Here is a 114,191-nt window from a genome sequence, read left to right on the forward strand (position 1 = left end):
ACTCCCCCACCGTTTCCATCCCGGTGCTGGAACCCGAGCCGTGGGCAGCAGAGTCAACACCAGCCGCACGGGCGGATCAGGGAACGTTTTTCGATCTGCCCTCAACCAACCGCAGAGGGCAGGACACGCCCGCTGCACCTGATCTGGCTCGCGAACTGGTGGCCCAGCTGGACGCGGTGGCGGCATCTCGACACCGTCACCGGCTCAAGCTGCTGTTGGCCGCCGAGTCCCAGGGTGCCCTCATCGCGGCGGAGATCCTGCACGAGGGCCTGCCCTGGCGCCGGGACCTCCACGAGCGGATGCTCGCCGAGGTACTGGGCCCGCGTCCGGCGGAGGGACAGCGCCCCCGACTCCTGCAGGAGCTCGCTGAGGACATCGCCGTCACCCTCGGAGTGCCCGGACTCAATCCGGATTCACCCCAGGACCTGTTGCGCGGGCTCAATCTCGCCGGCATCCGCGTGTCCTCCACCCGGGCCTGGGACCTGAAGGGCTGGGCAGCCGAAGGCGGCGCCGACTCGCAGCGGCGGTCCGGGTTGATCTCCGGCGTGCTGGAGTACAAGCGTCTGTACCGGCTGTGGACGGCCAACGGGTGGCATTGGCTGGACGAGTGGGTGCGGGACGGCCGCTTTCATCCGGCCTACTCCGTGGGCGGGGTGGTGACGGGCCGGTGGGCAGCCCACGGCGGTGGCGCCATGCAGATCCCGGCAGTGGTCCGGGACGCTGTCCGAGCCGACCCGGGTCATCTGCTCACGGTGGCCGACGCGTCCCAGGTGGAGCCGCGCATCCTGGCAGCGATGTCCGAGGACCGAGCCCTGGCCGAGGCCGGCTCCGGTCATGACCTCTACCTGGCCGTCGCCGAGCAGGGCCGGCGCGCCGGCTCCGAACTCGGCGAGCGATCCCGGGCGAAGGTGGCACTCCTGGGTGCCATGTATGGCGCGACGACGGGTGATTCAGCGGCGCTGATGCCCCACCTGCGCCGGTTGTTCCCCGAAGCCATCGCCCTGCTGGAGCGCGCGGCGCGGCGCGGTGAGGAGGGCGGACAGGTCTCCACCTGGCTGGGGCGGACCTCCCCGCCGTCCGCGCCGGAATGGCTGGCGGCCACCGCAAACGTGTCCACGGCCGAGGCGGAGGCGCGGGCCAGGACGGCGCGCCGGTCGGCCGGCCGGTTCACCCGCAACTTCGTCATCCAGGGCACGGCGGCAGAATGGGCCCTGTGTTGGATGGGTGAGATCCGCCGGCGATTGCGGGTAGGCCGCGATGACGGGCTCCCGATGCGGACTCGCCTGGTGTTCTTCGTCCACGACGAGGTGGTCCTGCACGGCCCCGCCGAGGAGGCGCCGGCCGTGCATCAGATCGTCACGGAGGCGGCGCAGGCCGCCGGGAGGCTGCTGTTCGGGGCGGCCCCGGTGGAGTTCCCGCTCTCGATCTCCGCTGCCGAGTCCTACGCCGCGGCCCACTGACGCGGCCGATGTGCCCGGCGCGCCCGACGTGCCCGGCGCGCCCGATGTGGCCGACGTGCCCAACGTTCCCCCAGCACGAGAACCCCCACATCCGAATCTCAGAACTTGACCCTCGGTTCAGAGCCCGAGATCGCGCCCGATGAGCTCCTTCATGATCTCGTTGGAGCCGGCCCAGATCTTGTTGACGCGGGCATCCTTCCAGGCACGGGCCACCCGGTACTCGTTCATGTAGCCGTAGCCGCCGTACAACTGGACGCAGTGGTCGATGACCTCGTTCTGCACGTCCGAGGCCCAGTACTTGGCCTTGGCCGCATCCACGGCGGAGAGCTCGCCGGCGGTGTGGGCCATGATGGCGTCGTCGAGGAAGGCCTGGGTGACCTCGACCTTGGTCACGAGCTCGGCCAACAGGAACTTGTTGTGCTGGAAGGCACCGATCGACTGCCCGAAGGCCTTGCGCTCCTTGGCGTAGCCGATGGTCTCGTCCAAGATCTGACGGGCGTGGGCGAGCCCGTAGACAGCGGCGCCCAAGCGCTCCTGCGGCAGGTTCCTCATCATCTGGATGAAACCGGTGTCCACCTGGCCGATGATGTTCTCGGCCGGGACACGGACATCCGTGAAGAACAGTTCGGCGGTGTCCGATTCGGGCTGGCCGACCTTGTCCAGCTTGCGGCCCCGCTCGAAGCCCGCCATCCCGGTCTCCACACCGAACAGGGTGATGCCCTTGGCCTTCTTCTCCGGACTGGTGCGGGCGGCCACCACCACCAGGTCGGCGGAGTAGCCGTTGGTGATGAAGGTCTTGGACCCGTTGACGACCCACTCGTCGCCGTCGCGCACCGCGGTGGTCTTGAGGTTGGCCAGGTCGGAGCCGCCGGACGGCTCCGTCATGGCGATGGCGGTGACGATGGAGCCCTCCGCCACACCGGGCAGCCACCGGGCGTGCTGCTCGGGGGTGCCGAGATCCACGATGTAGGGCGGCACGATGTCCGCGTCGATGCCCACACAGGAGGAGATGGCGAAGCTGGCCTTGGCCAGTTCCTCGAAGACCACGGCGTTGAAGCGGTAGTCCTGCGGATATCCGCCGCCGAACTCCTCCGGGACCTCCAGTCCGAGCAGGCCCTGCTGGCCGGCCTGCAGCCAGAACTCCCGCGGCAGGCCCTTGGCCTCGGCCCAGGCCTCGATGTTCGGGGTGACCTGGCGGCTGACGAACTCGCCTACGGCATCGCGGAAGTCTTCATGTTCGGTCTCGAATATGCGGCGGCGCACGGTGATCCTCCCGGAGCGGTGGTGACTGGGTGTGACACCAAGATACTACTCATGAGTAGCTTAGGTTTCGACCCCTGGTCCACCGTTGGACTACGGCGCCGCGGGCGAACCGGAACCCGACGGCGTCGGGCTCGGCGATCCGGGCTCCGAGGGAACCTGACCCGGGGATCCGGACTCGGAGCGCGTCGGTTCGGAAGCCGTCCCGCTGGGTGCCGGCCCCGAGGGTGAGTCCGCATCGGGGTTGTCCGGAGTCCCATCAGCGGCATCGCCGGGCCGCTCAGGTTCGTTGCCCGGTTCGGTGCCGTCTCCGCCCATCTGGTAGCGGTCACGGGATCCCGGGTTCTGGATCGGTGAGTCCTGGGCCGCCCGGAACTCCTCCGCCGGGAACTGCTCCGCCGTCTGGCCCATGTAGTCGAACCACTGGGGTGCCGCGAGCGTGCTGCCCCAGAAGTCCTCGTGGCGCTGCCCGTTGACGGGAACGTCGGCCAGAGACTTCAGGTCCTGGTAGCGCCCCACCCAGCTGGCCGTGGACAGCCCGGAGGTGTACCCGATGTACCAGGTGGAGGACTGTGCGTTGTTGGTGCCGGTCTTGCCGCCCATCGGCGCCCGCTCGACGGTCTCGGTCTGGCCGGTCTCGTCCGCGGTGCGCTGGGCGATGTTGGTGAGCGTCTCGTTCAGCTGGGCGACCACCTCGGGTTCGAGCGCCTGGTCGCATTCCGGGGCGCCGACGTCGTACTCCTTGCCGTTGGTGTCCTTGACGGAGACCAGGGAGCGCGGGGCACAGTACTGACCGTCATTTGCGAAGGCCGCGTAGGCCGCAGCCTGGGTCATGGGGGCGAACTCCTCGGCACCGAGGATGAACGAGGGGTTGGCGGGATTCAGGGGCTGGCCGTCGTCCGCGCGGTGCACGCCGAGGCGCGTGGTCAGGTCCGTGATGTCACACAGGTCCAGTTCCTCGGCCATGTTGACCATGACGGTGTTGGTGGACCAGTAGAGACCGAAGTCGGCGGTCATCTCCCGCTTCATGTTGTCGATGACGTTGTTGACCTTCCAGCCGCCTTCGTCGGGGATGGAGATCGAGCCGCCCTCCTGGCAGGACGCCTTGAACTCGGACCCCTGCGGCCAGTGGTCCTGGGAGGCGTCCACGATGTCATACATGGACCGGCCGCTCTCGAGCCAGGCCGCCGCCACATAGGGTTTGAGCGAGGAGCCACCCTGGAAGCCGTTGCCACCACCCTGGGCCGCGTCCACGTTGAAGTTCAGGACGGTGTTGCCGGCGTCCTCGCTCTCCTCCGGCGAGTAGTTGGTGTTCTGTGCCATCGCCTTGATGTTGCCGGTCCCCGGCTCCACCGTCACGAGGGAGGCGCCCGCACCCGAGGCGTCCCCGGCGGGGGCGGTCTTCTCCACGGACTGCTGGGCCTGGTCCTGCAGGCCGGAGTCCAGCGTGGTGGTGATCTCCAGGCCGCCGCGGTTCAGCAGCTGCTCGCGGGACTCGACGTCCGGTCCGAAGGCCTCGCTTGCGAGGATCTCGCGGTGCACGTAGTCGCAGAAGTAGGGGGCCTGGGACGCAGAGATGCAGCCCGTGGCCTCCTGGTGGATGTCCAGGCCGAGCTCCGCGTTGGTGGCCTCCTCGTGTTCCTGCTCGGTGATCTTCCCCTGGGACAGCATGGAGTTCAGCACGATGTTGCGCCGCTCCACCGATGCCTCGGGGTTCGTCTCCGGGTTGTAGCCGTTCGGGGACTTCACCACTCCGGCGAGGGTGGCCGCCTGGGCGATGTCCAGCTCTGCGGCGGGAATGCCCCAGTAGTACTGCGCGGCCGCCTCCACGCCGTACGTGCGGCCGCCGAACAGCACGATGTTGAGATATCCCTCGAGGATGTCCTCCTTGGACATCTCCTGCTCCACCGAGACCGCCAGCTTCATCTCCTTGAGCTTGTCCGCATACGTCTTCGTGCCGGAGATCGTCAGCCGTTCCTCCCCCCGGAGCATGTCCGCATTGATGAGCATGTTGTTGACGTATTGCTGCGTGATGGTGGAGGCACCCTGCTGGGACCCCGAGGAGGCATTGGTGACCAGTGCGCGGCCGATGCCCTGCGGGTCCACGCCACCGTGCTCGTAGAAGCGCTCGTCCTCGATCGCGATGATCGCGTCCTGCATGTCCTGGCTGATCTGGTCCAGTTCGACCGGCTGGCGGTTCTCCGCATAGAACGTGGCCAGCTCCGTGCCGTCCTCCGCGAGGATGCGGGAGGGCACGCTGACGGGCTCCTCCCGCAGCTCCGCGGGGAACTGCTCGATCATGTCCGAACCCGTGGACGCCGTGGCCCCGCCGGTGACGGCCAGCGGCAGGAACAGCCCCGCCACGAGGAGTCCGGCGAGCGCGCTCACTCCGAAGAACGAGAGGATCTTGCCGAGCGTGGTGGACGTGGCTCTGCGGACAAAACTCATTTGAGTCACGTTGTCAGGGTTTTCTGAACGAAACCTTGGCGCCCGGCGAGCGGTCCGGGTATCAGAGCGCGCGCCGCGACAGTTCGGTGTCAGTCCGCGTGCCGGATGTACTTCTCAGCGGTGCCGGCGGCACCGTGCCTGGTACTGCTCCGCCCCGCCCACGTGCTCGGCAGCGGCCACCAGGGAGTTCCCGACGCCGGCGCCCGCACCTTCCCCAGTGACCGGCACCGCGGTCTCGGTGCCGTCGACGCGCCGGTGGAAGGCCGCATCGGCCCCGCACACGGCGCAGACGGCCAGCAGCTTGGTGACCGACTCGGCGGAGGCCATGAGCGCGGGCAGAGGCTCGAATGGCTGGTCATCGAAGGTCAGGCACAGCCCGGACACCACCACGGTGACGCCCCGGTCCGCCAGATCGATCGCCACTGGCACCAGGTCCGCTCCGAAGAACTGGGCCTCGTCGATGGCCAGGAGATCGAGGGTGCCGCCGCCCGTGCCGTCATTGCGGTCAGGGCCGTCGGCTCCGTCCACCAATCTCCACAGATCCGCCGAGCCGTTCACGGATCGGGCCGGGATCCGGCCGCCTGCGTGCGATGACACCGTGCTCGCACCGCGCCGGTCGTCCAGGGCGTGGTTGACGACCAGCACCCGGAGCCCGGCGATCGTGGCCCGCCGGACCCGGCGCATGAGCTCCTCGGTCTTGCCGGCAAACATCGGACCGGTGATGACCTCGATACGTCCGCGGTCGGGGTCGTGGTTCATGCTGTTCCTTCCGCCATCTCGCCAGCCACCGTCCACCGTCCACCGTCCACCGTCCAGCGTCCAGCGTCCAGCGTCCAGCGGACATCCTGTCGGTCACGTCGGTGTGCCGGACAATGGCCAGTGATCCAGGAATTCTTTCACGATGCCGATGCGCGGGCCGTTGCTGTCGTCCGGTAGCCGGATCTCCATGGACCCATGATGGCACCGGGACTGCAGGCCCGGCGAGGCCGCAGGGGGACAGGGCGGAGCAATAGAGCAGAGGAATAGAGCGGAGGAAGGGAGAGAGAAACGTGGAACCCGGGCACCGACGTCGTTCTATGGTTGACTTTTCTGAGGTTTCACTGCAATTCATCGGGTTCAACACGAGAGGGGACGGCCCATGGCTTCGGCCGAGCTCAACCCTTCCTCCGGCCTCCCTCTTTACCGGCAGATCAAGGACATCCTGAGACGGGAAATCGCTGACGGGACGGCCGGGCCCGAAACCCCCATGACCGAAGCCCTGTTGCTGAAGCGCTTTGAGGTGAGCCTGGCCCCCATTCGTCAGGCGCTCCGGGAGTTGGCCACTGAAGGATACGTCTACCGCAAGCAGGGCAAGGGCACGTTCCCGGTCCCCGGGTCCCGCGTCCACCGGCCCGCCGATGTGCGGCTGGGCGCCCTCCACGACTACCTGGCCGACCGGGGGCTGAATCCCACCTCGACCGTCATCGGCCTGGAATGGACCGAACCGACCGATCGGCTGCGGTCGGCCCTGAACCTGGATTCTGGGCCGGGGCCCCTGATCGACGGATCCATCACGGCGGACGATCGGTTGCTGCACATCACCCGCCTCATCTCGGTGGACGGCCGGCCCATCGCCCGCCCGGAGGTGCACCTGCGGGTTCCCCGGGGCTTCGATCCGACCGCCGCGGAGCTCGAGGAGCACGGCTCGGCCTTCACCCTGCTGGAGCGTGACCACGGCCTCGTCCTGGACCACGCCGAGCACGACGTGTGGGCCACGGAGGCCACCGCCGCCCAGGCCGAGACCCTCGCGGTGGCCGTGGGGAGCCCGCTGCTCGCCATCGAGACCCTTTTCTTCGCCGCTGGCGGCTGGCCGGTCGGCTTCCGCTCGGCCGTGCACCGCGCCGACGACTTCAAGTACCGGTTCGTCGAGCGCCGCTGAGCGCCTCCCCAGCCCTTCGCCCTGATCCGCGGGATGTGATCCGCCCGCTGTGACCTACTTGCTGTGACCTACTTGCTGTGACCTACTTGCTGTGACCTGCTCGCTGTGACCTGCTTGACTTTCACAAGACACGGTGTCAATCTAATGGACAGGTAATCGGGATCACATTACGCCACCAGCCGTGGCGCTCACGAAAGGTCGTGCCCATGACGGCAACCCCCGCGGCGGATCGCCACTCCGCACCCCATGCCCCCACTGTCAACACGGTGCTGGGACCGGTTCCGGCAGGGGACCTGGGGGTCGTGGCCGTCCATGAGGCCCTGCTCTCGGTGCTGCCGGGGGCGCAGTACTCGCCGTTCATCTCGATGGACCGCGCGGAGATCTATGAGGCGCTGGAGGCCAAGGTCCTCGCCTTCCGTGAGGCCGGCGGAGGTACCATCGTCGACTCCACCGGGATGTTCCACGGACGGGATCTGACGCTCTACGAAGCCCTCTCCAAGGCCACTGGCGTGCACATCGTCGCCTCGACCGGCCTGGGCCCGGAGGAGGAGCTGGGCGGGTACTTCCTGACCCCGCAGACGAATCCGCCCACCCCGTGGCCGGCGGAGAAGTTCGAGAAGCTCTTCGGCCAGGAGGTCACGGAAGGCATGGTGGTCCCCCGCATCGAGCGCCGCGCGGCTGCCGGAATTGTTGCCACCGTTGCCGACCGGGCAGGCATGACCGCCACCGAGGAGTCCCTGTTCCGCGGCTCCGCCCGCGCGGCCCGGAACACCGGCGTCCCGGTCTCCATCCGCTGTGGTGCCGATGCCGTGCCTGACCTGGATATCGTCCTGGACGAGCAGCTCGGTGCCGACCGGGTGCTCGTGGGAGATATGGACCGCCGGCCCACCCCGGGTGCGACGGCCGAGAAGGTCACCGAGGTCGCCACTGCGGTGGCCGAACGTGGGGCCTTCGTGGGGATCGACCATGTGGGCCTGAACGACAGCCCCGACTACCTCACCGACGCCGATCGCGCCACCCTGGTCCTGGACCTGGTCGCCGCCGGCCACACCGACAAGATCATCCTGTCCTCCAACGCGATCGGCGTCGCCAAGGGCCTTCCGGACTACGACCTGCCCTATGGCCATGTCCTGCAGACGTTCATCCCGTTCCTGAAGGGCCAGGGGTTCAGCGACGAGGACGCCCGGTGCATCCTCGTGGACAACCCCGCCCGGCTGCTCACCGTGCGGTGAGCACGGAACCACGCAGGCCGACGACGAGTACCCCCACCAGCTTTCAAACCCCTGAGGCAAGCAGAGGTAGAACCATGACCAAAGTGAACACCGTGCTGGGCACCATCCCGGCCGCAGAACTGGGCATCGTGGCCATCCACGAACACATCGGCTACGGCATGCCGGGCTCCGAACTCGACACCCAGTGGTGGAAGACCCCGGAACAGGCCTATGAGGAGACGGTGCCGAAGCTGCGAAAGTTCCATGAGTACGGCGGGCGGACCTTCGTGGACGTCACCGGTATCTGCAACGGTCGCGATCCGAACTACTACCAATCCCTCTCCGCCAAGACCGGCGTGAACATCATCGCCTGCACCGGTTTCGTGGGCGGGGACACCGCCCTGCCCCACTTCTCCCGGGCCACCGTGGACTATCTCGCGAGGGTGTTCATCCACGAGATCACCGTGGGTATCGGCAACACCGGCGCCAAGGCCGGCGTCATCAAGGTCGGCGTGTCACGTGGCGGGAGGATGACCGAGCTGGACCGGCGCATCTACCGCGCCGGGGCGCGCGCCGCCGTCGCGTCCGGCGTGCCGATCCTCACGCACCTGGCCATCGATCCCGAACCTGCCGTGGCCATCTTCAAGGAAGAGGGCCTGGACCTGGACCGCGTCCTGTTCGGCCACGCTGACGACGGTCTCAATGCCCCGATCACCCCTCACGACTACATCTACGAGCAGGGTGGGCGCATTGGCTTCGACACCTTCGGCTACGACCTCGAGCTACCGGACCCACCCTTCTGGGGCCGCAAGCGCGCCGAGCGCGTGGCGCACTTCAAGAAGCTCGTGGACAGGGGCTACACGGACAAGCTGATGGTCGGCGTGGACGCCAACTGCAGCCCGCTGGGCTGGCCCGGTGTCAAGGGCCACACCGTCAACTACCTCTTCGAGGACATGATCCCGGACCTCAAGGCCGCCGGCATCGACGACCAGACCCTCCACCACCTCCTCGTGGACAGCCCCGCCGAATTCCTCGGCATGAAGAACTGATCACCCCTGACCCCCGTCTCCCGGGCCTCCCCCACGGGCACAACCCGGAACCACGAAAGAGAAGAACATGAAGGCTGAAGACCTCCAGAAGTTGAATATCGCCATCATCGGCGGCGGGTATGCCGGTGCCACCGCCGCGCTGGCCCTGCACCAGATCGGCGCGAACGTCACCGTCTACGAACAGGCCAGGCAGATCCACGAGGTCGGTGCGGGCATCGGTCTGCGCCCGGCCGTCATCAAGCTGTTCCGCAAGCTGGGCATCTACGAGGACATCGCGGCCGTCACCACGGCCTCCCCCTCCCACGACATCTTCGACGCCCAGGGCAACCTGATCCACTCGGAGGAGTGGCCGCACCTCAACGACGACGGCGAGGACAACAGCACCCGCTTCATCCACCGCGGCGACTTCATCGACGTGCTGACCAGCCTGTTGCCCGAGGGCATGCTGAAGCTCAACCACAAGGCCGAGAGGATCGAGGACCACGGGGATTCCACCACCGTGACCTTCACCAATGGCTCCGAGGTCACCGCGAACCTTGTGATCGGCGCCGACGGCATCAAGTCCAAGGTGCGCACCCTGTTCTCGGACCACCAGCCGGTCTTCGCCCGTTGCCACGCCTACCGGATCGTCATCGACGCTGAGGATGCCGAGGGGCTGATGACGGATGACGCCTTCCGGATGTACATCGACAAGGAGACCAACGGCATGATCTACTTCCTGCCGCTGCGCCACCGCAACCAGGTCTCCTTCGACATCACCGTCCCCAGCGAGGACTCCTCCTGGAACCCGCAGGTCACCCGCGAGGAGGTCCTACACTCGATCCGGAACTTCGACGACCGGCTGAAGCGGATCGTGCAGAAGCTGGACATGGACCAGCTGAACGCCCGTTCGGCCCACGACATCGACCCGGTGGACGTGTGGAACTCCAGGTCCGTGGCCCTCATCGGCGACGCCGCGCACGCCATGCTGCACCACCAGGGCCAGGGCGCGAATTCCGCCGTGCTCGACGGCGGCATCCTCGCCGATCAGCTGGTCGCCTCCGCCACGGTGGCCGAGGCCCTCGCCGCCTACACCGCAGAGCGCAAGGAGCCCACCCAGGCCCTGCAGAGGATCTCCCGCGCCTCCTGGGATCCCAACGCCATCACCACCGCCTTCCCCGAGAAGGAAGCCATCGACTACTGACCACCTCAGTTCCCGTACCGCTCGGCGACGGCGCCCTGACCCGATCACCCCGATCGAGCCTCAGGGCGCCGTCGCCATGCCCGTCTCCCCGATGAAAGGATCACCGCCATGAACCAGCAGCCCCAGACCGACCCCCGGATCCATCCGCAGATCGCCGAGATCCTCGCCCACATCCCCGCGTCCGACGGTTCCGCTCCCAGCCTCGAGGGCTGGCGCGGGGCCGAGGAGTCCCGCGTGCCCGCACCGGCCGAGCGCACCCCGCAACTGCCCGGGGTGAGGGACGCGGTGGCCGCCGCCGCACACGGGGACGTCCCGGTGCGGATCTACACCCCGGACGAGCGGGAGCGGAGCGGCGTGATCGTGTACTTCCACGGCGGTGCGTTCTTCTCCGGATCCCTGGACACCCACGACGGCGCCGCCCGGGCACTGTCGGTTGAGTCCGGCCTGACCGTGGTGTCCGTGGGCTACCGGCGGGTCCCGGAGGACGCCTTCCCGGCCGGTCTGGAGGACTGCTACGGCGTGGTCCGCTGGGCCGCCGAGCATGGCAGCGAGCAGCTGGGCTGGGACGGCGGCACCCTCGCGGTGGCCGGAGACAGCTCCGGCGGCACCTACGCCGCCGCCGTCACCGGCATGGCCCGGGACGAGGGCTTCGTGGGCATCACCCATCAGGTGCTGCTCTACCCCTCCGTCGACCTGGACTTCACCGAGGCCGGCACCGCGCGGTACCCCTCCCGAACGGAGAACGCCACCGGCTACGGCCTGGAGACCGCTGGGCTGGTGGGCCACAACTCCTTCTACTTGGACTCCGGTGCCGACCCGACCGACCCCCTGGTCTCCCCCATCCGGCGGGACGACCTCTCCGGGCTGCCGAAGGCCCTCATCATCACCGCCCAGTTCGACCCGCTGCGGGACGAGGGCGAGGCCTATGCCGCACGCCTCCGCCAGGCCGGCGTGGAGGCCACCGTCAGCCGGTACGGCAGCGCCAACCACGGCTTCATGGTCAACTTCGCCTGGATCCCGGAGCTCTACGAGGCGTTCACCGAGGTCGGGCGCTTCCTGCAGCAGGCCTGATCGGCCCACTCGTCACCACCATCCCCACACCACGACGGCGGCGCCTCCCCTTGCGCAAGGGGAGGCGCCGCCGTCGTCCACCGGCCTTCAGGCCGGGCGGGGTGCAGGGCTAGCGGGCGCTGGCGCCCTCCGGCCGGGCCGTCACGGCTCCGGGCAGCGGCTCAGTCAACAACTCCTGCTCGGCGACAGGCTCCGGGGCGCTGCGCAGGCCGAACAGCACGAGCAGGGCCGAGGCCGCGGCGGCCAGGGCGCACACGAGGAACGCCGTGCCGAAGCCGCTGCCGAGCGCCTGCAGGGCCAGTTCCGCGGCCGCGCCGCCGGGGGCGTCCGCCGGGATGGAGTTCAGGGCGAACGGTCCGCCTGCCTCGAAGATGCCCTGGGCGGGCCCCAACTGGTCCGCCGGCAGGGTGGAGGTGGCCAGGGAGGCACCCAGCTGACCGGCCGCGCCGGACAGGGCCACGGCACCGACCAGGACCGGGCCCAGGGCGAAGCCGAGGTCCCGCAGCAGGTTGGTGGTGGCACTGGCCATGCCGGCCAGCTCCCGGGGCACCGTGTTGATGGCCAGCGCCGTCATGGGGCTCAGGGTGAAGGCGAAGCCGAGACCGGTGAACAGGGCCGGCAGCAGGAACTGCCCCATGGAGTGGTCGGTGGCGTCCAGGGTGGTGGCCCCGAGCAGGCCGCCCAGGGCCAGCAGGCCGAGTCCGGCCGTGAGGATCCAGCGGTCCGCCACGCGGGTCATCAGCCAGGAGATGAGCGGGATCAGCACGAACGCGGGACCCTGCAGCAGCAGGAACAGCAGGCCGATGTTGATCGGGTTCTGGTGCTGGACCGGGCCCAGCCACATGGAGAAGGAGAAGCAGATGCCCAGGAAGGCGAACATGCCCACCACGGCGATGATCGAGGTGATCGAGTAGTTCACGTTGCGGAACAGGGAGAGCTTGAGCAGCGGGTGCTCCACGCGGGTCTCGATGACCACGAACACGGCCAGCAGGATGACACCGGCCACCAGGCTGTACATCACCGAGGGGGTGCCCCAGCCGGACTCCGGCCCCTGGACCAGGCCGAACAGCACCAGGATCAGGCCCAGCGCGAAGGTGATCTGGCCCCACAGGTCCATGCGCCGCCCGGACTGAGAGGTCGACTCGGCGGAGAACGCCAGGCACGTCGCCACCACCGCGAGGCCCAGGACGACCACGACGCCGTAGGACCACTGCCAGGCGCCGGCCTGCGCGAACCCACCTCCCAGCAGCGGGGCGACGATGCCGCCGGCGGACAGGCAGCCCGCCCAGACGGCGATGGCCCGGGCCCGCTGCTGCGGGGTGACCGTCACGGCGGCGACCAGGGCCAGCGACGCCGGGTACATGGCCCCGGCGCCGAGGCCGTTGATGGCCGATCCGACCCACATCATCTGGACGGACGGGGCGAGCGCGCAGACGAGGGAGCCGATGGCGAGCACCACGGCGCCGATGATCGTCAGGCGGCGGTAGCCGAACCGGTCACCGAGCATGCCGAAGGTCAGCTCGAAGACCACCACGGGGATCATGAACCCGGCGGTGATCCAGGTCAGCTGGGATCCGACCGTGCCGAAGTACTGCTGGAACGTGCCGTTGAGGGCGCCGGGCAGGGCGTTGGCCAGCTGGGCGACCAGGACGGCGACGGCGGCCGCGAAGATCGTTCCGTTGATCTTCGTCAGGCGAGGTGCATCCGGTCCGGCAGGGGTTGGACCGGATGCGGCAGGACCGGACACGGTCCGATCCTCGGTGGGGGTGGTCATGGGGACTCCTGGGAGACGGTGGGAGCCGGAGGGTGGCGGGCGCCACGGGTGCTCGTGATCAGTATCACCACTCACGAGACAGACTGTCAAGTGATTTGTGTGAGTGACACAACACCGCCCCGACGGACGTGTTCCGGCGGGGCGGTGGTCAACCGATGCTCAGGCGGACGTCAGACGGCCTCACACAGCAGGCCGGTCCAGGAAGCGGTCATCTGCTCGAGGAGTTCCTCCCGGTCGATGGTCCAGCCCAGGCGGAACCAGCGCTGGGACATGAAGATCAGCTGGCCGAAGGCGATCGAACAGCGGATCCGGCGGCTGGCCGGGTCGAACCGGTCGGCGGCATCGAGCCCCGACTCCATGGCGCCGATGGCCCGGTCATGCCAGGCGTCCAGGGCCGACTGGATCTCCGGGTCGGCCGCGGCGGCCTGGAGCGAGATCATCATGTACGGCTTGATCTCCGGCCACTGGTCGAATTTGAGTCCGAGGAACGCCCGGATCGTCGCCGGATCGTTGGAGGCGACCATCTCCGGCAGCGGCGGCCGGTCGGCGCTCGTGAGCAGCTCGTCGGCACGCTCCACGATGAAGCGGACGAGCTCGGCCTTGGAGGTGAAATGCAGGTAGAACGTGGCACGCGTGGCGCCGGCCGCCAGGGCGATCTGGTCCACCGTGGTGGGCCCGTAGCCCTTCTCCGTCATGACCTCCACACCGGCGTCCAGTAGGAGTTGACGCGTCATACGCTTTTGCGCTTCTCGGAGGTTGGCCATGGTCACCCAGCCTAGCGTCCGGCGCCCCGCTCCCGCTGGTAGCCGCCGAGGGTGGTGAAGAAGGGCGAGGGTTCCAGGGCCGGGTCGCCGGTGTAGCCGAGGTCCTCGGCGACCGAGGCGAACGGCGAGTACGGCGAATCGGACTCGACCGGGCCGGCGTCGAGCGCCCTGACGGCCGCCTCGCGGACCCGCGCCTCGACCTCGAGGGACTCCTGCAGGGCCGCCCGAGCGGTGTCCGCGTCCATGCCGATCTCGAAGGGGACCCCCGCGGTGGAGCGGTAGGGGTGGCCGAGATACAGGCGCTGCGGACGCACCTCGTCCTTCAGGTATTCGAGGGAGGACCGGTAGGCGGCGGGGTCCTCATATCCCGGGAAGTGGTTGGCGGCCCCGTGGACCTGGACCGCGTCGCCCACGAAGACGGCGTTCTGGTCCTCCACCACGTACGCCACCGAACCCGGCGTATGGCCCGGGATGTGGCGCACGGAGACGGCGACGCCCCCGAGGTCGAGCACCTCGCCGCCACGCACCAGCACGTGCGGCTCCATCTCCCCGGAGATGGCGTGCGCCGTGGCCGCCAGCTGCTGCTGCTCGCCCGCGGGGTTCTTCAGGTACCGGTTCCGACCCGCCAGGTACTCGTCCACGTGCGCCCGCCGGGAGCGCAGCAGGGGGGCGTCCGCCTCGTGGATCACGACCTTCGCCTTCCGGCCGGTCAGCTCCCACAGCGCATGCGCCCCGCCCAGGTGGTCGATGTGCCCGTGGGTCAGCAGGATCCACCGCACCTCCTCGATGCTCCGGCCCAGCCTCTCCAGCTCCGGCGCCATGCCCTCGGCCGGCGAGGTGGTGATGCCGGTGTCCACGATGGCGGGCTCCGGGGCGTCGATGAAGAAGCTGTAGAGCCCGAACCGGCCCCAGGGGGAGACCAGCGGGTGGATGGCAACCGGTGCGGACATCTGAGGATCCTTGTCGTCGGGCGCCCCGTCAGGGACGCAACGAGATGGCACGGAGGTCCGGTCACCCTACCGGGCACCGTCCCGCCTGTGGTCTTGCCCACTCAACTTTAGTATAATAATATGTGCATGTCACGACCCGGGGAGATCACGATCACCCGCTGGAACGGTGACCCCACGCTGAGAAGGAGTCCACCCCATGACGGAGAACCTCACCTGGAACGCCGGCGGCACGCCGATCACCATCCGCAAGGACCTGCAGGTCCCCATGCGGGACGGGCTCGAGCTTGTGGCGGATGCCTACGAGGGAACCGAGCAGAAGCCGCGCCCGGCCCTGGTGGCCTTGAGCCCCTACGGCAAGGAGCTGCAGGCGCTGGCCCTGACCACCCCGCCCCAGCGGCGCCCCTCCCCGATGTGGGACGGCTGCATCGAGGCCGGTGACATCGCCCGGATCGTCAACGAGGACTACGTCCACGTGATCGGCGACCTGCGCGGATCCGGCGGCTCCGGCGGAGAGCACATCGGCAACTACAACGCCGGCGGGGTCTCCCTGGGCGAGGACGCCTACGACTTCATCGAGTGGGTGGCCGCGCAGCCCTGGTGTGACGGCAACGTGGGCATGGTCGGCATCTCCTACTTCGGCTCTATGCAGGTCCTGGCCGCGGCCGAGCGCCCGCCCTCGCTGAAGGCGATCTTCGTCTCCGGCGGTCACTACGACTTCTATGAGACCACGTACCACGGCGGCATCATGTGGTTCATGCCCCGGGCCGCCCGCGAGGGCCGGGGCGGCGACTCGGGCTGGGCCTTCACCGACGGCGTGAAGTCCCGCATGATCGAGGAGTTCAGCCCCGAGGAGCTGAAGGCCAAGGTGGATGAGCGGCTCGCGGACCCGGACGTGGCCGGCTGGCCGAACCTGGTCCACGTGCTGAACTACCCGAAGAACCACGAGGCCTGGTTCGACATCGTGATGAACCAGTTCGACGGCGAGTGGTACGAGGAGCGCAACCCCAACGAGCTTGCCGACCAGATCGACATCCCGGTCTGGCTGCAGCTGGATCAGGGCCGCGGGTGGACGCTGGACAGCACCATCGAGGTCTTCGACCGCGTGCAGGGCCCGAAGAAGCTGACCATCGGCTCCTACCCGCCCATGCAGTCGCGGCCTTTCGTGGAGGAGCACGACAAGATGTTCCGCTGGTACGACTACTGGCTCAAGGGCATCGACAACGGGATCATGGACGAGCCGGCCGTGGACGTGTTCGTGGAGGGCTCCCGCGAGGTCGTCACCGCCGACCAGTGGCCGCCCAAGCCGGTCGAGCACCGGCCGCTGTACCTGCGCCCGCGCCACAAGCTCTCCACCGAGCGGGAGCTGATGGGCACCGAGTACGCCCACCCGGACGGTTTCTACCAGGCCCCGCTGACCGTGACGGACGATGTCCAGATCCTCAGCTGGTCCACCCCGGTGTTCGAGGAGCCGGTCGAGATGATCGGCACAGGCGCCGCACACCTCTTCGCGGAGATCGACCAGCCGGACACCAACTTCATCCTGCGCCTGTGGGACTACGCTCCGACCGGCAAGCGCCAGCTGATCACCACCGGCTACCTCAAGGCCTCCCACCGCGAGCTGGACGAGGCACGGACCTCCGAGGGCGATCCGCGGCACCCGCACACGCGGTCCGTACCGGTGGAACCGGGAACGATCGAGGAGTACGTGATCCGTCTCTACCCGTTCGCGGCCACCTTCATGCCGGGCCACCGGCTCACGGCCGAACTGTCCAACGCGGAGCCCCTGGCGGATGAGCACAACTCATTGCTGCCCCCGGACGCCTTCCACCTGCCGGTGGGCCGGCCGGTGACGCACAAGATCTACCGGGATGCCGAGCACCCGTCCCGGCTGGTCCTGCCGTTCACCACCCAATAGTCGGCGGCGAGGGGTCAGGCCATCGCCCGGCCCATACCAGTCCGCGCATGCTCGAGTGTCCACGTCAGCGCGTAGTCGGCGACCTCTTCCCAGCCGGGCTCCGCACAGGTCCAGTGGCCCCTGCCATCGAACTCGTGGTACTCGGTGAGCGCCGGAGACTTCCCCCAGTGTTTGGCGTTGGACCTGTTGACCGAGGGAGGCATGATGTGATCCTTGCTCCCGCCGATGAACAGCAGCGGGGCCCGGTCAACGGAGTAGTCGACCCACGTTGCCTGGTGACCGGGCTGGAAGTTCGCCAGCAGACCGTAGGCCCAGACCCAATTGCCGGGTGCAGCGATCGCGTAGCGATCGTACGCGGCGTCTGAGTCCTCCCGGTTGAGGGTGTTGGTGAACGCATAGTGCCACTCCTCAGGGGTGAACCCGACCGCCTTGCGAAAGTTGGCCGGGTTCTTCAGCGCCGGGAACAGCGACCGTGCCTGGGAGAGCGGAGTGACGCGGACGCCCTCGGTGGGGGCAGAGTTGATGGCGGCCCCGGCCGCCCCCAACCCACGGGCCAGGAGCATCTGTGTGAGCAGCCCCCCGAAGGAGTGGCCCATGATGACAGGGGGCTTCGGCAGCGCCTCGATGACACTGCTGAGGTGCTCCAGGGTCTCGGGGACGGTGAGGTCGGCGATGATCTCGGGATGCTCGCGGAGTGCCTCGACCTCGATCTCGAACCCCGGGTATGCCGGGGTGATGACGCTATAGCCCGCAGACTCGTAGCGGGCCTTCCAGCCCTCCCAGCTGCGGGGGGTGACCCACAGGCCGTGCACGAGGACGATCGTGTCGGGTGATTCAAGGGTGCTCATGATGACGATGACCTTTCGGGTGGCCGTGCTCAGATGTGCAGGAGGAGTCGTGCGCCGGGCACGAGCTGTGGGGAGAGCTCCCTGCTGTCTCGAACGGGACGATCTGTTCATCGTCGCCGTACAGGACGAGGGTCGGAACGACGACGCTGGCGGGGCCTCGACGGACGTCGGTAGCCGAGACGGCCGCGATGCACTCGACGGCATGAGGGGTACCGGCCGCGAGCGTCTGCAATCCCCTCCGAGGACTGATGGAGGAGGTTCTGTCACTACATGCGAGGTTAAAGTAGCGCTTGTCATCACCTCGCACCAGGCCTCAGCACCGTGACGTCAGAGCGAACGGATCGCAGATCGCGGACATCCTCAGACCGGCGGACCGTCCGGTGGGATCTGGACATCCGGGCCCCCTCCGCACCATGGTTGGTGGTGACGATGAGAGGCCCTCCGCCATGTCCACCACCACGTCCGACTCCCCCGCGAACGACACGGAGTCCCTCTGGGAGACCCATCCGGTCACCCCCGATCGCTTCGAGGACTTCGCCGCGTCCCGGGGCGCACCCGCCGTCGAGGCCTATCCGGTGGTTCCCGCGGGACGCATGGACCTCACCATGGCGTTCGTGGGCACCCGCTCCATGTTTGAGAACCCGGTGATGCGCAGGGAACTGACCTGACGAGCCACCGTCCGCGAGACGGCTACAGCACCATCGCGGCGATGATCCCGCCGAAGAACAGTGGGATGTTGAAGTGCACGAAGGTGGGCACGCACGTGTCCCAGATGTGGTGGTGCTGGCCGTCCACGTTCAGTCCCGAGGTGGGGCCGAGCGTCGAGTCCGAGGCGGGCGAGCCGGCGTCGCCGATGGCTCCGGCCGCGCCCACCAAGGCCGCGGTGGCCAACGGGGTGAACCCGACGGCGGCGCACAGCGGCACGAAGATCGCGGCCAGGATCGGGATGGTGCCGAAGGACGAACCGATGCCGATCGTCACGAGCAGGCCCACCGTCATCATCACCACGGCAGCCAGCAGCTGGCTGTCCCCGATCCACGCCGTGGCCGAGGCGACGAGTGATTCCACGGAGCCGGTCTCCGTGAGCACGGAGGCGTAGCCGGAGGCCACCAGCATGATGAAGGCGATGGTGCCCATCATCGTCACGCCGCCGTGGGCCAGCTCATCCGAGGCCCGCCACCTCTCCCCGCGGAAGATGAAGATGATGAGCACCCCGCCCAGTGCGGCGATGACGAGAGAGCCGAACACCAGTTGGAGCACGAGGGTGACCGCGAGCGCGATCAGTACGACGATGTGCTGGCGCGTCCACCCCGTGTCCGATCCAGAGGCGCCGTTCGTGCCGAAGGCCGCGACCCCGAGGTCCGGCGCGGCGTCCCGGTACTCGCGCGGACGCCGGTAGGTCACCAGGATCGCGATGACGAGGCCGACCACCATGGTGGCCACGGGGATGGCCATGGCCAGCGGGATCTGGGCCAGCTCGATCGTCATGCCGTAGGCGGCCATCTCCCCCACGATGATGTTCTGGAAGATCAGCCCGAACCCGAGCGGGATCAGCATGTAGGGCGCCTTGAGTCCGAAGGTCAGGGCGGTGGCCACGGCCCGGCGGTCGATCTTCATCCGGTTGAACACCGTCAGCAGCGGCGGGATGAGGATGGGGATGAAGGCGATGTGGACCGGAACGAGGTTCTGGGAGAAGCAGGCCAGTCCGGCGATCCCGAACAGGGTCATGGCCCGCTTGCCCTGAATCCGCGGCAGGATCCAGCGGATGAGCTTCTCCGTGATGCCGGAGCGGGCCACCATGACCGAGAGGATGCCGAGCAGGATGTAGCTCAACGCCGTCTCCCCCTGGCCGCCCAGCCCGCCGACGAGCGTGGACATGGTGTCCTCCACGCTCAGTCCGGACATCAGCCCGGCCACCAGTGCCGCGATGAGCAGGGCGACGATCACGTTCACCCGGGCCAGGCTCAGGGCCGCTAGGACCACGACGGAGACGACGACGGGATTCAGGAGCACGGTGGTGGGACCTCGGTTTCGTGGGGGCGCGATGTGCGCCCCGAAGAGTGTACCGGTCGGGCCCGGCCACCACTCCACAGGGCGCCGTCTGGGTCATTGCGTCCACAGGGCACCGGCTGCCCGTCCCTGCACTGTGGCGGACCACGGCACAGTGGGTGACATGACCAACGTGGACCACCGAGCCATCTCCCCAATCCGCCATGGACAGCCGTGGACCGAGCAGGACTTCGCCGAGGTGATGCAGGCCGTGAGCGAAGGGTGCGCCCTCGAGGAGATCGCCGAACGGATCGGCCGCAGCGTCAACGGACTGCGCAACCAGCTGCGGCGCATGCTGCCTGCCGACGAACGCCACCTGACGGCGGACGTGGTGCTGCTGCGCCTCAGGCAGCTCAACAAGGACAATGACTACGACTGGCTGGCAGCCATGGCCGAACAACCGAAATCGGACTGGGAGCTTCGGTGCGAGGCTGAACGGCACTCCCGCGAGAGGATGCTGGAAAACGCCCGGGTCGTCGGCATCGGTGCACTTCCCGAGGATCATCTCCTCGCGGTGGCTGCCGCCCTCGTGGACACCGGTGAATCCGTGCCTTCAGACCTCAGGCTGATCCTGGCGAAGGAGATCAGTGAACGAGGCCTGCTGGGCCGACTGGCCGACCGGGCTCGGGACCGGCTGGACGGTTCACTGGCGACTCTCCTCGGGACGGAGCCGCCGGTCCGGTGGGACGGAGAGCACTACGGTGAGCGGTATGACGAGCGGTATGGCCAGTGGGACGACGATGCGCACCGAGGACGGTACGACGCGTGGGGGGACGAGCTCCCTTCGGCCTCGGCCCTGGACCGCTACTCCGGTGAGGTCGACCACCGGGGGTTCTGAGGCTATCGGACGATCTCACGGTGGCTGCCGTCCACCCGGCGGGTCCAGCCGCGGGAGTCGAGGTGCTCGAGCAGCGGGACCGCCACCCGCCGGGAGGTCCCCAGCGCCTGACGGGCCTGGCTGGTGGTGAAGGGCTGCTCGAGCCGGGCCAGTTCGCGCATCGCCAGGGCCGGGGCAGTGGGCAGCAGCACCACTGAACCGTCCAGCCGCAGGATCCGGCCGGCTCGTTCGGCGGCCGCCAGCACTTTGGCGCCAAGGTCCAGGGCAGTGAGGTCGTCACCCTCGGGGGCGTCGAAGGGCTGTGCCAGGAGGCGGTGTTCAAGGGTGGCGATGGCCTGTTCCGCCGGTCCCAGCACTGCGCCGTGACCGGGCAGGCGGATGTAGCCACCCTGCTGTTCCATACCTGCCTCAGCGACGACGGCGTTCAGGAGGGTGTCGTCCCAGTCCACCTCAAGCAGAGCGGCCGCCGCACCCCGGCTCAATCCGGCGGCCAGAGGGTCACTGCCAGCCAACGACTCCACGGCATCCCGCAGTCGTGCGGCCCACCGGTCCATCACGGGGGCGTGGACCCACCAGTCGCCGAACACCCGGACGTTCGCCGGATTCCCGTTCTCTTCACCCGACGCCCCCGCCTCCGGACCCACCAGTCCGAGTCGTTGGAGGAACCCCACCCGCACCGCACCCCGCCGCACGACCTCGAGCCGGGCGTCGCCGCCGTCGGGCACCGTCTCCAGGTAGGCCGCGTGCCGGGTACCGGCCCCGCGCCGGGTGAGTTCCGGCGGGTCCACGTCCAGCACCTGGGCACCACCGAACACCGCACGGCTGCCGGGGTCACGCAGCACCAGCCGGTCTCCCGGCACCAGCGGCAGATTCCGCTCGAACACAAGCCGGGCGTGCCCGGCGTTGAAGGGCCGCACGTGTGCGGGCACCGTCGCTGTGCCGATGTGCACCAGCAACTGCCCGGGCGCCTCCGTGAGATCGGCGCCGGTGGTGCGCCGGATGTCCACGACGCCGGCCACCGGCCAGGCTCCGGGCGTCACCAGGGCATCCCCCCGGTGGGACTCCTCGGCGGTGGTTCCGCGCAGGTTCACGGCCACGCGCTGGGTGGGCCCGATCGATGGGTGCGGTCGATTGCGGCTGTGCAGGGCACGCACCGAGACGGCACGCGGCGAGTCGGCACCGAGCACCTCGAGCCGGTCGTTCTCGGCCAGGGTCCCGGCCGTCAGGGTGCCGGTCACCACCGCGCCGGAGCCCTTGACGGTGAACGAGCGGTCCACCCAGAACCGGACACGTCCGGCCACCGCGGGCGCGGGAAGGGCCGCCAGCACGCGGCCCAGCTGGTGCCGCAGGTCCTCCAGGCCCGCACCGGTGACGGCGGACACGACGACGGCCGGTACCCCGGCCAACGCGGTTCCGGCGAGTTCGGCACGGGTCTGTGCCAGCACGGCGTCCACCCGCTCCGGGGCACGGTCCGCCTTGGTGATCACGATGAGTCCGTGCTCGATCCCGAGGGCGGCGATGGCGTCCCGGTGGTCAGCGGACTGTGCCTGCCAGCCCTCGTCCGCCGCGACGATGAAGCAGACGGCCGGGACCGGGCCGAGGCCGGCGAGCATGTTGCCGAGGAACCGCTCGTGGCCGGGGACGTCCACGAAGGCCACGTCCTCACCGGAGGGCAGGGGGGTCCAGGCGAATCCGAGGTCGATGGTCAGCCCCCGGCGCTTCTCCTCGGCCCAGCGGTCGGGTTCCATGCCGGTCAGGGCGCGGACGAGGGTGGACTTTCCGTGGTCCACGTGCCCGGCGGTGGCGACGACGTACATGTCAGCGCCCGGGTCCGAGCGGCTGGTCGGGATGATCGCCGGCGCTGCCACGACTACTGGTGCTGGTGCCGGTGCTGGCGAGGAGTGCCTGGGCGGCGCGGACCGCGCCGGCCAGCCGGCCGTCGTCGGGCTCGGGGATGCAGCGCAGGTCCACCAGGCACGCGCCGTCATGGACACGGGGCAGCACGGCGGGTTCCCCGGTGCGCAGCAGCGGTGCCAGGTCCTCGGGAAGACGGACCGCCCACCCGGCCAGGGGAACGCCCGGGGCGCCCCCTCCCCCGACGCGGCCCTCGTGCGCCACCACCGGTGCGTCGACAGCGGCAGCGAGCCGGTCCGCGCGCTCGCGCAGGCGCGCGGGGTCCGCGTGCAGGGATCGGGTGACCGGGCTGGGCCCGCCGGTGAGGGTGGCCTCCAACGCGGCCAGGGTCAGCTTGTCCGCCCGCACGGCGCGGGCGAGCGGGTGCGTGGCCAGCCGCTGGATGGTGCGGCTGCGGCCCAGCAGGATCCCGGCCTGCGGCCCGCCGAGCAGTTTGTCCCCGCTGGCGATCACGACGTCGGCGCCTGCGGTCAGGGCTCCGGCCAGGTCCGGTTCGTCCGGCAACAGGGGGTCCGGTGAGAAGAGGCCGCTGCCGATGTCCACGATGAGTGGCAACGACCGGCCGTCGGCGCCCTCGGCCGCCGCCTCGTCAATCAGCGAGCGCAGTTCCTCGATCGAGACGGAGGAGGTGAAGCCGTCGACGCGGAAGTTACTGGGGTGGACCTTGAGCAGCCCGGTGGTCTGCGGGCCGATGGCGTCGGCATAGTCGGCCCGGTGGGTGCGGTTGGTGGTGCCGACCTCGCGTAGCCGGGTCCCGGTAGAGGCGATGAGATCAGGCAGGCGGAATCCGGCACCGATCTCCACGAGTTCGCCGCGGCTGACGATGAGCTCCCCGGTCCCGGCGAGGGCCGTGGTGGCCAGGACGAGGGCCGCGGCCCCGTTGTTGACCACGAGGGCGTCCAGGCCTTCCGGGATGGCCTTGTGCACGGCAGCGGGGACTGCGGCGAGCAGGGCCTGCCGGGTGCCGGTGCCACGTTTCGCGCGCTGCCCGCTCATGAGATCCAGTTCGACGTCCACGTAGCCGCTGGAGGCGACGAGGGCCTCCACGGCGGCGGGCGGCAGCGGGGCCCGGCCCAGGTTCGTGTGGACCACCACACCGGTCGCGTTGAGGACCGGCCGGAGGGTGGTGGCGGTCCGGGAGGCGACGGCGGCGCGGACGGCCGGTGGCACGTCCTCTGGGGTGATCTCTCCGCTCCGGGCGCGGGACTGGGCCTGCGTGATCAGCGACCGGAGAACCGCCTCGCTGAGGCGGGACCGCGCGTCGACGACCTCCGGCAGGGCCAGCAGGGTGTCCGTTCGCGGGATCCGGCGCCGGGGATCCTCCGAGCGCCCCGGTGATACAGCGGTCACGGGTTCTCCTTCCGGTACCGCCCTGCGGTGATGGTGATCGACCAGGCCGTGCCGGCGGGCGTGGGGTGACGTTGGCGGAAGCGGACGGGAATCGAACCCGCCAGACCGAGATACTCGGTCTCACCGGTTTTGAAGACCGGGGTGACCACCAGGACACAGACGCTTCCGTCCCTGAAACTACCAGCAGATCCACAGCGGGCCGGGCAGCGGGCTGGGCAACGCACCAGGCAACAGACCGGGCAACGGGTCAGGCAACAGGTCAGGCAGCGGATCAGGGAGCGGGCTAGGGTGTGGCCATGGAGCCCAACGCGACCACTCGTGACGACATGTCCCAGATCCGGCTCACCCAGTACGGCCATGGCGGCGGCTGCGCGTGCAAGATCCCGCCGGGCGAGTTGGAGGAGGCCGTCCGCGGGCTCGGCGGCCAGACGAATCCCGGTGTCATCGTGGGCCTGGACGACGGTGACGATGCCGCCGCCGTGCTGGTCCGGGACGGGCTGGTTGTCCTGTCCACCGCGGACTTCTTCACCCCCATGGTGGATGACGCCTACGACTGGGGCCGGATCGCCGCCGCCAATGCGCTATCCGACATCTACGCGATGGGCGGCACCCCCGTGGTCGCGATCAACCTCGTGGGCTGGCCCCGGGGCGTGCTGCCGATGGAGGTCCTGACCGAGGTGCTCCGCGGAGGTCTCGACGTGGCCCAGCTCGCCGGCACCCCCGTCATCGGCGGCCACACCATCGACAACCCCGAACCGATCTACGGCATGGCCGTGACCGGCACCGCCCATCCGGACCGGCTGCTGCGCAACGACGCCGCTCAGCCCGGGCTGCCGCTCACCCTCACCAAGCCGATCGGCGTCGGGCTGTTGAACAACCGGGTGAAGCAGACCGGCGAGCCCTCCCCGGCTGCCATCGAGTCGATGACCTCCCTGAACAAGGACGCCGCCGAGGCCACCCTCGCCGCGGGCCGCACCGCCGCCACGGACGTCACCGGCTTCGGGCTGCTCGGACACCTGCACAAGATGGCCCGGGCCTCCGGCGTCGGCGCCGTGATCGACCGCGCCGCCGTGCCCCTGATCGAGGGGGCCGCCGAGGCGCTGCGGGACGGCTACGTCTCGGGCGGCACCCGCCGCAACCTGGACTGGGTGCGGCCGCACCTCACCACCGGACCCGGCATCACCGAGGACGACCTGCTGCTCCTGGCCGATGCACAGACCTCGGGCGGCCTGCTCGTGGTCGGTGAGGTGCCCGGCTATCCGGTCATCGGCGAGACGGTGCGCGGGTCCGGGATCGCCGTACGTTGACCGAGTCGGTCATCTCCTCCAGTTCCCGGCCCTTGGTCTCCGAGACGAAGCGCCAGACGAAGATGAAGGAGAGCGCGGCCATGGCCGCGTAGAGACCATAGGCCAGGCTCAGCCCCGCGTCGGCCAGCATCGGGAATGTGGTGGACACGGCGAAGTTGGCCGCCCACTGGGCTGCGGCCGCCACCGCCAGGGCACCGGCGCGGATCCGGTTGGGGAACATCTCCCCCAGCAGGACCCAGACCAGGGGCCCCCACGTGGCGCCGAAGAACACCACGAAACCGTTGGCCGCCAGCAGCGCCACCGTGGCCCAGGCCCCGCCGAGCTCGGCACTGGTGGTGCCGTCCGGAGCCGTGGTGGTGGTCGCGAAGGAGAACGCCACGGCCATCAGGGCCAGGGAGACGGCCATGCCGAGGGACCCCACGAGCAGCATGGGCCGGCGGCCGACCTTGTCCACCAGCAGGATCGCGATGATCGTCACCACGATGTTCGTCACCGAGGTGATCACGGAGACGGTCAGGGCATCCGATTCCTCGAATCCGACGGACCTCCAGAGAGTGGTGGAGTAGTAGAAGATCACGTTGATGCCCACGAACTGCTGGAACACCGAGAGCGCTATGCCGACCCATACGATCGGCTTCAGGCCCATCAACGGCCCTGCCAGATCCCGCAGGGACTCCCGCTTCTCGGAGTCCAAGGTGCCCTGGATCTCCTGGATCTTCAGGTTGACCTGCTCCACCCCGGTGAAGTCGTAGAGCACCTGGGCGGCCTGGTCCAGCTTTCCCCGCGCGACCAGAAACCGCGGCGACTCGGGCAGTCGGAAGGCGAAGATCCCGTAGAGGACCGCCGGAACGGCCTCCGCCATGAACATCCACCGCCAGGCCTCCAACCCCCACCAGAACGGTTCGGCGGCGCCTCCGGCCAGGTTGGCGAACATCGCGTCGGAGAGCAGTGCCGCGAAGATGCCGGTGACGATGGCCAGCTGCTGGAGGGAGCCCAGGCGGCCACGGACTCCGGCGGGGCTGACCTCGGCGATGTAGGCCGGGGCGATTACCGAGGCTGCTCCCACGCCGAAGCCCCCGATCACGCGCCAGACGATCAGGTCCCAGACGCCGAAGGCCAGGCCGGAGCCGATCGCGGACACCAGGAACAGCACGGAGGCCAGCAGCATCACCGGCACACGGCCGAGCCGGTTGGCCACGGGCCCGGCGAACCAGGCGCCCACGGCGCAGCCGATCAGGGCCGAGGACACGGCGAAACCGGTCAGTCCTGCCCCGAGCGAGAACTGTTCGGACAGGGCATCGACGGCGCCATTGATGACCGAGGTGTCGAAGCCGAACAGGAAACCGCCCAGCGCAGCGGCGATGCAGATGCCGATGACGCGGGCGTTGAGCCGGCTGGTGGGGTCTTTGGTGACCATGGGATTCCTTGCGGTGACGAGGACAGATGGTGTGATGTGCAACACCGTACGCCTTGCCACCCGGTGATTCGAAGGGTCGGCCGCTAGCGGACGGTCGTGATCGAGTCGTCCGTGATGCCGGCCCGACGGCGTGCGGCCAGGCGCCGCTTCTGCGGCTCGACCGTGTACCTCGGGTCCTGGGCGGAGTCCTTGCCGGCGTAGAACACCCCGAAGCGGGTGAACGCGGAGGCCGTCACCAGGGCGGCGCCGGACACCGCGGCGACCACGCGGTTGCGGCCGCCCAGCAGGGTACCGATGCCGCCGGCGATCGCCAGCCGTTCACTCCACTTCATCAGCATCCCGGGGCGGCCGGTCTCCAGCGGCTCCACCGCGACCGGGTCCATCCGGGCCTCCATGTAGCGGGTGGCGGCCACATCCGCCACCACGCCGAGCACCGCGAGAGCCCGGGCGGGCGCGGTCTGGCCCACCGGCGTCGTGATCATCGCCATCCCGGAGGCGGCGATGGAGGCGGAACTGACGAACACGAACGGCAGATCCTCCTTCGCATCGTTCCAGGTGGGCATGGCGGTGTCCGAGAGCAACACCGCGGTGTACCCGGCCAGCGGGGCCCCGAGCAGCGCGGCCAGTCCGCCGGCCGGCGCCTCGACGGCCCGCAGTATGCCGCGCAACGGCCCGAGGGGCAGCGTCTCCCCCAGCATCCGGTCCACGTCCGCCGCAGCGGCCACACCGGCACCGGTGCTGAATCCGGCCAGCACCCAAGAGCCCAGGCTCATCGGCGAGGACAGCTTCACGGTGCGCATCATGTTGTAGAACCGCTCCGGGCGTCCGAGATCCGCCACGAGAGCCACAGCGCCGACGCCGGCCGCGGCCAGCGCGGTAATGCGCGTGTTCCGGCGCAGCACCTCACGGCCGGTCAGCTGGGCACCGAAGGCCAGCAGAGAGGATCCTCCGGCGATGCCGCCGCACACGAGGTAAGCGGCAACGCGCTCGTCCCAGGGCGGGGCCTTGACGATGGGACGGCCGTAGTAGGAGTGGGATGCGGTGTTGCTGAACTGTGGTTCGGGCACCATGGCCATCTCGCGGCCGCCGTCCGAGGTGGACAGGGCCAGGCCACTGCGGTGCCGGCGGTTGCCCTGACCCGGGCTGTCCTGGTGGTTCCTGCGCCGGCGCCGGCGAGGTTCCTCGGGCGGACGGTAGCTGTCGAACTCGGAGGTCGTCACCGGCGACCTCCACCGAGGAACGCCAGTCCCGCGGCGGCGACCATGCCGGCCATGGCGATCCCGGCGCGGGCGTACATCCGGGGCAGATCCCGGGTGGGGACCCGGGGGTCCGGTGGCAGGCCGTAGACCTCGGGCTCATCCAGCAACAGGAACACGGAACCGGTGCCTCCGACCCCGTCCTTCGGGTTCGCGCCGTAGAGGCGGGCCTCGGTGCGGCCCTGCGCGTGGAGCTGGGCCACCCGCTCCTGAGCGGAGGCGACCATGTCCTCCCGCTCGCCATACCGGATGGAGGTGGTGGGGCAGGCCTGGGCACAGGCGGGGGTTTGCCCGTCCGTCATGCGGTCGTAGCAGAGCGTGCACTTCTGCGCGACGCCGGAATTCTTGTTCTTCTTCGGCTTCTCTGCCTTTGACGGCTTCTCAGCGTGCACGCCCGGCGCCGGTGACCGGTCCGTCTTGGGCTGGGCGATGCCGTCCTTGCGGCGCTCGATCACGCCGAACGGGCAACCGGCCACGCACGTGCCGCAGCCGTTGCAGACATCGTCCTGGACCACCACGGTGCCGTGCTCGGTGCGGAACAGCGCGCCGGTGGGGCACACGTCCAGGCAACCGGCGTTGGTGCAGTGCTTGCAGACGTCCGAGGACATCAGCCAACGGAACTCGGGAGTGTCCGGCGGGGTGGTGTCCACGGCCGAGGAATCAACCGCCGAGCCGAGGGAGGACAGCACGTCCAAACCGCCCATATCGGGTCCGGCCTGCAGACCGACGGCCAGGCTGGAGTCGATCGGGCCGTCCAACGGACCCGAGCGGGCACCGGTGCGGGCGCTGGGACGGATGGCGCCGGCGTCGTCCACTCCCCCGGTCCCGCTTCCGGGCGCCCGCCGAAGGGTAGGCATGCCCAGGCTGACCAGCGCGCGTCCGGATTCGCGGGCCTCTTCCACGCGCTGCCGATCCTGCTCGACAAACGCCACATGGCGCCAGGTGTCCGCCCCGAGGCCCTCGGAATTGTCGAAGGAGGAGTTGGAGAGCGTGTAGTCCGAGTCGACCGGATTGCGGTTCCACTCCTTGCAGGCCACCTCGCAGGCCTTGCAGCCGATGCAGATGGAGGTGTCCGTGAAGAAGCCCTTGCGCGGGTGCGGGTGCTCGTAGTGGGCGTCCGCCGTGGGGTTGCCCTCTACAGTCGCATCCGGGCCCTGGGTCATCTGCACCATCTAGTCCTCCCTTCCTGTGCGTGGTTCGGTGGCCGGGGGTTGGTGTCCGGGTTGGTGACTGGGTTGCTGTCCGAGCGGACCCGGTGGATCGTGCGGCACCACCGGCCCGTCCGCGGCCGGGTGCGGCCGTGCGCTCGTCATCTCGGGCGGTGCCATCGGGTCAGCCGCCGGCCCGGCGTCCTCACCGGATCCCGTGACGCCCTCGTTGCCGCTGTCGACCGTCAGGCCCGCCCGCCGCTGGTAGCCGGCGACGAAGTCCAACAGGTCGGTGCCGCGGGGACGGCGGCCCGGGATGATGTTACAGGCACCCACCTTGGAACCCTGGATGAGCACGTTCGGATCCAGCGTCACACCGATCAGGTCGTTGGCGGAATCCCCGCTGACCACGGCGTTGCCGCCCACGCCCCAGTGGTAGGGCAGACCGATCTGGTGGACGGTCTGCCCGTCCGCTCCTCCGATCCTCAACGGCCGCATGCGTTCGGTGACGAGCACCTTCGCCTCGATGGCCGCCCGCGCCGAGACGATGGTCGCCCAGCCATAGGGCTCCAGCCCCCGCTCGGCCGCCAGCTCCGGAGACACCTCGCAGAACATCTCGGGCTGCAGCTCGGAGAGGTAGGGCAGCCAGCGGCTCATACCGCCGGCCGTGTGGTGCTCGGTCAGCCGGTAGGTGGTGAAGAGGAACGGATACACGTCCGCGCCGGGCATCCCGGCACTGGGCTTGCTGTAGTTGTCTGAACGCGGCACGGTCACCCGGGTGGGGTTGTGCTGCTGCGCGTACATCACATTCGGGACCGGCGACTCCTGGGCCTCGTAATGCGTGGGCAACGGTCCGTCCACCATGCCCTTCGGAGCGAACAGCCAGCCCTTGCCATCGGCCTGCATGATGAACGCGTCATCCCCGGCCAGGGCGTCAGGGCCGCCGGCCTCCGGATCCGGCATGGTGCCGGGAGCCAGGGTGACCGGGAAGTCGGGCACATCGTTGCCGACCCAGCGGCCCTGCTCCTCGTCCCACCAGACGAGCTTCTTGCGCTCGCTCCACGGCTTGCCCTCGGGGTCCGCAGAGGCGCGGTTGTAGAGGATGCGGCGGTTGGCCGGCCAGGCCCAACCCCACTCCTTGCCGGCCGGGTTCTCCGCCACACCGGGCTCCCGGTCCGCGGCGTGGTTGATGCCGTCCGCGTAGACGCCCGTGTAGATCCAGCAACCGCCCTCGGTGGAGCCGTCCGCCTTCATCTCATTGAACGTGGACAGGTGCTTGCCGGCGTCGGGACCGGTCAGGTGCCGTCCGTTGATCTCCTGCAACACGGCATCCCCCTCCGGTTCGCCATGTTCGTCCACCGGGTAGTCCCAGGTCAGGTCCAGCAGGGCACGGTCTCGCGGATCAGTGGAGTCGGCCAGGCGGGCGCGGATGCGCTGGCCGACCTCGTAGAAGAACTGCAGCTCGCTCTGCGCGTCCCCGGGCGGCTGGACCGCCTGGTGACGCCACTGCACCAGCCGCTGGGTCTGGGTGAAGGTGCCGGCCTTCTCCACATGGTTCGCCGCGGGGAAGAAGAACACCTCGGTCTCGATGTCCTCGGTGCGCAGCTCGCCGGTCTCGATCTCCGGACCGTCCTTCCACCAGGTGGCCGACTCGATCAGCTGGAAGTCTCGGACCACGAGCCACTTCAGGTTCGCCATGCCCATCCGCTGCATGCGGCCGTTGGCGGAACCCACGGCAGGGTTCTGTCCGAGGATGAAATAGCCCTCGACCTCCCCGGCCAGCATGCCCTCGACCGTCTGATAGGTCCCATGTGGTCCGGTCAGCCGCGGCAGGTAGCCGTAACCCCAGTCGTTCTCCTCGGTGGCGGCGTCTCCCCACCAGGCCTTGAGCAGACTGATCGTGTAGGCGTCCGCATTGGCCCAGTAGCCCTTCTGCTTCTTCGAGGCGATCCCGTCCAGGTAGGTGGTCAGGTCCTCCTTCTCCACGGTCGGCATCGGGAGGTAGCCGGGCAGCAGGTTGAAGAGGGTGGGGATGTCCGTGGAACCCTGGATCGAGGCGTGACCGCGCAGCGCCATGATGCCGCCGCCCGGACGGCCCATGTTGCCCAGCAGCAACTGCAGGATCGTGGCGGTGCGGATGTACTGGGCGCCGACCGTGTGCTGCGTCCAGCCGACGGCATAGGCGAAGCACGTGGTCCTCTCCCGCCCGGAGTTCTCGGTGACGGTCCGGGCCAGCAATTCGAAGTCCTCGATGGAGATGCCGCAGACGTCCCGCACCATCTCCGGGGTGTACCGGGAGTAATGCCGCTTGAGGATCTGGAACACCGAACGCGGGTGCTGCAACGTCTCGTCCCGCCGCGGCTTGCTCACGTCCAGCTCAGGCCCGCCCATACCGTACTGGTCTCCGGCGGCCTCAGCGGTCTCCTCGGCGCCGTCCTCCTCAGCTGGGGCGTCGCCGTCGTTCCCTGTGGCTTCTGAGTCGCTCGGATCTCCGGGGTTTCCAGAGTGCGCGGAACGATCCGGCTCATAGGACCAGCTGGACATGTCATAGCCGCCGGTCTCCGGGTCGAAGCCGGAGAACAGGCCGTCCAGGTCCTCGGTGTCCCGGAAGTCCTCATTGATGACGGACGCGGCGTTCGTGTACGCGACCACGTAGTCCTTGAACCACTTCTCGTGCTCGATCACGTAGTTGATCAGCGCGCCCAGCAGGACGATGTCCGAGCCGGCCCGGATCGGGACATGCTTGTCCGCCACGGCCGAGGTCCGGGAGAACCGGGGATCGACGTGGATGACCTTGGCGCCACGGGCCTTGGCCTCGGTCACCCATTGGAAGCCCACGGGGTGGGCCTCGGCCATGTTCGAGCCCTGAATGATGATGCAGTCAGCGTTGGCCATGTCCTGCAGCGTTTGGGTGGCGCCGCCGCGCCCGAAGGAGGTCCCCAGACCGGGAACCGTGGCGGAGTGTCAAATACGGGCCTGGTTCTCGATCTGGATCGCTCCGGCCGCCGTGAAGAGCTTCTTGATCAGGTAGTTCTCTTCGTTGTCCAGAGTGGCTCCGCCGAGCGAGGCGATGCCCATGGTGCGCCCGAGGTGGCGTCCGTGTTCGTCCACGTCCTGCCACTTGTTGCGGCGTGACTCCAGGAACCGGTCGACCACCATCTCGGTGGCAGTTTCCAGGTCCATCTCCTGCCAGTCCTTGGCGCGCGGGGCGCGGTACAGGACTGTCGTCTGACGGGTGTCCGAGTTGACGAGCTGCTCACTGGCCGAGCCCTTGGGACACAGCCGGCCGCGGGAGATCGGCGACTCCGGGTCCCCCTCGATCTGGACGACCTTCTCGTCCGAGACGAAGACCTTCTGCCCGCAACCGACGGCGCAGTAGGGACACACGCTCTGGACGGCTCGATCCGCCGTGGTGGTGCGCGGGGTGATCTCCGTGGTCTTCCGGGACACCACGGAGGAACTGCGGCCCAAGGGGTCGCCGCCCAAGAATTGCCGGAGCACCGGCCATCCCATTGGAGTCTTCCGTGACATGCGCCCCACCCTAGTCGATGTCAGGCCCCACGTCAGGAGCCACCCCTCTTTCCTTCCAGTCGTTTCGACCCTAAGATATGACGGAGCTTAGAGTCGGATCGACCAGAAGGGGTGTCACGATGGAGCAGGAGCCGCCGGGAGCGCAGGGATCTCAGAGATCGGGGCCACAGGGAGCGCCCCCGGCGATCGCCGTGTCCACCGTCATCTTCGCCCTCCGGCCGGAAGGCGATACCGCTGGTTCCACACCGTCATTGTGGACTCCGTTCGTGCTGCGCACGCGTGAACCGCATCTGGACCGCTGGGCCCTGCCCGGGGGGTGGCTTCCGGGAGGCGAGGAACTGGAGTCGGCCGCCGCCCGCACCCTGGGCGAGACGACGGGACTGCATCCCAGCTACCTGGAGCAGCTCTACACCTTCGGCGGGGTGGACCGCTCGCCCACCGGCCGCGTGGTGACAGTCGTCTACTCCGCCCTGGTCCGCACAGACGAGGTGGAACAAGCCGCCCCCGGGGAGAACGTCCGGTGGTTCCGCGCCGACCGGCTGCCCCGGCTCGCGTTCGATCACAACGCGATCGTCGACTATGCCCTGGAGCGCCTGCGCACCAAGGTCGAGTATGCGCACATCGCCCACTCCTTCCTCGGCGAGACCTTCACCCTCTCCCAGCTCCGGTCCGTCCACGAGGCCGTGCTCGGGCAGGAGCTCGACGCCGCGAACTTCCGCCGTTCCATGGCTGCCTCCCCCGACATCGTGGCCACCGGTGAGCTGATGGCCGGAACCCCGCACCGGCCACCCAAGCTGTACCGCTACCGCAACCAGACGCACGCCACCCGGCACCGTGACGTACAACCCGAGAATCCCACCGCAGAAAGGGTCCGACCATGACGGCCCGTCCCACCACCATCCCCCAGCACTCCGCCGCGGAGGCGCCTCCCCCAGTCGGGGCTCCGATCGACGCCTCCGTGGACCGGACGCTGAAGCTCATCGCCGCCGGTTCCACCAGCGGGTCCTCCTGTGCACCCTCCTTGGACTCCGCCCCCTGGACGCTCGACGCCGGCCCCGCCGGAGCACTGCCCGGCTACGGTCCCGGGGCCTCCCAAGACGATCAGCTGCCGGGAGCGGCACCCCGCCAGGGTGTGCTGCCGGCCTCCTACCGCGATGCCACCGAGGAGGAACTCCACGAGCGCATCCGCACGGCCAAGGCTGAGCTCGGCGACCGCGTGGTGGTGCTGGGCCACTTCTACCAGCGCGACGAAGTGGTCGCCCATGCCGATTTCGTGGGCGACTCCTTCCAGCTGGCCAAGGCCGCCCGCACCCGCCCTCAGGCCGAGGCGATCGTCTTCTGCGGCGTGCACTTCATGGCCGAGACCGCCGATCTGCTCTCCACGCCCGAACAGTCCGTGATCCTGCCCAACCTCGCCGCGGGCTGCTCCATGGCGGACATGGCCGACCTCGATTCCGTCACGGACTGCTGGGAGCAGCTCGAGGAGATCTACGGGACCGCGCCGGACGCTGATGGCAGGGCGCCGGTCATCCCGGTGACCTACATGAACTCCTCCGCGGCCCTCAAGGGCTTCGTGGGCCGTCATGGCGGGATCGTCTGCACGTCCTCGAACGCGGCACAGGTGCTGGAGTGGGCCTTCGAGCGCGGCCAGCGGGTGCTTTTCTTCCCGGACCAGCACCTCGGCCGCAACACCGCGAAGGCGATGGGCATCCCCCTGGAGCGGATGCCCCTGTGGAATCCGAACAAGCCGCTGGGCGGCAGCACCGAGGACACTCTGATGGAGGCCAAGGTCTTGCTGTGGCACGGTTTCTGCTCGGTGCACAAGCGCTTCACCGTCGCCCAGATCGAGAAGGCCCGTGCCGACTTCCCGGGCGTCCACGTGATGGTGCACCCCGAGTGCCCCATGCCCGTGGTGGACGCCGCTGACTCCTCCGGGTCCACGGACTTCATCGTCAAGGCCATCGAGGCGGCTCCGGCCGGATCCACCTTCGCCGTCGGCACGGAGATCAACCTGGTCCAGCGACTCGCCGCCCAGTACCCGCAGCACACGATCTTCTGCCTGGACCCGGTGATCTGCCCGTGCTCCACCATGTACCGCATCCATCCCGGCTATCTGGCCTGGGCACTGGAATCACTCCTGGACGGCGAGGTCGTCAACCAGATCACCGTGTCCGAGGACGTGGCCGAGCCGGCACGCCTGGCCCTGGAACGGATGCTGTCCGTGGTTCCGGCCGGGGCTGCCCGATGACGGACCTCCGGCACATCGACGCCCTCGTGACCGCAGCCCTCCACGAGGATGCCCCCTGGGGCGACCTGACGTCCGAGGCCCTCATCCCGGCGGACGCCATGCTCGATGCCCGCCTGGTGGCCCGCGAGCCGGGGGTGTTCAGCGGATCCGAGGTGTTTTCCGCTGCCTTCCGGCTCATCGATCCGCGGATCCGCGTCCAGTTGCTGGTCGCCGACAGCGAGCGCTTCGAGTCCGGCGACGTGTTGGCCGAGGTCGCCGGTCCTGCACGCGGCATCCTCCGTGCCGAACGGATCGGACTGAATTTCGTCCAACGCATGTCCGGCATCGCCACCCAGACCGCCCGCTTCGTGGCCGCCGTGGCCGGCACCGGGGCGCGAATCGTGGACACCCGCAAGACCACGCCGGGCCTGCGTCTGCTGGAACGTCAGGCCGTGCACGACGGCGGCGGGCGCAACCACCGCACGACGCTCTCCGACGCGGTCATGGTGAAGGACAATCACCTGGCGGCGGTGATCGGGGCCGGGCTGACCGTCACCGAGGCGCTGGTGCAGATGCGTGCCCGTCTTCCGCACACCGCCCATGTGGAGGTCGAGGTGGATCGCCTGGACCAGATCCCGGCCGTCCTGGCGGCCGGGGTGGGCACCGTGATGCTGGACAACTTCACCCTCGACGGGTTGCGACAGGGCGTGGGTCTGATCGCTGGCGCTGCCCTCGTGGAGGCCAGCGGCGGGGTGGATCTGGATTCCGTGGCCGGGATCGCGGCCACCGGGGTGGACGTCATCTCGGTCGGCGCACTGACTCACTCGGTCCGATCCCTGGACCTGGGGCTGGACGTCGCCCCGGAGCAGGTCGCGGTGCCATGATCTATGCAGACCATGCCGCCACCACGCCGGTGCGCCGGGAGGCGTTGGAGGCCATGTGGCCGTATCTGACGGGCCAGTTCGGCAACCCCTCCAGCCATCACACGGTGGGCGAGGCGGCGGCCGCAGGGCTGGAGGCGGCCCGGGCCTCCATCGCCCAGGCCCTGGGGGCCCGGGCCGGTGACCTGGTCTTCACCGGCAGCGGGACGGAAGCGGACAACCTGGCCGTCAAGGGGATCGCCCTCGGACGTCCCCGCGGTCGTCACCTCATCACCAGTCCGCTCGAGCACGAAGCGGTCCTGGCCTCCGCCGACCACCTCGCCCGCCTCCACGGCTTCGAGGTCGAGTTCCTCACGCCCGATCGGGACGGCCTGGTGTCCGCCGACGAGCTGGCCGGCCTGATCCGACCGGACACCACTCTGGTGTCCGTGCAGTACGCCAACAACGAGATCGGCACCGTCCAGCCACTGGCTGACCTGGCGCAGGTGACACGGGCGGCCGGGGTGCCCTTCCACACCGACGCCGTCCAGGCCGCCGGGTGGCTGTCCCTGAACGTGGCCGCGCTCGGCGTCGACGCCCTCAGCCTGTCCGGGCACAAGCTCGGCGCTCCCAAGGGCATCGGCCTGCTCTGGGTCCGGGGACGGTTCACCCTGGAGCCGGTGCTGCACGGCGGTGGCCAGGAACGGGGCCGGCGCAGCGGCACGGAGAACGTGCCCGGAGCCGTGGCCCTGGCCACGGCCCTCACCGCAGCCGAGGCCGAACGGGAGGCGGTCTCCGCACGGTTGACCGGGCTCCGCACCCGGTTCACCTCCGCCGTGCTGGACCAGGTGCCGGGCGCCCAGCTGACCGGGCCCGCGGAACGGCGCCTGCCGGCGTCGGCGTCCTTCGTCTTCGACGGGACCGGCGGCGAAGCCGTCTTGCTGGAACTGGAACGCCGGGGCATCCTCTGCTCTTCGGGTTCGGCCTGCGCGGCCGGTTCGGACGAACCCTCCCACGTCCTGACGGCCCTGGGCCTGGCGGACGATCTCGCCCGGACCGCCGTGCGGTTCACCTTCGGGCCTGAGACCACGGAAGCCGAAGCCGAGGGGACCGCCCGGGCAGTGGTGGAGTCCGTGGCGGCCATTCGTCAGGCCTATCCGGCCGGGATGAGCCTCCCGTAGCGTGACCCGCACCACGGGCCACCCAGGCTCTGGAGCGATGAACGGAGAACACCATGGCCAACAACGTGTACAACGTGACCGAGCTCGTCGGCACCTCACCTGACGGCATTGACGCCGCCGTCACCAATGCCGTCACGGAGGCTGGCAAGACCCTCCGGAACCTCGATTGGTTCGAGGTCCAGTCAGTGCGCGGTCACCTGACGGACGGCAAAGTCGCTGACTGGCAGGTCACCGTCAAGATCGGTTTCCGTCACGAGGGCTGACGCCCAGCTCCGCGGCATGATCGCTGATGATGCGCGCGAGGTCGATGTCCCGGCTGGTGATGCCGCCGACGTCGTGGCTGGACAGCGTCACGGCCACCTCGGGATAGGTGAGGGTCAGGTCCGGATGGTGGTCGGCGTCCTCAGCGGAGGCACCGATGCGGTTCACGAATTCCAGGCCGGTGGTGAATCTCTTGGTGGCGAACCGCGCCGTGAGGGTCTCCTCCACCTGGTGCCAGCCGGTGAGGCCGGCGTCGGAGATCTCGGACGGGGTCAGTTTCTGCTTCGGATCACTCATGGACCCATCCTGCCGCCGGCCCGGGTTGAGATCCACCTCTAGTCGGTCATCGGCCGGGAGAGTGCTCTACCGTGGTGGAATGCTCCAACGCCTCACCGCCCGTGCTTTCTGGACGTTCAGCCGCTGGAAGCTGGTCTCCGAGCCCGCGCCAGACCGCCCCACCGTACTCATCGGCGCGCCGCACACCTCCAACTGGGACTTCGCGTTCATGCTCGCCATCGCCTGGCAGCTGGGCATCGAGGTGCGCTGGCTTGGGAAGAAGAGCCTGTTCCACGGCTGGCGCGGACCGGTCATGCGCCGCCTCGGGGGCATCCCCGTGGACCGTGCTGATCCCGGCCGCGTCGTCTCCGAGATGGTCGAACGGGTGCGGTCCGGCGAGGTCTTCGGTCTGGTGGTCACCCCCGACGGGACCCGCGGGGCGCACTCGTACTGGAAGTCAGGTTTCTACCGCATTGCCCTCGAGACAGGCATGCCGGTGACCCTCGGCTTCGTCGATCGTTCCACCAAGACCACCGGCCTGGGGCCGAGCTTCGAGCTGAGCGGGGACATCAGTACCGATATGAACCGCATCCACGCCTTCTACGCGGACAAGGCCGGCTTCCGCCCCGGGCTGCGCGTTGAACCGCGGTTGCGCGAGGAGGACGAGACCGCCTGAGCATCAGGACGCCGCCCTGCCGTCCCTCTCTCCGCGATTCTTCTCGACGTGGCAGCGCCAACGGCCCCAGTCAGGCACACTCGTGGTGTGGACGACCTGCTCATACCTCCGGGGCCCGGCGCTCCCCGCGGCCTCACCGTGCCGGCGGGAGAGCTGCTCGAGCAGTTCTCCCATGCCTCCGGACCCGGCGGCCAGGGCGTCAACACCACCGACTCCCGGGTGCAACTCAGCCTGGACCTGACCACGACGACGGCCCTGAGCGACGTCCAGCGCGAACGTGCCCTCGACCGGCTCGCCGGGAAGCTCACGGGCACCGTCCTCACCATCAGCGCGGCGGAACACCGGTCGCAGCGGCGCAACCGCACGGCAGCACGGCAACGCCTCGCGGCCCTGCTGCGCGAGGCGCTGGTGCCGGCGATCGCACGGAAACCCACCCGGCCCACTCGAGGCTCGCAACGGCGCCGGATAGAGGCCAAACGTCAGCGCGCCGAGACCAAGCGCCATCGCAGGCGCCCCGAGCGAGACTGATCATCCACCCCCAACAATGATTCCGGCACTGGAGATGAGGTGAGATGTCCATGCGACTTGATCTGGACTACCCCTTCACCGGGAGATGGCTGGTGCAGAACAGCCCGGCGAACCGGGTGCCCAGTCACGGCACCCCGCTGTTCGGCCTCTCCCACGCCATCGATTTCGTTCCGGTGGACGACGCCGGCCGGTCAGCCCCATACACGCTCACCTCGTTCCTGCGACCAGAACCGGCCGAGATCATCCCGGGGTTCGGCCGTCCCCTGACGGCCCCGGTTGACGGCGTCGTGGTCGGCGTACACAGCACCGAGCCGGACCACCGGTCCTACCGGGGCCTTCCCTCGGTCGGGTACGCAGTGACCCAGCGGCGGCGGCTGGCGGCCGGGTGGTGGGGGTTGAGTGGCAACCATGTGCTCATCGAGACCCGTGGAGCCGATGGCGGCACGGCCGTCGTCGTTCTCTGCCATCTCCACCAGGGCAGTCCTGTGGTCAGGCCGGGGCAGCCCGCCCAGCGGGGAGAGGCTGTTGGACGGTGCGGGAATTCCGGGAACAGCACCGAGCCGCACGTGCACGTCCACGCCGTGGACGGGCGGGACATTAGCCGGGCCAGTGCCGTGCCGATCTCGTTCCGGGGCGGCCTCCCACGCAACGGTGAGACCGTGGACGGGGGCCAGTGAGCCTCAGGTAGGGGTTATAGCGTGGCGGTCAGAGTTCGGTGACCCGGCCTGCGTCCACGTTCCACCGTCGGTCGGTCCGGACGGTGGAGAGCATCCTGCGGTCGTGCGTGACCAGCAGCAGCGCACCGTCGTAGGACTCGAGGGCCTGTTCGAGCTGCTCGATGGCTTCCAGGTCCAGATGGTTTGTCGGCTCGTCAAGGACCAGCAGGTTCACCCCGCGCGCCTGGAGCAGGGCCAACCCAGCACGCGTGCGCTCCCCCGGTGAGAGTTCATCCACCGGGCGGTTCACGTGGTCGGCCCGCAGCCCGAATTTGGCCAGGAGCGTTCGCACCTCCGCGGCAGTCTGATCCGGGACAAGTGCCTCGAAGGTGGCCGCGAGCGGCCGGGATCCCGCCAGCAGGGAACGGGCCTGGTCGACCTCTCCGATCCGCACACTCGCCCCCAGGCTCGCGGAGCCCTCCTCCGGTAACTGGTGGCCGAGCAGTCCGCGCAACAGCGTCGACTTCCCGGCGCCGTTCGGGCCGGTGATGCCGATGCGCTCCTCGGCATTCACCTGACGCGAGACCGGCCCGAGCGTGAAGGTCCCCTGCCGGAACACCGCCGCACTGAGCGTGGCCACCACGGAACTCGATCGGGGCGCCGCACCGATGGTGAACTCGAGCTTCCACTCCTTGCGCGGTTCCGCGACCTCCTCGAGCCGCGCGATCCGGCTCTCCATCTGCCGCACCTTCTGCGCCTGCTTCTCGCTGGATTCCGTGGAGGCCTTGCGCCGGATCTTGTCATTGTCCGGCGCCTTCCGCATGGCATTGCGCACACCCTGGCTCGACCACTCCCGTTGGGTCCTGGCCCGCGAGACGAGGTCGGCCTTCTGGCCGGCAAACTCCTCGTACTGCTCCCGCAGGTGCCGGCGGACGGTCGCGCGCTCCTCCAGGTAGGAGTCGTAGCCGCCGCCATACACGCGGTTTGAGTTCTGCGCCAGATCGAGTTCGAGCACCCTGGTCACGCTGCGGGCCAGGAACTCGCGGTCATGACTGACCAGAACCACGCCGCCGCGGAGACCGCGTACGAAGGCCTCGAGCCGTTCCAGTCCATCCAGATCCAGGTCGTTGGTGGGCTCGTCCAGCAGCACGAGGTCGAAACGAGAGAGCAACAGGGCAGCCAGGCCGACACGGGCCGCCTGACCGCCGGAGAGAGAGGTCATCAGTGCCCGCTCGGCCGGGGCATCACCGAGGTCGAGTCCGAGGTCTGCCAGCACCACGGGAAGCCGCTCGTCCAGGTCGGCTGCGCCGCTGGCCAGCCAGCGATCCAGCGCCGATGAGTACGTGTCCGCAGCCACCTCGGCATCCGCCGGGTCCGCGAGGGCCTCGGCCGCCGCGTCCATCTGACGGGTCGCCTCGGCGCAACCGGTGCGGCGGGCGATGTAGTCGGCCACAGTCTCTCCGACCACCCGCTCATGCTCCTGGGGCAGCCACCCGACGAAAGCGTCTGTGGGTGCCAGTGACACCGTGCCCGCCTGCGGCTGGTGGACGCCGGCGAGCAGCTTCAGCAACGTCGACTTTCCGGCCCCGTTCGCGCCCACCACCCCGACCACATCGCCGGGGGCGACGGTCAGGTCCAGCGAGTCGAAGAGCGTGCGGTGGCCATAGCCGCCGGCCAGGCCCGTGGCCACCAGCGTTGCGGTCATTCATGACTCCTTTGTGGGGGCGGCTGCCGAGCGGCCGGGAAGGCAACGCCACCTCCAGTCTCCACCACCTGCGGTGGTAGAAGGTCAGTCCTGAACGCGAATGACGATCTTGCCCTGGGCCTCGCCCTCGCGGCTGAGGCGGTAGGCCCCGGGCAGCTGCTCCAAGGGGAGGGTCCGGTCGATGTCCACCGTGAGATCCCCTGCCTCCACCAAGCTCAGCAGCTCGGCCAGGCCGGCCCCGTCGGGCCGGACCCACAGCCACCGCCCGCCGTGCTCCAGGACGGCCGGATCGGCGATCGAGACATGCCGGCCGCCGTCGTTCAAGACCGCCAGAGTGCTCTCCAGGACCTCGCCGGCGAAGTCAGCGACGGCGTCCACGCCGTTCGGGGCGGCGTTCCGCACGCGATCGACCAGCCCGTCGCCGTAATCGAGCGGAGTGACCCCGATGCGGCGGAGCTTCTCGAAGTTCTCGGGTGAGCAGGTGCCCAGCACCGTCGCGCCGGTGCGGACGGCCAGCTGGGAGGCCAGGTAGCCGACGCCACCGGAAGCCGCATGCAGCAGGACGGTGTCCTGATCCGTGACCTCCAGGGCGTTGACGGCACGCCGGGCCGTCAGTCCCGTCAGCGGCAGGGCACCGGCCGCATCGTCGGAGACGCCCTCCGGGATCTTGGCGGCGAACTCCACGGGGATCGTCACGAACTCCGCGCTGGTCCCGCCCTCGTTGACCATCTTGCGGGCATACGCTGCCACGCGGTCCCCGACGGAGAACTCCGGGGTGTCCGGGCCGACTTGTTCCACGGTCCCGGCCACGTCCCACCCGGGGATGGCCGGAAACCTCGTCTCCAACATCGCGTCCAAGCCGCCGGACATGACCTTCCAGTCCACCGGGTTCACCGACGAGCGGGTCACGCGCACCAGGAGCTGGCTCGGACCGACCTTGGGCTCCGGGCGCTCGGTCAGTTCCAGGACGTTCTCGTTGCCGTACTTCGCATAGGTCATAGCTCGCATATCCGGTGCAACAGTCCCGGGCCGCGGGCGTATTCCGGAACCCACCACGAACCATGGCTATGTTGTACCCCGCTCGCCAGGTCGACCTATATGCGTCGACAGATCCCGCCGAGGACGAACGCGGTTCGGCGGTCGTAGTCCGCCCGCGATGGTCGAACGCCATGCTCCAGCGCGAGTGCATTGTCCGTGGTCAGTGCATGAAAATCACGCGCTGTGAACCCGTCGGCGAGGACGCCGGCGGCATGCCCCTGAGCGACGAGTTCGCTGTGGAAGGCTTCTCCCGCGCGGCACAGATCCATGAGGGCCTCGGAGTCGGGGAACTGCTGCAGCAGGACTCCATTGACTGCCGACAGACGAAACTGGAGATCCCGCAACGCACCGATGTAGGCGCAGATCCGTTCGCCGACGTCAGGGACGGCTCGCACCCGTTCGATGACGTCCATCATCTCCTGCGCGACGAGATCGTCGATGACCGCGTCGATCAGGCCGATACGCCCCCCGAATCTGTTGAAGATGGTCGCCTTGCTGACGCGGGCGGCCGCAGCGACATCCTCGAGCGGCACAGCAAGGCCGCGCTCCCCGAATACCTCGACCGCCGCCGCACGGATCCGGTCGACATTCCGGCGCGCATCGGCCCGCAGCGTAGACGAGGTATCTGCATCGGTCATCATCAGCCTCCGGGACGTCACAACTTGACCACTTCGGTCAAGTTCATGCACCATGATACGCGACAGCAACTTGACCAACCGGGACAATTTAGCATTCGAGGCGCCGCGCAGATCGTGGTGTGCGCCTCAACGGAAGGACACCCACATGATCATCGTAACCGGAGCGACCGGAGCCCTCAACGGGGCCACCGTCGAGCATCTCCTGCAGCGGATTCCTGCAGAGCAGATAGGCGTCAGCGTCCGCGATCCGTCTCGCGCGGACCACCTCGCGCGCCGCGGCGTCCGCGTGCGACGGGGAAGCTACGATGACCCCGCGGCCCTGCGCCACTCCTTCGCCGGTGCAGAACAGGTGCTCTTGACCTCCTCCAGCGACATCGCGGCCGACGTCGTCGGGCAGCACCGGAGGGCGGTCGATGCCGCCGTCGCCGCAGGGGCGGATCGGATTCTCTACACCAGCACCTTCGGCGCTGGTTTCGACACCCCCTACCCACCGCTGGCGATCCACGCAGCCACGGAGGAATATCTCGCCGACTCCGGCGTCCCGTGGACCGCCCTTCGCAACGGCTTCTACGGGGACCTGGAGCAACTGATCGGCCCGTGGCAGAGCACGGGGACGATCGCCAAGCCTGCCGATGGTCCATTCCCCTGGGTAGACCGTCGCGACGCAGCCGAAGCTGCGGCAGCGATCCTCACCGGCGAGGTAGCGTACGACGGACCGGTCGACTTGATCCCGTCTCCGCCGGTCACCCTCGCGGACTTCGCGACAGCAGCATCCGAAGTCACCGGCCGCCACATCGAGCGCGCCATAGTCGATGACGAGATGTGGGTCACCGAGGAGGTAGCGGCCGGTATGACTGAACCGGCTGCGCGCTTCTCCCTGTCGATGTTCCAAGCCACACGGAGCGGCCACTTCGCGCACTCCGACTCCACGCTCACCCGGCTACTCGGCCGGGCACCACGCAGCGCCGGCGAACTGCTGGCGGAACAGATCGGCATCTGACTGGACCGCTTCGTCCGCGTCGGCGACCTGAGTGACGAGATCAGTCGGCGTCGACTGCGAAGTGGAGCGTGTCGGTCTCTGCCTCGGTGAACCCGTCCTCAGCCGGCAGGGCGCGCTTCAGCGCCAGCCTTTCGGTCACCACGTTGAGGAAACGTGCGCGCCGGGGTATGTCCTCGAGCGGAATGTCGACCTCCTCAGCGAGGATGCGCAACCAGCCCTCGACGCGGTGCTGTCCGTCGTGTTCCATCGCGAGGTGCGCCCGCCGAACCCGCTCCGCGTGTTCGGCGGTGATGAACTCCCGCCTCAGCGTGGGTATATTCTCGCGCGCCAGCTCCCCGGCAGGGGCAGGTTCCAGCACACGACACACCACTAACACATCGTGTTACCCTACTGCCGAACCGTACTAACACAGTGTGTTACGACGGAGCGTGAGGAGATCGATGTGTTTCAGCCTCGGCAGCGTCGTCGCGCCGTGAGGCGCGTCGAGCCGGGCGACGGCCGGGAGCTGCAGCGGTTCCGCTGGTGGTAACTCCTCGGCCGCGCGCTCTTCCATCTGGAGCACAGAGGCACTCGGGGTGAACCTCGCAGGGTCCAGCCCCTCCTCGAGCTACCCCTCTGGCTCAACATCACCCTCGCCGTCGCCGCCGCGATCGCCAGCACCGAACGAGCCCTCCGACTGCGCTGCCACTGGTTCCTCGACGCCGCTGGCCACAATTACCGATAGGAGACCACGATGACGAAGGACCCGCAGATCAACCGACCGTACGGCGCACACCTGCGCATGGCGCGATGGAAATCGGCACTGCTCGTGGTGAGCACCCTGATTCTGTTCTTTGCCCTGCAGTTCGCCTTCTACGCCGCGTCCTCCCTGATCGACGGACGGGAGGACATGTTCACCCCGGCGATGACCCCGACGACCCAGCTGGCGAACAACCTCAGCGTTGCCGCAACAGCGCTGATCGCGCTCCTACTGACCGCACGGACCGCTCGGGTGCCCTGGCGCAGCCTACTCACCCATCCACGAGGCTTCGACATGCGCCGCCTCGGCCGCTACGGAGTGCTCTCTCTCGCACTCGTCGCGGCCGGCGCGGGCGTCACGGCACTGCTTGCCCCCGAGGCGACGGGATGGGTGGGGTTCGGCATCACCGGGACGACAGTCGCACTGCTGGCGGTGTCGGTCCTCACAGCGCCGCTGCAATCCGCGGGTGAGGAGCTGATCTTCCGCGGCTCGGTGATGCCTGCGATCGCGTCATGGGTTCGACCGGCTCGGCCAGCCCTCATCGCTGGTATCGCCGGCTCCACCATCCTGTTCGCCCTCGTGCACGTCTCGCTCGACCCGTGGCTGTTCGCCTACTACCTCGTCGTCGGCCTCGGAACCGCGGTCATGGCCGTGGTCAGCCGCGGCCTCGAAGCATCGATCGCGTTCCATGTCGCCAACAACCTCGTCACCTCGACGCTGAACACCGTGCTCGCCGACGGCGAGACGCCCGCCTTCGAACGCGACGCCGGCGCGGGCGGCCCTTCCTACCTCATTCTCATGGCCGTGAACGTCGCGGTCGTCGCGGTGGTGTGGTGGCGGGAACGCGCGTCCCGAACACGTCGATGAGCGCTGATGGCGGACCAGATCTCATCGAGCGAAAGGTCGCGCACCGCTGAGGAAGTCGCGACGCGGCGGCACACCGATGGACACCGCCAGCTGGTCCTGAGTGATCCCGAAACCCTCGATGAAGTCCTCCATCAGGATCTCCCCCGGATGGATCGGCTCGAGCTTCCGCATCGTCGCCCGTTGCACACGGCCGTCAATACCCTCGACGTACTGCTCATGCCAGATCCGCTCAGTGCTCTTGCTACCGAAGGATCTGACCACGAGACCTACCTATGACGGGATCCGTCAATAACGCTAGACGTTAAACCGGAACTCCACCACGTCCCCGTCCTGCATCACGTAGTCCTTGCCCTCCATGCGCACCTTGCCGGCAGCCTTGGCGTCGGACATGGACCCGGCGGCCACCAGGTCGTCGAAGGAGACGATCTCGGCCTTGATGAACCCGCGTTCGAAGTCGGTGTGGATCACGCCGGCGGCCTTCGGGGCGGTGTCCCCTTTGCGGATGGTCCAGGCGCGGGCCTCCTTGGGGCCGGCGGTGAGGTAGGTCTGCAGGCCGAGGGTGTGGAAGCCGGTGCGGGCGAGCTGGTCCAGGCCGGACTCCTCCTGCCCGTTCATCTCCAACATCTCGCGGGCCTCCTCCTCATCCAGCTCCACGAGGTCGGACTCGAGCTTGGCGTCGAGGAACACGGCATCGGCCGGTGCCACCAGGTCGCGCAGTTCCTGCTGCTTCGCGGCGTCACCCAGCACGCCGTCGTCGGCGTTGAAGACGTAGATGAACGGCTTGGCCGTCAGCAGGCTGACCTCCCGGAGGCGGTCCATGTCCAGCTTCTCCGACTCGATCGCCGAGTAGATGGTGTCCCCGCGCTCGAGCACGGTCTGGGCGGCCTGCAGGGCCTCGAGCTCGGCAGCCTCGCGCTTCTTGCCCTTGACTTCCTTCTCGACGCGCGGAATCGCCTTCTCGAGGGTCTGCAGGTCCGCGAGGATCAACTCGGTGTTGATGGTCTCCATGTCCGAAGCGGGGTTGATCTTCCCGTCCACGTGGATGACGTCCGGATCGTCGAAGGCGCGGACGACCTGGGCGATCGCGTCAGATTCACGGATGTTGGCCAGGAACTGGTTGCCGAGCCCCTCCCCCTCGGAGGCACCCTTGACAATGCCGGCGATGTCCACGAAGGAGACGGTGGCCGGCAGGATCTTCTGCGAGCCGAAGATCCCCGCGAGGGTGTCCAGCCGTTCGTCCGGGAGATTCACCACCCCGACGTTGGGTTCGATCGTGGCGAACGGGTAGTTCGCCGCGAGAACGGTCTGGCGGGTGAGTGCGTTGAAGAGGGTTGACTTGCCAACGTTGGGCAGGCCGACGATTCCGATAGAGAGAGCCACGGTTGTCCATGGTACCGGTGACCGATAGCGTCGAGAGCGTGACTGACCAACCAGAACAGACCACCAACCCAACCACCGACCCCGCAGGCGTTCCCGGCCTCGGGGTGAACGGAGTAAACGGGGAAGGCGGCAACACCGCTGACCCGACGACGGACCCGAACCTGGTCGCCGCCGGAACTCCGCTGCCCGAGGGGCAGCCGCAGCCACCCTCCGAGCGCATCTCCCCCCTGGTCTTCCTGGCCATCGAGCAGGCGCTTGAGTTCGCCTCCGAGGGATCCGACGCCGTGGCGCCGTTCCTGCTGGGCTACATCGACGAGGAGCAGAAGGGCATGTGGAAGCTGCCCGGTGCCGACGAGGACCAGATGCGGGCGCAGGTCGCCCAGTTGGAGCCCCGCCCGGAGATGGCCGTCTCCGTGTTCGACGCCCGACTCGAGGTCGAGGGCCAGCCGCACGACGCCTTCGTGCTCGAAGCCTTCGACAACGCCGAGGGTGTCTCGGCCACCGTCATCCAGCTGTACTCCCCCGCCGATGCCACCGGTGGGGCCGAGGCCGTCGGCGCCCCGCAGCTGTTCTCCAACGGAGAGAACATCCTGCGCGCCTGATCCCGCCTGATCGCCGTCAGGGCGTGAGTCGTCAGTTGGCGTGCCGAACAGACGTCCCATCGGCACACGATCTGACGACTCACGGCCGGGCCCCGGTGACTGAGGATCCTCAGATCGCCGGGGCCCGGTCTGCGTATCGAGTGGCCTCGTCATAGGCCCGGGCCACACGCAGCAGGTCCACATCACGTCCGGGCGCACCCACCAGTTGCAGGCCCACCGGCAACCCCGCCGCGGTGAACCCGCCGGGCACCGAGATGGCCGGGCATCCGGTCGCCGAGATCAGGGTGGCGGAGCGCATCCAGTCGACATAGGACCCCATCGCCACCCCCGCTACCTCCCGCGGCCAGGCCCACTCGGCCGGGAACGGGACCAGTTGCGCGGTGGGTGCCAGGAGCACGTCGAACGCGCCGACCCCGGCGGAACCCGCCGCACCGTCCCGTCCAGTACCGACGGCGGTTCCGGCGGTTCCGCCGGTTCCGAAGAATCGTGCGATCTCACGGTCCAGCCGGCCCCGCGCGATGGCCACGTCCATCAGGTCCGCCGCGGTCAGCGCCAGCCCGCGCTCAACGTTCCAGATGACCTCCTCCTTGACCTGACCAGGGAATCCGGCCACCACGTCCCGCAGGGCAAGCGCCATGTCGAAGGCCCGCGTGGCGTCGAAGACCCGGTCCGCCTCGCGCAGCCGCGGGCAGGCTTCCTCCACCGTCGCGCCGAGGTCGGCGAACACCTCGGCCTCTTCGCGCACGACGCCGGCCACCGCGCCTTCCACAGGCACGCCCAGCCCGAAGTCGGTGGTCACCGCCACCCGGACCCCGGCCAGCGGATGGTCCGGCGTGGTGGTATGCCGAGCCTGTCCCACGGACTCGGCGAGGAGTTCGGCGAAGTCACCGGCCGGCGTCGGGCACGGCACCGGGACCCGGGCATCCGGGCCGGCGAGGACGGACATGGCCAGGATGACGTCCTCCACCGAGCGTGCCATGGCCCCCTTCTGCCCGAGCCAGGCGCGGGGGTCCCGCGCGGGGGCGTTGGGCACCACGCCGTGCGAGGCACGGAAGCCCACCACGTTGTTGAAGGCGGCCGGATTGCGCAGTGAACCGCCCATGTCCGAGCCATCGGCCAGGGGCTGGATGCGCGTGGCCAGAGTGACGGCGGCGCCGCCCGAGGAGCCGCCGGCGCTGCGGCTCGGATCGTAGGGATTGCGCGTGGTCCCGAACACCGTGTTGTAGGTGTGGGATCCGGCGGCGAACTCGGGGACGTTGTTCTTGCCGGTGGAGATCACTCCGGCGCGCTGGAACCGCTCGATCACCAGGTCGCTCTCCCGTGGCACCAGGTCGCCGAAGACCGGGGAGCCGGAGGTCGTGCGGATGCCCGCCGTGGCATGGGTGTCCTTGTGCGTCATCGGGATCCCGTGCAGCGGAGGCAGGTCCTCCGGGGCCGTGGCGGCGGCACGGTCGTCGGCGGCGAGCGCCTGCTCGTAGGCGCGTTCTCGGACCTGGGTCACCACGGCGTTGACGCTCGGATTGACCTCGTCGATCCGGGCAAAGTGGGCCTGAAGCACCTCCCGGGCTGACACCCGGCGATGACGCAGGGCGGCGGACAGGTCTCGGGCAGACAGGCTCAACGGGTCCATGCCGGAATCCTAGGCGGTCCCTCATGGTCCAGGCCTTCACGGACCGTCCAGGGCCTCACGGAAGGCCCGTTCGGCCGCGTCGGAGAACGGGACGAAGACGACCGAGGTGACCGGGCCGGCGTCGGGACCGAACTTCGCGGCCATCTCGCGGCAGGTCTGCACGGCGATGCGGGCCGCGTCGTCCATCGGCCAGCCGTAGACGCCGGCGGAGATCGCCGGGAAGGCCACGCTGTGGGCCCCGAGCTGGGTGGCCACGCGCAGGGATTCCCGGTAGCAGGACGCCAGTGTTTCGGACTTGTCGACCGTCTTCGCGTACACCGGCCCCACCGTGTGGATGACCCAACGGGCCCTCAGCCGGCCCGCCGTGGTGGCGACGGCCCGGCCGGCTGGCAGGCCGTCCGGCAGTTCGGTCTCGCGCAAGTGCCTGCATTCGGCGAGGATCTCGGGGCCGCCGCGGCGGTGGATGGCCCCGTCCACGCCCCCGCCGCCGAGCAGCGTGGAGTTGGCGGCATTGACGATCGCGTCCACGGACTGCTCCGTGATGTCCCCGGGTTCGATGCGCAGTTCCATGCCCCGATGGTGACACGTCACCCATGACGGATGTCATGGATCATCGGTGACGCCCGGCAGATCCGCTGCGGGGCCGGGTTCCACAGACTGGAGGCATGAACACCACAGCCCACAGCACCGTCCCGGGCACCGTCCCCCCATCCGGCCGGCGATCCCCCGCTACGGGCGCCGATTCTGCTGGCCCCGACACGGCCGGCACCGCCCTCCACGCCACCGGCGTCCACCGTCAGTTCGGCAGCGGGGCCGGCGCCGTCCGGGCCGTCAACGGCGTCGACCTGCAGATCCAGAGAGGTGAGATCGTGGCCCTGCTCGGACCCAACGGTGCCGGCAAGACCACGTTCCTCGACCTGGTCCTCGGCTTCACCGCCCCGACGTCCGGCTCCCTCACGGTTCTCGGGATGCCTCCGAAGCAGGCCGTGTTCGAGGGCCGGGTCGGCGCCGTGCTCCAGACCGGTGGCCTGTTGAGCGACCTGACGGTCAAGGAGACCATGTCCATGGTCGCCGCCTGCCAGCCCCGCCACATCCCGGTCGAGACCGCCCTCGAGCGGGCCGGCGCGGCACAGATCGCCAGCCGGAAGGTCCGCAAGTGCTCCGGCGGCGAACAGCAGCGGCTGCGCTTCGCACTCGCCCTGCTGACCGAACCTGACCTGCTGCTCCTGGACGAGCCCACCGCCGGCATGGACGTCCGAGCCCGCAAGGAGTTCTGGGAGACCATGCAGGCCGAGGCCGAGCGTGGCCGCACGGTGGTCTTCGCCACCCATTTCCTCCAGGAGGCCTCGGACTTCGCCGACCGGATCGTGTTGATGCGCGCCGGCCGCAAGGTGGTGGACGGCCCCGTGGACGAGGTCCTCGATACCGGTCACCGCACGGTCTCCTGTGTGTGGGACGGCCCCGGCACCCCCGAGGAGGCCGCGGTGAAGCTGGGACTTCCCGACGCCGTCGCGCACCAGAACGGCCGGGTGCGGTTCACCGCACAGGACACGGACCGGCTCGCCGGATTCCTGCTCTCCGCGGGACTGGCCCATGACCTCACCATCGCGGCGGCCTCCCTGGACGAGGTCTTCCTCGATCTCACGGCCGACGACGCCACGGAAGGAACCCTGACATGAGCACCACCGTTTTCCCCCAGACTCAACAGCGCCAGTACGGCCAACACGGCCGGAGAAGGTCCCGGCTGCGGATCATCACCGCCTTCGCCGGCTGGGAGTTCCTCCGCAACGCCCGGATGGTGGAGTCCACCTTCTTCATCGTGGTCCTGCCCACCGTGCTCTACCTGATGTTCGGTGCCCTGTCCGCCTTCGGGGAGAGCCCGGTCGGCAACGGCACCATCGCCACCTACAACATGACCGCCATGACGGTCTACGGCGCCACGATGGCGACGAGTGCGATCGCCGGATCAGCCGCCCTGGAACGCCAGCAGGGGTGGGGCCGCCAACTGGGCCTGACCGGGCTGACCAGCACGGGCTACATGCTCGGCAAGGTGCTGGTGGCCCTGGGCATCGCCCTGATGCCGATCGTGGTGGTCTTCACCGCCGGTTCCCTGACCGGTGCGGCCTTCGACGAGGCGTGGATGTGGCCGGCCTCCGGCGCCCTGGCCCTCCTCGGGGCCATCCCCTTCGCGCTCTATGGGCTCGCAGCGGCCCTGCTGTTCCGCTCGGAGGCGGCCGTCTCGGCGGCGTCCGGCATCCTCGTGGTCCTCGCGTTCTTCGGCAACCTGTTCATGCCGCTGTCCGGCACCCTGCTGGAGATCGCCCGCTTCACGCCCGTCTACGGCATTGCCGCGCTGGCGCGGTGGCCGCAGCTGGAGGGCACGGTCGTCAGCATGGAAGACGGCGGCGCCCCGATCAGCGACCCGTTGTGGGCCATCGTGCTAAACGTAGTGGCATGGACCATCCTGTTCGCCGCGATCTGCCTGGTGGCCTCCCGCCGTTCCACCCGGCGGGGCTGAACTGATGCCCCGCGGGGCCAGGATCAGGCCGGAGGGGCCCGAGAAGCCGGCGGGGTCCGAGAGGCCCGCCGGCCGGACCGCCGTCCAGCCGGCGGGTCCCTTCGGGGCCGGCGAATGGCCCGAGGTCCCCCTGAAGGCCAACGAACGGGTCCCGGTCCTCATCACGGCCGGGGTCTGGCTGGTCTTCCTGGTGGTGCCGCTGGTGGCCATGGTCACCGGAGATGCTCCGCTCGGGGCGAAAGTGCTCGGCTGTGCCGGCCTGGCGGCCTTCATTGCCGTCTACATGGGGCATTTCATCTGGCCCTGGCCATGGCGCACCCTGCCACATTGGGTGAACACCGCTGCGGTCACCGCCGTCCTGCTCCTCTGCGTCCTCGCCACCATCCCGGCGGGTGGCCTCAACTCCTTCAACTTCCTGCCGTTCACGCTGGCCATCTGGATCTTCCCGCACCGGCTCAGGGTCGGCCTCCCGGTCTCTGTGACACTCTCCATGGCCTGGGTCGGGGTGGCCCTCAGCGTGGACGCCGGGGGCAGCCGCTTCTGGCTGGTCATCCCCACCGTGATGGCACTGGTGATCATGCTCGCGCTGCGCCTGGCCATGGAACGGGAGGAGCGCTCCCGCATCCTCGGTGAGGAACTCGCCCTCTCCCGCCAGCGCGAACGAGTCGGCCGGGACGTGCACGATGTACTGGGCCATTCCCTCACCGTCATCACCCTGAAGACAGAGCTGGCCCGCCGCCTGGTGGACGCCGACCCGGAGCAGGCCAAGGCCGAGCTCGACGAGGTCCTCGAGTTGTCCCGGCAGTCCCTGGCCGAGGTCCGCACCACTGTCGGCGGGCTGCACGCCCCGGACCTGGGTGCCCAGCTCGCCTCCGCCCGCACCGCCCTTCAGGCCGCCGGTATCGCGTTCCGACTGCCGGATCCCACCTCCGTCGCCGGCTTCCGGCCCGACCGCCGCGAGCTCTTCGCGTGGTGCCTCCGGGAGGCCGTCACCAACGTCATCCGCCACTCCGCGGCCACACACTGCTCGGTCACCATCACCGCGGACCGGCTCACCGTGTCCGACGACGGCACCGGGCTCGGCGCGTCGGTCTCGCCCGGCAACGGGCTCAGCGGCATGCGCCATCGGGTCGCCGATGCCGGCGGGACCTTGTCCCTGGGCCGGACCCATCCGGGATCGGACCGACCGGGCACGACGCTGGAGGTGCACCTGTGACGACTCCGACCGGCCGGGCCGGCGTCGGGCCCATCCGCCTGTTGCTGGCCGATGACCAGGCCCTGGTCCGCGGGGCCCTCGCCGCGCTGCTGACCATGGAGCCCGACCTCGAGGTGGTGGCGCAGGTGGGTGACGGGACCACCGTGGCGGCCACCGTGGCCGAGCTGCGCGTGGATGTGGCCCTGTTGGACATCGACATGCCGGGACTGGACGGGATCGAGGCCGCCCGGGCCATCGCTGCCGGGGGGACGGGATGCCGCTCGCTGATCGTCACCACTTTCGGCCGGCCCGGCTACCTACGGCGGGCCCTGGAGGCCGGGGCCAGCGGCTTCGTGGTGAAGGACACCCCGGCCGAGCAGCTCGCCCAGGCGGTGCGCTCGGTGCACGCGGGACGCCGCGTCGTGGACCCGTCCCTGGCGGAGGAGACGCTCGTCTCCGGGTCGAATCCCCTGACCGAACGTGAGCGGGACGTGTTGCGCGCCGCGCTGAACGGTTCCAGCGTGCGGCAGATCGCCGCCGCCCTGTTCCTCTCCCCGGGCACGGTGCGCAACCACCTGTCCTCGGCCATCGGCAAGACCCACACCACCAACCGGACCGAGGCGGGTCTCGCGGCACGGGACAACGGCTGGCTGTAGATGAGTCAGAACACCAGGCCGAACGCCCACACCCCGAGCGTGAGGGTGGTCAGCGTGATGAGGACCATGCCCACCAGATTGAGGTAGAGACCGCCCTTGATCATCTGGCCGATGGTCACGTAGCCGGAGGCGAAGGCGATCGCGTTCGGCGGCGTGGCCACGGGCAGCATGAAGGCACACGTGGCGGCCAGCGCCACCGGGATGCACAGCAGCAGCGGGTCGACCCCGACGCCCATGGCCACGCCGCCAGCCACCGGCAGGAAGGTCGCCGCCGTGGCGGTGTTCGAGGTGATCTCGGTCAGGAACAGGATGGACGTGGCCATGATCGCGACCAGCAGCCAGATCGGGATGCCGTCCAGACCCGCGACCTGCTCGCCGATCCAGTCGGCGAGCCCCGATCCGCTGAACTGGGCGGACAGCGCCAGCCCGCCCCCGAAGAGCAGCAGGACGCCCCACGGCAGCTTGACGGCGGACTCCCAGTCCAGGAGCCGGACGCCTCGGCTGGCACCGGCCGGCAGCAGGAACAGCAGCAGTCCCGCGACCATCGCGATGCCCGCATCGCTGATGAGGTCCTCGAACAGCAGCGGGATGGTGATCCAGGAAACTGCGGCCAGCACGAAGATCACCAGGACCCGGATCTCGCCGGAGGACATCCGCCCCAGCTTGGACAGCTCGTCCGAGATGAGTTCGCGTCCACCCGGGATCTCCTTGATCTCGGCTTTGAACAGCACGCGCGTCAGCAGGAACCAGACGATGAACATCATCACGATGGACAGGGGAACGCCGACGAGCATCCACTGACCGAAGCCGATGGTCACCCCGTGGGACTCGGCCATATAGCCGGCCAGCAGGGCATTCGGCGGCGTGCCGATCAGGGTGCCGAGCGAGCCCACGGAGGCGGCATAGGCGATGCCGAGCATCAGGGCCGTGCCGAAGTTCGATTTGATGACGGCGTCCTTGACCTCCCCGGAGGTCGGATCAGAGGACTCCTCCACAGGATTGGACTTGTCCGCCGCCACCACGAGGGTCAGCACGGACACACCGATCGGGATCATCATGACGGCAGTGGCGGTGTTGGACACCCACATGGACAGGAACCCGGTGGCGATCATGAAGCCGGCCACCACGCCGCCGGGCCGGGTGCCCATGGCCCGCACCGTCACCAGGGCGATCCGCCGGTGCAGGTTCCAGCGCTGCATCGCCAGCGCCAGCATGAAGCCGCCCATGAACAGGAAGATGATGTTGTTCCCGTAGGAGGCCCCCACATCGTCCACGCCGATGTCCTCCCCGAACGCCGGGAAGAGGATGAGCGGCAGCAGGGCGGTCGCCGGGATCGGGATGGCCTCGGTCATCCACCACACCGCCATCAGCACCGCGACGGCGGCCGTCAGCCGCGCGTTGTGCTCAACGTCCGCGGGCATTGCCAGGAACACGACGGCGGCCAGCACCAGTCCCGCGCCGAATCCGATCCACCGCCTCAGGTGCAGGTTCCGCTCTTCGGCTGGCGCCTTGTCCCCGGGGGACCGGTGGTCGGTGGGCTGATCCCGGCCGACCGGTACCGACGATTCTGCCGGTTCTGTCGGTTCCTTCGGTGTGGGGTCTGTGGTCTCCGAGCGAGCCCGTCCGGTGGTGTCGGACATGGTGAACCGTCCTTTCGTGGCCTGATCAGACCGTCTGTGACTAGCAACACAGTAAGGGCGGCTTCACCGGGAAATCGATGGTTGACCTGCGCCTCAACGCCGGCCTTCCCCTGATTCCCTTCCCCGGGGCATTCAGCACCTCCGTTCCGACTCCACGGCGGTGCGCGCCTAACGCGTCCGTGGCCTTTGGCAGTCTGGGGGCATGGAGACTTCAGCAGTGGTGTTGGTGGCCGTGGTGTGCGTGGTGGCCGGCTTGGTCGTGGGCGCAGTGGCGGGCGGTTGGCTGGTCTGGACGCGCCTGCGCGGGACGTGGGAGGCGTCCGAGAAGGGGGCCAGGGACGAGGCCCAAGCGGCACGGAGCGAGTTGTCCGAGGTCCAGGCCGCACTGGCCGCGGCGGAGGCCGAAAGCAGGGTCCTGGCTGCCGAACGGACGGCGGACCGGGACCGCTCCGCCGCCGAGTCCAAGGTGCTGACGGCTCTCGCCCCCGTGGGTCAGCGGCTGGAGACGCTGCAGCGGCAGGTCGGCATGCTGGAACGGGACCGCGTGGAGCAGTACGGGCAGCTCTCCGAACAGCTCAAGACCGCCGCCGCCACGGACTCAGCCCTCCTGATCAACACCAAGACCCTGGTCGCCACCCTGAGGTCGACCTCCGCGCGGGGACACTGGGGCGAGGTGCAGCTGCGCCGGGTGGTGGAGGCCGCCGGGATGCTGCCCCACACCGACTTCTCCGAGCAGGAGGTCCTCCGCGGGGACGAGGACCGGGTTCTCCGGCCGGACCTCGTGGTGCGGCTCCCCGGCGGGAAGGCTCTGGCCGTGGATGCCAAGGCTCCGTTGGCGGCCATCCTCGAGGCCGAGGAACTGGCCGGCGACTCGACCACTGAGGGCGCCAGCCGGCGTCATGAGTTGTGCCAGGCCCATGCCAAGGCCGTCCGCGCCCACGTGGATGCCCTCTCCGCCAAGGGCTACTGGCAGGGGTTGCAGGACTCGCCCGAGCTGGTGGTCTGCTTCCTGCCGGCCGAGTCCTTCCTGGCCGCCGCGCTCGAGGGCGACCCCGGCCTGCTGGACCACGCCTTCTCGAAGAACGTGGCCCTGGTGGCACCGGTATCCCTGTTGACCGCCCTGAAATCGGTCGCCTACTCCTGGCGCCAGGAGACCCTGACCGAGAACGCCCGGGAACTCTTCGCGGTCTCCCGGCAGCTCTACCAGCGCCTCGGGACCCTCGGCGGGCATGTCACCAAACTGGGCAGTTCCCTGAAGTCGGCGGTGGAGAAGTACAACTCCATGGTCGGCACGCTCGAGACCCGAGTGCTGCCCTCGGCCCGGCGCATCGGCGAGCTGAACCCCTCCAGCGTGGAGGGGATGCCCTCCGCCCCTCCCCTGGAGTCCACGCCGCGCGTCCTGTCCGCGGCGGAACTGCTGGAGGAGCAGGGCATGCCAGCAGACCTGCCGGTTGATCTCCGACGTCAGGCATGACGGAGGTCACACCGGAAAGACGGCGCCCGCCGGAATAGGCCCGAGCCCCTCCGGGTTGGACACGAATGACTAGTTGAAATTTCAACGTCCTTACGTCTACGCCCTGATCCTGTCTGGAAGGACACCCATGCGCATCGGCTACATCGTCGGCTCCCTCGCCCAGAACTCCATCAACCGCCGCCTGGCCAAGGCCCTCTCGGCGCTGGCCCCCGAGGGCGTGGAGTTCTTCGAGGTCTCCATCAGCGTGCTGCCCCTGTACAACTCGGACTTCGACGCCGACTACCCGGCCGCGGCCCTGGACTTCAAGGAGTCCGTCTCCTCGGCCGACGGCATCCTGTTCCTCACCCCTGAGTACTCCCGCTCCATCTCCGCCGCCTTGAAGAACGCCATCGAGTGGGGCGCCCGCCCCTGGGGCCAGGCCGTGTGGGGCGGCGTCCCCGCCGCCGTCATCGGTACCTCTCCGGGTGGCACCGGGACCGCCATGGCCCAGCAGCACCTGCGCAACATCCTGTCCCACCTGGACATGAAGACCATGGGCCAGCCGGAGACCTTCATCCAGTCCCGCGAGGGCGCCCTCGCCGAGACCGGCGAGGTCCAGGACGCCACGCTCCTGCCGGTTCTGCAGGGCTTCGTGGACGCCCTCGTCGCGCATGTGGAGGCCAACGCCCGCGTCACCGTCTGACCCGGCACTTCCCCGTGGCGTCGCGCGCAGCGCCACACGCTGCATCGCACGCCGAGCCCGCGAGCCCCTCGACCCGAGCATCAGGGTCGAGGGGCTCGTGCGCTGTCACGACATCAGACCCCCGCCCACCATGGCCGATGCGAGGATCACACCCGCCATGCCGTAGACTGTCCGCTAGCCAGCCGGTCAGAATCCCTTCTTCACCGGTGCCGGCCAGCACCGCGTTGAGTGGCTCTTGTGATGCCGCAGCCGCCAGTGCCAGGGCCGGGTCTTTCTTCCACCCGGACGGATTCCTTTTTCGTGACTTCTCTTCAGCCTGCCGCCGTTTCCGGCGGTTCTTCCACCATGCCCATTTCATCCAATTCGGAATTCGCCGAGCTCGGGGTGCCCGCCGGCCTGGCCGCCGCGCTGGCTCCGCAGGGCATCATCTCCCCCACCCCGATCCAGAAGGCCACCCTTCCGGACTCACTGACCGGCCGTGATGTGCTCGGCCGCGGCCGGACCGGCTCCGGCAAGTCCTACGCCTTCCTGCTGCCGCTGGCCTCCCGCCTGAGCGGCGGGCGCTCGGCCACGGCCCGCCGGCCGCGGTCGCTCATCTTGGCCCCGACCCGCGAGCTGGCCCTCCAGCTCGAGGACTCCTTCAAGCCGCTCTCCGCGGCGAGCGGCCTGTCCTCGTTGACGATCTTCGGTGGCGTCGGCCAGAACCCCCAGGTCAAGGCCCTGGCGCGCGGTGTGGACGTCCTCGTCGCCTGCCCCGGCCGCCTGCTGGACCTCATGGGACAGGGTCACGTGGACCTGTCCGGCGTGGAGATCCTCATCATCGACGAGGCCGACCACATGGCGGACATGGGCTTCCTGCCGATGGTCCGCCGCATCCTGGACAAGGTGCCCACCTCGGCCCAGAAGATGCTCTTCTCCGCCACCCTGGACGAGGGCGTCGGCGTGCTCGTCAAGAAGTACCTCAAGAACCCCGTAGTGCACGAGGCCGATTCGGCCGTCTCCCCGGTGGCGAAGATGGACCACCATGTGGTGTCCGTGGACGGGGATGACAAGCTGGCCGCCCTGGCCAACCTGTGCGCCGCACCGGGCCGGACCATCGTGTTCACCCGCACCAAGTACGGCGCCAAGAAGGCCGCCAAGCAGTTGCGCCAGCGCGGCGTCTCCGCCCTGGAGCTGCACGGCAACCTGTCCCAGAATGCCCGAACCCGGAACCTGGACGCCTTCCACAACGGCACTGCAGGCACCCTGGTCGCCACGGACATCGCCGCCCGCGGCATCCACGTGGACGACGTCTCCCTGGTGATCCACTCCGATCCGCCCACGGAGCACAAGGCGTACCTGCACCGCTCCGGCCGCACGGCCCGTGCGGGCCAGGCCGGCACGGTGGTGACCCTGGCCGGGCGCGAGCAGCGCAATGAGGTCCGCACCCTGATGCGCGCCGCCAAGATCTCCCCGACGGTCCATGCCGAAGGCGCCGACGACTCCCTGCTGGAGACGCTGGCCCCGGGTGAGCGCTCATTCCTGGAGGCCGCTGAGCTCGAGAAGCTCCTCGCCGTGTCCACGCCCAGCACCCAGCAGTCCGGCCAGAACGGCGGCGGAGGCCAGGGCAGCGCTCGCTCCGGTGGCCGCAGCGGCGGCGGAGCCTCCGGTGGCGGTGGCCGTTCCGGCGGTCGCAACGGCTCACGTGGTGGCCGCAACGGCGGCCGCTCCGGTGGCCAGGGCAGTCAGCGCGAGGGCCAGCACGACGGCGGCCGGCCTCGCAGCGACGCACCGTCCGGTGAGCGTTCGGAACGGTCCCGCAACGAGCGCCCCTCCCAGGATCGCGCCGGCAATGGTGGCGGCCAGGGCGGCCGCGGAAGCGGCCGGCCGGGCAACCGCCGCGCGGGCTCCTCGGCCGGGACGCCGACGTCGGGCGGCCGGGTGTACTCCTCGGAGACCGGCGGACGCAGCACCGACTTCCGGGAGAACCGTGACCACGAGGGCGGCCGCGAAGGCCGTGGTGGCGCCGGCCGCTCCCGCGGTGGCCGCAGCCGCCGCTCCTCCAGCGCGCAGGGCTCGCCCCGCAGCTGACACCCCGGCACCTCTCGCACAGCACTGAACCGCACAGCAGCACAGACACACTGAGTCGCACTAATTGCCCCCGCATCGCTGGAAACGCGGGTAATTAGTGCGACTCAGTTGTTCTGGAGGCTGTTGTTGAGGCAGGCGTCGGGGACGTCAGCCCATGGCGCCTGCGAGGGCGAAGATCGCCCAGGCGATCACGAAGCCCATGACGCCGATGAGGGTCTCCAGCACGGTCCAGGTCTTCAGGGTGGTCTTGACGTCCATCCCGAAGAACCGGCCGACGAGCCAGAAGCCCGAGTCGTTGACGTGGGAGACCACCACCGAGCCGGCACCCAAGGCCAAGACCATGGCGGCCAGTTGGACGGCGTTGTAGTCCGCGGCGGCCACTCCGGCGCTCACCAGGCCGGCGGCGGTTGTCAGGGCCACGGTGGCCGAGCCCTGAGCGATGCGGAGCACGGCCGCAATGATGAAGCCAGCGAGGATCAACGGCACGCCCAGATCGGACAGGGAGTCCTCCAGGGCGTCACCGATACCTGAGGTGCGCAGCACGGAGCCGAACATGCCGCCGGCGCCGGTGACGAGGATGACGGAGCACACCGGGCCGAGGGCGCCCTCGAGGGTCTTCTCCAGGACGGACTTGTCGGTGCCGCGGGCCCGGCCCAGGGCGACCGTGGCCACCAGCAGGGTGATCAGCAACGCCACGGGGGTCTCTCCCAGGACGCGCAGGACCTGGAACCAAGTGGATTCGCCCGTGCCTTCGGACAGCATGCCGCCACGGTTGAGGGTGTCCAGGCCGGTGTTGAGGAAGATCAGGATCATCGGCAGCAGCAGGACCAGGACCACGGTCACGAACCGCGGCGGGTTCTCCTCCTGCTCCTCATCCGCCCGGCCGAGCAGGGAGGGCACCGGCAGCTGCCAGCGCCGGCCGGCCCAGCGGCCGAAGAGATAGCTGGTCACGTACCAGGTGGGCAGGGCCACCAATAGACCGAGGAGCATCACCAGGCCGACGTTGGCCTCGAAGAACGTGGCCGCGGACACCGGTCCCGGGTGCGGGGGCAGGTAGATGTGCATGACGGAGAAGGCACCGGCCACCGGCAGCCCGTAGGACAACACAGATCCGCCGAGGCGGCGCGCCACGGCGAAGACGACGGGCAGCATGACGACCAGGCCGGCGTCGAAGAAGATGGGGAAGCCGAACAGCAGGGAGGCGACGCCGAGGGCGAAGGGGGCTCGTTTCTCACCGAACCAGCCGATGAGGGTATCTGCCAGGACCTTGGCGCCGCCGGACATCTCCACGAGCCGGCCGAGCATGGCTCCCAGGCCCACCAACAGGGCGACGGTGGCCAGGGTGCTGCCGAAGCCCTCCGTCGCGGTGGAGACCACGAGGTTCGCCGGGATGCCCGCGGCGAAGGCGGTCAGGACACTGACGAGGACGAGCGCGGGGAACGCGTGCATCCGCAGGTACATGATGAGGAACAGCAACAGCACGATCGCCGCGGCGGCGATACCGAGCAGTGGTCCGGCCCCCAGGGTAGGGGTCCATTCTTCGATGGTCATGGGTGGGCCTTCGGGTCGGAGCGCAGCCCGGCGGCCCGGTCAGGACGGGGGCTTCAGCGCATGGTGGTATAGCGCTTGCCGCCCCGGCTCCCGGTGGTCAACGGCCGGCGGCCTCAGAGGCCGGCGACGATGGTCAGCGCCTGTTCGACAAGCTCGTCCACACTACCGGAGTTGACCAGCACCGCTCCGTCCTCGTCCGTCCCGAGTTCCTCGAGTGTCGCGAGCTGGCTGGGCACCAGTGAGGCAGGCATGAAGTGGCCCAGGCGGTGTTCCATGCGGTCCGTGATGACCGCCGGATCGCAGGTGACGTGCAGGAAGAACACCCGGCCGGAGGCCTGGCGCAACACGTCGCGGTAGGTGCGCTTGAGCGCCGAGCAGGTGACGATGGTCCCGCCGGCATTGGCCGCAGCATCCATCCAGTCACGGATGGATTCCAGCCAAGGCGCGCGGTCCTCATCGGTCAGCGGGGCCCCGGACCGCATCTTCTCGATGTTGGCCGGGGAGTGGAACTCATCGGCCTCCGCGTAGGCGCGGTTCAACTTTTCGGCGAGGCGCTCGGCCAGCGTGGTCTTGCCCGAGCCCGAGATTCCCATCAGGACCAGGTGGACACGCTCCTGCACCGCCGTCGGTGTACCGGATGCCATCAGTGGGCGGTGTTGGTACGGCGACCGCCGAGGGAGCGGTCGTTGTCCCCGACCTTCTTCATCTCGGCGCGGAGCTCCTTGGGCAGCGAGAAGATGATGTCCTCCTCGGCCGTGACGACCTCCTCCACGGAGCCATAGCCGTACTCGGCGAGCAACGTGAGCACGTCCTGCACCAGTACCTCCGGGACGGAGGCCCCGGAGGACAGGCCGACGGTGGCCACGCCCTCGAACCAGGACTCGTCCACCTGGTTGGCGAAGTCCACGCGCTCAGCACGCTGTGCCCCGTACTCCACGGCCACTTCCTTGAGGCGCACGGAGTTCGAGGAGTTCGCGGAGCCGACCACGATCACGAGATCGCAGGACGGTGAGATCTTCTTGATGGCGGCCTGGCGGTTGGAGGTCGCGTAGCAGATGTCATCCGAGGGCGGGTCCTGCAGGTTCGGGAACCGCTCGCGCAGGATGGAGACGATCTCTAGGGTCTCGTCCACGCTCAGGGTCGTCTGGGACAGCCAGATGAGATTGTCCGGATCCTCCACCTCAACGGCCCGGGCCTCCTCCGGATTGTTGATGATGGTGGTGTGCTCTGGAGCCTCACCGTAGGTGCCCTCGACCTCTTCGTGGCCCTCGTGGCCGATCAGCAGGATGCTGCGGTTCTGCTTGGCGAACCGGACCGCCTCGCGGTGCACCTTGGTGACCAGCGGGCAGGTGGCGTCGATGGTCTGGAGGTTGCGCTCAGCGGCCTCGTTGACGACGGCCGGGGACACCCCGTGGGCGGAGAACACGGTCAGCGCGCCCTCCGGCACCTCGTCCAGTTCCTCTACGAAGACCACGCCCTGCTGCTCGAGGGTGTCCACCACGTGCCGGTTGTGGACGATCTCCTTGCGCACGTAGACGGGCGCCCCGTGGTGCGCGAGGGCCTTCTCCACGGCGATGACGGCGCGGTCCACACCCGCGCAATAGCCGCGCGGCGCGGCCAGCATGACCTTCTTGTCCCCGCTCACGACGGCGGCGGCCTCCACATCCTCGCGGGTGCGGCGGGCACGGGGTACCTGGGGCAACCCGATGGCGACCGGCGAACCGGCGGTGGGGGCGGGGGTGGCAGCGGCTGCTGAGGGAGCGGCTGCTGAGAGAACGGCGGACATATGTTCCAGTCTACCGGCGTACCCGGCACGGGCCACCCGCGGGTGAGGCACGTCTCAATGCCCGGCACGGTCCCGGGAACGCAAGCCGGAGGTCAAGCCCACGAGCAGGCCGAAGGCGGCGACCACTCCGCCCCCGATGATCAGTATCAGAGTGTCCGGCATCGCGTAGCCACGGATCCCCTCCAGCAGCGAGTCCGCGGCAACCCGGGCGATGCCCTCCAGGCCTGCGTCAGGCTCCATCCGCCCCAGCGCCCACCGGCTGATTCCTCCGGCAGCCAGGGCCGTCAGGCCGGCGACGAACAGCGGGACGCCCTTCCGGCGGCGCGGTGCCGCCCACAGCGCCAGCAGAGCCACCACGACGGCTGTACCGGCCAGCCAGGGCCAGCGGTACAGGTTCTCCACGATCAGCACGACGACGTCCGTGGGCACCGCGTCCGGGTCCGGGACGGCGAGGTCCACGGACAGCACAGACTCCCCCGCTTCCTCATTCCCGGCTTCTTGCCCGCCTGCCAGGCCCTCACGCAGCGTCTCCGCCACCGCCTCGCCGCCCGGCACCCCGGAGAGGGCCTCGGCCAGCCGGTCCACCCCGAGTTCCACGAGCGGTGCGGCCTGCAGGTGCACGGTGCCGGACCCAGCGGCTTCCGCGCCACCAGCACCCGGGGTGCCGGCCGGCGTCGTCCCCTCGGTGGCCAGACGGTCGAGGCGGTCGACCCAATCGAGTCGGGTCTCCTCCAGGACCGCAGACCAGGCCGCTGGGAAGCGGTCGTCCTCGACCAGTCCGCTGGCGGCCCCCTCCACGAGCCGGGAGGCGGCGGACTGGGCGAATCCGGGCATCCCGTCCGGCAACTGGTCCTCGACGAGCGAGCTGATCTCTCCGGGCAGATCCTCCTGCAACTGTGGGTCTTCGGACATTGGGCCGGCGATCTGCTGCAGGGGATCCGGGGTGTGGACGAGGGCCTCCGTCCGGGCACCCACGAGGGACAGTGCGGCGAGTAGGCCGGCGAGCGCGGCCAGCAGGATGGACAGTACCGTGCGCATGATGGCTCCGTTCGCGCGGGCAGAGTGGGTGGACGTGGCCTACGGTGGCACAGTTCGGGCGTATCCCGTCCTAGCCTAGAGAGAGAATGGCGTGACTACCCTGCCACCGAGGAGACACAGTACGCATGGACGACCAGCCGTCACCGGCACCCCTCCCGGCCACCGCCTCCGGGACCGCGCCGGATGCCCCGTGGCCGTTGCGGGTCCTCTCGGAGAATCTCAAGAAGTACTTCGAGCGTGCTCCGGAAGCCTGGATCGAGGGACAGCTGATCGAGTTCAAGGTGATCCGCGGCAATGCCTGGATGACCCTGCGTGACCTGGACGAGGACTACTCGCTGCCGGTGACCGCCTGGCGGAACGTTGCCTCGACTCTGGAGGGCGCGGTCGAGCAGGGGTCCCGAGTGGTGGCGTGCGTCAAGCCCAGCTTCTACACGAAGACCGGCCGGCTGAACATGATCGCCTCCGCCATGCGGCCGGTCGGCATCGGGGACCTGCTGGCCCGGGTGGAGAAGCTCCGCCGGACACTGGAGGCCGAGGGCCTGACCTCGGCGGCCCGCAAACGGCCGCTGCCCGCGCTGCCGAACCTGATCGGCCTGGTCACGGGCAAGAACTCGGATGCCCTGAAGGACGTCATGCGCAACGCCCACCTGCGCTGGCCGGAGGCCCGCTTCGAAATCCGCGAGGTGGCCGTGCAGGGGGCGAACGCGCCGCGGGAGGTGATGGCCGCCGTCGCCGAGCTGGACGTCCACCCGGAGGTGGACGTGATCATCATCGCGCGCGGTGGGGGCGCGCTCGAGGAGGTCGTGCTGCCGTTCTCGGACGAAGCCCTCGTCCGCGCCGTGGCCGCCACGCACACGCCGGTGGTCTCCGCCATCGGGCATGAGGCCGACCGCCCCGTACTGGATGACGTGGCCGATGTCCGGGCCTCCACCCCCACGGACGCCGCCAAGCGGGTGGTCCCGGACGCCACGCTCGAGCGTGAGGCGATCTCCGCAGCCCGGATGCGCCTGGCCTCCGGAGTGGAACGCCTGGTGGTGCAGGAGGCCCAGTCCCTGCAGGCCCTGCGCACCCGGCCTGTGATGGCCCAACCGGAACGCCTGGTGGACGAACGCGCACAGGACCTGGAACGGTGGCGGGGGCGGGCCCGCACCTCGCTGTCCGGCCGGCTGGATCGGGAGCACGACGCCGTAGGGCACCTGCGCGCGAGGGTCCGGTCGCTGTCCCCCCAGAAGACCCTGGACCGCGGCTACGCGGTCGTCCAACACCAGGGTGAGGTGGTCCGCCACGCTGGCCGGGTCGCCACCGGGGACCGATTGGACATCCTGGTGGCCGCCGGCCGGATCGGCGCCACCGTCACGGATACCACCGATCCCGCTGATCCTGCCAACCACACCGCAACCACGACCGCCGAGGAGACCGCATGAGCGACGCGACCGAGAACACCCACCCCTCCACCCCGGGCCCGGAGGGAGCCGCCGTAGAGGGGTTCTCCGCTGCGGACACCTCGGACATCGCCACCCTCAGCTATGAACAGGCCCGGTCCGAACTCGTCGAGACGGTGACCCGGCTCGAGACCGGCGGGGCCGGCCTGGAGGAGTCCCTGGCCCTCTGGGAGCGCGGCGAAGCCCTCGCGGACCGCTGCGAGGAGTGGTTGAACGGGGCCCGGGCGAAGCTCGACGAGGTCCGGGCCAAGACGGCCGACTGAGCCGCTTGACCCGGCCGAATCAGGTGGTCTGGCCGGAGTGCTTCCCCTCGGCGAACTCCTCCACCATCTTGGCGTTGAAGGCGTCCAGGTCACCCGGGTTGCGGCTGGTGGTTAAGCCCTGGTCCACCACCACCTGCTCGTCCACCCAGGTGGCGCCGGCGTTCTTCAGGTCCTCGGACAGCGAGTGGTAACTGGTGAGCTTGCGCCCCTGGACCACACCGGCATTGATGAGGGTCCACGGCGCGTGGCAGATGGCCGCCACCGGCTTGTGCTGGTCGAAGAAGCCGCGGACGAAGCCCTGGACACTGGCGTCCACACGGAGTGCATCCGCGTTCAGGGTGCCGCCGGGCATGACCAGGCCGTCGAAGTCCGAGGCCGAGACGGAGCCTGCGGCGTGGTCGACGGTGAAGGTGTCCCCGTGCTCCCAGTCGCCGTTCATGGCGGTGATGGTGCCGGATTCGATCGAGACGAGCCGGGGCTGTCCCCCGGCGGCGATGACGGCCTCCCACGGCGAGGTGAGTTCGACCTGCTCCACCCCACGGGTGGCGAGGAAGGCAATGGACTTTCCCTGGAGTTGCTGAGTAGTCATGCCCCACCCTAAGCACGTTCCCCCGGGGCCAGTGCAAGCCCTGTTCGCCGCGGGCGGGGACGTATCCCCTTCATTGACCCCGTGGTATCCCGGGGCTAGCCTCTGCAAGGTTAGAAACGAAAATGTCATGAGCATCACTCAGACAACGCAACCGCCGGTTGATCAGGCACCTCTGATCAACGGCGACCCGGAGAGGGACCGCACCGTCATGCCCAACGTCCTTGATCGAGAGGCCATTGTCGCCCCTCGACAATTCAACCGCTGGCTCATCCCGGCCGCCGCACTGGCGATTCACCTGTGCATCGGCCAGGTGTACGCCTTCAGCGTCTTCAAGATCCCGATGATGGGCCATTTCGAGGCCGGCGACGTGGCGGTCGGCTGGATCTTCTCCGTGGCCATCGCCATGCTCGGCCTGTCTGCGGCCTTCGGAGGCACGTGGGTCGAGCGTTCCGGACCGCGAAAGTCGATGGTCGTGGCCGGCAGCTTCTGGGTCGTCGGCTTCCTCGTCGCCACCGTGGGCATCGCCACCGGTCAGCTCTGGCTCGTCTACCTCGGCTACGGCGTGATCGGCGGCATCGGCCTCGGCATCGGGTACATCTCCCCCGTGTCCACGCTGATGAAGTGGTTCCCCGACCGTCCCGGCCTGGCCACCGGCCTGGCGATCATGGGCTTCGGCGGTGGCGCGTTGATCGCCAGCCCGATGTCCAACAGCCTGATGGCTCTCTTCGGTGGTGGCACCGAGCCGGAGCAGCTCCAGAGCGGTCTGATGCAGACCTTCCTCACCCTGGCCATCGTCTATGCCGTGGTCATCGCGCTCGGTGCCTTGGTGATCCGTGTTCCCCACCCGGATTGGAAGCCTGCTGGCTGGAACCCGTCGGAGGCCGCCGCCAAGCCGATGCAGACCACGGCGAATGTGTCTGCCAGTTCGTCCATCAAGACTCCGCAGTTCTGGCTGCTGTGGATCGTGCTGTTCTGCAACGTGACCGCCGGCATCGGCATCCTGGAGAACGCCGCCCCCATGATCCAGGGGTACTTCGATTGGATCACCCCGGCCGCCGCCGCCGGCTTCGTGGGTCTGCTGTCCATCGCCAACATGGCCGGCCGCTTCGTGTGGTCCACCACCTCGGACTACTGGGGCCGCAAGAACAACTACATGATGTACCTCGGCATCGGACTGGCCATGTACCTGATCATCGCTCTGATGGGCGGGGCCAACCTGGTGGTCTTCATCGTCGCCACCATGGTCATCATCTCCTTCTACGGCGGCGGGTTCTCCACGGTTCCGGCGTACCTGAAGGACATGTTCGGCGTCTTCCAGGTCGGCGCCATCCACGGCCGCCTGCTGACCGCCTGGTCCGCGGCAGGCATCGCAGGGCCACTGATCGTCAACAGCCTGATCGAGTCCCAGGCCGCGGCTGGCAAGACCGGTGCCGACCTGTACACGGTCTCGCTGTTCATCATGGTCGGCCTGCTGGCCGTCGGTTTCATCGCCAATCTGCTGGTCCGTCCAGTGGCCGAGAAGCACCACATCTCCGAGGACGAGATCCGCGAGAAGGAGCATGCCAAGTGAGCACCCGCAACGAGAACACCCCGGACAGCCGGTCCCACGCCGAGGCGGCGGCCGGCGGAAGCAGCCCGGCCATGGACACCGGCGGCACCTACCGCGCCGTGGCCGTCTTCCTCGCCGTGATCGTCGTCGCCGCCCTGGCGTACGGCCTGGTCCAGACGGCGATCAAGGCCTCTGCCCTCTTCACCGGCTGAGGCCGAACACCACGGGCGCCAACGACCACCGACGATCGGACCGGGGGCCATGCACTGACACCAGTGCACGGCCCCCGGCCCGTCCGCATGCCGCAGAATCAGTCGGGTATCAGCTGGCGGCGAGACGCTGCTGCTCCGCCGCCACGTCGAAATCGGCCGGCGGCCAATCGAGGCCCATGCTCTCCAGCACCGTGATCATCAGCTCCTGGACGGCGATCCGGGAGTACCACTTGCGGTTGGCCGGGACGATGAACCAGGGAGCCTCATCGGTGTCCGTCTCAGCGATGGCGGCCCGGTACACCTCCATGTAGTCGTCCCAATAGGCGCGTTCGTCCACGTCCGAGGGGCTGTACTTCCAGAACTTTTCCGGGCGCTCCAGGCGTTCGGCCAGGCGCTCCTTCTGCTCGTCCTTGGACAGGTGCAGCATCACCTTGATGATGCGGGTACCGCCCGCCACCAGTTCCTGCTCGAACGCACGGATGTCCGCGTAGCGTTGCTCGATCTCCTCCGTGGAGGTCAGGCCGCGGACCCGGTGGATCAGCACGTCCTCGTAGTGGGACCGGTCCCAGACGCCCACATAGCCGTCCTGAGGGACGTGCGGACGGATGCGCCAGAGGAAGTGGTGCGTCTGTTCCTCCTCGGTCGGCGCCTTGAAGGCTGCGTCTTCCACGCCCTGGGGGTCCATGGCGCCGACCACGTGCCGCATGATCCCGCCCTTGCCGGCGGTGTCCATTGCCTGGACCACCAGCAGCAGGGAGAGGCCCCGCCCGTGCTCGTCCAGCGTTCCGGCCACGCCGTTGGCGTAGAGCAGTTCCTGGAGTTCGGCCAGCCGTTCGGCGCGGGCCTCGAGGGTGGCCTCCCCCTCCGCCTTGCCACCGAGATAGCCCGGCTTGGTGTCCGGATCCACGTCGAGCGGACCCAGGGCTGCCGCGGGTGTCCCCGTTGATCCGGATGTCTCCTCCGTGGTGCGGGCCCGCAGCGCACGCCACGGGTCCAGAGTGAACTCCATCACGTGCCGTTTAGCGCTCACGGTAGTCCTCCAGAAAATCGGCGATGCGGCCGATGCCCTCCTCCAGGTCCCGCACGTTCGGCAGCGTGACGAGGCGGAAGTGGTCGGTGTCCGGCCAGTTGAAGGCGCGGCCGTGGGAGACCAGGATCTTCTGGGCCCGCAGCAGCTCGATGACGAACTTCTCGTCGTCCTCGATCCGGTAGACCTCCGGGTCCAGCCGCGGGAACAGGTACAGGGCGCCCTGGGCCGGCTGCACGCTCACCCCGGGGATCTCGGAGAGCAGCTTCTGCGCCAGGTTGCGCTGTTCCAGCAGCCGACCGCCCGGCAGGATGAGGTCGTTGACGGACTGGTAACCGCCCAGGGCGGTCTGGATGGCGTGCTGGGCCGGGACGTTGGCGCACATGCGCATGTTGGCCAGCAGCGTCAGTCCCTCGAGGAAGTCCGTGGCCCGGTGCTTGGGCCCGGAGATGGCCACCCAGCCGGAGCGGAACCCGGCCACCCGGTAGGCCTTGGACAGTCCCGAGAAGGTCAACGTCACCACGTCATCGGACAGTCCGGCCGCGTTGATGTGGCGGGCGCCGTCGTACAGGATCTTCTCGTAGATCTCGTCACTCATCAGCACCAGGTTGTGCCGGCGGGCGATGTCCACGATCCCGTTGAGCACCTGGCGGGAGTAGACCGCCCCCGTGGGGTTGTTCGGGTTGATGATGACGATGGCCTTGGTACGGTCCGTCACCTTGGACTCGATGTCCTCGAGGTCCGGGGACCAGCCCTCCTCCTCCACGCAGCGGTAATGCACCGCGCTGCCGCCGGACAGGGTGGTGGCACCGGTCCACAGCGGGTAGTCCGGGGCGGGGATGAGTACCTCGTCGCCGTCGTCCACGAGCGCCTGCAGCACCATCGAGATCAACTCGGAGACGCCGTTGCCGATGAAGACGTCCTCCACATCGATGCCCATGACCCCGCGGGACTGGTAGTACTGGCTGACCGCGGTCCGGGCCGAATAGATGCCCCGGGAGTCGGAATAGCCCTGGGCATGGGGCAGGTGGGAGACCATGTCCTTGAGGATGGCGTCCGGGGCCTCGAAGCCGAACGGGGCGGGGTTGCCGATGTTCAGCTTCATGATGCGGTGGCCGGCCGCCTCCATGCGCTGGGCCTCTTCCAGGATCGGTCCGCGCACGTCATAGCGCACGTTGAGGAGCTTTGAAGACTGCTTGATCTGACCGGTCCGTGTCTTTGCCATGGGCCCCATCCTAGAACCGCGGGCCGGCGGATCGCGGGAGTGACGGCGGGATACTGCGGGTCCTCCCGCGACTGGCGACGGAGAGCCGGTCAGAACCAGTTCTCGGGAGTCTCCTCGAGTCCTGCGGACACGAGCCAGTACTGGGCGGCCTCCTCGCTGGGGAGGCGGTCCGATCCGGTGGCGAGCCGCTGGAGTTCGGCCAGCATCTCACCGTCGAGTTTCCCCGCCACTTCGTTCACCGCGTCCGACGCTCCCTCGGGCAGGACGTCCGGCTCGGCCACCATGAGCACGCGCCCCTCCGGAAGCACCCGGCCCGCGTCCCCGAGGGGTTCAAGGGCATGGTCCGGGATCGCCGGGTCGGTCCCGTACAGCAGCGCGACGTCGGCCCGTCCGGTCACCAGGTCCGCGGCGGCTCCGGCGTCCCCCTCCTCGATCCACTCGGCCGGTTCGCAGCCGGCCAGCGCGTCCAGCCGTTCGCCGTGCACGGCCGCTGCGGCGGCCGGGGCGAACACCATCCGGTCGCACAGGCCGTTGAGGTCGGTGAGGTCCTCCATCTCGTACAGCCCGGACAGCGCCGTGGTGGTGACCGCCTGCAGCCGCATGGTGCCGGAGGACGCTCCAATCACCTCGGTGTCCTCGGGGAAGTACTCGGAGACCATGGCGGTGGTGCCTTGGGCATCTGCTGCCGGCCGCCCCTCAGGCAGGGGCGTGGGCGAGCCCGTGGCGGTCGGATGGCCGGTCGGGGAGGCCGGGGCCGGGTCCGACGGCGTCGCGCTGGGTGACGCTGTCGCGCTCAGCGCGGCGCTGGGGCCGGCTGCGGACGGGGATCCGACGCCGGATGCCGAGGGCGACGGGGACGGCGTCGGGATCTCCCCGGCGAGCAGGTCCGGAACGAGGTGTGTGGCCATGGCGAGGGTGTCCACCACGGCGACCTGCTGTTGCCCGGCCGCGCCCCAGGGCTCAGCGGACGGTTCCCCCACGGCTGCGGGGATGCCCTTGTTCTCGAGGTGGCGCACCAGCACCACGGCCAGCAACTGTTCCTCCGGTCTGGACCCCGTGATGACGGAGACGGGCGTCTGGGTCGGGGAGGCCGTGGCCGCAGGGGTTCCCTCGGCAGTCGGGTCGTCATGGCCCGGAGCGGTCGTGCAGCCGGCCAGGGCGCCTGCCGCCAGCGCGGTGGCCGCGATCAGGCCGCCGACTCTCTTGGCCCTCATCGGCTGACTCCGGCGAGCTCGAGGGCACGCTGGACAGTTGGCGAGGTGCGGTGGCGGTGCAGCTCCGCGAGGGGGATCCAGGCGGCGTCGATGGAGGAACCGTCCACCTCTGGACGCAGTTCGCCGGAGACGATGGCGGCCCGGTACAGGACCTGGACGGTCAGCAGGGGGCGTCCGGGGTGGGAGATGCGGTGGCCGGCCACGATGGTGCGGCTGGTGACGCCGAGCAGCTCACCCAGTTCGGCCTGGTAGCCGGTCTCCTCCAGGATCTCCCGCACGCAGGCCTCGTGCGGCTGCTCCCCCAGTTCCACCTGGCCGCCGGGCAACGTCCAGATGTTCTCGGTGGGCCCCTCCCATAGGCTCAGCAGCAGTGCACGGTCACGGATGACGACGCCGTAGGCGCCGACCCGGCTGTCGAAATCCATGCTCACCAGTCTAGATGTTGGGGACGGGCGCGTCTGGAATACTGGATGGGTTGCAGAGCACACAGGAACGACATGGGATCACGAAGGGCTGGGATGACCGAGCACGACGGCGCTGAGCCGACGCCGGAGTTGCCGGATGACCTCACGGCCCGCCTGAACGCGGTCCTGGCCCGCCGTTCGCTGACGGGAGGGCCCCAGGGGGAGCCGGACACGGCTCGCGGCTGGCTGGATGTCTCCTACGAGGCCGCCTACGCCGAGGACCTGGCCCGTGCCTCCCGTGCCGCTGAGACCGGCCTGACGGCCCCCGGCGGACACGACCCGGTCAACCGCGCCAGCCTGTACCGGGCCTTGGCTTCCGTGGCCGCCCTGACCGGCGACCACGCCGCCGCCACCCGTCACATCGCCGACCGCGCCCGGGTCCTGGCCGAGTCCGGCTACCCGCACCAGGCCCGATTGGAGGCCGAGCTCGGCACCATGTTGCTCCGTGAGCCCGAATCGTTCGAGGCCACCGTGCTGGAGGGCGTGCTGGAGGGCGAGCGGACCCGGTCCGCCCACTCCGTGGATACCGTGCTGCCGGACGTGCTGGTGGCCCTGGCGGTCCGGCACGTCGAGGACGGCCGGTTCGATCCCGCCGTCGACTTGCTGGAGGAGTGCCTCGAGATCCTCGACGCCCGGCTGGCGGCCGGCGTACCGGTACCCCCTGAGTCGTTGGCGTCCACGCGGATGTTCCTGGCCCACGTCCACCTGATGGGCCACGAGCCGGAGAGGTCCGCCAAGGTTGCCGACGAGGTCCTCGCCGGCCAGGCCAACCGCGCCGTGCGGGCCGCCATGTGGATGCTCAAGGCCGTCGTCGCCCATGAGCGGGGGGATTCCGCCACTGCCATCCTCGATGCCCTGCGCTCTGTGGAACTGCACGCCGCCGCGGGAGTGCGCAAGGGTGCCGCCTCGGCCGCGGCGCTGCTGGCCGGCATGGCGGACGACGCCGGCGACCAGCAGGCCTCCATCCTCGCCTGGAAGGTGGCCGTGGCCCAGGCCGAACAGGGGGAGGTCCCGGAGGCCTCGGACCTGACGCTCGCCCTGGGGCACCAGTTGCTGGAGGCCGAGGAGCATGCCCTCGCCGAACGCGTGCTGGCCGGTCTGGTGCGCCGCGAGGAGGCCGCCCGGCGGTTGCCCGGCCTCGCCCGCGCGTTGGTGGACCTGGGCCATGCGGCCCGTCACCAGAACCGGCCCGCAGAGGCCCTGGAGCACTGGGGCCGGGCCGCCACCCTGTTCGAGCAGGCCGGGGCCACCGATGAGGCGGCCCGCATGTACCTCGCCTCCGGCGCCCTGCTGAACCGGCAGGAGAAACCGGAGGAGGCCGCCGAACGGTTCTCCCGTGCCGTGGACCTTGCCCGCCAGGACGAAGGTCCCGATGGGCCTGAGGACAACGATCCCGCGGTGCTTCCCCAGGCCCTGCACGCCCTCGGGCATGTCCTGTGCGAGTTGGGCGAGGAGCGCGGGGTCGCCCTGCTGGACGAGGCCATCGCCCTGGCCCAGGACTCCTCCGCGTCCTGGTATGAGGCCGACTTCACGGACACCCGGGCCCGCGGCCTGTGGGCCCTGCGCAAGGGTGCGGCAGCCGTGTCCTCCGCCCTCACGGCAGCTGACCTGTTCGCCGCCTCGGAGGACGCCATGGCCTCCTCCAACGCCGAGCTGTTTGCCGCCTACGTCCTGCTGGAGCAGGAGCGTGCCGAGGAGGCGGCCTCCCTCTTCCGGATGATCACCGAGCAGGAGGACACCGCCCGGTACCTGAGGATGGCCGCCTGGCTCGGGCTGGCCCAGTCCCTGGACCTGTCCGGGGACGAGGAGGGCGCCACGAAGGCACGCCTCGAGGCCGATGCCGCCGCCAGTACGGAGGATCCCGACGACGAGACCGGCCAGGCTGGCACGGCGGACAGCGGCCTGGACAGCGACCCGGAGACCGACTGACCGACGCCGTTGGACGCGGCTGGTCCGACCTGGCCTGACCTGTCCCCCGCTATCTTTCACCGGTTTCTCATGCGGCCGGGGCCGTTTCTCATCTTGGACTCATGATCACGCGCGATCATGGAGGGCATGAAGAACGCCGGGAAGGGACTCAAGGCCACCGTCATCATGATGGTGGTCGCGGTCATGGCAGCACTGGGCATCGCCGTGGTCTCCGCTCAACCGAGGCCGGTGGACCTCGGCGCGATGATCGCCGTGAGCGATGCCCCGTCCGCGAGCGAGCGCAATGCTCCGTCCTCGGCCGGCGTCGCCTCCACTCCGCCCGGCACCACCGCCTCCCCCTCTACTTCTGCCTCCCCTTCGCCGTCTCCGTCTCCGTCTTCATCCGGCAGCTCGTCCGGAGCTGCCGCCGAGCCCCCGTCGTCTCGGGTCAAGATCTCCTCCAAGCCCGGTCCGTCGACCACCGCACCGGACGGGTCCGGTTCCGGGTCCAGTGGATCCGGAACCGGTGGCTCTGGTTCCGGTGGTACCGGCTCTGGCTCAGCTCCCGCCGTGCCGGCTCCCCAACCGGTGCCGAACCCAGCACCCCAGCAGCCCACGTACGACGACGATGACGACGACTGGGATGATGACGACGACGATGACGACTGGGAGGATGACGATGATGACGACGACTGACCGCCACCGCATTCCCGGAACGTGGCGATGACCACTCCCCCGGGAACGCACCCAGCGTCGCCGGCCCGGGAGCAATCCCGGGCCGGCGGCCGTTTGCGGACCCTTGGAGCCCTGGTCACCAACTGGAGTGCCCTGCCAGTGCGCACCCGGGTGGTCGCCCTGCTGGTCTTCCTCACCGCCGTGGCGCTGCTGCTCTCCGGGGCGACGGCCTACGCGCTGCAGCGCAGCGGCATGGCCCGGCAGGTCGACGACTCCCTGACGCGGTCGGTCCAGGAATTCCGCATCCTCGCGCAGGAGGGCATCGATCCGGCCACCGGCGAGCCGTTCTCCGCCTCCGACCAGTTGGTGTTCACGGCCATGCAGCGCACCCTGCCGGCCCAGCACGAGGGCATGCTCGGATTCCAGGACGGGGAGATCAGTTGGACGGCGTCCTCCGCCGTGGAGCTCCGCCTCGAGTCGGACCCCGAACTCGTGCGGTGGGCCGCGGACCAGCTCGGTTCGGACCAGGTGGCCATCCAGACGATCACCACCGCCCAGACCACCTACCGGGCCGTTGCCGTGCCCATCCACTTCGACAACGACTCGGCGCCGTCACTGATGCTCCTCGCCTACGACTTCTCAGCCGAGCTCGGCGACCTGGACAGCACCTTCCTGACCTACGGCCTCGTCGGCTTCGGCGTCATGATCGTGGTCGGCGTGGCCGGATGGCTCCTGGTGGGCCGGCTGCTCCATCCCCTGCGTATCCTGCAGTCCACGGCAGCGGAGATCTCCGGAACTGACCTTCGGCGCCGCGTCCCGGTCTCCGGCCAGGACGACGTGGCCGAGCTGGCAGAGACCTTCAACGAGATGCTGGACCGCCTCCAGGGAGCCTTCTCGTCCCAGCGGCAATTGCTGGACGACGTCGGGCACGAGTTGCGCACCCCCATCACCATCGTCCAGGGGCACCTGGAGTTGCAGGATGCCGAGGACGCGGCCGACGTCCGCGAGGTACGGGAGATCGCCCTCGACGAACTGGACCGGATGCGGCTGCTGGTGGACGATCTCGTCACCCTGGCGAAGTCCGGCCGGCCGGACTTCGTCGATACCGAACCGACCGACGTCGGGACCCTCACCCGGGATGTGCTGGGCAAGGCCTCCCCTTTGGGACCCCGGATCTGGACCCTGGACCACGCGGCCGACGTGACCGTGTCCCTGGACGCCCAGCGCATCACGCAGGCCTGGCTGCAGCTGGCATCCAACGCGGTGAAGTACTCGGAGGAGGGCTCCAAGGTCTCCCTCGGCTCGCAGGCGCTGTCCGGCACCCTGCGCCTGTGGGTGCGGGACCAGGGCATCGGCATCCGACCCGAGGACCGGGAGGGCATCTTCGAGCGTTTCGGGCGGGGCTCCAACAGCACCCGAGCGGAGGGCTCCGGACTGGGGCTGAACATCGTCACGGCGATCGTCCAGGCCCACGGCGGCAGCGTGGACGTCCAGTCCGCGCCGGGCATCGGATCCACCTTCTACATCGACCTGCCGCTGGACGGTCCCGTGGACGGTCTTCTGGACGGCCTTCCGGACGTCACCGAGCTTGATGGAGCGGACGGCGGCCACCTCCGGCAGGTAGGTTCTCCAGTGAGCAAGACTTCCCACCCCAAGGACGGTGCGGCGTGAGCCAAATCCTGATGATCGAAGACGAGCCGCGGATCAGTTCGTTCGTGGCCAAGGGCCTCAAGGCCGAGGGCCTGGCCACCACCGTGGCCGCCACCGGGCGCGAGGGACTCATCCTGGCCTTGACCGGCGGCTTCGAGCTCGTCATCCTCGACCTCGGCCTGCCGGACATGGACGGCTTCACGGTGCTGGAGAAGATCCGGGCCCAGGACCCGGGCCTGCCGGTCATCATCCTGACGGCGCGGGCCTCCGGGGAGGACACCGTCACGGGGCTGACCTCCGGGGCTGACGACTACATGCCCAAGCCGTTCCGCTTCGCCGAGCTGGTGGCCCGCGTGCGGTTGAGGCTGCGCTCCGAGGGCCACCCGTCCTCCGCCCCGGCAGACCCGGTGCTGCGCCACGCGGACCTCGAACTGGACCCGATCCGGCATGTGGCGGCCATCGGCGGGGTTGAGGTGGACCTCTCCGCCCGCGAGTTCTCCCTGGCCGAGACCTTCCTGCGACATCCCGGCCAGGCCCTGAGCCGCGAGCAGCTGCTGTCCCGGGTGTGGGGCTACGACTTCGACCCGGGCTCCAACGTGGTCGACGTCTATGTGCGCTACCTGCGCAACAAGCTCGGCGTCACGCGGTTCACCACCGTTCGCGGCGTCGGCTACCGACTGGTGGACGAGAAGGACTACCGGCCCGCTGACGACTGAGGCGGGTCTCAGGGCCTGGAGAACTGGAGGTCTGAAGGTCCAGAGGTCTAGAGGTCCAGGAGCGATTCGGCGATGTCCAGCCGCTGCCGGGCCGATCCCTGCCAGTCCCGCCGACCCGAGTCCCGCGCACCGGCCACCAGGGACAGCGCCACCGCGGCGGAGCGGCAGGCCAGCGCCGCTGGATCGACTCCGGCTGTGAAGTGCCCGTGGAAGCGCCGCAGGGCCTCGTCCACGTGGACGTATCGGTGGTCGACGGCCGGCAGCACGGCCAGGTGCCCCAGGAAACAGGCCAGGTCGTCCACCCGGTGGCCCGGTCCCGCACCGTCGATGTCCAGCACGCAGCTGATGCGGTTCTGCTGCACCAGCAGGTTGGCCTCGTAGAAGTCGCCGTGGGTGGGCACCACCGGACCACGGTCCGTGACGGACAGTTGCCGCTGCAGGTGATCCACGAGGGACCGGATCCGCCGGGCCTGGTCCGGCAGGGCGGTGGCTGCGGCGTGCCCGTAGTCGGGTGTGCGGTCAGACCAGGCATCGCGCCGCGGCAGTTCCAGCAGGTCGGCCGGCATCCGGTCCAGGATCCCCACGACGTCGGCCGGTTCCACCTGCCGTGCCCCGTTCGCCATGATCGCGTTGGCCAGGACCTCGCCCTCGCCCTGCTCGAGGGCCAGCACGTCGGCGACCGGCGGGCCGAGGACCACGGGTACCGGAACCCCGGCCGCCGCCAGCAGCGTGTGGCGATGGTGGAGCCGGGTGGCCAGCCCGGCGCGCATGACCTTGAGGAAGAGGGTGCGGCGCCCGGAAGCGCCGGGAGTCCCCGGGACGCCGGTCACCACCGCGCGCAGGACGGCTCGACGCAGCGGGCGGTAGCTGATGGTCTGCAGGTCCACCAGCGTCCCGCCGCGCCCCCAGAGGGCAGCCACTGATGTCGGATCGGACGCCAGCGCCAGGCCGGTGAGCAACGGGTCATGCGGATGGAACCAGGCCGACCAGGTGGCGTCGCCGTCCACGCCTGCCGCCAGGACGTCGTCGTCCGGCACGGCTTCTGCAGTCAGGGCGACGAAGAGTTCCTCCGACTCGTCCCCGTTGACGCGGACACGGAAGACGCCGGTGGCCCCGGCGCCGGGACGGTGCTGGAGGTCGACGAGCTCGGCGTGATCGAGGTGAAAGCCCTGCCCGTCGAGGACCTCTCCCAAGCGGCCTCGGACGGCTGCTGAGGACAGGTACTGAACCTGCCGATGCTCTGCTTCGTCCCGGTGCGCGCCCTTGCGCATCGGTGCCAGCCCGGGTCTCAGACGGCCCGGCGGCGTTCCAGGACCTTGTCCAGGTCCAGGGTGCGGTTGGCCGTGGCCTCGACCTTGGCGCGGTACTCCGCGGAGACGCCGGACTTCAGCTTGACGCCGGGGCTCGCCAGCGGGGCCTCTGGCTTGGGCAGGGGAGCAGGCACCACCCGGTGGGCCTCTGCGGCGTCAAGGTAGGTGGGGCGCGGGACGGACGGCAGGGCCGAGGCGCTCTCGTCTGCCCCAGCGTCACGGGACACCTGTTCGGTGACGTGCTCGGCGGTCGGCGCGGTGGCCGGCTTCTCAACGGGCTCAACCGCAGCAGCCCGTCCGGAGGTGGAACCGGCGGCCGCATCGAACACGCGGGTCGGTCCGGCCGCTGGCGCGGTGGGTTCGGCGGCCGGCAGGCCGGGATTCATGGCGTCTTCGAAGGCGCTCTCGATCCGACGGTCCTTGCGCTTCTTGCGGTCCCGGAGGGCCAGGGCACGCAGGGTGACCACGCCGGCCACGGCGACGGCTGCGGCGATGCCCGAGACCAGGAGGGTCCCCGCGCCGAAAGCGGCGGCGATGCCGGTCCCGAGGAACGTGAGGGTGGCCAGCACGGCAACGGCGGCGATGATGGTCCGGTCCCACTTGACGCGGAACCCGGAGGCTGACTCCTTCGCGGCGTCCACGGGACGGGCGTTGTTCCGAGGCATGGACTGGGCGGTGCGCTTCATGGTCTTCCTCCGGTGGCTCCTGGGCTGGGGCTCCTTGTTCGCCCTCCGGTAGATGGCTATCAACCACGCCACCACCAGTGCACACAGCACCAGTGATCCGTGCAGGTGAACGTCCGGAAGGTAGCCCAGTGCAAGGCTGAGCGACTCCTCAAGACTACCTGTGCCTGCATCCACCCCTCAAACGGTACCGGTCGCGAACTACACCGGTGTGATTCACCGCGGTTTGCCTGCCGTGTCGCCGCAATTCGGGCTCGTCAGCACCCCTCCCACCGGGCGAGCAGTCCCTCCGGGACCTCGGGAGCGGTCAGGGCATAGGCATCGTGGTCCCGCCAGGCCCCGTCGATGTGCAGGAAATCCCGGCGCATCCCCTCATGCCGGAAGCCGAGCTTCTCCACCACTCGCCGGCTGGGAACGTTCTCCGGCCGGATGTTGATCTCCATCCGGTGCAGCCCCAGGGTGGTGAAGCAGTAGTCGGTAGCCAGCGCCACGGCGGTCGGCACGAGCCCCTGCCCGGCCCGGGCCTGGTCGATCCAGTAGCCCAGCGAGGCCGAGAGCGCCGAACCGCGCACGATCGAGGACACGCTCAACTGCCCGGCGATCACCGGCACTCCGGCGGCGGACGTCCGCACGCAGATCAGCCACGGCAGCGCCGTCCCCTCCTTGCCGGAGCGGTTGAGGACCTTCACCATCTCGCCGTAGCTCTTCAGGGCGGTGGCCGGCTCGGGGTTGGTGGCGTCCCAGCGGCGGAGCCAGTCCCGGTTGCGGGCCCGCAGCGAGGTCCACTCCTCCTGGTCCCAGCGGCGGAACGGTCGCAGCACAAGATCTCCGTGTTCCAGGGACACGGGCCAGCGATGGGTCCGGGGGGTGGCGGCAGGCGGCATGTGCCTGATCCTAGGTCCGAGGGGCGATGCCCGTCCCGCGCCTCACTGTGCGGCATAACTTTCAGGAGAGAGTGAAACTCATCCTCGCCCCGCAAAGTCGGGTGGTTCCGGGGCGAGGCACAATGGGAGCGTGTCGTTCAACCAGTCGTTCAACCAGTCAGCCTCCACCCCGTCGCCGGAGGGAGGAGAGGCCCAGTACTCCGCGTCGCTGACCGGGAACCGGGGCGAGAGCCCGGAGGAGGTGCTGACGCACCGAAAGCAGGATTTCCGCACCCTGTGGCGGGCCCGCCGGCGTGAGCTGGACCCGGCTGATCGCGCCGCCCAGTCTGCCGACCTGACCTCCACCATCCTCGACTGGTACCTCCCACGGGCGCAGCACCGCCGCGTCGCCGCGGTGCTGTCCTACGGTGCCGAGCCGGACACCGGAGCGCTGCTCGAGGCACTGCACGGGGCCGGCGTCGAGGTCCTGGCCCCCATCACGGAGCCCGAGCGGCAGCTGTCCTGGACCGCCTGGCATCCCGGCGTGGAGGTGGCCCGCAGTTCGGTGGCGCCGATCGACGAACCGGCGGGTGAACGCCTCGGCGTGGAGACCATGGAGACGGTGGACCTCGTGCTGGTACCAGCTCAGGCGGTGGACACCCGCGGTTTCCGTCTGGGTCAGGGCGGCGGCTACTACGACCGCTTCCTGGCCGCACTGTACCGCCAGCGTTCCGCTGCAAGCGCCTCCGGCAGGTCCAGCGATCCCAGCACGGATGCCAGCACCACGCCCGACGCCGGCTCGACCGCTTCCGCAGCCCCCGTCACGGTGGCCGTGGTGTTCCGGCACGAGCTGATGACGCGGGGCCAGGTGCCCACCTCGGAGTTCGACGAGCCGGTTGACGGAGCCGTCACGGCCGACGGCTTCACGTGGTTCGGTCAGGTGTAGACTTGGCACTCGAAACGTGAGAGTGCCAAATCGAGAGGACCGTCCGGTGCCCACCTATGCCTACGCCTGCAAGGACTGCGGCCATGAGTTCGACATCGTCCAGTCGTTCACGGATGATTCGCTGACCGCCTGCCCCGAGTGCGAGGGCACCCTGCGCAAGAAGTTCAACTCCGTGGGCGTGGTGTTCAAGGGATCCGGTTTCTACCGCAACGACTCCCGCGCCGAGGGCTCCGGCTCCAAGGCCTCCACCACGCTGGCCGCGGACAGCTCCTCAGGCAGCTCCTCGGACAGCGCCGCATCGAGCGGGTCGTCCACCTCCACCGATTCCGGCTCATCATCGTCGCCGTCCACGTCGGGCGCCGCCGCAGCCTCCTCATCCGGGTCCGGTGCGGCGTCGTCCAGCTCCTCAGGCAGTTCCTCCTCGGGTACCGCTGCCTAGTTCGCCTTCCTCCACAGCCGACCGATGACGGCTGCACCTCCACCGCTGGGGTGGGCGCGGTGGCCGGGCCTGCCGCGGTCCTGATGGGATCGTGACATGTCATCACCCACCACCGCGGCCCGGCGCTCCCGGGACTCTCCGCCCTCACCGCCCCGCTCCCGGAGACGAACCTCTCCTCGCCGTGAGCTGCGCCGGTATCGCCGCGCTGTGCGCCGGCGGATGGCCACTCCCCCACCTCCATACCTGGTGGAACACGACTCCAGCCGGTCACATCCTTCTCCCGGCGGATCCGCCGACGCCGATGTCGCAGCAGCAGCCGCCTCCTCGCGGCGGCGCACCCAGCTGAAACTGGCCCTGGCCTCCATCCCGCTCGTCCTGGCGGTCATCCTGCTCCTGGTCAATGCCTTGGGTGGCCCTGATGAATCAGGTGGCGCTGGTGGTTCAGGGGGATCAGTTGGTTCAGCTGGTCAGGAATCCCAAGCCGGAGCAGCAGCAGGTGACGTCGCCGTGGCGGCGGTGCAGGAGGGGCAGCGCCGAGCCTCTGCCGATGGCGGCGGCACTGTTGCTGGCGAGGCTGGTGAATCCGGCGAGAACGGAGAGGCCGGAGCTGCCGCAAGGCCCGAGGTTCCGGCCGGACATCGGGCCGTAGCCGTGAGGTTCGCGAGCCCCGACGCCGTGGACCTGGCAGCGGCTGGAGACCGCATCGACATCGTGGGAACGGACGGAAGCGTGCTGGAGGCGAACGTCGAGGTGCTGCAGGACCGATCCACGGACCTGGCCACGGTGCTGGTCCTGGCCGTGACCGAGGAACGAGCCGCGGAACTGGCGGCGGCCGCGGTGAATCAGGACCTCACGCTCCTGGTGACACCGGAGCCGTAACTGGCGTCAGTCCCAGTGCGGCGGGCGCTGTTCGAGCAGCCAGCGCTCACGCTCGGACAGGTTGCGCTGGTCCGCGGACCGGGCTTCGCCCTGGCCGGATCCCGATGGCACCGAGGTGGCTGCCGTCGCTGAGGACTCGCCAACCGCCGGTTCGCCGAGGGTCGGCTCGGGCCCGTCGGCGAACGCCGGACCGGTGCCGGGCGCGTCGGCTCGTCGGGGACCGCGACGGCGAGCAACCGGGAGCTCTGAGTCAGCGGTTGCCATCGTCCTGGTGCCCGTCATCGCTCGCGTCCTCACGCTGTTGCTCGGCGGCGGCACCATCGAAGACCGCACCGTCGAACACCGCGTCGGACGATCCTGCCCCCTCCGGGGACTCCGGTGAACCCACCGACGAAGGGCCAGACGTCGCGTCCTCGGGGATGGACAAGTGCTCCGCAGGGCCAGGGCCGGCAGGTTCCACGGGGCCGTCTTCAGCCGAGGGCAGGCCCAGGAAGTCGGCGATGGTCCCGGCGCATCCGGCCGGGTCGGAGAAGACGTCGATGGTCCACAGGGCGTGGTAGCGCCAGCCGCTGCGCTCGAGCTGCTGCGGCACCTGACGGGACCGCTCGCGCACGGTCATCCCGCGGTACGACTCGGACCCGTCGGAGAACATGGCGACAGGGACGGCCTGTTCCGGGGAGGTCTGCGCCTCCCACGCGGGCAGGCCCAGGGGGTTCCAGACGGCCAGGTCGATGCTCCCGGCGAAGTTCGGCAGCACGGTGGCATGGCGATGAGCCAGGCGGTCGGACAGGTCCGCCACCAGCGGGTCCCGCGGACGCGGCGAGGTCGTGTGCCCGGTGTCCTTGAGGTAGGCCTCGAGCAGTCCGTAGAAGTCCGCGGCTCCGTTACCCAGCCGCTGGGGATCCAGGTCGTCCGGATGCACGCAGGTCAGCACGTGAAGGTGCTGGCGCGCACGGGTCAGGGCGGTGGCATAGAGCTCCCGGCCCCCGGCCTCCGAGAACGGCCCGAAGTGGTGCACCACGCGTCCGTGCGGGGTCCGGCCGTAGCCGAGGCTGAAGACGATGTGGTCCCGGACCACGCCGTGGGCCCGGGCCATGGGGGCCACCACGAACGGCTCCCGGTCCCGGTTGAAGAAGGCGGCGGCCCACGGGTTGTTGGGCAGGTTCAACCGGATCGCCTCGGCCACGCGGCGGGCATGCAGCTGGCTCGCGGTGATGACGGCCAGCGAGGCTTCCGGACGGTGACGGATGTGCTCGAACACCAGGTCCATGGTCCGGTTGACCTCGGCCACGGTGGATTCCACGCCCTCGTCGCCGGCGCCGGGCATGCCGGTCCCGCCGGGCAGGAATTCCACCCGCACGGGATGGTCCGCTCCGGTCAGCTCGGAGGCGCCGGGCAGCATCTCCAACATCGAGTCGTAGAGCTGTTCGCCCAGCAGACGGGTGAGTTTTCGCTCCAGCCCGCGGTGCATGGTGGTCAACCTGATGCTCGGCATCACCCGCATCAGGGCGGTGAAGGCCGAGTCCACCTCGCGCGGCAGCAGCACGGAGGCCGTCGGGTCCACGGAGACGTTGAAGGTCTTCGGTGAACCGGAGGTGCCGTCGCCGAAGGCCACCACCTGCTTGCCGCGGCTGATCGCGCCCAGCGCCGTGCTGAGGGCGAGGGACTCTGCGTCCAGCAGCAGGACGGCGTCGAAGCTCATGTCCGCCGGGAACTCGGCCAGGGCCAGCGGGGAGGTGGTCCAGGCCGGAACCAGGGACTGGAGCAGCTCCGGCTCAAGGCCGGACAGAGACTCCGGGTCCGGGTTGCCGTCCTTGAGCAGGGAGCGCAGCACGCGAGCCGAGGCTCGGTGCATGCCGGCAGTCCTGTTCCACCGCTGGGACATCTTCCAGTTCAGGCGCTGACTGCCGCCTTCCAGGTGGGCGGTGTCCGCGAGACGGTACTCCGCCTCGATCTTTCGCAGCGACTCGGCGTCCATCATGGCCAGGTAGTCGTCGCCGGAGATCATCGCCTCGAGCGCGGACTGCCACCAGGCCAGCTCGAGCTCGGCCCGCAGCTGGTCCGTCGGCACCTCCCGCTGCTGCAGGTCCGCCATGAGCTCCTGCAGGCCCTGCTCCCGCAGCTGGTCGCCGACGAGCGTGCGTTCGGGCAGCGTCTTGAGCGTGTCCTGGTCCGCCACGAGCCGGTCCAGGATCTGGCTGAGCTCGTCCATGGGCAGGTTCTCCAACCGGCCCGACTCCCGCCGCGGCTCGGCGAGGGCCCGCTGCAACCGGGCCATCTGGCCGGCCACCTCGGCACTCTTGGCCGAGAGGGCCTCCAGGCCGGCCGGCACAGAGGGGTGGCGCTTGGTGGTGGCCCAACGGGTCCACTCGGCGCGCTGGTCCTGCACGTCCACGAGCGCCTCGTGCAGGTCGGTGACGTGCACGCCCGGACGGATGTACTCCTTGGCCACTCGGCGGAGCCGTGACCGGGTCATGGAGGACATCTCGACGCCGTGCTGCTTGCGCCACTGCCCGGAGGCCGTGGCGGAGATCAGGTCCGTGACCGGGCGGTCGAAGATGTCCGGGGTGAACTGGTCCAGGGAACCGCGCACGGCGGAGAGCAGGTGGATCTGGCGGACCCAGTCGGCGAAGGTCCCCCCGGTGGCCAGCTGGGCCTGCTCGGTGGCCTGGTCCAGCTGCTCGCGCAGCACGGGCAGGGCGGCGGCCAGGTCCTCGGCCAGCCCGTAGGCGTCCTCGGTCTCCTGCACGTTGCGCAACCGGGCCCCGTACCAGGGGCTCTCCGTGGAGGAGCGGGAGAAGGCACCGAGTTCCCCGGCACGGATGAACGTCGCGGCGGTCTCGTCACGGTTGACGGTGGCGTCCAGCACGGAGCGCTTGAGGCGAACGGTGGTGGAGGGAGCCGGATCCATCGCGGTCAGCGAGGCCAGCGACTGCATAGCCTGGAAGGGCGAGCAGCCCCAGCGATCCCGCACGTTGTGCAGACTGCGCAGGTGGTCCCGCAACTGGTGGCGGCGCTCCACGAGGGTGGCGTTGAGCCGGCTGGTTCCCGGTTCCTGGGCCCGCTCCACGCGCAGCAGGGCCTGGATGAGCTGACGGCGCATCAACTCGGGGGTGGCCGCAGCCGGGATGTCCAGCGCCAGCGAGTCCAGGTCCACGGAGCCCAGACGGCGCCGGAAGTCATCCAGGGTGGCGGTGCGCTCGGCCACCACGAGCACGCGCTTGCCGTCCCCGGCAAGCTGCGCCACGGCATTGGCCGCGGTCTGCGTCTGGCCCGTCCCGGGAGGGGTGACCACCACCAGGTCGTGGCCGGCGGCGATGTGGTCGAGGGCCCGCTGCTGGGACGGGTCCGCGTCCAGGATCAGGCTCTCGGCGGACGGCTCCCGCTCATCGACGGGCGGCAGCCCTGTCTCCGGCAGTTCCGCACGGCGCGGGACCATGCCCGAACCGGCGTCATACAGTGCGGAGACCACCGGATGGCTGGAGTCCACCACGTCCACGGACGCGGTGTCCGCCAGATCGGCGAAGGTGGACACGAGCAGGCGGTGCTCCACCACCAGCCCCCGGACCTCGCGTCCCTGTGAGCGCAGCATCTCCATGGCGGGCATGGGCTCGAGCTTGGCGGTGGCGTAGGCGGCGCGCAGGTAGTCGTCCGCGTCCAGCACGATCCCGTGGTGGTCCCGGAAGTAGCGGGCCAGGGCGGGGTTGAGCCGGGCCCGGTCAGAGATCTGCAGCTCGTAGTCGTCCTGTTCGCCCCGCAGCGTCAGGCTCAGCCGGGCCAGCATCACGGGCGCGGACATCTGCGTGGAGCGGCCGTCCTCGATGACGCGCCACGTCGCCAGGCCGGTGGCCAGGTACCCGACGTCGACGCCGCGGTCCTCGGCCAGCTCCTGGATCTTGCCTCGCAGCTGACGGGCCGCACCGCGGGCGTGAATGAACGCGTCGCCGTCCCGCAACAGGGTGGACAGGCGCGTGCGGCGCCCGGACATGAACTGGCTCAGCCCGGAGGGGTGGGAGTGCGAGATGTCGATGCTGTTCGCGCCGGACGGGGCGAAGCGCAGCATCGTGTCGTTCTCGGTGCCCGAGCCCAACGAGGCCAGCCACGCCGGGAAGGTGAGGCGGGAGTCGGACTCGGCAGGGCCGTCGTCGGGCAGGCCCGTGTCCCTGCCCCCGTGGAGGCGAGGCGCCGCGGGGCTCTGCTGGGGGTCCTGCTCAGTCACAGTTGTCCTTCCTGCCGCCGGCCGCTTCCCCGCCCTGCCCACGACGACGGCCGGTGCGGTGGGGCCGCGAGGCACCAATGCTTGTTTCCACGGTACACAGGCGCACCGCGGATTCCCCCCAGGGAAACGGGCCGGTTCTCCGGCGCCCGCCTCCTGACGGAGGGCTTACTCCCACTCGATGGTTCCCGGAGGCTTGCTGGTCACATCCAGGACCACCCGGTTGATGCCGTCCACCTCGTTGGTGATGCGGTTGGAGATCCGTGAGAGCAGGTCGTACGGCAGCTGAGCCCAGTCAGCGGTCATCGCGTCCTCGGACGTGACCGGCCGCAGCACCACGGGGTGACCGTAGGTCCGGCCGTCACCCTGGACGCCCACGGAGCGGACATCGGCCAGCAGGACCACGGGGCACTGCCAGATGTGGCGGTCCAGGCCGGCGGCGGTCAGTTCCGCGCGCACGATCGCGTCGGCCTGGCGGAGCAGGTCCAGGCGTTCCCGCGTCACCTCACCGATGATGCGGATGCCCAGGCCGGGGCCCGGGAAGGGCTGGCGCCAGACGATCTCATCCGGCAGCCCGAGCTCGGAGCCCACGGCACGGACCTCGTCCTTGAACAGGGCGCGCAGCGGTTCGACCAGCTCGAATTCGATGTCCTCCGGAAGCCCGCCCACGTTGTGGTGGCTCTTGATGTTCGCGGTGCCCTCACCGCCGCCGGACTCCACGACGTCCGGGTACAGGGTGCCCTGCACCAGGAACTTCACGTCCTTGGCTTCCGGGTCATGGCGGGACTCGGCGATGATGTCCGCCTGGGCCTTCTCGAAGGTCCGGATGAACTTCTCGCCGATGATCTTGCGCTTGGCCTCCGGGTCCGTCACGCCGGCCAGGGCCTCCAGGAACACGTCCTCGGCGTCCACCATGATCAGCCTGGCACCGCCCGTGGCCGCTCCGAACGCCTTCTCGATCTCCTCGGACTCGTCCTGGCGCATCAGGCCGTGGTTGACGTAGACGCAGGTCAGCTGGTCCCCCACGGCCCGCTGGACCAGGGCGGCGGCCACAGCGGAGTCCACGCCGCCGGACAGGCCACAGATGGCCCGGTGCTCGCCGATCTGCTCGCGGATCAGCTCGACCTGCTCCTCGATCACGGAGGTGGTGGTCCAGGTGTCCTTCAGGCCGGCACCGTGGTGCAGGAAGTTGCGCAACACCTCCTGGCCGCGCTCGGAGTGGCCGACCTCCGGGTGCCACTGCACGCCGTAGATCTTCTTCTCCGGGCTCTCGAACGCCGCCACGGGGGCGCCCGGGGTGCGGGCGGTCACGGAGAAGCCGGCCGGGGCCTCGGTCACCGAGTCGGCGTGGCTCATCCACACGACCTGGTCCACGTCCTGCCCGGCAAAGAGCACCGAGGTGGACCCGATGGCCTCCAGCCGGGTGGAACCGTACTCCCGGGTGTCGGTCTTGGACACGGTGCCTCCGAGTGCCTGCGCGATTGATTGGAAGCCGTAGCAGAGGCCCAGCACGGGGACCCCGGCCTCGAGGAGTTCCGGGTCGAGCCCGGGCGCGCCTTCGGCGTAGACCGAGGAGGGGCCACCGGAGAGGATCAGGGCGGCGGGATTGCGGGCCAGGATGTCCTCGGCCGAGAGCGTGTGCGGAACGACCTCGGAGTACACGTTGGCCTCGCGCACGCGCCGGGCGATCAGCTGGGCGTACTGGGCTCCGTTGTCCACCACCAGCACGGTCGGGAAGTCAGCGGCGATCTGCGGGTTGTCCGGGGTGTCCGGCCGGTGGTCCGGTGCTGTGGTCTGGTCGTCAGCCTGGGAGGAAGTCACCCGTCAAGGATAGTGCAGGAGCAGGGCACAATGTCCTCGTGGCCCCAGACTCCCCCACCGATGACATCGCACTGCTCCCGCACGCCCGGGCGGCCCAGCGCCGTGCCGTCCGCGTCCTCGGCACCGCCCAGGTCTTCTCGGGATTGGGCAACGGCGCCACGCTGTCCCTGGGCTCGATCCTCGCCGTGGAACTCTCGGGCGCCGAGTCCAACGCCGGCTTCGTCAACACCGCCATGACGCTCGGCTCGGCGGCGGTGTCCATCCCGCTGTCCACCCTGGCGGTGCGACGCGGGCGGCGGGTCGCCCTGGGGATCGGCCTGGCCGCAGGGCTGCTGGGTCAGGCGCTCATGGTGGCCGCCGTCGTCACCCGGTTCTTCCCCGTCCTGCTGCTGGGAGCCTTCCTGGTGGGCTTCGGTGCCGCCGTGAACCTGCAGGCCCGGTTCGCCGTCACGGACCTGTCCGAGCCGCGGCACCGCGGACGGGACCTGTCCGTGGTGGTCTGGGCCGTCACCGTGGGCGCCGTGTTGGGTCCCAACATGGTGGGGCCGGGCGCCGTGGTGTCCGGTTGGCTCGGGCTGCCCGTCCATGCCGGGCCCTTCCTGATCTCCGGGGCCGGCATGGCCGTGGGCGCCGGCATCATCCTGACCGGCCTGCGCCCGGATCCCCTCCTGTTGCGCCGGCGGCTGGAGGATGCCGCGGAAAGCCCGACGCCGGCCGGTCGCCCGGGCGGCCCGGTCCCGCTCCGCCCGGGTGCCGGGTGGGTCGCCGGGTGGCGGATCGTCCGGGCTCAGCCCACCGCGCTGGCTGCCGTGCTCACCGTGGCCGGCGCCCACGCCGCGATGGTCGGTCTGATGTCTATGACACCCCTGCACCTCCAGCACGAGGCGGGGCTCAGCGGCAGCGAGCTGGGGCAGCATCCGGACACGGTGGTGCTGATCGGATTCACCCTGTCCCTGCACGTGGCCGGAATGTATGCCCTCTCCCCTGTCATCGGCATGCTCGCGGACCGCTACGGCTCGGCCCGGGTGGCCGGTGCCGGGCTGACGGCACTGGTGGCCGCGGCGGCCCTGACGGGGATCTTCCCCCATCAGCACCTCGCCGTGGTGACCGGGCTCGTCCTGCTCGGCCTGGGATGGTCGGCCGCCACGGTGGCCGGATCCACGTTGCTCGTGGCCGCCCTGCGCCCAGCCGAACGGGTCCCCGCCCAGGGCTTCTCGGACGCGGTGATGTCCCTGGCGGCGGCGGTCAGTTCGATCGCGGCGGGCCCGATCATGGGCGGCCTCGGCTTCACGGGGCTCTCGGCCGCACTGGCCGGCGTCGTGGTGCTGTGCGGCATCGGGGTGGCGGCACTGCTCAGGGCCCCAGCAGCAGCGCCACCCCGAGGATGACGGGCAGGGACAGCACCGCGGAGGCGAACACGATATCCCGCACCAGCAGGTTGGGCAGCTTGAACTGGCTGGAGAACAGGTAGACGTTTTGCGCCGTCGGCAGCGCCGCCATGGCCACCACGCCGAACAGCTCCAGGCCGGTCAACCCGAAGAGGTAGTGTCCCGCCGCCCACGCCACGGCGGGCATCACCAACAGCTTGACCACGGAGCCCCACACGATGTCCGGCATCTGGCTGCGGTCCCGGAACGGGCGCTGGGAAGCCAGGGAGAGACCGAACACGAACAGCAGCATCGGGATGGAGGCGTGGCCCAGCATGTCCACGGGGGTCCAGATCGCCTCGGGCGGGGTCCAGTCCACGAGGGCCAAGACGGCACCGATGGCGGTGCCCACGGTGACCGGGTTCGCCACGGAGGCCAGCACGGTGCGGGCCAGCCTCGGTTGGGCGGAGCCGCGCTGGCGTGAGCACCACCCGAAGACGGTCAGGTAGAACGGCGCGAGCACCAGCAGCTGCGTGACCAGCACGGACACCGCCGGGACCGAGCTGCCCACGGCGTAGAGGGCGATGGGCAGCCCGATGTTGCCGGCGTTGACGTAGGAGGCCGCCATGGCCCCCACGGCGATCTGGCCCGCCTGCCGCTTGAGCACGAGCCAGCTGACGAGCGCGTAGCAGCCCCCGGCCACCACAGCGGTGACGAGGGCGGCCGGGGCGTAGACGCCCACGAGCGCCTGCAGGTCGATCTCGGCCACCAGCACCACCATCAGCAGCGGGTTGGTGACGTAGTAGATCGCCGGGGTGAGCCCCTGCTGGATCTTCGCGGTGGTGTCCCGCGGAAGGAGCACGGCGGAGAGCAGGCCGATCCCGATGATGACCAGGACGATGCTGAATCCGAGCAGTACTCCTTCCACGGGGGACGACGCTACCCGAGCGCGCTACCGGCCCGCGTCAGCGGACCAGGCAGGGCCGCTTCGCGTCGAACTCCCACCCCGGGACCAGGTACTGCATGGACACGGCGTCATCCCGGGCACCCAGGCCGTGCTCCAGGTACAGCTCGTGGGCCGCGGCCAGCCGCGCCCGGTCCAGCTCGATGCCCAGCCCCGGGGCGTCCGGGACGCGGATCTCCCCGCCCTGGATCCGCAGGGGGTCGGCGGTGAGACCCTGGCCGTCCTGCCAGATCCAGTGGGTGTCCAGGGCGGTGATCTCCCCCGGCGCCGCGGCGCCGGCGTGGGTGAACATCGCCAGCGAGATGTCGAAGTGGTTGTTCGAGTGCGATCCCCAGGTCAGGCCGAACTCGTGGCACAGCTGCGCCACGCGGACGGAGCCGGCCATGGTCCAGAAGTGCGGGTCCGCCAGCGGGATGTCCACAGCGTTGGTGCGGATGGCGTGGGCCATCTCCCGCCAGTCCGTGGCGATCATGTTCGTGGCGGTCTGCAGCCCGGTGGCCCGGCGGAACTCGGCCATGACCTCCCGGCCGGAGAACCGGCCCTCGGCCCCGCAGGGGTCCTCGGCGTAGGCCACCACGCCCCGCATGCGCTTCCCGAGGCGGATGGCGTCCTGAAGCAACCATCCGCCGTTGGGGTCCAGGGTGATGCGGGCCTCCGGGAAGCGGTCCTTGAGCGCGGTGACCGCGTCCACCTCCAGGTCACCGGCCTGGACGCCGCCCTTGAGCTTGAAGTCCTGGAACCCGTACCTGGCCTGGGCGGCCTCGGCCAGCCGCACCACGGCCGCCGGCGTCATGGCCTGCTCGCGGCGGACGCGCTCCCAGTCGTCGGCACCGTCCGGCTCGCGCAGGTAGGGCAGGTCGGTGGAGTCGGGGTCACCCACGTAGAACAGGTAGCCGAGCATCGGCACCGTGTCCCGTTGCTGGCCGTCGCCGAGCAGCTCGGCGACGGGCACCCCGAGGAACTGACCGTGCAGGTCCAGCAGGGCGGACTCGATCGCGGTGACGGCGTGCACCGTGGTGCGCAGGTCGAAGGTCTGGAGTCCGCGCCCGCCGGCGTCCCGGTCCGCGAAGGCCGTGGCGATGTCCCGCAGCAGGCTGCGGAACCGAGCCACCGGCTTCCCGGCGATCAGTCGGCCGGCCTCCTCGATGGTGGAGCGGATCCTCTCCCCTCCGGGCACCTCGCCGAGGCCCGTGCGGCCCTCGGAGTCGGTGATGATGGCGATGTTGCGGGTGAAGAACGGCCCGTGGGCGCCGGAGAGGTTCAGCAGCATGGAGTCGTGCCCCGCCACGGGGACCACCTCCACGCCGGCGATGGTGGGTTGGGCCACCGCGCTCACCGTCTTCACTCCCCCGCCCGCTCGGCCAGCACCGTCTCGCCGTCGATCCGGCGGTTCAGGTGCCAGGGGTTGGACTGGCGCACCGGCGCCGGCAGGAGGGCCTCGGGGAGGTCCTGGTAGGCCACCGGGCGAAGGAATCGCTCGATCGCGACGGTACCGACCGACGTCGTGCGGGAATCCGAGGTGGCCGGGAACGGGCCGCCGTGCACCATGGCGTGACCCACCTCCACGCCCGTGGGCCAGGCGTTGGCGAGGATGCGCCCCACCTTGCGCTCCAGCTCCGGGATGAGCGGGGCCGCCGCGGCGTGATCCGACTCCGTCAGGTGCAGGGTGGCGGTCAGCTGGCCCTCCATGCGGCGGGTCGCGGCGATGAGCTCATCCAGGGAGCCATAGCGGATGAACAGCGAGGCCGCCCCGAAGATCTCCTCGTGCAGGACCTCGTTGGCGCCGAAGGTCTGCGCATCCGTGCCGTAGACCACGGGGGCCGGGGCGTTCCGGGTGGTCCCGTCCGTGCCCTGGCCCACGGCGCTCACGCCCTCCTGCGAGGACAGGCGCTCGACGCCGGCCGTCCAGGACTGCGCGATCCCGGCGGTGAGCATGGTCTGCCCCGCCTTCTCGGCCAGGTGCCGGGAGACGGCCGCGGCGAAGCGGTCGCCGGACTCACCGGCCGGGACGAACACGAGCCCGGGGGCGGTGCACAGCTGCCCGGAGGAGCCGGTCAGCGAGCCCACGAAGGACGCGGCGAGGGCGTCCACGGAGTCCGGGTCACCGGCGAGCGCGCCGGCGAAGAAGTAGACCGGGTTGATCGAGCTCATCTCGGCGTAGACCGGGATGGGCTCGGGGCGGGCTGCGGCGGTGGCCATCAGTGAGGTCCCGGCCCCGCGGGAGCCGGTGAAGCCGATGGCACTGATCCGCGGGTCGGCGGCGAGTGCCTGGCCCACGGAGGCGCCGGGACCGTAGACGAGGGAGAAGACGCCCGGGTGCAGCCCGAGCTCCGCCGCGGCGTCGGCGATGGCCCGTCCCACGATCTCGCCGGTGCCGGGGTGCGCGTTGTGGGCCTTGAAGACCACGGGGCAGCCGGCGGCGAGCGCGGAGGCGGTGTCCCCGCCCGCGGTGGAGAAGGCCAGCGGGAAGTTGCTGGCGCCGAAGACGGCCACCGGTCCCAAGGGGATCCGGCGCTGGCGGATGTCCGCGCGCGGCATCGGAGTCCGCTCCGGCTGGGCCGGGTCCACGCGGACTCCGCGGTGGTCCCCCTGGCGGACCACCCGGGCGAACAGGCGCAGCTGGCCGGTGGTGCGGCCGGTCTCGCCGGTCAGCCGGGCCTCGGGCAGGCCGGTCTCGGCCATGGCGCGGGCCACGAGCTCGTCCTTGACGGCCTCGATGTTGTCCGCGATTCGCTCCAGGAACGCGGCGTGGGTCTCCGGGTCCAGGGTGCTGAAGGAGGCGAAGGCCTCCTCCGCGGCTTCCGTGGCCCGGGCCAGCTGCTCGTTCTCGATCAGCGAGTAGGCCGGCTCCAACGGCTCGTCGGTGGCCGGGTTGTAGCCGCGGGTGCTGCCGCCCGTGCCGGGCACGGACTCTCCGGCGATGATCGAGTGGCCGGTCAGGGCCGTCCGAGTGGAAGAGGTGGAGGGGCTGGAGGGGCTGGAGGGGCTGGAGGGGCTGGAGGTCATGGGATGCTCCTTCGTGGTCTGTGTCGTCTGCGTCGTCGGTGTTCGGGCGGACGTGGCTGGGCCGGCCGGGCCCGTTCAGGCGGCCGTGGCCGCGGCGGCCGGGTGGATGCCGGCCTTCTCGATGAGGGCGGACAGGTCCGTGCGGTCCTGCTCGGTCAGATCGTGCAGCGGCGGGCGGACCCCGCCGACGTTGCGGCCGATGGCCCGAATGCCGGCCTTGACGATGGATACGCCGAAGCCCTTGCCCCGGTCGCGGATCTCCAGGTAGGGCAGCACGAAGCGGTTGAGCTTCTCGGTGACGGCGTCCCGGTCCTGGTTGCGGACGTCGCGGTAGAAGTCCAGGGCGAACTCGGGGACGAAGTTGAACATGGCCGAGGAGTAGGTGCTCATGCCCAACTGCAGCAGCGGCAGGGCGAAGGTCTCCGCGGTGGGCAGGCCGCCCAGGTAGAACATGCGGTCGCCGTTGCGGGCGTAGACCTTGGCGAGGTGCTCGATGTCCCCGGTCGCGTCCTTGAAGCCGATGAAGTTCTCGTGGCGGCGGGCCAGCTCGGCCACGGTCTCGGCCGAGTAGATGGCGTTGGCGCGGTTGTAGACGATCACGGCGGTCCGGGTGGAGCCGACGACGGCCGAGGCGTGCTCCAGCAGGCCCTGCTGGTCGCACTCGGTCAGGTACGGCGGCAGCAGCAGGACGCCCTCGGCGCCGGCCGCCTCGGAGGCCTGGGCCTGGGCGATGGCCTGGCGGGTGGAGCCGCCGGCGGATCCGAGCACCGGGACCTCGGGGCGGGAGGACTCCACGGAGGCGCGCACCACCTGGGCGTGCTCGGCGTCGGTCAGGGAGAAGCCCTCACCGGTGCCGCCGGCCGCGAACAGGCCGGCGACGTCGTAGCCGGACTGCCAGGTGACGTGCTCGCGCACGGCCTCCTCGTCCACGGACTGGTCCGCGGCGAAGGCGGTGGCGGGGAAGGACAGCAGGCCGTCCTTGAGCCGGGCTGCGAGTTCCTGCGGGGTGTACTGGGCCACGAAGACCATCCTCCTCGTCATCGACGCGGTCGGTCCGCGCCGGGGGGCTGGACGGCATGGGTGCCGTTCACTGACCACCGTAGGAACGCTCTGTCATTCCTGTCCAAGGCTTAGTTTGTATCCTTCGATACCCGCAGAGCATGGTCACTCGGGGCCGGTTCAGTCGGCCCCGGCCTCGAGCGCGTCCAGCACGCGCCGCAGCGCCGGGTTGGCGTTGTGGTGGTGCCAGATGGCGTGCAGGTGCACTGCCCCTTCGGCCTCGGCGGCCAACGGCAGGAAGCGGACGCCGTCCACGCCGAGCATGCGGGCACTCGAGGGGACGAACGCCACCCCCCGGCGGGCCCGGACCAAGGCCACCATGGTGGTGATCTGTCCCACCGTGTGCACCACCTGGCCGTGGTCGATCGGGAGCATGCGCACGATGAGATCGTAGAAGTACCGCGCTGTCAGGGGGGAGTGCATGATCAGCGGGACCCCGCGCAGGTCCTCGTGCCGGATCCGGCCGCGGCGGGAGGTCAGCGGGTGGTCGGCCGGCACCGCCAGCACAAGGTCCTCCGCCAGCAGCAGGTGGGACTCGAAGGTCTCGGCGTCGAAGGGCGGCCGGGCCAGCCCGAGGTCCAGGGAGCCCTCGAGCAGCGCGACCGCCTGCTGGCGGGTCACCAGCTCGGACAGCTCGAGTGAGACCTTGGGCAGGGCCTCCGAGATCGAGGTAAGCAGCTCCCCCAGGATCCCGAAGCCGGCCGCCGCGGTGAAGCCGATCCGGACGATGCCCTCCTGGCCGGAGGCGATCGACCGCGCGGCGGCGGGGGCCCGCTCGGCCGCCGCCAGCAGTTCGCGGGACTCGGCCAGGAACGCCCGGCCCGCGGTGGTCAGCTCCACGGTGCGGTGGTCCCGGTCCAGCAGCACCACCCGCAGGTTCCGCTCCAGTTTCTGGATCTGCCGGCTCAGCGGCGGCTGGGTCATCTGCAGCCGCTCCGCGGCCCGCCCGAAGTGCAACTCCTCCGCGACGGCGACGAAGCACCTAATCTGGTCCAGGGTGAACATGATGCCTTCCGGGTATCACAATATGCAGTAATGGGCTTGGACATGCATCCTAGGCCGTTCCTAGTCTCGACAAACACCCGCCTCGTGAGTCACCTCACAACGGCACCTGTCAGTCATCACCATGGATCCCCACCCCGAGGAGCGAACGGCCATGACGTTCACCACCGCCCGCCGTACTGTCCTGTCCGTTGCGGCCGCCGCCGCAATGCTGTCCGTCTCCGCCTGTGGCGGCAACGTGGGCGGGGGCGGGGGGGAGGACGCCGCGGCCTTCCCCGAAGGCCCCATCACCCTGACCGTGGGCCAGGCCGCCGGCGGCTCCACCGATCTCATCGCCCGGTCCCTGGGCGAGGGCATGTCCGAGGACCTCGGTCAGACGGTGGCCGTGGTCAACCAGCCCGGCGCCAACGGCGCCGTGGCCACCCAGGAGGTGGCGGGCAAGGAGGCCGACGGCCACGAGCTCGTCCTGCTCAACGCCTCCCTCATCACCATCACCCCGCTCGCGGTCTCCGAGGAGGAGGCCGTGGACCTGGAGAACCTGGACGTCATCAAGGGCCTGTCCCAGGACGACTACGTGCTCGTGGCCTCCGCGGAGTCCGGCTTCGAGACCCTCGAGGACATCCAGGGTGCCGACTCCCTGACCTACGGCACCACCGGCGTGGGCACCGGCTCCCAGCTGGCCCAGGCCATCCTCTTCGCCGAGGCCGGGGTGGACGGCACCGAGGTCCCCTTCGATTCCGGCTCCCCCGCCCTGACCGCGGTGATGGGCAACCAGGTGCAGGTGGCCACCATCCAGCTGGGTGAGGCCAAGCCACAGATCGACGCCGGCACCGTCACCCCGATCCTGACCTTCTCGGCCGAGCGCAACGAGTTCCTGCCGGACACGCCGACCGCCACCGAGGCGGGCTACGACATCCCGGTGTCCCAGTACCGCGCGTTGGCGGCGCCGAAGGGCCTGCCGGAGGAGACGAAGACCCGCCTGGTCGAGGCCGCGGACGCCGCACTGGCCACGGACACGTACCAGGCCTTCAACGAGGACAACCTGCTGACCCCGCACGAGATCTCCGGTGAGGAGGTCGTCACCGAGTGGAACGAGTTGCGTGACCGCTACGCCGAGCTCGTCGAGGAGCACGGCATCTCCCTGACCGGTGACTGACCTGCCCCTGAACCAGACGTGAACCAGCAAGGGAGGGACGCCATGCCGTCCACCGCACCCACGAACGACGACCACCGGGCCGCGCCGGCCCCGGATTCCGGAGACCTCACGGACGAAATCACGGAGAAACTCACGCCGGAGGAGTTGGCCGCCGCCTGGGCCGCCGAGGGCCCGCCCCCAGCGGGCCCGGTGGCCAACCTCGGCGCCTCGCTCGTGGTGCTGGCCCTGGGCGTGCTCGGCGTGGTGGTCTCGATCGGACTCGGCACCGGTGACGCCACCAACCCGGATGCCGGCACCTGGCCGTTGGCCGTCAGCGTGCTGATCTGCGCCCTGGCACTGGCCCAGCTGATCGTGGGCCGCCGCGGTGGCGCCGACGGGGAGAGATTCACGAAGTATTCGGTCATCACCGTTGTCGGCTTCCTCACCCTGATCGGCATGGTGGTCCTCGTCCCGCTGATCGGCTTCGAGGTGCCCTCGCTGGCGCTGTGCATCATCTGGATGAAGTTCCTCGGCGGGGAGAGCTGGCGCTCTGCCCTGCTCTACTCGGTGATCGTGGTGGCGGCCTTCTACGCCATCTTCATCGCCGCCCTGGGGACCTCGATCCCCCACCTGATCTGAACCTGACCCGGCTCCCCCACCCGGAAGCACCCTAAGGACCCCCATGGACTTCTTCCAACCGGTCCTGGACGGCTTCGGCACCGTCCTGGACCCCACCAACCTGCTGTACTGCCTGCTCGGCGTCACGGTCGGCATGCTGATCGGCGTACTGCCCGGCCTGGGCCCGGCCGCCACGATCGCCATCCTGCTGCCGCTGACCTATGGGGTGGAGCCCGTCACGGCCATCATCATGCTGGCCGGCATCTTCTACGGCGCCCAGTACGGCGGCACCATCACCTCCGTGCTGCTGCGCCTGCCCGGCGAGGCCTCCACCGTGGTCACGGTGTTCGATGGCTACCAGCTTGCCAAGCAGGGCAAGGCCGGCACTGCCCTGGGCATCGCCGCGATCGGCTCGTTCATCGGCGGCACCGTGGCCATCATCGGCCTGACCTTCCTGGCCCCCGTGGTGGCCGGCTTCGCCCTGGACTTCGGCCCGCCCGAGTACGCCGCGCTGGCGCTGCTGGGCATCCTGCTGGTGGCCACCATCAGCAACGGCGCCAAGATCAAAGCCCTCATCGCCGCGGCCTTCGGCCTTCTGCTGGCCACGGTCGGACGGGACACCTTCACCGGCGCCGAACGGTTCACCTTCGACAACCTGTCCCTGGCGGACGGCATCGACTTCGTTCCCGTGGCCATGGGCCTGTTCGGCATCGGAGAGATCCTCTACAACCTCGAGGAGCGCCACCGCGCCGCCAAGGCTCCGGCCTCGGTCAAGAACGTGTGGCCGTCCCTCCAGGAGTTCAAGACCTCGGCCCCGGCAATCGGCCGCGGCTCCGTCCTCGGGTTCTTCCTCGGCATCCTGCCCGGCGGCGGCGCCACGATCTCCTCCCTGGCGGCCTACGCCGTGGAGAAGCGCTCGGCCAAGGACCCCTCCCGGTTCGGCAAGGGCGCCATCGAAGGCGTGGCCGGCCCGGAGTCCGCGAACAACGCGGCGGCCACCAGCTCCTTCATCCCCCTGCTGACCCTGGGCATCCCGGCGAACGCCACCATGGCCATCATCTTCGGGGCCCTGCTCATCCAGGGCGTCTCCCCGGGGCCGAACCTCATCAACGACGACCCCGAGCTGTTCTGGGGCGTGGTGAACTCCATGTACATCGGCAACATCCTGCTGCTGATCATGGCCATCCCCCTGATCGGCATCTTCGTGCGCGTGCTGCGGGTCCGCGGCGCCATCCTCGCCCCGATCACCGCCCTCATCACCCTGCTGGGCGCCTACACCATCCGCAACTCGATGTTCGACGTGCTGCTCGTGGTCGTCTTCGGCGCCATCGGCTACCTGATGAAGAAATTCGGCTTCGAGCCCGGCCCGCTCGTGCTGGCGTTCGTGCTCGGTTCCCTGCTCGAGTCCAACCTGCGCCGTTCCCTGCTCGTCTTCGAGGGCGACCTGTTCGGCTTCGCCTCCCGGCCCATCTCCGGCACCCTGCTGGTGATCTTCGTGGTGGTGGCCCTGCTGCCGATCATCAAGTCCGCCATCGACCGGCGCCGCCGTCCCGGGCTGGCCGCCACCGTGGCCGGCACCACCGAGCCTGCCCAGAAGCCGTCCCAGAAGAACAAGGAGAACGCATGAGCATCCTGGTCGGATACGTCCCCACCCCCGTGGGAGAGGCCGCCGTCACGGCGGCGATCGAGGAGGCCACCCTGCGGGGTCAGGACCTGCTGATCGTCAATTCCCAGCGCGAGGGCGCCCTGGCCGATGCCACGGTGGCCTCCGCCGAGGACCTCGACCGCGTGATGGCCGCCGCCCGGGGCGCCGACGTCGCGGCCACCGTACTGCGGCCCACACACCGGGACGACCTCACCGAGTCCATCCTGGAGCTGGCCGAGGAGCACGACGTCTCCCTGATCGTCATCGGTCTGCGCCAGCGCACCCAGGTGGGCAAGTTCATCATGGGCTCCCACGCCCAGCGGATCCTGCTCCAGGCCGAACGCCCCGTGCTCGCGGTGAAGGCGCGATCGACATAGGCAGACAGGGGCGCTCCCCCTACCTGTCTACCCGTCGCCTGCCAGGACCCGCTCGAAGAATCTGCTGATATGCCCGGTCGTCAAGCGAGCGGCGCCTTCGGCGTCGCCGGCCTCCGCGGCCTCGAGGATGTCCCGGTGTTCGTCCCACTCGAACTCCGAAGGGTGCAGGACGCGCCCCTCGGCGTCATGCCAGGCGACCACACTGATGAGGGCGGTCCGATCACGCAGGTTGTCCAACACCTCCCGCATCAGGGGGTTGCCGCAACCGGCGTAGAGCAGTGAGTGGAAATCCCGATTGACGAGACTGAGTCCTGCCCGATCACCGCCCTGATCGATCAGCCGGCGGGCCGTCTCGAGCGATCGCCTGGCCTCGCCCAGGAACCCCTCCGAGCCTTCGGCGACGGCCCGGCGCACGGCCTCGGGTTCGATCAGCAGCCGAAGGTCCCGCACTGACGTGATGAGTTCACTGTCGACGGTCTGCACCCTCATACCCTTGTAGGCCACGGACTGCACCAGCCCCGAATGGGAGAGGATCTTCAGCGCCTCCCGCACCGGAGTCTTCGACACTCCGAATTCGGCCGCCAGTTCGGCCTCCACCAGCGGTTGCCCCGGCCGGAGCTCATGGGTCAGGATGCCCCGTCGGATGGCCTCCAGGACCACCTCGATCCGCGACTGCGGCAGGTCCAGTTTGGTGCTCACGCCTCCACCTTTCATCAGTTGCCAGGCCTTCCGGTCAGGCACACCCCCTCATTGTGACTGTTGACACATCGAAACGAGGATGATTAACCTTCGTACATCGTATCTGAGATATCAGACACTACGCCCTGCCGAGGCGCGATGTCCGAGACTGCAACGGACCCTGCGGTCCGCCCCATCGGTCCGACCCTGGAGGAAAGTCATGGCACGAACACCGTCCCGCTCAATCCGCACCGTCCGCACCCGTCGCGTAGCGGGCGTCACCGTGGTGCTCACCGCACTGCTCACCACACAGGCCTGCGCCATGGACACGCAGTCCACGAGCTCGACCGAGTCTGCAGACACCATCCGCATCGTCCTCAAGGACGAGCCACCCACACTGGAGACGTGCCAGGGGTCCCAGAACTCCACTGGCCTCGTGACCCGCTCCAACATCGCTGAGGGATTGACCTCACGCGACGCGGACACGGGAGATCTCAACCCCGCCCTCGCGACCGAGTGGGAGCAGACATCGGACAACACATGGACCTTCACACTCCGTGACGGGGTGAGTTTCCATGACGGAAGCGCCTTCGACGCGGAGGCTGCCGCCTACTCGATCGAGCGCGCCCTCCTGCCGGAGATGGCATGTGACGTTGCCGGGCAGTTCTTCGGCGACCAGACGGTCACCACGAAGGCCGTCGATGCCGACACCCTCGAGGTCACCACCGCAACGCCGGACCCCATCCTTCCTCTCCGACTCTCCTTCGTGGGCATCGTCCCGACCACGACGGACAACACGGCGAAGGTTCGTGAACCCATCGGCACCGGCCCCTACCAGTTCAAGGACTGGCAGGCCGGCACGAGCCTCTCGCTCGAGCGCTTCGACGACTATTGGGGCGAGGCCCCCGACTTCGGTACCGTCGAGTACCTCTGGCGCTCAGAGGGTACGATCCGCGCTGCCATGGTGACCAACAACGAGGCCGACCTGGCGATCACCCTGGCGCCCGAGGACGGCGCCGGGGACGCGGCGGTCCAGTACAAGACCAATGAGGTCACCTACATGCGGATGGATGCCGGTATCGCCCCGCTGGACGACCGCAGGGTCCGTGAGGCCGTGAACTACGCACTGGACAACGAGGGCATGCTGGGCTCGATCTTCGCCGGTCAGGGCCAGCTCGCGACGCAGCTGGTCCCCGAAGGCGTGATCGGGCACAACCCGGAGATCACGCCGTGGCCCTATGACATGGACCGGGCGAAGAAGCTCATCGCGGAGGCCAAGGCCGACGGGGTCCCGGTGGATGAGAAGATCACCATCATCGGCCGCACCGGCTTCTACCCCAAGGCCGATGAGGCCATGGAGATCGTGCAGAACTCTCTGACGGAGGCCGGCCTGAACGTCGAGGTCCAGATGGGCGATGTCAACACCTGGCTGCAGCACCTGCTCCGTCCCGTGCCCACGGACTTCGGTCCACGGCTGCTCATGGGAATGCACGGGAACCAGGCAGGCGACGCCTCCTTCACCATGGCCAACAACCTGGGTAGCGCGGGCTCGCAGAGCAGTTATGGGACAGAGGAGCTGGATGCACTCATCGCGGCGGCCGAGGTGGCGTCCGGGCAGGAGCGCCAGGACGCGTTCGCCGAGGCGCTCGCCTACCAGGACGAGGAGATCGTCCGCGACGCCATGATGGTGCAGGTCGGTGCCACGCTGGCGCTGTCGCCGAAGGTCGACTATGAACCGACGACCGCCACCGGCGACGAGATGCGGGTCGCCGACATGCACAAGGCCACGCCATAACGCGCCGTTACGGCACGACCACCCCAGCGGATCCCACCGCATCAACCAAGGAGAGTAATCATGACCCTCGAACTCATGCGGGAGCGGTTGGCCGGAGTGGTGGCCATTCCCGTGACGCCCTTCGACCGCCACGGCGGAATCGATGATGAGGCCTTCACCCGCGTGCTGGCGCGCATGGTCGACGCCGGCATCCAGGTGGTCACCCCCAACGGCAACACCAGCGAGTACTACTCACTCACCGACGCCGAACGGAGGCACTGCGTGGAGCTCACCGTCCAGTCGGCCGGTCCGGGGTGCTCGACCCTGGCGGGTGTGGGCGGAGCGGTCCCCGAGGCGGTCGAGGCCGCGCGCCATGCCAGGTCGGCCGGCGCACAGGCGATCATGGTCCACCAGCCCACCCATCCGTTCATGTCCTCGGAGGGGTGGGTCGAGTACCACCGCCAGATCGCCGAGGCCGTTCCGGAACTCGGGGTCGTGCTCTATCTGCGCAATCCCCGTATCGACGGTGCGTCCGTGGCCCGGCTGGCGGATGCGGCCCCCAACCTGGTGGCCATCAAGTACGCCGTCCCGGACCCCGTGCGGATGGCCACCGTCTCCCGGGACTGCGACAGACCCCACCTGGTCTGGATCGCCGGCCTGGCCGAGCTGTCAGCCCCGGGCTACTGGGCCGTCGGGGCCACCGGATTCACCTCGGGGTTCGCCAATGTCGAGCCCACGCTCTCCCTGCGACTGCTCGAGGCACTGCGGACCGCTGACACCGAGGGGGCCATGCGGATCTGGGAACTCATCCGCCCCTTCGAGGAGCTGCGGGCCCGCAACGAGTCCGAGCACAACGTGTCCGTGGTGAAGGAGTCCCTGGCACAGATGGGACTGTGCGAACGCGATGTCCGCCCACCCATCAGCACCCTCACGGCAGCAGACCGGCAACGGGTCGAGAAGATGATGCTGCAGTGGCAAGGAGCGCTGCAGGCGGGATGATCCGGCTCGAGCGGACCTGAACTCCGCACCCCGCGGGAGTTCCTAGCGGCCCGTCGATTCCTCCAGGAACCGGCGGGCCGAGTTGCGCAGGTGGGTGCGCATGGCGGCGGCGGCACCCTGGGCATCACCATCCACGACGGCGGCCGCGACCGCCGCGTGTTCGGCCGCCACCACGGTGGCCCGCCGGCCAGCTCCGGCCTCGTCCAGCCGCGCCCGCGGCATGGCGATCATGGCGGGGCCAAGGGCGTCCAGCGCCTGCAGCATCAGCGCACTGCCGGACGCCTCCGCCACGGACCGGTGGAAGGCGAAGTCCAGGCGGAGCAAGTCGGCGGGCCCGGCTGGATTCGAGGCACCCGCGCTCGCCGCGAAGGCCCGTTCGGCCCGCTGCACACCCTCGGCCATGTCCTCCGACCGGCGAATGGCCGCCAGGGCTGCCGCCTCGGACTCGATCGCCACCCGGTAGTCGATGAGGTCCATCCTCCCGGCCACCGAGTTCGTCGGGGTCGTCCGGGGAACCGGACGGCCGGCGTCGTGCACGGCGGGCGGGGTGAGCACGAAGCTGCCGCTGCCGCGCCGGGTGTGGACCAGCCCTTCGGCCTGCAGCCTCAGGATGGCCTCCCGGACCACCGTGCGGCTGACTCCGTGCGCCGTCACCAGTTGGTTCTCACTGGGCAGCTTCTGACCCGGCACCAACTCGCCGCCGACGATCCGGCGGCGCAGGTGGTCCACGAGGGCCTCCGTGCGGGAAGGACCGGAGCGTGCGGGCGTGGATGTCATGGGCTCATTCTGGCAGGTGACGGCCCTGCCGCTCAGGCGCGGCCGAACTCCACGGTCTCGGTGGTCCAGGCACGGGCCTGATCGCTGAGGCTCACGCCGAGCCCCGGGCGCTGCGGCAGCAGCATGCGGCCACCGGAGGTCTCCAGGCGCTCGTTGAACAGCGGATCGAGCCAGTCGAAGTGCTCCACCCAGGGCTCGCGGGGATAGGTGGCGGCCAGGTGGAGGTGGATCTCCATGGCAAAGTGCGGGGCGAGGTCCAGCCCGGCCTGATCGGCCAGGGTGGCCAGCCGCTGGAACTGGGTGATGCCGCCGACGCGCGGGGCATCCGGCTGGATGATGTCGCAGGCCCGGGCAGCGATGAGCCGTTCATGCTCAGCCACGGAGGCGAGCATCTCCCCGGTGGCGATGGGGGTGTCCAGGGCCGCGGTGAGGTCGGCGTGACCCTGCACGTCGTAGGCGTCGAGGGGTTCCTCGATCCAGACGAGGTCGAACTCCTCGAGCCGGCGGCCCATGCGCAGGGCGGTGGCGCGATCCCACTGCTGGTTGGCGTCCACCATCAGCGGCACGTCCGGGCCGATGTGCTCGCGGACGGCGGCCACGCGGCGCAGGTCCTCCGCCGAGTCCGGCAGCCCGACCTTGATCTTGATGCCGCCGATGCCCTCCTCGATGGACTGGGAAGCACGCTCCTTGACCTCCTCGATGGAGGCGTTGAGGAAGCCGCCCGAGGTGTTGTAGGTGCGCACGGAATCGCGGTGGGCGCCGAGGAACTTGGCCAGCGGCAGCCCGGCCCGCTTGGACTTCAGGTCATACAGGGCCACGTCCAGCGCCGCGAGGGCCTGCGTGGCCACCCCGGAGCGGCCCACGGAGGCACCGGCCCACAGCAGCTTGGTGTACAGCTTGGCGATGTCGTTGGGGTCCTCGCCGATCATGCTCTCGGCCACCTCGCGGGCATGGGCGAACTGGGCAGGCCCCCCGGCGCGCTTGGAGTAGGAGAAGCCCAGGCCCTCGTGGCCCTGCTCCGTGGTGATCTCGGCGAAGAGGAAGACCACCTCCGTCATGGGCTTCTGCCGGCCGGTGAAGACCTTGGCATCCGAGATCGGCGTGGCCAGGGGCAGCCGTGCCGTGGAGAGCGTGACGTGGCGGATGGCATCGGGGGTGTACGGCGCTTCGAGACTGGCGGGCATCAGGTGACTTCCCTCGGGACGGGGCACCGTGGGGCGCCCGGGTTGCTGGACACAACTGATCATACAAGTTGCCAACTTGTATGACCAGAGGGGAGGGCAACCGAAGCGGCTACCCGCCGATGCCGGTGACCGCGACCATCACGGGAATGATGGTGATGATCAGGATCGCACCCAGGATGTCGAACCCGATACCGGTACGGATCATCCTGGTGATGGGAACGGTGCCCGAGCCATAGACGATGGCGTTCTGCGGAGTCGACACCGGAAGCATGAAGCCGAAGGAGGCCGCGAACGTGGCCGCCAGAGCAGGAACGAAGGGGTCAACGTCCATCGCGACGCAAAGTGGGATGACGATGGGGACGACCACGGCCGCCGAGGCGGTGTTGCTGGTGGTCTCAGAGATGAGAATGGCGAGGATGACGGCAAACACGGTGATCGTGGCGACGCTGGTGACGCCCAGATTCTGTGACGCCGCGTTGCCGATGGTCTCGGCCAGACCGGTGTCGGCGAGGAGCGCGCCGAAGATGATCCCGGTGCCGAAGAGCAGGATGGTGCCCCAGTCGATTCTGGCCGCATCAGACCAGGTGAGAGTTGCCTGACGCTTCTTCCAGTTCGTGGGAAGGATGAACAGCAGAGCGGCCCCCAACACGGCGACGATGCCCTCATCCAGACGGTCGTCGAGGACGGCGTAGGCCTCGGAGTCCGCCCCCAGGACGAGACTTGCCACGGCCGGGAGAAGCCAGAGGGTGACCGTGAAGCCGAAAGCGATCAGGGTATTGACCTCAGCCCGCTTCATCTTTCCGTGCGCTGCCTTCTGCTCCCGAATGAATTCCTCGACACCGGAGATCCGGCGAATCTCCGGCTTGTTGAGCAGGAACATGACGGCAGCAAGGACGGCGAACATGGCCAGGCACAGCGGCGCGGCGGTGGCCGTCCACTGGGCGAAGGAGATGCGCTCCCCGGTGGCCTCCTCGATGAGACCACGGCCGATCAGGTTCGGCGGCGCCCCCACCGGCGTGAGGAGTCCGCCGACGCTGGCACCGTAGGCCAACATGAGCATGAGCGCAGCCCCGACGCGCAGACGCAGGGGATCGAAGGTGGCCTTCACGACTCCGCGGTCCTGCATGAGCTGGGCAATGACGGCCAGGATGCCCAGGGCAGTCGGCATCAGCATGGCCACCGTGGCCGTATTCGAAACGAAGGCCGACAACAGGCATGTGATGGCACCGAACGCGATGATGATGCGATAGGTGGATTTCGCAACGCCGGGGATCGACAGGACGGCGAAGGCCAGTCGCTGGGCGATGCCGTGCTTGAGCATGGCCTGAGCCAGGATGAACGCACCGATGAAGGTGAAGATCGTCGTCGACCCGAAAGGCGCCAGGACGTCTCCGGCAGGGGCCACCCCCAGGACCACGACGGCGGCCACGCCGATGAGTCCTCCGATCGGAATCGGCACCGGTTCGCAGATCCACAGGATGATCACCCCCAGCAGGACCGCCGCCAGGAGTTGCTGCGTCGAGTCCATGGGGGTGGGCAGTAGGGCGAAGGCAATCGCCACGGCCGGGGCCAGGAAGAACCCCAGCGTCTGGCGTGCGCGCTCGAACTTCTCCTCGCGGGGCGACAGGGTCTGTTCACTGAGGCTCCGGAAGGTCTTGCCGCCCAACAGGGCAGCGGTGACGTCGGTCCGCCGGGGCGCCGCAGGCGTTCGGCTGGTTGCAGAGAGGGTGCTGGACATCCTGGTCCTTTGCTCGTTGGGTGCATCCCACCCTGCCCGTGTGATTCGGATCACGTCCAAGACTAGTAACCTACTGTCGGTATAGGTAAAACCAATGCGAACTCGCCTCCCGATCGCCGTCCCACATGGCCCCGCCACGGATCCGGGCTCGCAGGACACGTGAAAGGTGAAGCATGGACGTGAGGCATTTGCGGTACTTTTTGGCCGTAGCCGACCATCAGGGCTTCAGCCGCGCCGCGGAACAGCTGTTGATCGCCCAGCCATCCCTCTCGCAGACGATCAAGGCCCTGGAGCAGGAGATCGGACTACCACTGTTCCACCGAGTGGGGCGGCGGGTGGTCCTGAGCGAGGCAGGCAAGGAACTCGTAGGACCGGCCCGGCTGGTGGTCCGCGACCTCGAGGCGGCTCGAGCGGCACTCGATTCCCTCAAGGGTGTGCGCAGCGGCAGGTTGGAGTTGACAGCCATGCCCTCGCCGGGGATCGAACCGTTGACCTCCATGCTCGCCACCTACACTCAGCTCCACCCGTCCGTGACCGTCAGTGTGGAGGCGGCCTTCACGTCCGAGAGCGTCGTCACCTCGCTCCGGAACGGTCATGCGGAGATCGGCCTTCTCGGCTCGGACCGGCCCATTCTGGTCCCGGACCTGAAGGTGATGCAGCTCGAGCGACAGCCGCTGATGCTCATCGTCAACCCCCACGCGGATTCTTTTGGATCCCAGGACACCCTCCAGCCAGCAGACCTCGGTGGGCACCGGGTGGTCGTATCCCAGCGGGGATCCCTGATGCGGTCGCTCGTGGACGACATCCTGGCCAGTGGCATTGGCGTGGAGATCGCTGTGGAGGTGGCCCACCGCACCTCCGTCCTGCCCCTCGTGCTGGCCGGCGTCGGGCATGCCGTGATGCCCTCGTCCTGGGCTCCACTGGCGCGGCAGTCCGGCCTTCGGGTCATGGACATCGAGCCGATCTCTATACTCCACGTCGCCGTGCTGAGCCGAGAGAACAACCTGACCCCCGCCGCTCAGGCCTTCCTGTCCGTGGCACAGGACCACGCCAGCCAGCACACTGACAGCATCGAATAGGTTTTTCCTATTCGGCATATGCCAATCCAGTCTTGGACGCAATGGAACCTGGTGGCTCTAATGGAATTCGAAACCGCACACGAGATGCGGAGAACGGTCGCAAAGGAGAACAACGCATGAGCGAGACCCGAGTTTTCAAGATCGCCTCGATCCCCGCGGACGGCGTAGGCAAAGAGGTGGTTGCTGCAGGCCGCCGTGTGCTGGATGCCCTGGCCCAGCAGTCCAACGGCTCGTTCGCCTTCGAGTGGACCGAATTCCCCTGGGGCTGCGAGTACTTCGCCGAGCACGGAGTGATGATGGACCCCGATGGCTTGGAGACGCTGAGGGGCTTCGACGCGATCTACTTCGGTGCCGTCGGGTGGGAGAACGTCCCCGACCACACCAGCCTGTGGGGCCTGCGCCTGAACATCACCCAGAACTTCGACCAGTGGGCCAATATCCGTCCCGTGAAGTTCCTGCCGGGCGTCCAGTCTCCACTGCGCAAGGCTGACCACACCGAACTGGACTGGATCGTGGTCCGCGAGAACAGCGAGGGTGAGTACGCCGGCCTCGGCGGGCGCAACCTCAGCGGCCGCGGCCCGGGTAATGAGGTCGCCCTGCAGACGGCGCTGTTCACGGACAAGGGCTGCGAACGCATCATGCGCTTCGCGTTCGATCTGGCGCGCACCCGGACGGTGAAGAAGGTTTCCTCCGTCACCAAGTCCAACGCCCAGCAGTACGGCATGGTTCTGTGGGACGAGGTCTTTCAGCGGGTGGCCCTGGACTACCCCGACGTCGCCACCGAGAGCGTACTGGTCGATGCCATGAGCGCGAAGTTCATCTTGAACCCCGAGGACCTCTCCGTCGTCGTGGCCTCCAACCTCAATGCAGACATCCTCTCCGACCTCGGGTCTGCCCTCGCCGGCAGCCTGGGCCTGGCGGCCAGCGCCAACCTCAACCCCGAGCGCCGCTTCCCGTCAATGTTCGAACCGGTCCACGGCACCGCCCCGGACATCGCTGGACAGGGAATCTGCAATCCCATGGGCGCGATTGCCAGCGCCGCGCTGATGCTCGACCATTTCGGTCTGCAGGCCGAGGCCCGTCAGGTCGAGGCGGCGATCGAGGCGGCAACCGCCGCTGGCCGCCTCCCCCGCGATCTCGGCGGACAGTCCAGCACCGACGAGGTGACCGAGGCAATCATCGAGTCCCTGAGCATGACGCTCGCCACTGCCTGACAAGTCACCTGTCCTGTCGCTCTGACACGGTGCTCCGGGGTAAGCGGTGCCCATCGCCTAGCCCGGAGCCCCCCAACCCTGATGCAGGAATCGTGGAACACACCATGGAGACCAAGGTCCTTCTCGCCCTGGACAAGTTCAAGGGCTCGCTCACCGCCTCAGAGGCGGCCCTCGCGTTGAGCGCCGGACTGAGATCCGGCGCGGGCCAGAACCGGGTCAGTTGCCAGGTCCTGCCGCTCGCGGATGGAGGGGACGGTAGCGTGGACGCAGCGCTGGAGGCCGGATTCACACCGCTGACCGTCACGGTGACCGGCCCGACGGGGATACCCGCCGTGACCACTCTCGCCCTAGATGGCAGCTCCGCCGTCGTGGAGGTGGCTACCACGTCGGGGCTGCAGATGCTGCCGCATGGACGGCCTGCGCCGTTGAACAGCAGCAGCCTCGGATTCGGGCAGGCCGTCCAGGCGGCGTTGGACCGGGGAACCCGGCAAGTGGTCCTGGCACTCGGCGGAAGCGCCACCACCGACGGAGGCGCCGGCCTGCTCAGCGCGCTGGGCGCCCGGTTCCGCGACGACGGCGGTCGAGTCTTCGAACCCACCGGCGCCACCCTGAAGGACATCGGACGCATCGACTTGGACGGGCTCGTCTCACTGGACGGACGGGATCTCGTCGCCGCTAACGATGTCCAGAATCCGCTCCTCGGCCCGGAGGGGACCGCAGCCGTTTACGGGCCCCAGAAGGGCGCCACTCCCAGCGACGTGGTCCTCCTCGAGAACGGCTTGGCCCATCTTGTTCGTCGTCTGGACGAAGCGGGTGCGCCCGGCACCGACTGCGCGTCAACCCCGGGCGCCGGCAGCGCCGGAGGACTCGGATTCGCCGCGATGCTCCTCGGCGCCCGCATGGTCTCCGGCGCGGAGTTCTTTCTCGACCTCCTCGGCTTCGACCAGGCCCTAGCTGGATGCGATCTGGTGGTGACGGGAGAGGGCAAGATCGATCAGCAGACCCTCTCCGGCAAACTGCCCCTCGTCGTGGCCCGCCGAGCCGCATCGGTGCCGGTCGTCGCCGTTGTCGGCTACAACGCCCTGGAGGTCGACGAGCTCCCGGGGCACCACATTGAACGGATCTATGCACTGAGCAGCATGACCACCCGAGACTGCGCCGCCGACCCGGCCCTCTCAGCCGAGCTGCTCACTCAACTCGGGCGCCAGATCATCCGCGTCTTCACCACGGCCACGGACAGGAACACCCCATGAGACGCGCCAAGATCGTTGCCACGTTCGGTCCCGCGACCGCCGGATACGCCACCACCCACGCCCTCCTTCAGGCGGGAGTGGATATCGCCCGGCTGAACATGAGTCACGGCGAGCACGCCGTCCATGAGCAGACCTACCACCAGGTCCGTGAGGCCGCACGTGAGCTCGACCGGCCGGTGGGCATTCTGGCAGACCTCCAGGGCCCCAAGATCCGTCTCGGACGGTTCGCCGATGGTCCGCACCATCTCGCGGCGGGTCAGCGCTTCACCATCACCGTGAGAGACGTGGAGGGAACCGCAGAGATCTGCTCCACCACGTTCTCCGGCCTAGCCGCCGACGTCACGCCGGGCGACATCCTGCTGATCGACGACGGCAAGGTCGCCGTACGGGCCCTGAGGGTCGACGCTACCGAGATCCTGACCGAGGTGACCGTGCCGGGCCTCGTATCCAACAACAAGGGGATCAATCTCCCCGGCGTGGCCATGAGCATCCCCGCGTTGACAGAAAAAGATGAGACCGACCTTCGGTGGGCTCTGAGGTGCGGCGTCGACCTGGTGGCCCTGTCCTTCGTGCGCGATGCGACCGACATCCGCCGCGTCCACGAGGTCATGGACGAGGTGGGCAGGCGTGTTCCGGTCATCGCGAAGATCGAGAAGCCTCAGGCCGTGGAGAAGATAGAGGAGATCATCGATGCCTTCGACGCGATCATGGTGGCCCGCGGAGACCTGGGCGTGGAGCTTCCCCTCGAGGAGGTCCCCCTCGTGCAGAAACGAGCCGTGGAACTGGCGCGCCGCTGGGCCAAGCCGGTGATCGTGGCCACGCAGATGCTGGAGTCCATGATCGAGAACCCCCGACCCACGCGAGCTGAGGCCTCAGATTGTGCGAACGCCGTCCTCGACGGCGCCGACGCGGTCATGCTCTCCGGCGAGACAAGCGTGGGCGCATTTCCGGTTGACACCGTCCGGACGATGGCCAGCATCATCGAATCCACGGAGGAACACGGTCTGGAACGAATCCCCGCGCTCGGCACCACGCCCCGGACCCGGGGCGGCTCGATCACCAGAGCCGCGGTGGAGATCGCCGACCAGCTGGACGCAAAGGTCATCTGCACCTTCACCGAGACGGGCGACTCCGCCCGTCGTCTCGCACGGCTCCGTCCCGCCACCCCGGTCTACGCGTTCTCGCCCTCTGACACCACCGTCCAGACCATGGCTCTCACGTGGGGACTCCAACCGCGGCGGGTTCCCTCGGTGGACAGCACCGACGCCATGACCGAATTGGTTGACCGGATGCTCCACGAGAACGGCCTGGCCACGCCCGGCGATCTGGTCGTGATCGCGGCCGGGTCACCTCCGGGGAGGGCGGGGACCACCAACATCATCAAGGTTCACCGCATCGGAGACCGCGCACTAGATCACGCGCACTGAGTCCGGACGTGCCGTAGCACCCACGGGCCCGGACAGGTCAGTACCGGCGCAGGGCCTCCGGGTGATCGGCGAGCTCCTGCATGGTCTCGCGGTGGACCCGCTTCTCCACGATGAAGGACAGGAAGGGCACCACGCCGCCGCCAGCGATGGCCAGCAGGCGCATCCCGTTCCAGCGCATCAGTGACCACAGGCGGAAAGCGGCGACGAGGTAGACCACGTAGAGCCAGCCATGGGCGATGAGCACGGCGATGGAGAGGTTGAGACCACCTGTCACCGAGTCCTCCGGCTGGAGGGACAAGCTGTTCGCGGCACCGTCGGCCAGGGTGCCGCCGGCGTAGAGCTCGGTGCCGTAGCCGTACTTGAAGATCATCTCGAACACGAGCAGCAGCAGCATGATGCCGGTGATCCACGCACAGATCTTGTACATCATCAGCGCCGACTTGATCTGCTGATCCGTCCCCGCGAACCGACGCGGAGCACTCTTCTCCGGCCGCGGCGGCGGCGCCGGCAGGTCCGCCTCGGTGATGTCCTCGGGGTCGGGCAGAGTGTTCGGGTCGACCGGGGGCTGCTGGTCCGGGGTGGTCACTGGTTCTCCTGCGTTTGCTGGGTTTGCTGGGTTTGCTGGGCTGACGTGGGGGCGGTGGAAGCCCCGTAATACTGTTCGTACTCTTCGATGGCCTTCCGCTTGGCCTCAAGGGCCTCGGTACGGCGGCGCTCGAGTTCTGCGGCTCTCCACTCCTCGGCCCACTGGCGGTCGAGTTCGTCCTCGTCCTGACTGCGCAGGTAGTCATCCCGCAGGAACCGCCACCAGAGGAAGATGGCGAAGCCGGCGAACACGACCCACTCGATGGCGTAGAAGATGTTCATCCAGTTGTAGGTGGTCTCCTGCGGCTGGGGGCCCACGAGCACTGGCTCCAACGCGCCGCCCTCGGCCTTCGCGCCGACCTCCTGCCCGCTGTCCGGGGCGCCTGGGCCACCGGTGGCCACCACATCAAAGGCAGCCACATAGCCGGCATAGGAGCGCACGTCCCACAGGTTGATCAGCTCGGACGAGGCCAGGTTGGTCAGCACCGTACCGTCCGCGGTGTGCTGGATGCCCTCCGGGCTGGGCCCCTCGGCGGGCAGCAGTCGCCCGGTGATGTGCAGGTCTCCCTGCGGCGCCGGGTCGGTCTCGGCGGTGGACGCGGTCCAGCCGCGGACCACGGGCATCACCTCACCGTTCGGGGCACCGTCCACTTGGAAGGCGCTGACCACCCAGTAGCCCTCGGTGCCGTCCTGGCCGCCGTGCAGACGCGGGTGGATGAACACGTCCGTGTCCGGGACGAAGGAGCCGGTCATCGTGACCACCTGGTCCGCCTCGGTGCCGTACATCGCCTTCTCCGGGACGAAGTGCTCCGTCAGCTCGACGGGGGTCTCTGTCTGGGTCAGCGGAGGCGGAGCGGAGGCGGAGTTGTCCATCTGCCACTTCCCGAGGAGCACGAACACCGCGGAGACCACGAGCGCCAGGACGAGTCCGGCGATCCACTGGGGTTTCAGGGCGGTCTTCAGCACCCCACCAGACTACGCGGTTTCTCTACCGGACGTAGAACTCGCAATCTCGGGCAGGCCACCACGGGCCACATCGCGGACTGAACCCCGGGCCGCCTCGACCAGCAGGGCATGGGCTTCGGCGTCCGTGCCGGCCTCCAGCGTGGCCCGCTGGGCCAGCGTCCACTGCCGGTAGCGCTCAGCCTCGGCAGAGGCACGCTCGGCGTCCCAGCTGAGCAGGGGTGCCATCAGGTGGGCGACCGTTCCGGCGGCGGCAGCGCCGGCGTCGTCCGCCTCGAACACCGCGCGGATCCGACGGGCCAAGACATCCTGGACCGAGCGCGCACCCTCATGTGTGACGGCGTGCACGGCCTCAGCGGCCAGGTGTCCGGGCAACCCGGGCAGCTCCTCGGCCAGCTCCGGGGTGGCCACGGCCAGCGCGATGACCTCCGGGGCGCCGGAACCGTAGCGGTGCAGCAGGGATTCGACCACGGCGGCCGGCAGGCCCGAGTCCACGCCGAGCAGCAGGCGACGGTTCCAGGCGGGAGTCCAGCCCAGGGCGCCGAGCAACGGCAGATCCGCGGTGCAGGAGGCGGGTACACCCTCCCCCGAGCCGGTCACGTCCTGGCCGGTCAGCAGCCCGGTTTCATTGGCACCGGCTGATCCGACGGCGGCGTCCACGGCGTCAGCGGCCATGGTCCGGTAGGTGGTGAGCTTGCCTCCGGTGACCACGGTCAGCCCCGGCAGCGGGGTCGCCACCACGTGCTCGCGGGAGACTTTGGCCGTGCCCGCGGCCGCAGCGGTGTCCCCCAGCGGCTCGTCCTCACCCGGCGGAGTGACCAGCGGCCGCAACCCGGCGAACACCCCGATCACATCCGACCGGCCCAGCGGTTGTGACAACACGGCATTGGCGCGCTCTAGCACGTAGTCGATGTCCTCGCTCGTGGCGGCGGGTTGATCGACATCTTCGCGCCAGGGCGTGTCCGTGGTGCCGATGATCCAGTGCCGGTCCCAGGGGATGACGAACAGCACCGACTTCTCGGTGCGCAGGATCAGCCCCGGGGTCGAGGTGAACCGGTCACGCGGGACCACGAGGTGGATGCCCTTGGCGGCGGTGACCCGCGGCATGCCCTGCACCACCGGCTCCTCCCGGCCGTCCGGATGGCGGACCGGGATGGAGCCGGTCCAGACTCCGGTGGCGTTGATGACGCGGCGGGCATGGACGGTGATCCGCTCGCCGGTCTCCCGGTCGAGCACCTCCGCGCCGAGGATGCCGCCGGCCTCAGACCCGAGGTACGCGGTGACCTCGAGGCGGGACGCACAGTGGGCGCCGTGGACGGCGGCCGTGCGGACGAGCTCGATCACCAGGCGGGCGTCGTCCACCTGGGCGTCGTAGTAGCGGATCGCCCCGATGTACGCCTCGGGCTTCAGTCCTGGTGCCAGGCGGGCGACGGCGGCCCGGCCGAGGTGCTTGTGCACGGGCAGGTGCCCCGTGCGCCCGGCGGCCATGCCGTCATAGAGCGCGACGCCGGCCCCCACGTAGGGCCGTTCCCACGGCTTGGACAGGGGGTACAGGAACGGCACGGGCCGCACCAGGTGCGGCGCGATGTCCTCCACGAGCCGGCCCCGTTCCCGGAGCGCCTCGTGGACGAGCGGGAAGTCCAGCATCTCCAGGTAGCGCAGTCCGCCATGGACGAGCTTGGAGGAGCGGGAGGAGGTGCCCCAGGCGAAGTCGGTGGCCT

General features: G+C 69.3%; 98 protein-coding genes, 1 tRNA gene and 3 pseudogenes (2 of these 102 running past the window's edge). 50 read left to right on the forward strand and 52 right to left on the reverse strand.

The window, feature by feature from the left end; translation table 11 throughout:
* Positions 1-1,460, forward strand: the 3' portion of a protein-coding gene (locus tag BOSE125_RS08760) for a bifunctional 3'-5' exonuclease/DNA polymerase (RefSeq protein WP_159551787.1). The gene continues 382 nt to the left of window position 1, outside the view; 1,460 of the gene's 1,842 nt are visible here — the last part of the coding sequence; its start codon lies beyond the left edge, outside the window; the stop codon is at positions 1,458-1,460.
* Between the two features lie 117 nt (positions 1,461-1,577).
* On the opposite strand, the gene BOSE125_RS08765 is transcribed toward BOSE125_RS08760, so the two are convergent.
* The 3 genes from BOSE125_RS08765 to BOSE125_RS08775 form a co-directional block, all read right to left on the reverse strand.
* A complete protein-coding gene (locus BOSE125_RS08765) occupies positions 1,578-2,723 on the reverse strand; it encodes an acyl-CoA dehydrogenase family protein (RefSeq protein WP_159551789.1) in 1,146 nt (381 codons plus the stop codon).
* Between the two features lie 90 nt (positions 2,724-2,813).
* Positions 2,814-5,168 (reverse strand): transglycosylase domain-containing protein, encoded by a 2,355-nt coding sequence (locus BOSE125_RS08770; protein WP_159551791.1) that lies wholly within the window; start codon positions 5,166-5,168, stop codon positions 2,814-2,816.
* Between the two features lie 114 nt (positions 5,169-5,282).
* Positions 5,283-5,927, reverse strand: coding sequence for a thymidine kinase (locus tag BOSE125_RS08775; RefSeq protein WP_159551793.1), 645 nt, complete (start codon positions 5,925-5,927; stop codon positions 5,283-5,285).
* Positions 5,928-6,306: 379 nt separating this feature from the next.
* On the opposite strand from BOSE125_RS08775, the gene BOSE125_RS08780 reads away from it, so the two are divergent.
* The 5 genes from BOSE125_RS08780 to BOSE125_RS08800 all read left to right on the forward strand — a co-directional run bounded on the left by BOSE125_RS08780 (position 6,307) and on the right by BOSE125_RS08800 (position 11,600).
* Positions 6,307-7,086, forward strand: coding sequence for a GntR family transcriptional regulator (locus BOSE125_RS08780; RefSeq protein WP_159551794.1), 780 nt, complete (start codon positions 6,307-6,309; stop codon positions 7,084-7,086).
* 206 nt (positions 7,087-7,292) lie between these two features.
* On the forward strand, positions 7,293-8,318 hold the full coding sequence (locus BOSE125_RS08785; RefSeq protein WP_159551796.1) for a phosphotriesterase: 1,026 nt from the start codon (positions 7,293-7,295) through the stop codon (positions 8,316-8,318).
* 74 nt (positions 8,319-8,392) lie between these two features.
* A complete protein-coding gene (locus tag BOSE125_RS08790) occupies positions 8,393-9,346 on the forward strand; it encodes a phosphotriesterase (RefSeq protein WP_159551798.1) in 954 nt (317 codons plus the stop codon).
* Between the two features lie 67 nt (positions 9,347-9,413).
* The gene (locus tag BOSE125_RS08795) at positions 9,414-10,529 is read left to right on the forward strand and encodes an FAD-dependent monooxygenase (protein WP_159551800.1); all 1,116 of its coding nucleotides are present in this window, start codon (positions 9,414-9,416) and stop codon (positions 10,527-10,529) included.
* Between the two features lie 108 nt (positions 10,530-10,637).
* Positions 10,638-11,600, forward strand: a complete 963-nt coding sequence (locus BOSE125_RS08800) for an alpha/beta hydrolase (RefSeq protein WP_159551802.1) — start codon at positions 10,638-10,640, stop codon at positions 11,598-11,600.
* Positions 11,601-11,709: 109 nt separating this feature from the next.
* Here the strand turns inward: BOSE125_RS08800 and BOSE125_RS08805 are convergent, their stop codons facing one another.
* The 3 genes from BOSE125_RS08805 to BOSE125_RS08815 form a co-directional block, all read right to left on the reverse strand.
* Complete coding sequence (locus tag BOSE125_RS08805; RefSeq protein WP_159551804.1) at positions 11,710-13,374, reverse strand: MFS transporter; 1,665 nt, start codon at positions 13,372-13,374, stop codon at positions 11,710-11,712.
* A 170-nt stretch (positions 13,375-13,544) separates the two neighbouring features.
* Positions 13,545-14,108: a TetR/AcrR family transcriptional regulator gene (locus tag BOSE125_RS08810; RefSeq protein ID WP_201301164.1), complete on the reverse strand. Its 564-nt coding sequence runs from the start codon at positions 14,106-14,108 to the stop codon at positions 13,545-13,547.
* 41 nt (positions 14,109-14,149) lie between these two features.
* Positions 14,150-15,088 (reverse strand): MBL fold metallo-hydrolase, encoded by a 939-nt coding sequence (locus BOSE125_RS08815; protein ID WP_159551808.1) that lies wholly within the window; start codon positions 15,086-15,088, stop codon positions 14,150-14,152.
* A 196-nt stretch (positions 15,089-15,284) separates the two neighbouring features.
* On the opposite strand from BOSE125_RS08815, the gene BOSE125_RS08820 reads away from it, so the two are divergent.
* Positions 15,285-17,003 (forward strand): CocE/NonD family hydrolase, encoded by a 1,719-nt coding sequence (locus BOSE125_RS08820; RefSeq protein WP_159551810.1) that lies wholly within the window; start codon positions 15,285-15,287, stop codon positions 17,001-17,003.
* 14 nt (positions 17,004-17,017) lie between these two features.
* Here the strand turns inward: BOSE125_RS08820 and BOSE125_RS08825 are convergent, their stop codons facing one another.
* Positions 17,018-17,851, reverse strand: coding sequence for an alpha/beta hydrolase (locus tag BOSE125_RS08825; protein WP_159551812.1), 834 nt, complete (start codon positions 17,849-17,851; stop codon positions 17,018-17,020).
* A gap of 530 nt (positions 17,852-18,381) precedes the next feature.
* Between BOSE125_RS08825 and BOSE125_RS08830 the strand changes: the two are divergent.
* Positions 18,382-18,489: pseudogene (locus tag BOSE125_RS08830) on the forward strand (GNAT family N-acetyltransferase); the annotation flags it as partial.
* A gap of 52 nt (positions 18,490-18,541) precedes the next feature.
* Here the strand turns inward: BOSE125_RS08830 and BOSE125_RS08835 are convergent.
* Complete coding sequence (locus BOSE125_RS08835; RefSeq protein ID WP_159551814.1) at positions 18,542-19,864, reverse strand: Na+/H+ antiporter family protein; 1,323 nt, start codon at positions 19,862-19,864, stop codon at positions 18,542-18,544.
* A 160-nt stretch (positions 19,865-20,024) separates the two neighbouring features.
* Between BOSE125_RS08835 and BOSE125_RS08840 the strand changes: the two genes are divergently transcribed.
* Entirely contained in the window at positions 20,025-20,738 is a 714-nt protein-coding gene (locus tag BOSE125_RS08840) for a hypothetical protein (protein ID WP_159551816.1), read from the forward strand.
* A 2-nt stretch (positions 20,739-20,740) separates the two neighbouring features.
* On the opposite strand, the gene selB is transcribed toward BOSE125_RS08840, so the two are convergent.
* From selB to BOSE125_RS08855, 3 genes are all read right to left on the reverse strand, one after another.
* On the reverse strand, positions 20,741-22,555 hold the full coding sequence (gene selB / locus BOSE125_RS08845; RefSeq protein WP_159554964.1) for a selenocysteine-specific translation elongation factor: 1,815 nt from the start codon (positions 22,553-22,555) through the stop codon (positions 20,741-20,743).
* A 1-nt stretch (position 22,556) separates the two neighbouring features.
* The gene (gene selA, locus BOSE125_RS08850; protein WP_159551818.1) at positions 22,557-24,002 is read right to left on the reverse strand and encodes an L-seryl-tRNA(Sec) selenium transferase; all 1,446 of its coding nucleotides are present in this window, start codon (positions 24,000-24,002) and stop codon (positions 22,557-22,559) included.
* 72 nt (positions 24,003-24,074) lie between these two features.
* Positions 24,075-24,169: transfer RNA gene (locus tag BOSE125_RS08855), tRNA-Sec, on the reverse strand.
* A 159-nt stretch (positions 24,170-24,328) separates the two neighbouring features.
* Here BOSE125_RS08855 and selD point away from each other — a divergent pair.
* Complete coding sequence (gene selD / locus BOSE125_RS08860) at positions 24,329-25,309, forward strand: selenide, water dikinase SelD (protein WP_159554966.1); 981 nt, start codon at positions 24,329-24,331, stop codon at positions 25,307-25,309.
* Here the strand turns inward: selD and BOSE125_RS08865 are convergent.
* The 4 genes and pseudogenes from BOSE125_RS08865 to fdh all read right to left on the reverse strand — a co-directional run.
* A complete protein-coding gene (locus BOSE125_RS08865) occupies positions 25,266-26,726 on the reverse strand; it encodes a sugar porter family MFS transporter (RefSeq protein ID WP_159551820.1) in 1,461 nt (486 codons plus the stop codon). The two genes, selD and BOSE125_RS08865, sit on opposite strands and share 44 nt — an antisense overlap.
* Before the next feature lie 83 nt (positions 26,727-26,809).
* Positions 26,810-27,946: an NrfD/PsrC family molybdoenzyme membrane anchor subunit gene (nrfD, locus tag BOSE125_RS08870; protein WP_159551822.1), complete on the reverse strand. Its 1,137-nt coding sequence runs from the start codon at positions 27,944-27,946 to the stop codon at positions 26,810-26,812.
* Positions 27,943-29,154 (reverse strand): 4Fe-4S dicluster domain-containing protein, encoded by a 1,212-nt coding sequence (locus tag BOSE125_RS08875; protein WP_159551824.1) that lies wholly within the window; start codon positions 29,152-29,154, stop codon positions 27,943-27,945. The genes nrfD and BOSE125_RS08875 overlap by 4 nt, the downstream gene beginning before the upstream one ends.
* A 177-nt stretch (positions 29,155-29,331) precedes the next feature.
* Positions 29,332-32,661: pseudogene (gene fdh / locus BOSE125_RS08880) on the reverse strand (formate dehydrogenase); the annotation flags it as partial.
* A 119-nt stretch (positions 32,662-32,780) separates the two neighbouring features.
* On the opposite strand from fdh, the gene BOSE125_RS08890 reads away from it, so the two are divergent.
* Genes BOSE125_RS08890 through BOSE125_RS08910 form a run of 5 tightly spaced genes read left to right on the forward strand, consistent with a single transcriptional unit; the run spans position 32,781 to position 37,192 of the window.
* Positions 32,781-33,542 carry an NrtR DNA-binding winged helix domain-containing protein gene (locus tag BOSE125_RS08890; RefSeq protein WP_159551830.1) on the forward strand — a complete coding sequence of 254 codons (762 nt, stop codon included), beginning with the start codon at positions 32,781-32,783 and terminating at the stop codon, positions 33,540-33,542.
* A complete protein-coding gene (nadA, locus tag BOSE125_RS08895) occupies positions 33,539-34,909 on the forward strand; it encodes a quinolinate synthase NadA (protein ID WP_159551832.1) in 1,371 nt (456 codons plus the stop codon). Before BOSE125_RS08890 ends, nadA begins: the two co-directional genes overlap by 4 nt.
* Positions 34,906-35,772 carry a carboxylating nicotinate-nucleotide diphosphorylase gene (gene nadC, locus BOSE125_RS08900; protein ID WP_159551834.1) on the forward strand — a complete coding sequence of 289 codons (867 nt, stop codon included), beginning with the start codon at positions 34,906-34,908 and terminating at the stop codon, positions 35,770-35,772. Before nadA ends, nadC begins: the two co-directional genes overlap by 4 nt.
* Positions 35,769-36,929, forward strand: a complete 1,161-nt coding sequence (locus BOSE125_RS08905) for a cysteine desulfurase family protein (protein ID WP_159551836.1) — start codon at positions 35,769-35,771, stop codon at positions 36,927-36,929. The genes nadC and BOSE125_RS08905 overlap by 4 nt, the downstream gene beginning before the upstream one ends.
* A gap of 53 nt (positions 36,930-36,982) precedes the next feature.
* A complete protein-coding gene (locus tag BOSE125_RS08910; RefSeq protein WP_159551838.1) occupies positions 36,983-37,192 on the forward strand; it encodes a dodecin in 210 nt (69 codons plus the stop codon).
* Here BOSE125_RS08910 and BOSE125_RS08915 read toward each other — a convergent pair.
* Positions 37,164-37,487 (reverse strand): 4a-hydroxytetrahydrobiopterin dehydratase, encoded by a 324-nt coding sequence (locus BOSE125_RS08915; protein WP_159551840.1) that lies wholly within the window; start codon positions 37,485-37,487, stop codon positions 37,164-37,166. The two genes, BOSE125_RS08910 and BOSE125_RS08915, sit on opposite strands and share 29 nt — an antisense overlap.
* A gap of 79 nt (positions 37,488-37,566) precedes the next feature.
* Here BOSE125_RS08915 and BOSE125_RS08920 point away from each other — a divergent pair, with 79 nt between their 5' ends.
* The 3 genes from BOSE125_RS08920 (at position 37,567) to BOSE125_RS08930 (ending at position 39,347) form a co-directional block, all read left to right on the forward strand.
* Positions 37,567-38,142, forward strand: coding sequence for a 1-acyl-sn-glycerol-3-phosphate acyltransferase (locus tag BOSE125_RS08920; protein ID WP_159551842.1), 576 nt, complete (start codon positions 37,567-37,569; stop codon positions 38,140-38,142).
* A gap of 87 nt (positions 38,143-38,229) precedes the next feature.
* A complete protein-coding gene (gene arfB, locus BOSE125_RS08925; protein WP_159551844.1) occupies positions 38,230-38,670 on the forward strand; it encodes an alternative ribosome rescue aminoacyl-tRNA hydrolase ArfB in 441 nt (146 codons plus the stop codon).
* A 50-nt stretch (positions 38,671-38,720) separates the two neighbouring features.
* The gene (locus BOSE125_RS08930) at positions 38,721-39,347 is read left to right on the forward strand and encodes a M23 family metallopeptidase (RefSeq protein WP_371300584.1); all 627 of its coding nucleotides are present in this window, start codon (positions 38,721-38,723) and stop codon (positions 39,345-39,347) included.
* Positions 39,348-39,375: 28 nt separating this feature from the next.
* On the opposite strand, the gene BOSE125_RS08935 is transcribed toward BOSE125_RS08930, so the two are convergent.
* The 3 genes from BOSE125_RS08935 to BOSE125_RS08945 form a co-directional block, all read right to left on the reverse strand.
* A complete protein-coding gene (locus BOSE125_RS08935) occupies positions 39,376-41,031 on the reverse strand; it encodes an ABC-F family ATP-binding cassette domain-containing protein (RefSeq protein WP_159551848.1) in 1,656 nt (551 codons plus the stop codon).
* Between the two features lie 84 nt (positions 41,032-41,115).
* Positions 41,116-42,030, reverse strand: a complete 915-nt coding sequence (locus BOSE125_RS08940) for an NADP-dependent oxidoreductase (protein ID WP_159551850.1) — start codon at positions 42,028-42,030, stop codon at positions 41,116-41,118.
* A 95-nt stretch (positions 42,031-42,125) separates the two neighbouring features.
* Positions 42,126-42,710 (reverse strand): TetR/AcrR family transcriptional regulator, encoded by a 585-nt coding sequence (locus tag BOSE125_RS08945; protein ID WP_201301166.1) that lies wholly within the window; start codon positions 42,708-42,710, stop codon positions 42,126-42,128.
* 142 nt (positions 42,711-42,852) lie between these two features.
* On the opposite strand from BOSE125_RS08945, the gene BOSE125_RS08950 reads away from it, so the two are divergent.
* The gene (locus tag BOSE125_RS08950) at positions 42,853-43,707 is read left to right on the forward strand and encodes an NAD(P)H-binding protein (protein ID WP_159551852.1); all 855 of its coding nucleotides are present in this window, start codon (positions 42,853-42,855) and stop codon (positions 43,705-43,707) included.
* Between the two features lie 40 nt (positions 43,708-43,747).
* On the opposite strand, the gene BOSE125_RS08955 is transcribed toward BOSE125_RS08950, so the two are convergent.
* Complete coding sequence (locus BOSE125_RS08955; protein ID WP_159551854.1) at positions 43,748-44,065, reverse strand: hypothetical protein; 318 nt, start codon at positions 44,063-44,065, stop codon at positions 43,748-43,750.
* A gap of 375 nt (positions 44,066-44,440) precedes the next feature.
* On the opposite strand from BOSE125_RS08955, the gene BOSE125_RS08960 reads away from it, so the two are divergent.
* Positions 44,441-45,313: a CPBP family intramembrane glutamic endopeptidase gene (locus BOSE125_RS08960; RefSeq protein WP_236557898.1), complete on the forward strand. Its 873-nt coding sequence runs from the start codon at positions 44,441-44,443 to the stop codon at positions 45,311-45,313.
* A 57-nt stretch (positions 45,314-45,370) separates the two neighbouring features.
* Here the strand turns inward: BOSE125_RS08960 and BOSE125_RS08965 are convergent.
* Together BOSE125_RS08965 and ychF are read right to left on the reverse strand one after the other, a co-directional pair.
* A pseudogene (locus BOSE125_RS08965) lies at positions 45,371-45,484 on the reverse strand (transcriptional regulator); the annotation flags it as partial.
* A 123-nt stretch (positions 45,485-45,607) separates the two neighbouring features.
* Entirely contained in the window at positions 45,608-46,693 is a 1,086-nt protein-coding gene (gene ychF, locus BOSE125_RS08970) for a redox-regulated ATPase YchF (RefSeq protein WP_159551856.1), read from the reverse strand.
* A 38-nt stretch (positions 46,694-46,731) separates the two neighbouring features.
* On the opposite strand from ychF, the gene BOSE125_RS08975 reads away from it, so the two are divergent.
* A complete protein-coding gene (locus BOSE125_RS08975) occupies positions 46,732-47,295 on the forward strand; it encodes a hypothetical protein (protein WP_159551858.1) in 564 nt (187 codons plus the stop codon).
* Between the two features lie 109 nt (positions 47,296-47,404).
* On the opposite strand, the gene BOSE125_RS08980 is transcribed toward BOSE125_RS08975, so the two are convergent.
* Both BOSE125_RS08980 and BOSE125_RS08985 read right to left on the reverse strand, forming a co-directional pair.
* On the reverse strand, positions 47,405-48,925 hold the full coding sequence (locus BOSE125_RS08980; protein ID WP_159551860.1) for an amidase family protein: 1,521 nt from the start codon (positions 48,923-48,925) through the stop codon (positions 47,405-47,407).
* 36 nt (positions 48,926-48,961) lie between these two features.
* On the reverse strand, positions 48,962-49,495 hold the full coding sequence (locus tag BOSE125_RS08985) for an O-acetyl-ADP-ribose deacetylase (RefSeq protein ID WP_159551862.1): 534 nt from the start codon (positions 49,493-49,495) through the stop codon (positions 48,962-48,964).
* 95 nt (positions 49,496-49,590) lie between these two features.
* On the opposite strand from BOSE125_RS08985, the gene BOSE125_RS08990 reads away from it, so the two are divergent.
* From BOSE125_RS08990 to BOSE125_RS09005, 4 genes are read left to right on the forward strand one after another with little or no spacing between them, the layout of a single operon-like run.
* The gene (locus BOSE125_RS08990) at positions 49,591-50,604 is read left to right on the forward strand and encodes an ABC transporter ATP-binding protein (RefSeq protein ID WP_159551864.1); all 1,014 of its coding nucleotides are present in this window, start codon (positions 49,591-49,593) and stop codon (positions 50,602-50,604) included.
* Positions 50,601-51,443 carry an ABC transporter permease gene (locus BOSE125_RS08995; protein WP_236557899.1) on the forward strand — a complete coding sequence of 281 codons (843 nt, stop codon included), beginning with the start codon at positions 50,601-50,603 and terminating at the stop codon, positions 51,441-51,443. The genes BOSE125_RS08990 and BOSE125_RS08995 overlap by 4 nt, the downstream gene beginning before the upstream one ends.
* 4 nt (positions 51,444-51,447) lie before the next feature.
* Positions 51,448-52,659, forward strand: a complete 1,212-nt coding sequence (locus tag BOSE125_RS09000; RefSeq protein WP_159551866.1) for a sensor histidine kinase — start codon at positions 51,448-51,450, stop codon at positions 52,657-52,659.
* Positions 52,656-53,294 (forward strand): response regulator transcription factor, encoded by a 639-nt coding sequence (locus BOSE125_RS09005; protein WP_159551868.1) that lies wholly within the window; start codon positions 52,656-52,658, stop codon positions 53,292-53,294. Before BOSE125_RS09000 ends, BOSE125_RS09005 begins: the two co-directional genes overlap by 4 nt.
* 5 nt (positions 53,295-53,299) lie before the next feature.
* Here BOSE125_RS09005 and BOSE125_RS09010 read toward each other — a convergent pair whose 3' ends face one another.
* Entirely contained in the window at positions 53,300-54,934 is a 1,635-nt protein-coding gene (locus BOSE125_RS09010) for a DASS family sodium-coupled anion symporter (RefSeq protein ID WP_159551870.1), read from the reverse strand.
* 202 nt (positions 54,935-55,136) lie between these two features.
* Between BOSE125_RS09010 and BOSE125_RS09015 the strand changes: the two genes are divergently transcribed.
* The 3 genes from BOSE125_RS09015 to BOSE125_RS09025 all read left to right on the forward strand — a co-directional run bounded on the left by BOSE125_RS09015 (position 55,137) and on the right by BOSE125_RS09025 (position 59,160).
* Positions 55,137-56,408 carry a DNA recombination protein RmuC gene (locus BOSE125_RS09015; protein WP_159551872.1) on the forward strand — a complete coding sequence of 424 codons (1,272 nt, stop codon included), beginning with the start codon at positions 55,137-55,139 and terminating at the stop codon, positions 56,406-56,408.
* A 127-nt stretch (positions 56,409-56,535) separates the two neighbouring features.
* A complete protein-coding gene (locus BOSE125_RS09020) occupies positions 56,536-57,090 on the forward strand; it encodes an NADPH-dependent FMN reductase (RefSeq protein ID WP_159551874.1) in 555 nt (184 codons plus the stop codon).
* Positions 57,091-57,435: 345 nt separating this feature from the next.
* Positions 57,436-59,160, forward strand: a complete 1,725-nt coding sequence (locus BOSE125_RS09025) for a DEAD/DEAH box helicase (RefSeq protein WP_159551876.1) — start codon at positions 57,436-57,438, stop codon at positions 59,158-59,160.
* A gap of 147 nt (positions 59,161-59,307) precedes the next feature.
* Here BOSE125_RS09025 and BOSE125_RS09030 read toward each other — a convergent pair whose 3' ends face one another.
* The 4 genes from BOSE125_RS09030 to BOSE125_RS09045 all read right to left on the reverse strand — a co-directional run bounded on the left by BOSE125_RS09030 (position 59,308) and on the right by BOSE125_RS09045 (position 63,535).
* A complete protein-coding gene (locus tag BOSE125_RS09030; protein ID WP_159551878.1) occupies positions 59,308-60,711 on the reverse strand; it encodes a GntP family permease in 1,404 nt (467 codons plus the stop codon).
* Positions 60,712-60,824: 113 nt separating this feature from the next.
* Positions 60,825-61,355 carry a gluconokinase gene (locus tag BOSE125_RS09035; RefSeq protein ID WP_159551880.1) on the reverse strand — a complete coding sequence of 177 codons (531 nt, stop codon included), beginning with the start codon at positions 61,353-61,355 and terminating at the stop codon, positions 60,825-60,827.
* Positions 61,355-62,497: a 4-hydroxy-3-methylbut-2-enyl diphosphate reductase gene (locus BOSE125_RS09040; RefSeq protein ID WP_236557900.1), complete on the reverse strand. Its 1,143-nt coding sequence runs from the start codon at positions 62,495-62,497 to the stop codon at positions 61,355-61,357. Before BOSE125_RS09040 ends, BOSE125_RS09035 begins: the two co-directional genes overlap by 1 nt.
* 54 nt (positions 62,498-62,551) lie before the next feature.
* Complete coding sequence (locus BOSE125_RS09045) at positions 62,552-63,535, reverse strand: hypothetical protein (protein ID WP_159551882.1); 984 nt, start codon at positions 63,533-63,535, stop codon at positions 62,552-62,554.
* Positions 63,536-63,660: 125 nt separating this feature from the next.
* On the opposite strand from BOSE125_RS09045, the gene xseA reads away from it, so the two are divergent.
* On the forward strand, positions 63,661-64,959 hold the full coding sequence (gene xseA / locus BOSE125_RS09050; protein WP_159551884.1) for an exodeoxyribonuclease VII large subunit: 1,299 nt from the start codon (positions 63,661-63,663) through the stop codon (positions 64,957-64,959).
* Positions 64,956-65,240: an exodeoxyribonuclease VII small subunit gene (locus tag BOSE125_RS09055; protein WP_159551886.1), complete on the forward strand. Its 285-nt coding sequence runs from the start codon at positions 64,956-64,958 to the stop codon at positions 65,238-65,240. The genes xseA and BOSE125_RS09055 overlap by 4 nt, the downstream gene beginning before the upstream one ends.
* A 19-nt stretch (positions 65,241-65,259) precedes the next feature.
* Here BOSE125_RS09055 and BOSE125_RS09060 read toward each other — a convergent pair whose 3' ends face one another.
* Positions 65,260-65,829 carry a type 1 glutamine amidotransferase domain-containing protein gene (locus tag BOSE125_RS09060; protein WP_159551888.1) on the reverse strand — a complete coding sequence of 190 codons (570 nt, stop codon included), beginning with the start codon at positions 65,827-65,829 and terminating at the stop codon, positions 65,260-65,262.
* Positions 65,830-66,037: 208 nt separating this feature from the next.
* Between BOSE125_RS09060 and BOSE125_RS09065 the strand changes: the two genes are divergently transcribed.
* Together BOSE125_RS09065 and BOSE125_RS09070 are read left to right on the forward strand one after the other, a co-directional pair.
* Entirely contained in the window at positions 66,038-67,399 is a 1,362-nt protein-coding gene (locus BOSE125_RS09065) for an OFA family MFS transporter (protein ID WP_159551890.1), read from the forward strand.
* Complete coding sequence (locus BOSE125_RS09070; protein ID WP_159551892.1) at positions 67,396-67,590, forward strand: hypothetical protein; 195 nt, start codon at positions 67,396-67,398, stop codon at positions 67,588-67,590. Before BOSE125_RS09065 ends, BOSE125_RS09070 begins: the two co-directional genes overlap by 4 nt.
* Positions 67,591-67,699: 109 nt before the next feature.
* On the opposite strand, the gene BOSE125_RS09075 is transcribed toward BOSE125_RS09070, so the two are convergent.
* The 4 genes from BOSE125_RS09075 to BOSE125_RS09090 form a co-directional block, all read right to left on the reverse strand.
* Positions 67,700-68,599, reverse strand: a complete 900-nt coding sequence (locus BOSE125_RS09075) for a PPK2 family polyphosphate kinase (protein ID WP_159554975.1) — start codon at positions 68,597-68,599, stop codon at positions 67,700-67,702.
* A 10-nt stretch (positions 68,600-68,609) separates the two neighbouring features.
* Complete coding sequence (locus BOSE125_RS09080; RefSeq protein WP_159551894.1) at positions 68,610-69,842, reverse strand: pyridoxal phosphate-dependent aminotransferase; 1,233 nt, start codon at positions 69,840-69,842, stop codon at positions 68,610-68,612.
* Positions 69,843-69,931: 89 nt separating this feature from the next.
* Positions 69,932-71,056 carry a hypothetical protein gene (locus BOSE125_RS09085; protein WP_159551896.1) on the reverse strand — a complete coding sequence of 375 codons (1,125 nt, stop codon included), beginning with the start codon at positions 71,054-71,056 and terminating at the stop codon, positions 69,932-69,934.
* Entirely contained in the window at positions 71,053-71,481 is a 429-nt protein-coding gene (locus BOSE125_RS09090; protein ID WP_159551898.1) for an NUDIX hydrolase, read from the reverse strand. Before BOSE125_RS09090 ends, BOSE125_RS09085 begins: the two co-directional genes overlap by 4 nt.
* A gap of 93 nt (positions 71,482-71,574) precedes the next feature.
* Between BOSE125_RS09090 and BOSE125_RS09095 the strand changes: the two genes are divergently transcribed.
* The 4 genes from BOSE125_RS09095 to BOSE125_RS09110 all read left to right on the forward strand — a co-directional run bounded on the left by BOSE125_RS09095 (position 71,575) and on the right by BOSE125_RS09110 (position 76,469).
* Positions 71,575-73,449 (forward strand): tetratricopeptide repeat protein, encoded by a 1,875-nt coding sequence (locus tag BOSE125_RS09095; protein ID WP_159551900.1) that lies wholly within the window; start codon positions 71,575-71,577, stop codon positions 73,447-73,449.
* Positions 73,450-73,575: 126 nt separating this feature from the next.
* Positions 73,576-74,124: a hypothetical protein gene (locus tag BOSE125_RS09100; protein WP_159551902.1), complete on the forward strand. Its 549-nt coding sequence runs from the start codon at positions 73,576-73,578 to the stop codon at positions 74,122-74,124.
* Positions 74,125-74,151: 27 nt separating this feature from the next.
* Positions 74,152-75,774, forward strand: coding sequence for a cell wall metabolism sensor histidine kinase WalK (locus BOSE125_RS09105; RefSeq protein WP_159551904.1), 1,623 nt, complete (start codon positions 74,152-74,154; stop codon positions 75,772-75,774).
* Entirely contained in the window at positions 75,771-76,469 is a 699-nt protein-coding gene (locus BOSE125_RS09110) for a response regulator transcription factor (RefSeq protein ID WP_159551906.1), read from the forward strand. The genes BOSE125_RS09105 and BOSE125_RS09110 overlap by 4 nt, the downstream gene beginning before the upstream one ends.
* A gap of 47 nt (positions 76,470-76,516) precedes the next feature.
* Here BOSE125_RS09110 and BOSE125_RS09115 read toward each other — a convergent pair whose 3' ends face one another.
* The 3 genes from BOSE125_RS09115 to BOSE125_RS09125 all read right to left on the reverse strand — a co-directional run bounded on the left by BOSE125_RS09115 (position 76,517) and on the right by BOSE125_RS09125 (position 79,346).
* Positions 76,517-77,740, reverse strand: coding sequence for a phosphotransferase (locus tag BOSE125_RS09115; protein ID WP_159551908.1), 1,224 nt, complete (start codon positions 77,738-77,740; stop codon positions 76,517-76,519).
* Between the two features lie 17 nt (positions 77,741-77,757).
* The gene (locus BOSE125_RS09120) at positions 77,758-78,465 is read right to left on the reverse strand and encodes a hypothetical protein (RefSeq protein ID WP_159551910.1); all 708 of its coding nucleotides are present in this window, start codon (positions 78,463-78,465) and stop codon (positions 77,758-77,760) included.
* Positions 78,466-78,719: 254 nt separating this feature from the next.
* Positions 78,720-79,346 (reverse strand): GNAT family N-acetyltransferase, encoded by a 627-nt coding sequence (locus BOSE125_RS09125; RefSeq protein ID WP_159551912.1) that lies wholly within the window; start codon positions 79,344-79,346, stop codon positions 78,720-78,722.
* Between the two features lie 130 nt (positions 79,347-79,476).
* Here BOSE125_RS09125 and BOSE125_RS09130 point away from each other — a divergent pair, with 130 nt between their 5' ends.
* The 3 genes from BOSE125_RS09130 (at position 79,477) to BOSE125_RS09140 (ending at position 81,589) form a co-directional block, all read left to right on the forward strand.
* On the forward strand, positions 79,477-80,271 hold the full coding sequence (locus tag BOSE125_RS09130; protein ID WP_159551914.1) for a 5-formyltetrahydrofolate cyclo-ligase: 795 nt from the start codon (positions 79,477-79,479) through the stop codon (positions 80,269-80,271).
* 46 nt (positions 80,272-80,317) lie between these two features.
* On the forward strand, positions 80,318-80,710 hold the full coding sequence (locus tag BOSE125_RS09135; RefSeq protein WP_159551916.1) for an FmdB family zinc ribbon protein: 393 nt from the start codon (positions 80,318-80,320) through the stop codon (positions 80,708-80,710).
* 246 nt (positions 80,711-80,956) lie between these two features.
* Entirely contained in the window at positions 80,957-81,589 is a 633-nt protein-coding gene (locus tag BOSE125_RS09140) for a hypothetical protein (protein WP_159551918.1), read from the forward strand.
* 6 nt (positions 81,590-81,595) lie between these two features.
* Here the strand turns inward: BOSE125_RS09140 and BOSE125_RS09145 are convergent, their stop codons facing one another.
* From BOSE125_RS09145 to guaA, 3 genes are all read right to left on the reverse strand, one after another.
* Complete coding sequence (locus tag BOSE125_RS09145; RefSeq protein WP_159551920.1) at positions 81,596-81,853, reverse strand: hypothetical protein; 258 nt, start codon at positions 81,851-81,853, stop codon at positions 81,596-81,598.
* Positions 81,840-85,808: a DEAD/DEAH box helicase gene (locus tag BOSE125_RS09150; protein WP_201301167.1), complete on the reverse strand. Its 3,969-nt coding sequence runs from the start codon at positions 85,806-85,808 to the stop codon at positions 81,840-81,842. Before BOSE125_RS09150 ends, BOSE125_RS09145 begins: the two co-directional genes overlap by 14 nt.
* Before the next feature lie 165 nt (positions 85,809-85,973).
* Positions 85,974-87,554, reverse strand: a complete 1,581-nt coding sequence (gene guaA, locus BOSE125_RS09155) for a glutamine-hydrolyzing GMP synthase (RefSeq protein WP_159554977.1) — start codon at positions 87,552-87,554, stop codon at positions 85,974-85,976.
* A 110-nt stretch (positions 87,555-87,664) separates the two neighbouring features.
* Here guaA and BOSE125_RS09160 point away from each other — a divergent pair, with 110 nt between their 5' ends.
* The gene (locus tag BOSE125_RS09160; RefSeq protein WP_236557902.1) at positions 87,665-89,014 is read left to right on the forward strand and encodes an MFS transporter; all 1,350 of its coding nucleotides are present in this window, start codon (positions 87,665-87,667) and stop codon (positions 89,012-89,014) included.
* On the opposite strand, the gene BOSE125_RS09165 is transcribed toward BOSE125_RS09160, so the two are convergent.
* From BOSE125_RS09165 to BOSE125_RS09185, 5 genes are all read right to left on the reverse strand, one after another.
* Complete coding sequence (locus tag BOSE125_RS09165) at positions 88,980-89,921, reverse strand: AEC family transporter (protein ID WP_159551922.1); 942 nt, start codon at positions 89,919-89,921, stop codon at positions 88,980-88,982. The genes BOSE125_RS09160 and BOSE125_RS09165 overlap by 35 nt on opposite strands.
* A gap of 37 nt (positions 89,922-89,958) precedes the next feature.
* The gene (locus tag BOSE125_RS09170; protein ID WP_159554981.1) at positions 89,959-91,227 is read right to left on the reverse strand and encodes an enolase C-terminal domain-like protein; all 1,269 of its coding nucleotides are present in this window, start codon (positions 91,225-91,227) and stop codon (positions 89,959-89,961) included.
* Between the two features lie 71 nt (positions 91,228-91,298).
* Complete coding sequence (locus tag BOSE125_RS09175; RefSeq protein ID WP_159551924.1) at positions 91,299-92,963, reverse strand: aldehyde dehydrogenase (NADP(+)); 1,665 nt, start codon at positions 92,961-92,963, stop codon at positions 91,299-91,301.
* 75 nt (positions 92,964-93,038) lie between these two features.
* Positions 93,039-93,983, reverse strand: coding sequence for a 5-dehydro-4-deoxyglucarate dehydratase (locus BOSE125_RS09180; RefSeq protein WP_159551926.1), 945 nt, complete (start codon positions 93,981-93,983; stop codon positions 93,039-93,041).
* A gap of 159 nt (positions 93,984-94,142) precedes the next feature.
* The gene (locus BOSE125_RS09185) at positions 94,143-95,027 is read right to left on the reverse strand and encodes a LysR family transcriptional regulator (protein ID WP_159551928.1); all 885 of its coding nucleotides are present in this window, start codon (positions 95,025-95,027) and stop codon (positions 94,143-94,145) included.
* A gap of 151 nt (positions 95,028-95,178) precedes the next feature.
* Between BOSE125_RS09185 and BOSE125_RS09190 the strand changes: the two genes are divergently transcribed.
* The 4 genes from BOSE125_RS09190 to BOSE125_RS09205 are packed head-to-tail and all read left to right on the forward strand — an operon-like array spanning position 95,179 to position 98,799.
* Positions 95,179-96,180, forward strand: a complete 1,002-nt coding sequence (locus BOSE125_RS09190) for a tripartite tricarboxylate transporter substrate binding protein (protein WP_159551930.1) — start codon at positions 95,179-95,181, stop codon at positions 96,178-96,180.
* 42 nt (positions 96,181-96,222) lie between these two features.
* A complete protein-coding gene (locus BOSE125_RS09195) occupies positions 96,223-96,798 on the forward strand; it encodes a tripartite tricarboxylate transporter TctB family protein (RefSeq protein ID WP_159551932.1) in 576 nt (191 codons plus the stop codon).
* A 43-nt stretch (positions 96,799-96,841) separates the two neighbouring features.
* Complete coding sequence (locus tag BOSE125_RS09200) at positions 96,842-98,404, forward strand: tripartite tricarboxylate transporter permease (protein WP_159551934.1); 1,563 nt, start codon at positions 96,842-96,844, stop codon at positions 98,402-98,404.
* The gene (locus BOSE125_RS09205; protein WP_159551936.1) at positions 98,401-98,799 is read left to right on the forward strand and encodes a universal stress protein; all 399 of its coding nucleotides are present in this window, start codon (positions 98,401-98,403) and stop codon (positions 98,797-98,799) included. The genes BOSE125_RS09200 and BOSE125_RS09205 overlap by 4 nt, the downstream gene beginning before the upstream one ends.
* A 27-nt stretch (positions 98,800-98,826) precedes the next feature.
* Here BOSE125_RS09205 and BOSE125_RS09210 read toward each other — a convergent pair whose 3' ends face one another.
* Positions 98,827-99,498: a GntR family transcriptional regulator gene (locus tag BOSE125_RS09210; RefSeq protein ID WP_236557903.1), complete on the reverse strand. Its 672-nt coding sequence runs from the start codon at positions 99,496-99,498 to the stop codon at positions 98,827-98,829.
* Positions 99,499-99,697: 199 nt separating this feature from the next.
* Between BOSE125_RS09210 and BOSE125_RS09215 the strand changes: the two genes are divergently transcribed.
* Both BOSE125_RS09215 and BOSE125_RS09220 read left to right on the forward strand, forming a co-directional pair.
* On the forward strand, positions 99,698-101,272 hold the full coding sequence (locus BOSE125_RS09215) for an ABC transporter substrate-binding protein (RefSeq protein WP_159551938.1): 1,575 nt from the start codon (positions 99,698-99,700) through the stop codon (positions 101,270-101,272).
* Positions 101,273-101,332: 60 nt separating this feature from the next.
* On the forward strand, positions 101,333-102,250 hold the full coding sequence (locus BOSE125_RS09220; RefSeq protein WP_159551939.1) for a dihydrodipicolinate synthase family protein: 918 nt from the start codon (positions 101,333-101,335) through the stop codon (positions 102,248-102,250).
* Between the two features lie 42 nt (positions 102,251-102,292).
* On the opposite strand, the gene BOSE125_RS09225 is transcribed toward BOSE125_RS09220, so the two are convergent.
* The 3 genes from BOSE125_RS09225 to BOSE125_RS09235 all read right to left on the reverse strand — a co-directional run bounded on the left by BOSE125_RS09225 (position 102,293) and on the right by BOSE125_RS09235 (position 105,949).
* Positions 102,293-103,027: a FadR/GntR family transcriptional regulator gene (locus BOSE125_RS09225; protein ID WP_159551941.1), complete on the reverse strand. Its 735-nt coding sequence runs from the start codon at positions 103,025-103,027 to the stop codon at positions 102,293-102,295.
* Between the two features lie 32 nt (positions 103,028-103,059).
* Positions 103,060-104,211, reverse strand: a complete 1,152-nt coding sequence (locus BOSE125_RS09230) for an L-talarate/galactarate dehydratase (protein ID WP_159551943.1) — start codon at positions 104,209-104,211, stop codon at positions 103,060-103,062.
* Between the two features lie 109 nt (positions 104,212-104,320).
* The gene (locus tag BOSE125_RS09235; protein WP_159551945.1) at positions 104,321-105,949 is read right to left on the reverse strand and encodes a DASS family sodium-coupled anion symporter; all 1,629 of its coding nucleotides are present in this window, start codon (positions 105,947-105,949) and stop codon (positions 104,321-104,323) included.
* Between the two features lie 173 nt (positions 105,950-106,122).
* Between BOSE125_RS09235 and BOSE125_RS09240 the strand changes: the two genes are divergently transcribed.
* From BOSE125_RS09240 to pyk, 4 genes are all read left to right on the forward strand, one after another.
* Positions 106,123-107,028, forward strand: a complete 906-nt coding sequence (locus BOSE125_RS09240) for a LysR family transcriptional regulator (RefSeq protein ID WP_159551947.1) — start codon at positions 106,123-106,125, stop codon at positions 107,026-107,028.
* A 116-nt stretch (positions 107,029-107,144) separates the two neighbouring features.
* Positions 107,145-108,242 carry a tartrate dehydrogenase gene (locus tag BOSE125_RS09245; protein ID WP_159551949.1) on the forward strand — a complete coding sequence of 366 codons (1,098 nt, stop codon included), beginning with the start codon at positions 107,145-107,147 and terminating at the stop codon, positions 108,240-108,242.
* 92 nt (positions 108,243-108,334) lie between these two features.
* Entirely contained in the window at positions 108,335-109,495 is a 1,161-nt protein-coding gene (locus BOSE125_RS09250) for a glycerate kinase (RefSeq protein WP_236557904.1), read from the forward strand.
* Complete coding sequence (gene pyk, locus BOSE125_RS09255) at positions 109,492-110,922, forward strand: pyruvate kinase (RefSeq protein ID WP_159551951.1); 1,431 nt, start codon at positions 109,492-109,494, stop codon at positions 110,920-110,922. The genes BOSE125_RS09250 and pyk overlap by 4 nt, the downstream gene beginning before the upstream one ends.
* A gap of 37 nt (positions 110,923-110,959) precedes the next feature.
* On the opposite strand, the gene BOSE125_RS09260 is transcribed toward pyk, so the two are convergent.
* The 3 genes in view from BOSE125_RS09260 to BOSE125_RS09270 are tightly spaced (at most 9 nt apart) and all read right to left on the reverse strand, a layout consistent with a single transcriptional unit that may run on beyond the window.
* Positions 110,960-111,508: a DUF3817 domain-containing protein gene (locus BOSE125_RS09260; RefSeq protein WP_159551953.1), complete on the reverse strand. Its 549-nt coding sequence runs from the start codon at positions 111,506-111,508 to the stop codon at positions 110,960-110,962.
* Entirely contained in the window at positions 111,505-112,473 is a 969-nt protein-coding gene (locus tag BOSE125_RS09265) for an SURF1 family protein (protein WP_159551955.1), read from the reverse strand. Before BOSE125_RS09265 ends, BOSE125_RS09260 begins: the two co-directional genes overlap by 4 nt.
* 9 nt (positions 112,474-112,482) lie before the next feature.
* A protein-coding gene (locus tag BOSE125_RS09270) for a glycerol-3-phosphate dehydrogenase/oxidase (RefSeq protein ID WP_159551957.1) crosses the window boundary here: on the reverse strand, positions 112,483-114,191 show its 3' portion. 169 nt of this gene lie beyond the right edge of the window; the window shows 1,709 of its 1,878 coding nt (coding positions 170-1,878); its start codon lies beyond the right edge, outside the window; the stop codon is at positions 112,483-112,485.

This window comes from Citricoccus sp. K5, from assembly GCF_902506195.1.
Taxonomy (GTDB): Bacteria; Actinomycetota; Actinomycetes; order Actinomycetales; family Micrococcaceae; genus Citricoccus.

Bases quoted from the DNA above. Each gene is read 5' to 3' on its own strand.
- BOSE125_RS08990 (WP_159551864.1), top strand. From the start codon at position 49,591: ATGAACACCACAGCCCACAGCACCGTCCCGGGCACCGTCCCCCCATCC.
- BOSE125_RS09120 (WP_159551910.1), bottom strand. From the start codon at position 78,465: ATGAAGCGCACCGCCCAGTCCATGCCTCGGAACAACGCCCGTCCCGTG.
- BOSE125_RS09175 (WP_159551924.1), bottom strand. From the start codon at position 92,963: ATGACCTCCAGCCCCTCCAGCCCCTCCAGCCCCTCCAGCCCCTCCACC.
- BOSE125_RS09090 (WP_159551898.1), bottom strand. From the start codon at position 71,481: ATGGATTTCGACAGCCGGGTCGGCGCCTACGGCGTCGTCATCCGTGAC.
- BOSE125_RS09115 (WP_159551908.1), bottom strand. From the start codon at position 77,740: ATGCGCAAGGGCGCGCACCGGGACGAAGCAGAGCATCGGCAGGTTCAG.
- BOSE125_RS09185 (WP_159551928.1), bottom strand. From the start codon at position 95,027: ATGTTCACCCTGGACCAGATTAGGTGCTTCGTCGCCGTCGCGGAGGAG.
- pyk (WP_159551951.1), top strand. From the start codon at position 109,492: ATGAGACGCGCCAAGATCGTTGCCACGTTCGGTCCCGCGACCGCCGGA.
- BOSE125_RS09075 (WP_159554975.1), bottom strand. From the start codon at position 68,599: ATGGAGTTCACTCTGGACCCGTGGCGTGCGCTGCGGGCCCGCACCACG.
- BOSE125_RS09240 (WP_159551947.1), top strand. From the start codon at position 106,123: ATGGACGTGAGGCATTTGCGGTACTTTTTGGCCGTAGCCGACCATCAG.
- BOSE125_RS08985 (WP_159551862.1), bottom strand. From the start codon at position 49,495: ATGGAACTGCGCATCGAACCCGGGGACATCACGGAGCAGTCCGTGGAC.
- BOSE125_RS09025 (WP_159551876.1), top strand. From the start codon at position 57,436: ATGCCCATTTCATCCAATTCGGAATTCGCCGAGCTCGGGGTGCCCGCC.
- BOSE125_RS08840 (WP_159551816.1), top strand. From the start codon at position 20,025: ATGACCAACGTGGACCACCGAGCCATCTCCCCAATCCGCCATGGACAG.
- BOSE125_RS09195 (WP_159551932.1), top strand. From the start codon at position 96,223: ATGCCGTCCACCGCACCCACGAACGACGACCACCGGGCCGCGCCGGCC.
- xseA (WP_159551884.1), top strand. From the start codon at position 63,661: ATGGACGACCAGCCGTCACCGGCACCCCTCCCGGCCACCGCCTCCGGG.
- BOSE125_RS09215 (WP_159551938.1), top strand. From the start codon at position 99,698: ATGGCACGAACACCGTCCCGCTCAATCCGCACCGTCCGCACCCGTCGC.
- BOSE125_RS08790 (WP_159551798.1), top strand. From the start codon at position 8,393: ATGACCAAAGTGAACACCGTGCTGGGCACCATCCCGGCCGCAGAACTG.
- BOSE125_RS09015 (WP_159551872.1), top strand. From the start codon at position 55,137: ATGGAGACTTCAGCAGTGGTGTTGGTGGCCGTGGTGTGCGTGGTGGCC.
- nadA (WP_159551832.1), top strand. From the start codon at position 33,539: ATGACGGCCCGTCCCACCACCATCCCCCAGCACTCCGCCGCGGAGGCG.
- BOSE125_RS08920 (WP_159551842.1), top strand. From the start codon at position 37,567: ATGCTCCAACGCCTCACCGCCCGTGCTTTCTGGACGTTCAGCCGCTGG.
- BOSE125_RS08865 (WP_159551820.1), bottom strand. From the start codon at position 26,726: ATGGTCACCAAAGACCCCACCAGCCGGCTCAACGCCCGCGTCATCGGC.
- BOSE125_RS09010 (WP_159551870.1), bottom strand. From the start codon at position 54,934: ATGTCCGACACCACCGGACGGGCTCGCTCGGAGACCACAGACCCCACA.
- BOSE125_RS09225 (WP_159551941.1), bottom strand. From the start codon at position 103,027: ATGACATCCACGCCCGCACGCTCCGGTCCTTCCCGCACGGAGGCCCTC.
- BOSE125_RS08800 (WP_159551802.1), top strand. From the start codon at position 10,638: ATGAACCAGCAGCCCCAGACCGACCCCCGGATCCATCCGCAGATCGCC.
- BOSE125_RS09095 (WP_159551900.1), top strand. From the start codon at position 71,575: ATGACCGAGCACGACGGCGCTGAGCCGACGCCGGAGTTGCCGGATGAC.
- BOSE125_RS08875 (WP_159551824.1), bottom strand. From the start codon at position 29,154: ATGGTGCAGATGACCCAGGGCCCGGATGCGACTGTAGAGGGCAACCCC.
- BOSE125_RS09055 (WP_159551886.1), top strand. From the start codon at position 64,956: ATGAGCGACGCGACCGAGAACACCCACCCCTCCACCCCGGGCCCGGAG.
- BOSE125_RS09235 (WP_159551945.1), bottom strand. From the start codon at position 105,949: ATGTCCAGCACCCTCTCTGCAACCAGCCGAACGCCTGCGGCGCCCCGG.
- BOSE125_RS08950 (WP_159551852.1), top strand. From the start codon at position 42,853: ATGATCATCGTAACCGGAGCGACCGGAGCCCTCAACGGGGCCACCGTC.
- BOSE125_RS09030 (WP_159551878.1), bottom strand. From the start codon at position 60,711: ATGACCATCGAAGAATGGACCCCTACCCTGGGGGCCGGACCACTGCTC.
- BOSE125_RS08775 (WP_159551793.1), bottom strand. From the start codon at position 5,927: ATGAACCACGACCCCGACCGCGGACGTATCGAGGTCATCACCGGTCCG.
- BOSE125_RS08810 (WP_201301164.1), bottom strand. From the start codon at position 14,108: ATGACGCGTCAACTCCTACTGGACGCCGGTGTGGAGGTCATGACGGAG.
- BOSE125_RS08910 (WP_159551838.1), top strand. From the start codon at position 36,983: ATGGCCAACAACGTGTACAACGTGACCGAGCTCGTCGGCACCTCACCT.
- BOSE125_RS09190 (WP_159551930.1), top strand. From the start codon at position 95,179: ATGACGTTCACCACCGCCCGCCGTACTGTCCTGTCCGTTGCGGCCGCC.
- BOSE125_RS09060 (WP_159551888.1), bottom strand. From the start codon at position 65,829: ATGACTACTCAGCAACTCCAGGGAAAGTCCATTGCCTTCCTCGCCACC.
- BOSE125_RS09205 (WP_159551936.1), top strand. From the start codon at position 98,401: ATGAGCATCCTGGTCGGATACGTCCCCACCCCCGTGGGAGAGGCCGCC.
- BOSE125_RS09220 (WP_159551939.1), top strand. From the start codon at position 101,333: ATGACCCTCGAACTCATGCGGGAGCGGTTGGCCGGAGTGGTGGCCATT.
- BOSE125_RS08935 (WP_159551848.1), bottom strand. From the start codon at position 41,031: ATGACCGCAACGCTGGTGGCCACGGGCCTGGCCGGCGGCTATGGCCAC.
- BOSE125_RS09040 (WP_236557900.1), bottom strand. From the start codon at position 62,497: ATGTCCGCCGTTCTCTCAGCAGCCGCTCCCTCAGCAGCCGCTGCCACC.
- BOSE125_RS09170 (WP_159554981.1), bottom strand. From the start codon at position 91,227: ATGCTGCTGAACCTCTCCGGCGCCCACGGGCCGTTCTTCACCCGCAAC.
- BOSE125_RS09245 (WP_159551949.1), top strand. From the start codon at position 107,145: ATGAGCGAGACCCGAGTTTTCAAGATCGCCTCGATCCCCGCGGACGGC.
- BOSE125_RS09145 (WP_159551920.1), bottom strand. From the start codon at position 81,853: ATGGCAACCGCTGACTCAGAGCTCCCGGTTGCTCGCCGTCGCGGTCCC.
- BOSE125_RS08770 (WP_159551791.1), bottom strand. From the start codon at position 5,168: ATGAGTTTTGTCCGCAGAGCCACGTCCACCACGCTCGGCAAGATCCTC.
- selB (WP_159554964.1), bottom strand. From the start codon at position 22,555: ATGTACGTCGTCGCCACCGCCGGGCACGTGGACCACGGAAAGTCCACC.
- BOSE125_RS09100 (WP_159551902.1), top strand. From the start codon at position 73,576: ATGAAGAACGCCGGGAAGGGACTCAAGGCCACCGTCATCATGATGGTG.
- BOSE125_RS08945 (WP_201301166.1), bottom strand. From the start codon at position 42,710: ATGATGACCGATGCAGATACCTCGTCTACGCTGCGGGCCGATGCGCGC.
- BOSE125_RS08815 (WP_159551808.1), bottom strand. From the start codon at position 15,088: ATGTCCGCACCGGTTGCCATCCACCCGCTGGTCTCCCCCTGGGGCCGG.
- BOSE125_RS08820 (WP_159551810.1), top strand. From the start codon at position 15,285: ATGACGGAGAACCTCACCTGGAACGCCGGCGGCACGCCGATCACCATC.
- BOSE125_RS08980 (WP_159551860.1), bottom strand. From the start codon at position 48,925: ATGGACCCGTTGAGCCTGTCTGCCCGAGACCTGTCCGCCGCCCTGCGT.
- nadC (WP_159551834.1), top strand. From the start codon at position 34,906: ATGACGGACCTCCGGCACATCGACGCCCTCGTGACCGCAGCCCTCCAC.
- BOSE125_RS09000 (WP_159551866.1), top strand. From the start codon at position 51,448: ATGCCCCGCGGGGCCAGGATCAGGCCGGAGGGGCCCGAGAAGCCGGCG.
- BOSE125_RS08940 (WP_159551850.1), bottom strand. From the start codon at position 42,030: ATGACCTATGCGAAGTACGGCAACGAGAACGTCCTGGAACTGACCGAG.
- BOSE125_RS09065 (WP_159551890.1), top strand. From the start codon at position 66,038: ATGCCCAACGTCCTTGATCGAGAGGCCATTGTCGCCCCTCGACAATTC.
- BOSE125_RS08805 (WP_159551804.1), bottom strand. From the start codon at position 13,374: ATGACCACCCCCACCGAGGATCGGACCGTGTCCGGTCCTGCCGCATCC.
- BOSE125_RS08785 (WP_159551796.1), top strand. From the start codon at position 7,293: ATGACGGCAACCCCCGCGGCGGATCGCCACTCCGCACCCCATGCCCCC.
- BOSE125_RS09230 (WP_159551943.1), bottom strand. From the start codon at position 104,211: ATGCCCGCCAGTCTCGAAGCGCCGTACACCCCCGATGCCATCCGCCAC.
- BOSE125_RS09085 (WP_159551896.1), bottom strand. From the start codon at position 71,056: ATGAGGGCCAAGAGAGTCGGCGGCCTGATCGCGGCCACCGCGCTGGCG.
- BOSE125_RS09200 (WP_159551934.1), top strand. From the start codon at position 96,842: ATGGACTTCTTCCAACCGGTCCTGGACGGCTTCGGCACCGTCCTGGAC.
- BOSE125_RS09020 (WP_159551874.1), top strand. From the start codon at position 56,536: ATGCGCATCGGCTACATCGTCGGCTCCCTCGCCCAGAACTCCATCAAC.
- BOSE125_RS08930 (WP_371300584.1), top strand. From the start codon at position 38,721: ATGCGACTTGATCTGGACTACCCCTTCACCGGGAGATGGCTGGTGCAG.
- BOSE125_RS09125 (WP_159551912.1), bottom strand. From the start codon at position 79,346: ATGCCGCCTGCCGCCACCCCCCGGACCCATCGCTGGCCCGTGTCCCTG.
- BOSE125_RS08825 (WP_159551812.1), bottom strand. From the start codon at position 17,851: ATGAGCACCCTTGAATCACCCGACACGATCGTCCTCGTGCACGGCCTG.
- BOSE125_RS08905 (WP_159551836.1), top strand. From the start codon at position 35,769: ATGATCTATGCAGACCATGCCGCCACCACGCCGGTGCGCCGGGAGGCG.
- BOSE125_RS08795 (WP_159551800.1), top strand. From the start codon at position 9,414: ATGAAGGCTGAAGACCTCCAGAAGTTGAATATCGCCATCATCGGCGGC.
- selD (WP_159554966.1), top strand. From the start codon at position 24,329: ATGTCCCAGATCCGGCTCACCCAGTACGGCCATGGCGGCGGCTGCGCG.
- BOSE125_RS08890 (WP_159551830.1), top strand. From the start codon at position 32,781: ATGGAGCAGGAGCCGCCGGGAGCGCAGGGATCTCAGAGATCGGGGCCA.
- BOSE125_RS09035 (WP_159551880.1), bottom strand. From the start codon at position 61,355: ATGGCATCCGGTACACCGACGGCGGTGCAGGAGCGTGTCCACCTGGTC.
- BOSE125_RS09105 (WP_159551904.1), top strand. From the start codon at position 74,152: ATGACCACTCCCCCGGGAACGCACCCAGCGTCGCCGGCCCGGGAGCAA.
- BOSE125_RS08780 (WP_159551794.1), top strand. From the start codon at position 6,307: ATGGCTTCGGCCGAGCTCAACCCTTCCTCCGGCCTCCCTCTTTACCGG.
- BOSE125_RS08960 (WP_236557898.1), top strand. From the start codon at position 44,441: ATGACGAAGGACCCGCAGATCAACCGACCGTACGGCGCACACCTGCGC.
- BOSE125_RS09045 (WP_159551882.1), bottom strand. From the start codon at position 63,535: ATGCGCACGGTACTGTCCATCCTGCTGGCCGCGCTCGCCGGCCTACTC.
- BOSE125_RS09080 (WP_159551894.1), bottom strand. From the start codon at position 69,842: ATGGCAAAGACACGGACCGGTCAGATCAAGCAGTCTTCAAAGCTCCTC.
- BOSE125_RS08915 (WP_159551840.1), bottom strand. From the start codon at position 37,487: ATGAGTGATCCGAAGCAGAAACTGACCCCGTCCGAGATCTCCGACGCC.
- BOSE125_RS08995 (WP_236557899.1), top strand. From the start codon at position 50,601: ATGAGCACCACCGTTTTCCCCCAGACTCAACAGCGCCAGTACGGCCAA.